Origin of the sequence: Luteimonas sp. 9C (assembly GCF_902506295.1) — a bacterium.
Taxonomy (GTDB): Bacteria; Pseudomonadota; Gammaproteobacteria; order Xanthomonadales; family Xanthomonadaceae; genus Luteimonas.
In genome coordinates this window covers 1,279,670-1,393,658 of sequence record NZ_LR733312.1, presented here as the reverse complement: position 1 = coordinate 1,393,658, position 113,989 = coordinate 1,279,670, and the positions used below count along the sequence as shown (strand labels likewise).

The 113,989-nt window shown below is 68.5% G+C and carries 99 protein-coding genes, 5 tRNA genes and 1 pseudogene (1 of these 105 only partly in view); 76 read left to right on the top strand and 29 right to left on the bottom strand.

From position 1 onward, the window contains the following. Positions 1-63 carry the 3' portion of a tRNA pseudouridine(13) synthase TruD gene (gene truD, locus CURTO8I2_RS06250; RefSeq protein WP_159679593.1) on the top strand. Its footprint begins 1,053 nt before the window's first position, so the window shows 63 of its 1,116 coding nt (coding positions 1,054-1,116); the start codon falls outside the window, past its left edge; its stop codon occupies positions 61-63. 89 nt (positions 64-152) lie between these two features. Further along, the gene (locus CURTO8I2_RS06245) at positions 153-383 is read left to right on the top strand and encodes a hypothetical protein (protein ID WP_159679591.1); all 231 of its coding nucleotides are present in this window, start codon (positions 153-155) and stop codon (positions 381-383) included. 6 nt (positions 384-389) lie between these two features. On the opposite strand, the gene CURTO8I2_RS06240 is transcribed toward CURTO8I2_RS06245, so the two are convergent. Continuing rightward, the gene (locus CURTO8I2_RS06240) at positions 390-1,055 is read right to left on the bottom strand and encodes a response regulator transcription factor (protein WP_159679589.1); all 666 of its coding nucleotides are present in this window, start codon (positions 1,053-1,055) and stop codon (positions 390-392) included. Between the two features lie 171 nt (positions 1,056-1,226). On the opposite strand from CURTO8I2_RS06240, the gene CURTO8I2_RS06235 reads away from it, so the two are divergent. The 8 genes from CURTO8I2_RS06235 to CURTO8I2_RS06200 all read left to right on the top strand — a co-directional run bounded on the left by CURTO8I2_RS06235 (position 1,227) and on the right by CURTO8I2_RS06200 (position 9,144). Next, positions 1,227-3,071 carry a D-(-)-3-hydroxybutyrate oligomer hydrolase gene (locus CURTO8I2_RS06235; RefSeq protein ID WP_236551014.1) on the top strand — a complete coding sequence of 615 codons (1,845 nt, stop codon included), beginning with the start codon at positions 1,227-1,229 and terminating at the stop codon, positions 3,069-3,071. 75 nt (positions 3,072-3,146) lie between these two features. Further along, the gene (gene lexA, locus CURTO8I2_RS06230; RefSeq protein WP_159679587.1) at positions 3,147-3,788 is read left to right on the top strand and encodes a transcriptional repressor LexA; all 642 of its coding nucleotides are present in this window, start codon (positions 3,147-3,149) and stop codon (positions 3,786-3,788) included. A 186-nt stretch (positions 3,789-3,974) separates the two neighbouring features. Next, a complete protein-coding gene (recA, locus tag CURTO8I2_RS06225) occupies positions 3,975-5,018 on the top strand; it encodes a recombinase RecA (RefSeq protein ID WP_159681574.1) in 1,044 nt (347 codons plus the stop codon). Continuing rightward, positions 4,996-5,634 (top strand): regulatory protein RecX, encoded by a 639-nt coding sequence (locus tag CURTO8I2_RS06220; RefSeq protein WP_159679585.1) that lies wholly within the window; start codon positions 4,996-4,998, stop codon positions 5,632-5,634. Before recA ends, CURTO8I2_RS06220 begins: the two co-directional genes overlap by 23 nt. A gap of 176 nt (positions 5,635-5,810) precedes the next feature. After that, positions 5,811-8,456 carry an alanine--tRNA ligase gene (gene alaS / locus CURTO8I2_RS06215; RefSeq protein ID WP_159679583.1) on the top strand — a complete coding sequence of 882 codons (2,646 nt, stop codon included), beginning with the start codon at positions 5,811-5,813 and terminating at the stop codon, positions 8,454-8,456. Between the two features lie 158 nt (positions 8,457-8,614). Beyond that, complete coding sequence (gene csrA, locus CURTO8I2_RS06210; RefSeq protein WP_159679581.1) at positions 8,615-8,821, top strand: carbon storage regulator CsrA; 207 nt, start codon at positions 8,615-8,617, stop codon at positions 8,819-8,821. Positions 8,822-8,871: 50 nt separating this feature from the next. Continuing rightward, positions 8,872-8,964 (top strand) — tRNA-Ser (locus tag CURTO8I2_RS06205). A 103-nt stretch (positions 8,965-9,067) separates the two neighbouring features. After that, positions 9,068-9,144 (top strand) — tRNA-Arg (locus CURTO8I2_RS06200). A 447-nt stretch (positions 9,145-9,591) separates the two neighbouring features. Here CURTO8I2_RS06200 and CURTO8I2_RS06195 read toward each other — a convergent pair. From CURTO8I2_RS06195 to CURTO8I2_RS06165, 7 genes and pseudogenes are all read right to left on the bottom strand, one after another. Beyond that, positions 9,592-10,882, bottom strand: a pseudogene (locus tag CURTO8I2_RS06195) (nucleotide sugar dehydrogenase). Between the two features lie 55 nt (positions 10,883-10,937). After that, positions 10,938-11,777 carry an alpha/beta hydrolase gene (locus CURTO8I2_RS06190; protein WP_236551013.1) on the bottom strand — a complete coding sequence of 280 codons (840 nt, stop codon included), beginning with the start codon at positions 11,775-11,777 and terminating at the stop codon, positions 10,938-10,940. Further along, on the bottom strand, positions 11,774-12,586 hold the full coding sequence (gene thiD / locus CURTO8I2_RS06185; RefSeq protein WP_159679578.1) for a bifunctional hydroxymethylpyrimidine kinase/phosphomethylpyrimidine kinase: 813 nt from the start codon (positions 12,584-12,586) through the stop codon (positions 11,774-11,776). Before thiD ends, CURTO8I2_RS06190 begins: the two co-directional genes overlap by 4 nt. A 39-nt stretch (positions 12,587-12,625) precedes the next feature. Further along, entirely contained in the window at positions 12,626-13,306 is a 681-nt protein-coding gene (locus CURTO8I2_RS06180; RefSeq protein WP_159681573.1) for a YoaK family protein, read from the bottom strand. A 169-nt stretch (positions 13,307-13,475) separates the two neighbouring features. Next, on the bottom strand, positions 13,476-14,876 hold the full coding sequence (locus CURTO8I2_RS06175; protein ID WP_159679576.1) for a PhoH family protein: 1,401 nt from the start codon (positions 14,874-14,876) through the stop codon (positions 13,476-13,478). 124 nt (positions 14,877-15,000) lie between these two features. Beyond that, a complete protein-coding gene (locus CURTO8I2_RS06170) occupies positions 15,001-15,483 on the bottom strand; it encodes a peroxiredoxin (RefSeq protein ID WP_159679574.1) in 483 nt (160 codons plus the stop codon). Positions 15,484-15,566: 83 nt separating this feature from the next. Then, the gene (locus CURTO8I2_RS06165; RefSeq protein ID WP_236551012.1) at positions 15,567-16,133 is read right to left on the bottom strand and encodes a glycine cleavage system protein R; all 567 of its coding nucleotides are present in this window, start codon (positions 16,131-16,133) and stop codon (positions 15,567-15,569) included. A 218-nt stretch (positions 16,134-16,351) separates the two neighbouring features. On the opposite strand from CURTO8I2_RS06165, the gene dapA reads away from it, so the two are divergent. Both dapA and CURTO8I2_RS06155 read left to right on the top strand, forming a co-directional pair. Then, positions 16,352-17,254 carry a 4-hydroxy-tetrahydrodipicolinate synthase gene (gene dapA, locus CURTO8I2_RS06160; RefSeq protein ID WP_159679572.1) on the top strand — a complete coding sequence of 301 codons (903 nt, stop codon included), beginning with the start codon at positions 16,352-16,354 and terminating at the stop codon, positions 17,252-17,254. A 19-nt stretch (positions 17,255-17,273) separates the two neighbouring features. Then, a complete protein-coding gene (locus tag CURTO8I2_RS06155; RefSeq protein ID WP_159679570.1) occupies positions 17,274-17,786 on the top strand; it encodes a hypothetical protein in 513 nt (170 codons plus the stop codon). Between the two features lie 94 nt (positions 17,787-17,880). Here CURTO8I2_RS06155 and fdxA read toward each other — a convergent pair whose 3' ends face one another. Together fdxA and CURTO8I2_RS06145 are read right to left on the bottom strand one after the other, a co-directional pair. Then, the gene (fdxA, locus tag CURTO8I2_RS06150; RefSeq protein WP_159679568.1) at positions 17,881-18,204 is read right to left on the bottom strand and encodes a ferredoxin FdxA; all 324 of its coding nucleotides are present in this window, start codon (positions 18,202-18,204) and stop codon (positions 17,881-17,883) included. Between the two features lie 277 nt (positions 18,205-18,481). Then, positions 18,482-18,557 (bottom strand) — tRNA-Glu (locus tag CURTO8I2_RS06145). A gap of 124 nt (positions 18,558-18,681) precedes the next feature. On the opposite strand from CURTO8I2_RS06145, the gene pcnB reads away from it, so the two are divergent. The 7 genes from pcnB to CURTO8I2_RS06110 all read left to right on the top strand — a co-directional run bounded on the left by pcnB (position 18,682) and on the right by CURTO8I2_RS06110 (position 25,005). Next, entirely contained in the window at positions 18,682-20,019 is a 1,338-nt protein-coding gene (gene pcnB, locus CURTO8I2_RS06140; protein WP_159679566.1) for a polynucleotide adenylyltransferase PcnB, read from the top strand. 10 nt (positions 20,020-20,029) lie between these two features. Further along, on the top strand, positions 20,030-20,524 hold the full coding sequence (gene folK, locus CURTO8I2_RS06135; protein WP_159679564.1) for a 2-amino-4-hydroxy-6-hydroxymethyldihydropteridine diphosphokinase: 495 nt from the start codon (positions 20,030-20,032) through the stop codon (positions 20,522-20,524). 161 nt (positions 20,525-20,685) lie between these two features. Beyond that, positions 20,686-21,501, top strand: a complete 816-nt coding sequence (panB, locus tag CURTO8I2_RS06130; protein ID WP_159679562.1) for a 3-methyl-2-oxobutanoate hydroxymethyltransferase — start codon at positions 20,686-20,688, stop codon at positions 21,499-21,501. A gap of 110 nt (positions 21,502-21,611) precedes the next feature. After that, the gene (gene panC, locus CURTO8I2_RS06125; protein WP_159679560.1) at positions 21,612-22,478 is read left to right on the top strand and encodes a pantoate--beta-alanine ligase; all 867 of its coding nucleotides are present in this window, start codon (positions 21,612-21,614) and stop codon (positions 22,476-22,478) included. A gap of 114 nt (positions 22,479-22,592) precedes the next feature. Continuing rightward, complete coding sequence (gene panD / locus CURTO8I2_RS06120; protein ID WP_159679558.1) at positions 22,593-22,973, top strand: aspartate 1-decarboxylase; 381 nt, start codon at positions 22,593-22,595, stop codon at positions 22,971-22,973. Further along, positions 22,973-24,505, top strand: a complete 1,533-nt coding sequence (pgi, locus tag CURTO8I2_RS06115) for a glucose-6-phosphate isomerase (protein WP_159679556.1) — start codon at positions 22,973-22,975, stop codon at positions 24,503-24,505. Before panD ends, pgi begins: the two co-directional genes overlap by 1 nt. After that, positions 24,502-25,005, top strand: coding sequence for a GNAT family N-acetyltransferase (locus CURTO8I2_RS06110; RefSeq protein WP_201295483.1), 504 nt, complete (start codon positions 24,502-24,504; stop codon positions 25,003-25,005). The genes pgi and CURTO8I2_RS06110 overlap by 4 nt, the downstream gene beginning before the upstream one ends. A 39-nt stretch (positions 25,006-25,044) precedes the next feature. On the opposite strand, the gene queG is transcribed toward CURTO8I2_RS06110, so the two are convergent. Next, on the bottom strand, positions 25,045-26,127 hold the full coding sequence (gene queG / locus CURTO8I2_RS06105) for a tRNA epoxyqueuosine(34) reductase QueG (protein ID WP_236551011.1): 1,083 nt from the start codon (positions 26,125-26,127) through the stop codon (positions 25,045-25,047). A gap of 26 nt (positions 26,128-26,153) precedes the next feature. Between queG and CURTO8I2_RS06100 the strand changes: the two genes are divergently transcribed. From CURTO8I2_RS06100 to CURTO8I2_RS06075, 6 genes are all read left to right on the top strand, one after another. Continuing rightward, a complete protein-coding gene (locus CURTO8I2_RS06100) occupies positions 26,154-27,689 on the top strand; it encodes an NAD(P)H-hydrate dehydratase (RefSeq protein WP_159679554.1) in 1,536 nt (511 codons plus the stop codon). Further along, the gene (tsaE, locus tag CURTO8I2_RS06095; protein WP_159679552.1) at positions 27,686-28,171 is read left to right on the top strand and encodes a tRNA (adenosine(37)-N6)-threonylcarbamoyltransferase complex ATPase subunit type 1 TsaE; all 486 of its coding nucleotides are present in this window, start codon (positions 27,686-27,688) and stop codon (positions 28,169-28,171) included. Before CURTO8I2_RS06100 ends, tsaE begins: the two co-directional genes overlap by 4 nt. Positions 28,172-28,246: 75 nt before the next feature. Then, entirely contained in the window at positions 28,247-29,698 is a 1,452-nt protein-coding gene (locus CURTO8I2_RS06090; RefSeq protein ID WP_159679550.1) for an N-acetylmuramoyl-L-alanine amidase, read from the top strand. A gap of 77 nt (positions 29,699-29,775) precedes the next feature. Continuing rightward, positions 29,776-31,608, top strand: a complete 1,833-nt coding sequence (gene mutL, locus CURTO8I2_RS06085) for a DNA mismatch repair endonuclease MutL (RefSeq protein WP_159679548.1) — start codon at positions 29,776-29,778, stop codon at positions 31,606-31,608. Position 31,609: 1 nt separating this feature from the next. Continuing rightward, positions 31,610-32,557 carry a DUF1684 domain-containing protein gene (locus CURTO8I2_RS06080; RefSeq protein WP_201295482.1) on the top strand — a complete coding sequence of 316 codons (948 nt, stop codon included), beginning with the start codon at positions 31,610-31,612 and terminating at the stop codon, positions 32,555-32,557. A 29-nt stretch (positions 32,558-32,586) separates the two neighbouring features. Next, positions 32,587-33,675, top strand: coding sequence for a TraB/GumN family protein (locus tag CURTO8I2_RS06075; protein ID WP_159679546.1), 1,089 nt, complete (start codon positions 32,587-32,589; stop codon positions 33,673-33,675). A 12-nt stretch (positions 33,676-33,687) separates the two neighbouring features. Here the strand turns inward: CURTO8I2_RS06075 and rnfB are convergent, their stop codons facing one another. From rnfB to CURTO8I2_RS06050, 5 genes are all read right to left on the bottom strand, one after another. Next, positions 33,688-34,101 carry an Rnf electron transport complex subunit RnfB gene (gene rnfB / locus CURTO8I2_RS06070; RefSeq protein WP_159679544.1) on the bottom strand — a complete coding sequence of 138 codons (414 nt, stop codon included), beginning with the start codon at positions 34,099-34,101 and terminating at the stop codon, positions 33,688-33,690. A gap of 57 nt (positions 34,102-34,158) precedes the next feature. Continuing rightward, positions 34,159-36,231: a methionine--tRNA ligase gene (gene metG, locus CURTO8I2_RS06065; RefSeq protein WP_159679542.1), complete on the bottom strand. Its 2,073-nt coding sequence runs from the start codon at positions 36,229-36,231 to the stop codon at positions 34,159-34,161. Between the two features lie 273 nt (positions 36,232-36,504). Continuing rightward, positions 36,505-36,930, bottom strand: coding sequence for a DUF2147 domain-containing protein (locus tag CURTO8I2_RS06060; protein ID WP_159681568.1), 426 nt, complete (start codon positions 36,928-36,930; stop codon positions 36,505-36,507). A gap of 261 nt (positions 36,931-37,191) precedes the next feature. After that, entirely contained in the window at positions 37,192-40,119 is a 2,928-nt protein-coding gene (locus CURTO8I2_RS06055; RefSeq protein WP_159679540.1) for a TonB-dependent receptor, read from the bottom strand. 60 nt (positions 40,120-40,179) lie between these two features. Then, the gene (locus CURTO8I2_RS06050) at positions 40,180-42,219 is read right to left on the bottom strand and encodes a prolyl oligopeptidase family serine peptidase (protein ID WP_236551125.1); all 2,040 of its coding nucleotides are present in this window, start codon (positions 42,217-42,219) and stop codon (positions 40,180-40,182) included. Between the two features lie 255 nt (positions 42,220-42,474). Between CURTO8I2_RS06050 and apbC the strand changes: the two genes are divergently transcribed. Further along, on the top strand, positions 42,475-43,332 hold the full coding sequence (gene apbC, locus CURTO8I2_RS06045; RefSeq protein ID WP_159681567.1) for an iron-sulfur cluster carrier protein ApbC: 858 nt from the start codon (positions 42,475-42,477) through the stop codon (positions 43,330-43,332). A gap of 67 nt (positions 43,333-43,399) precedes the next feature. After that, positions 43,400-43,978 carry a dCTP deaminase gene (gene dcd, locus CURTO8I2_RS06040; protein ID WP_159679536.1) on the top strand — a complete coding sequence of 193 codons (579 nt, stop codon included), beginning with the start codon at positions 43,400-43,402 and terminating at the stop codon, positions 43,976-43,978. Positions 43,979-44,015: 37 nt separating this feature from the next. Here dcd and CURTO8I2_RS06035 read toward each other — a convergent pair whose 3' ends face one another. Together CURTO8I2_RS06035 and CURTO8I2_RS06030 are read right to left on the bottom strand one after the other, a co-directional pair. Further along, positions 44,016-44,432: an HIT family protein gene (locus CURTO8I2_RS06035; protein ID WP_159679534.1), complete on the bottom strand. Its 417-nt coding sequence runs from the start codon at positions 44,430-44,432 to the stop codon at positions 44,016-44,018. After that, entirely contained in the window at positions 44,429-45,118 is a 690-nt protein-coding gene (locus CURTO8I2_RS06030) for a dienelactone hydrolase family protein (protein ID WP_159679532.1), read from the bottom strand. Before CURTO8I2_RS06030 ends, CURTO8I2_RS06035 begins: the two co-directional genes overlap by 4 nt. Positions 45,119-45,290: 172 nt before the next feature. On the opposite strand from CURTO8I2_RS06030, the gene rimO reads away from it, so the two are divergent. Next, positions 45,291-46,661 (top strand): 30S ribosomal protein S12 methylthiotransferase RimO, encoded by a 1,371-nt coding sequence (rimO, locus tag CURTO8I2_RS06025; RefSeq protein ID WP_159679530.1) that lies wholly within the window; start codon positions 45,291-45,293, stop codon positions 46,659-46,661. Continuing rightward, entirely contained in the window at positions 46,661-47,053 is a 393-nt protein-coding gene (locus CURTO8I2_RS06020) for a hypothetical protein (protein ID WP_159679528.1), read from the top strand. Before rimO ends, CURTO8I2_RS06020 begins: the two co-directional genes overlap by 1 nt. 92 nt (positions 47,054-47,145) lie before the next feature. On the opposite strand, the gene CURTO8I2_RS06015 is transcribed toward CURTO8I2_RS06020, so the two are convergent. Genes CURTO8I2_RS06015 through CURTO8I2_RS06005 form a run of 3 tightly spaced genes read right to left on the bottom strand, consistent with a single transcriptional unit; the run spans position 47,146 to position 49,749 of the window. After that, positions 47,146-47,682 carry a hypothetical protein gene (locus tag CURTO8I2_RS06015; protein ID WP_159679526.1) on the bottom strand — a complete coding sequence of 179 codons (537 nt, stop codon included), beginning with the start codon at positions 47,680-47,682 and terminating at the stop codon, positions 47,146-47,148. Positions 47,683-47,735: 53 nt separating this feature from the next. Then, entirely contained in the window at positions 47,736-48,242 is a 507-nt protein-coding gene (gene greB / locus CURTO8I2_RS06010; protein ID WP_159679524.1) for a transcription elongation factor GreB, read from the bottom strand. 7 nt (positions 48,243-48,249) lie between these two features. Then, positions 48,250-49,749 carry a helicase HerA-like domain-containing protein gene (locus CURTO8I2_RS06005; protein WP_159679522.1) on the bottom strand — a complete coding sequence of 500 codons (1,500 nt, stop codon included), beginning with the start codon at positions 49,747-49,749 and terminating at the stop codon, positions 48,250-48,252. A gap of 124 nt (positions 49,750-49,873) precedes the next feature. On the opposite strand from CURTO8I2_RS06005, the gene CURTO8I2_RS06000 reads away from it, so the two are divergent. Then, positions 49,874-51,427, top strand: a complete 1,554-nt coding sequence (locus tag CURTO8I2_RS06000) for a transglycosylase SLT domain-containing protein (RefSeq protein ID WP_159679520.1) — start codon at positions 49,874-49,876, stop codon at positions 51,425-51,427. 267 nt (positions 51,428-51,694) lie between these two features. Here the strand turns inward: CURTO8I2_RS06000 and asd are convergent, their stop codons facing one another. Together asd and CURTO8I2_RS05990 are read right to left on the bottom strand one after the other, a co-directional pair. Further along, on the bottom strand, positions 51,695-52,543 hold the full coding sequence (gene asd / locus CURTO8I2_RS05995; RefSeq protein ID WP_159679518.1) for an archaetidylserine decarboxylase: 849 nt from the start codon (positions 52,541-52,543) through the stop codon (positions 51,695-51,697). Continuing rightward, positions 52,540-53,205 carry an SCO family protein gene (locus tag CURTO8I2_RS05990; protein ID WP_159679516.1) on the bottom strand — a complete coding sequence of 222 codons (666 nt, stop codon included), beginning with the start codon at positions 53,203-53,205 and terminating at the stop codon, positions 52,540-52,542. Before CURTO8I2_RS05990 ends, asd begins: the two co-directional genes overlap by 4 nt. Before the next feature lie 110 nt (positions 53,206-53,315). Between CURTO8I2_RS05990 and prmB the strand changes: the two genes are divergently transcribed. From prmB to CURTO8I2_RS05955, 7 genes are all read left to right on the top strand, one after another. Further along, positions 53,316-54,287 carry a 50S ribosomal protein L3 N(5)-glutamine methyltransferase gene (gene prmB, locus CURTO8I2_RS05985; protein ID WP_159679514.1) on the top strand — a complete coding sequence of 324 codons (972 nt, stop codon included), beginning with the start codon at positions 53,316-53,318 and terminating at the stop codon, positions 54,285-54,287. 208 nt (positions 54,288-54,495) lie between these two features. Continuing rightward, positions 54,496-55,614, top strand: coding sequence for a chorismate synthase (gene aroC, locus CURTO8I2_RS05980; protein WP_159679512.1), 1,119 nt, complete (start codon positions 54,496-54,498; stop codon positions 55,612-55,614). Continuing rightward, the gene (locus CURTO8I2_RS05975) at positions 55,607-56,632 is read left to right on the top strand and encodes a D-glycerate dehydrogenase (protein WP_159679510.1); all 1,026 of its coding nucleotides are present in this window, start codon (positions 55,607-55,609) and stop codon (positions 56,630-56,632) included. Before aroC ends, CURTO8I2_RS05975 begins: the two co-directional genes overlap by 8 nt. A 92-nt stretch (positions 56,633-56,724) precedes the next feature. Continuing rightward, positions 56,725-57,753 carry an aspartate-semialdehyde dehydrogenase gene (locus tag CURTO8I2_RS05970; RefSeq protein ID WP_159679508.1) on the top strand — a complete coding sequence of 343 codons (1,029 nt, stop codon included), beginning with the start codon at positions 56,725-56,727 and terminating at the stop codon, positions 57,751-57,753. Positions 57,754-57,866: 113 nt separating this feature from the next. Then, positions 57,867-59,756, top strand: a complete 1,890-nt coding sequence (locus CURTO8I2_RS05965; protein ID WP_236551010.1) for a FimV/HubP family polar landmark protein — start codon at positions 57,867-57,869, stop codon at positions 59,754-59,756. Positions 59,757-59,764: 8 nt separating this feature from the next. After that, positions 59,765-60,553 carry a tRNA pseudouridine(38-40) synthase TruA gene (gene truA / locus CURTO8I2_RS05960; protein ID WP_159679506.1) on the top strand — a complete coding sequence of 263 codons (789 nt, stop codon included), beginning with the start codon at positions 59,765-59,767 and terminating at the stop codon, positions 60,551-60,553. Further along, the gene (locus tag CURTO8I2_RS05955) at positions 60,550-61,185 is read left to right on the top strand and encodes a phosphoribosylanthranilate isomerase (RefSeq protein WP_159679504.1); all 636 of its coding nucleotides are present in this window, start codon (positions 60,550-60,552) and stop codon (positions 61,183-61,185) included. The genes truA and CURTO8I2_RS05955 overlap by 4 nt, the downstream gene beginning before the upstream one ends. Before the next feature lie 83 nt (positions 61,186-61,268). On the opposite strand, the gene CURTO8I2_RS05950 is transcribed toward CURTO8I2_RS05955, so the two are convergent. Next, on the bottom strand, positions 61,269-62,153 hold the full coding sequence (locus tag CURTO8I2_RS05950) for a LysR family transcriptional regulator (RefSeq protein WP_159679502.1): 885 nt from the start codon (positions 62,151-62,153) through the stop codon (positions 61,269-61,271). Positions 62,154-62,248: 95 nt separating this feature from the next. Between CURTO8I2_RS05950 and trpB the strand changes: the two genes are divergently transcribed. The 36 genes from trpB to asnB all read left to right on the top strand — a co-directional run bounded on the left by trpB (position 62,249) and on the right by asnB (position 102,191). Further along, positions 62,249-63,466, top strand: coding sequence for a tryptophan synthase subunit beta (gene trpB, locus CURTO8I2_RS05945; protein WP_159679501.1), 1,218 nt, complete (start codon positions 62,249-62,251; stop codon positions 63,464-63,466). Positions 63,467-63,534: 68 nt separating this feature from the next. Continuing rightward, positions 63,535-64,341: a tryptophan synthase subunit alpha gene (trpA, locus tag CURTO8I2_RS05940; protein ID WP_159679499.1), complete on the top strand. Its 807-nt coding sequence runs from the start codon at positions 63,535-63,537 to the stop codon at positions 64,339-64,341. Between the two features lie 95 nt (positions 64,342-64,436). Next, entirely contained in the window at positions 64,437-65,318 is an 882-nt protein-coding gene (accD, locus tag CURTO8I2_RS05935) for an acetyl-CoA carboxylase, carboxyltransferase subunit beta (RefSeq protein ID WP_159679497.1), read from the top strand. Continuing rightward, positions 65,315-66,664 (top strand): phosphoglucosamine mutase, encoded by a 1,350-nt coding sequence (gene glmM, locus CURTO8I2_RS05930; protein ID WP_159679496.1) that lies wholly within the window; start codon positions 65,315-65,317, stop codon positions 66,662-66,664. Before accD ends, glmM begins: the two co-directional genes overlap by 4 nt. Positions 66,665-66,680: 16 nt before the next feature. Further along, a complete protein-coding gene (locus CURTO8I2_RS05925; protein ID WP_159679494.1) occupies positions 66,681-67,619 on the top strand; it encodes a 2-oxoglutarate and iron-dependent oxygenase domain-containing protein in 939 nt (312 codons plus the stop codon). 295 nt (positions 67,620-67,914) lie between these two features. Next, entirely contained in the window at positions 67,915-68,541 is a 627-nt protein-coding gene (locus CURTO8I2_RS05920; protein ID WP_236551009.1) for a methylamine utilization protein, read from the top strand. Continuing rightward, on the top strand, positions 68,531-70,909 hold the full coding sequence (locus CURTO8I2_RS05915) for an EAL domain-containing protein (RefSeq protein WP_159679491.1): 2,379 nt from the start codon (positions 68,531-68,533) through the stop codon (positions 70,907-70,909). The genes CURTO8I2_RS05920 and CURTO8I2_RS05915 overlap by 11 nt, the downstream gene beginning before the upstream one ends. Next, positions 70,906-71,772 (top strand): DUF3034 family protein, encoded by an 867-nt coding sequence (locus CURTO8I2_RS05910; protein WP_159679489.1) that lies wholly within the window; start codon positions 70,906-70,908, stop codon positions 71,770-71,772. Before CURTO8I2_RS05915 ends, CURTO8I2_RS05910 begins: the two co-directional genes overlap by 4 nt. Then, complete coding sequence (locus CURTO8I2_RS05905) at positions 71,772-72,245, top strand: group 1 truncated hemoglobin (RefSeq protein ID WP_201295481.1); 474 nt, start codon at positions 71,772-71,774, stop codon at positions 72,243-72,245. Before CURTO8I2_RS05910 ends, CURTO8I2_RS05905 begins: the two co-directional genes overlap by 1 nt. Positions 72,246-72,303: 58 nt before the next feature. Further along, positions 72,304-73,053 carry a triose-phosphate isomerase gene (tpiA, locus tag CURTO8I2_RS05900; protein WP_159679487.1) on the top strand — a complete coding sequence of 250 codons (750 nt, stop codon included), beginning with the start codon at positions 72,304-72,306 and terminating at the stop codon, positions 73,051-73,053. 58 nt (positions 73,054-73,111) lie between these two features. Beyond that, positions 73,112-73,564, top strand: a complete 453-nt coding sequence (gene secG / locus CURTO8I2_RS05895; protein WP_159679485.1) for a preprotein translocase subunit SecG — start codon at positions 73,112-73,114, stop codon at positions 73,562-73,564. A 61-nt stretch (positions 73,565-73,625) separates the two neighbouring features. Continuing rightward, positions 73,626-73,710, top strand: a tRNA-Leu gene (locus CURTO8I2_RS05890). Between the two features lie 343 nt (positions 73,711-74,053). Then, entirely contained in the window at positions 74,054-74,410 is a 357-nt protein-coding gene (locus tag CURTO8I2_RS05885; protein WP_159679484.1) for an NADH-quinone oxidoreductase subunit A, read from the top strand. Then, a complete protein-coding gene (locus tag CURTO8I2_RS05880; RefSeq protein ID WP_159679482.1) occupies positions 74,401-74,979 on the top strand; it encodes an NADH-quinone oxidoreductase subunit B in 579 nt (192 codons plus the stop codon). Before CURTO8I2_RS05885 ends, CURTO8I2_RS05880 begins: the two co-directional genes overlap by 10 nt. Next, positions 74,972-75,730: an NADH-quinone oxidoreductase subunit C gene (locus CURTO8I2_RS05875; RefSeq protein WP_159679480.1), complete on the top strand. Its 759-nt coding sequence runs from the start codon at positions 74,972-74,974 to the stop codon at positions 75,728-75,730. Before CURTO8I2_RS05880 ends, CURTO8I2_RS05875 begins: the two co-directional genes overlap by 8 nt. 20 nt (positions 75,731-75,750) lie before the next feature. Next, positions 75,751-77,040, top strand: coding sequence for an NADH-quinone oxidoreductase subunit D (locus tag CURTO8I2_RS05870; RefSeq protein WP_159681564.1), 1,290 nt, complete (start codon positions 75,751-75,753; stop codon positions 77,038-77,040). Continuing rightward, complete coding sequence (gene nuoE, locus CURTO8I2_RS05865) at positions 77,037-77,564, top strand: NADH-quinone oxidoreductase subunit NuoE (RefSeq protein WP_159679479.1); 528 nt, start codon at positions 77,037-77,039, stop codon at positions 77,562-77,564. The genes CURTO8I2_RS05870 and nuoE overlap by 4 nt, the downstream gene beginning before the upstream one ends. A gap of 14 nt (positions 77,565-77,578) precedes the next feature. Beyond that, positions 77,579-78,946: an NADH-quinone oxidoreductase subunit NuoF gene (gene nuoF, locus CURTO8I2_RS05860; RefSeq protein WP_159679477.1), complete on the top strand. Its 1,368-nt coding sequence runs from the start codon at positions 77,579-77,581 to the stop codon at positions 78,944-78,946. Between the two features lie 103 nt (positions 78,947-79,049). Further along, positions 79,050-81,293, top strand: coding sequence for an NADH-quinone oxidoreductase subunit NuoG (nuoG, locus tag CURTO8I2_RS05855; RefSeq protein WP_159679476.1), 2,244 nt, complete (start codon positions 79,050-79,052; stop codon positions 81,291-81,293). Between the two features lie 89 nt (positions 81,294-81,382). Continuing rightward, entirely contained in the window at positions 81,383-82,405 is a 1,023-nt protein-coding gene (gene nuoH / locus CURTO8I2_RS05850; RefSeq protein WP_236551124.1) for an NADH-quinone oxidoreductase subunit NuoH, read from the top strand. Next, positions 82,405-82,893, top strand: a complete 489-nt coding sequence (gene nuoI / locus CURTO8I2_RS05845; protein ID WP_159679473.1) for an NADH-quinone oxidoreductase subunit NuoI — start codon at positions 82,405-82,407, stop codon at positions 82,891-82,893. Before nuoH ends, nuoI begins: the two co-directional genes overlap by 1 nt. A 3-nt stretch (positions 82,894-82,896) precedes the next feature. Continuing rightward, on the top strand, positions 82,897-83,538 hold the full coding sequence (locus tag CURTO8I2_RS05840) for an NADH-quinone oxidoreductase subunit J (RefSeq protein WP_159679471.1): 642 nt from the start codon (positions 82,897-82,899) through the stop codon (positions 83,536-83,538). Further along, positions 83,535-83,861 carry an NADH-quinone oxidoreductase subunit NuoK gene (nuoK, locus tag CURTO8I2_RS05835; RefSeq protein ID WP_159679469.1) on the top strand — a complete coding sequence of 109 codons (327 nt, stop codon included), beginning with the start codon at positions 83,535-83,537 and terminating at the stop codon, positions 83,859-83,861. Before CURTO8I2_RS05840 ends, nuoK begins: the two co-directional genes overlap by 4 nt. Before the next feature lie 7 nt (positions 83,862-83,868). Continuing rightward, on the top strand, positions 83,869-86,022 hold the full coding sequence (gene nuoL / locus CURTO8I2_RS05830) for an NADH-quinone oxidoreductase subunit L (protein WP_159679468.1): 2,154 nt from the start codon (positions 83,869-83,871) through the stop codon (positions 86,020-86,022). A 13-nt stretch (positions 86,023-86,035) separates the two neighbouring features. Then, positions 86,036-87,550 (top strand): NADH-quinone oxidoreductase subunit M, encoded by a 1,515-nt coding sequence (locus tag CURTO8I2_RS05825; RefSeq protein ID WP_159679467.1) that lies wholly within the window; start codon positions 86,036-86,038, stop codon positions 87,548-87,550. Positions 87,551-87,563: 13 nt separating this feature from the next. Then, positions 87,564-89,030 carry an NADH-quinone oxidoreductase subunit NuoN gene (gene nuoN, locus CURTO8I2_RS05820; protein ID WP_159679465.1) on the top strand — a complete coding sequence of 489 codons (1,467 nt, stop codon included), beginning with the start codon at positions 87,564-87,566 and terminating at the stop codon, positions 89,028-89,030. Positions 89,031-89,150: 120 nt separating this feature from the next. After that, positions 89,151-89,227 (top strand) — tRNA-Met (locus CURTO8I2_RS05815). A 232-nt stretch (positions 89,228-89,459) separates the two neighbouring features. After that, positions 89,460-90,086: a ribosome maturation factor RimP gene (rimP, locus tag CURTO8I2_RS05810; protein WP_159679464.1), complete on the top strand. Its 627-nt coding sequence runs from the start codon at positions 89,460-89,462 to the stop codon at positions 90,084-90,086. 8 nt (positions 90,087-90,094) lie between these two features. Next, positions 90,095-91,606 (top strand): transcription termination factor NusA, encoded by a 1,512-nt coding sequence (gene nusA / locus CURTO8I2_RS05805; protein ID WP_159679462.1) that lies wholly within the window; start codon positions 90,095-90,097, stop codon positions 91,604-91,606. A gap of 154 nt (positions 91,607-91,760) precedes the next feature. Then, positions 91,761-94,370 (top strand): translation initiation factor IF-2, encoded by a 2,610-nt coding sequence (gene infB, locus CURTO8I2_RS05800; RefSeq protein WP_159679460.1) that lies wholly within the window; start codon positions 91,761-91,763, stop codon positions 94,368-94,370. A 126-nt stretch (positions 94,371-94,496) separates the two neighbouring features. Continuing rightward, positions 94,497-94,859, top strand: coding sequence for a 30S ribosome-binding factor RbfA (rbfA, locus tag CURTO8I2_RS05795; protein ID WP_159679458.1), 363 nt, complete (start codon positions 94,497-94,499; stop codon positions 94,857-94,859). Between the two features lie 52 nt (positions 94,860-94,911). Further along, complete coding sequence (gene truB, locus CURTO8I2_RS05790; protein WP_159679456.1) at positions 94,912-95,898, top strand: tRNA pseudouridine(55) synthase TruB; 987 nt, start codon at positions 94,912-94,914, stop codon at positions 95,896-95,898. A 150-nt stretch (positions 95,899-96,048) separates the two neighbouring features. Beyond that, the gene (rpsO, locus tag CURTO8I2_RS05785; RefSeq protein ID WP_159679454.1) at positions 96,049-96,315 is read left to right on the top strand and encodes a 30S ribosomal protein S15; all 267 of its coding nucleotides are present in this window, start codon (positions 96,049-96,051) and stop codon (positions 96,313-96,315) included. 120 nt (positions 96,316-96,435) lie between these two features. After that, a complete protein-coding gene (gene pnp, locus CURTO8I2_RS05780) occupies positions 96,436-98,544 on the top strand; it encodes a polyribonucleotide nucleotidyltransferase (RefSeq protein WP_159679452.1) in 2,109 nt (702 codons plus the stop codon). Between the two features lie 224 nt (positions 98,545-98,768). Next, complete coding sequence (gene dctA / locus CURTO8I2_RS05775; protein ID WP_159679450.1) at positions 98,769-100,175, top strand: C4-dicarboxylate transporter DctA; 1,407 nt, start codon at positions 98,769-98,771, stop codon at positions 100,173-100,175. 312 nt (positions 100,176-100,487) lie between these two features. After that, positions 100,488-102,191 carry an asparagine synthase B gene (gene asnB, locus CURTO8I2_RS05770; protein WP_159679448.1) on the top strand — a complete coding sequence of 568 codons (1,704 nt, stop codon included), beginning with the start codon at positions 100,488-100,490 and terminating at the stop codon, positions 102,189-102,191. Between the two features lie 131 nt (positions 102,192-102,322). Here the strand turns inward: asnB and CURTO8I2_RS05765 are convergent, their stop codons facing one another. Beyond that, a complete protein-coding gene (locus CURTO8I2_RS05765; RefSeq protein WP_159679446.1) occupies positions 102,323-102,871 on the bottom strand; it encodes a cytochrome b in 549 nt (182 codons plus the stop codon). Positions 102,872-103,097: 226 nt separating this feature from the next. Between CURTO8I2_RS05765 and fabV the strand changes: the two genes are divergently transcribed. Then, the gene (fabV, locus tag CURTO8I2_RS05760) at positions 103,098-104,309 is read left to right on the top strand and encodes an enoyl-ACP reductase FabV (RefSeq protein WP_159681563.1); all 1,212 of its coding nucleotides are present in this window, start codon (positions 103,098-103,100) and stop codon (positions 104,307-104,309) included. 793 nt (positions 104,310-105,102) lie between these two features. Here fabV and CURTO8I2_RS05755 read toward each other — a convergent pair. Further along, the gene (locus CURTO8I2_RS05755; RefSeq protein ID WP_159679444.1) at positions 105,103-107,685 is read right to left on the bottom strand and encodes a penicillin acylase family protein; all 2,583 of its coding nucleotides are present in this window, start codon (positions 107,683-107,685) and stop codon (positions 105,103-105,105) included. Positions 107,686-107,771: 86 nt separating this feature from the next. Continuing rightward, the gene (locus CURTO8I2_RS05750) at positions 107,772-109,130 is read right to left on the bottom strand and encodes an Hsp70 family protein (RefSeq protein ID WP_159679443.1); all 1,359 of its coding nucleotides are present in this window, start codon (positions 109,128-109,130) and stop codon (positions 107,772-107,774) included. Positions 109,131-109,317: 187 nt separating this feature from the next. On the opposite strand from CURTO8I2_RS05750, the gene bfr reads away from it, so the two are divergent. Next, positions 109,318-109,815, top strand: coding sequence for a bacterioferritin (gene bfr / locus CURTO8I2_RS05745; RefSeq protein WP_159679441.1), 498 nt, complete (start codon positions 109,318-109,320; stop codon positions 109,813-109,815). Between the two features lie 146 nt (positions 109,816-109,961). On the opposite strand, the gene CURTO8I2_RS05740 is transcribed toward bfr, so the two are convergent. Together CURTO8I2_RS05740 and parC are read right to left on the bottom strand one after the other, a co-directional pair. Further along, entirely contained in the window at positions 109,962-110,621 is a 660-nt protein-coding gene (locus CURTO8I2_RS05740) for a thiopurine S-methyltransferase (RefSeq protein ID WP_159679439.1), read from the bottom strand. Between the two features lie 141 nt (positions 110,622-110,762). Beyond that, complete coding sequence (parC, locus tag CURTO8I2_RS05735; protein ID WP_159679437.1) at positions 110,763-113,006, bottom strand: DNA topoisomerase IV subunit A; 2,244 nt, start codon at positions 113,004-113,006, stop codon at positions 110,763-110,765. Between the two features lie 162 nt (positions 113,007-113,168). Between parC and CURTO8I2_RS05730 the strand changes: the two genes are divergently transcribed. After that, positions 113,169-113,939: a helix-turn-helix domain-containing protein gene (locus CURTO8I2_RS05730; RefSeq protein WP_159679419.1), complete on the top strand. Its 771-nt coding sequence runs from the start codon at positions 113,169-113,171 to the stop codon at positions 113,937-113,939. Positions 113,940-113,989: the final 50 nt, after the last annotated feature.

The window sequence follows — 113,989 nt, the reverse complement described above, 5'->3', positions numbered from 1 at the left end:
GAACTCGGCACCATCGGCAACGCCGCCCGTCGGCCTGTCCCGGACGCGCCGACCGGCGGTTGATCGGCGCCGGCGCGACGGGTGTATAGCGCAGGGGCAGGTGCGTAACGGCGGCGGACCTGCGTCCGAGCCAGTCGCCGCGGAGTACGACCATGCCGTCCTGCCTCCGGGTCACCGTCGCGTTGTCCGCCTGCGTGCTGGCGGCCTGCGCCAGCACCTCGCCTCCCATGGCCGGCGCACCGGCCGATGCGCCGCGCCTGCGCGCCATCGATCCACCGCGCATCTCGACTGACGACGACTACGTCGCGCGGGTGAACCGCGAAGCGCAGCGCCGTGGTCTGCAGGTGCAGTGGATCAATCCGCCGGTGCGGCGCAACGACTGATCGCGCTCAGCCGGCGACACGCTGCGCGGGATCGCTGATCTCCAGCCCGCGCAGGATCACCCCGGCATGGGTGCGGTTGCGCGCGCCCAGCTTTTCGAAGATCGCCGACATGTGCGCCTTGATCGTGCGTTCCTGCACATCGAGTCGATCGGCGATCTGTTTGTTGAGCAGGCCTTCGGCGACCAGACGCAACACCCGGAACTGCTGCGGGGTCAGGCTGGCCAGCCGCGCGGCGAGGTCCATGTCCTCGGGCGCCGATTGCGCGCGCGCCACCGCGCCACGCAATGCGGGCGGCAGCCATTGCGCGCAGTCGAGCACCGTGCGGATCGCCTCGCGCAATTCGTCGAGGCCGGCGCTCTTGGGGATGTAGCCGGCCACGCCGTGATCGAGTGCCCGGCGCACCACCAGCGGGTCCTCGTTCGCCGACACCAGCACCACGGCGACCGCCGGGAACTGCGCGCGGATCGCCGCCAGTCCGGCCAGCCCGTGGTTGCCGGGCATGTGCAGGTCCAGCAGCACGAGATCAATGTCGTCCTCCCGCTCCAGCGCTTCGAGCACGCCGTCGAGCGTTTCGGCTTCGCGCGTGCTGACGTTGGGCGCCGCATCGGCCGCCGCGCCGCGCAGCGCGGCGCGGAAGAGCGGGTGGTCGTCGGCGATCAGCAGCTTGGGCATCGGGGGCCGGTGTTGGGGATTCGGAATCGGGGATTCGGCGGAGAGTGGCAGCGAACGCTGGCGTCGAATCCCGCATTCGGATCCGGTCGCCACACTAGCAAGGCCGGAGCGGTCGCGCGGCTGGTACCAAAGTACGATGGTCCATGGCGAGCGCGCTGCTACGGTGCCTACATGACCAAGACCCGCATGCTCCGGCCGCTGTGCCTCGCCACCCTCGCGCTCTCGCTCGCCGCCTGTGCCGGCAATGCGACGCGCAGCGATCCTGCCTCGATGCGCGGAGACGACGCCACGATGTTCAGCGCCCAGCGCACCAGCCTCCATCGCGGCGATGACGATCTGCTGACCGCAGGGCTCGGTCTGGCCGGCCTGCAGGCGATGACGCCGCCGACCTTCGCCGACCCCGAGCGTCCGCTCGCCGCCGAAGCGCGTCGTCGCGCGTTGTGGGCGAACTGGCGTGGCATCGCCGACCTCGCGCCGGGCGGCGGCTACGGCACGCTCTACGGCAGTCTCGCGTCCGTACCGGGCCGCGAATTCCACGCGCTGGCCACCGTCCCCGGCGCCTCGCAGCCGCATCGCGTGCTGGTGCAGGTGCCCGACGGCTTCGACCGCACGCGTCGCTGCATCGTGGTCACCGCGTCGTCCGGCTCGCGCGGCATCTATGGCGCGATCGCCGTCGCCGGCGCCTGGGGTCTGCCGAAGGGCTGCGCCGTTGCCTACACCGACAAGGGCGCAGGCACCGACTACTTCGATGCCGATGCGGGCATCGGCATTGCGGCCGACGGCACGCCGTCCGCTGATCGCGCACAAGCCGTATTCGAGCCGGAGGACGCGGAGCAGGGCGTCGCGTTCAAGCACGCGCATTCGGGCGACAACCCCGAGGCCGACTGGGGCCGCCACGTGCGCCAGGCTGCCGAGTTCGCGCTGCAGGCGCTCGGCGAGGCCTATCCCGATGACGCGCCGTTCGATTTCGACAGCACCCGCGTCATCGCGGTCGGCATCTCCAATGGCGGCGGCGCGGTGCTGCGCGCGGCGGAACTCGAAGGCGACTGGCTCGATGCCGTGGTCGCCGGCGAACCCAGCATCCACGTCGATGCACCGGGCGCGCGTTCGCTCTACGACTACACCACCGAAGCCGCGTTGCTGATGCCGTGCGCGCTGCTCGCCGTCGACAACCTGCCGCAGCCGCCGTTGACCGCACAGGTCGCACCGCTGTGGACCGCGCGCTGCGCCTCGCTGCGCGCGGCCGGTCTGGTCGAAGGCAACGACACCGCGGCGCAGTCGCGGTCCGCCCTGGACACCCTGCGCACGCACGGCTGGACCGATGGCGCGCTGCGCGCGGGTGCCCTGTCGGCGGGCTTCGATCTGTGGCGCGCGATCGCCACGACCTATGCATCCGCCTATGGCCGCTTCAACGCGGACGCGCATCCCTGCGGATACCGCTACGCGGCGCAAGGCCCGGACGGCAGTCCGCGTCCGGCGACCGCAACCGAACGTGCGGCCTGGTGGAGCGACGGCAGCGGCATTCCGCCCGGCGCCGGCGTCGGGCTCGTGGACACGCGCATGGCCGGCGGCGATCCGCTGCTGCCGGGCCTGCAGTGCCTGCGGGCGCTCAACGACGGCGACGATGCGGCCGCGCGCCGCGTGCAGGCCGGTATCGCCGAAACCCGGGCCGGTCTGCCGCGCGCGGGTCTGCCGGTGGTCGTGGTCCATGGCGCCGATGACGGCCTGATCCCGATGGCCTTCACCAGCACGCCGTATGTCGGATGGGCGCAGGCGGCCGGGCGCGACGTGCGCCTGTGGCAGGTTGCGAATGCGCAGCACTTCGACGGATTCCTCGGCCTGCCGGACTATGCCGCGCGTTATGTGCCACTGCTGCCGTACGTCTACGCCGCGCTCGACCGCGTGGATGCGCACCTGGATGGCGAGGCCGCGTTGCCGGTGGACGCGGCAATCGCCACGACTCCGCGCGGCGCGGGCAAGGCGCTGGACAGTACGCATCTCGCCATTCCGGAATGACCGGCTGACCGCACGCGCCTGCCGGAACGCCTTCCGGCTTGCGCAGTCCATGCGTTAGTAGTAATACTACTCACCATGGACCTGACCCAGACCCAGCACGCGATTCTCGAAATGATCGGCGAGCGCATCGCCGCCGAAGGCATGCCGCCTTCGCAGACCGAGATCGCCCGCGCATTCGGTTTCAGCGGCGTGCGCGCCGCGCAGTACCACCTCGATGCGCTCGAAGCCGCCGGTGCCATCGAGCGGGTGCCGGGCCGGGCGCGCGGTATCCGCGTGCTGGTGCCGGTGCAGCAGGCGCAGCACGCGCTGACCCTGGGCGCGACACCCGGCGATGCGCTGCGTCTGCCGGTGCTCGGGCAGGTCGCCGCCGGTGCGCCCATTGGCGCGGACATCGGCTCGGACGACTACCTGGTGCTCGACCGCGTGCTGTTCTCGCCGTCGCCCGACTACCTGCTCAAGGTCAAGGGCGACTCGATGCGCGACGAGGGCATCTTCGAAGGTGATCTGATCGGCGTGCACCGCACCCGCGATGCGCGCTCGGGGCAGATCGTCGTCGCCCGTGTCGACGACGCGATCACGGTCAAGCTGTTGAAGATCGGCAAGGACCGTATCCGCCTGATGCCGCGCAATCCGGACTACGCGCCCATCGAGGTATTGCCCGACCAGGACTTCGCGATCGAGGGCCTGTACTGCGGCCTGGTCAGGCCCAACCGTTGAGCGCGCGGCCGCTTGTGCGCATGGCGCGCGCGGTGTTCCCCGACCGTCATCCGCGCCGCGCGCCGCTGACCGGCCGCCACACCGCCACTTAATTTTGTGTCCTCCCGGCAGCGTCGCAAGCTGTGCGACCTGCGACTGCGAGGATGCTTCCACCAGACCGGAACACGAATGACGAGGACCACCACGATGGACGAGAACAAGAAGCGCGCGCTCTCCGCAGCCCTGAGCCAGATCGAGAAGCAGTTCGGCAAGGGCTCGGTGATCCGCATGGGCGACCGCGTGTCGGAAGTGGTCCCGGTGATCCCGACCGGTTCGCTGCAGCTCGATCTCGCGCTCGGCATCGGCGGCCTGCCGCGCGGCCGTGTCATCGAGGTCTACGGCCCCGAGTCGTCCGGCAAGACTACGCTGACCCTGCAGACGATCGCGCAGTGCCAGAAGATGGGCGGCGTCGCCGCCTTCATCGACGCCGAGCACGCACTCGATCCCACGTACGCGGCCAAGCTCGGTGTCAATGTCGAAGACCTGCTGGTCTCGCAGCCCGACACCGGCGAGCAGGCGCTCGAGATCGCCGACATGCTGGTGCGCTCGAATTCGGTGGACATGGTGGTCGTCGACTCCGTCGCCGCGCTGACCCCGCGCGCCGAAATCGAAGGCGAGATGGGCGACCAGCTGCCGGGCCTGCAGGCCCGTCTGATGAGCCAGGCACTGCGCAAGCTGACCGGCAACATCAAGCGCAGCAATTGCATGGTGTTCTTCATCAACCAGCTGCGCATGAAGATCGGCATCATGATGCCGGGCCAGAGCCCTGAGACCACGACCGGCGGCAACGCGTTGAAGTTCTATGCCTCGGTCCGCCTCGACATCCGCCGCATCGGCGCGATCAAGAAGGGCGACGAGATCATCGGCAACCAGACCCGCATCAAGGTCGTCAAGAACAAGATGGCGCCCCCGTTCAAGCAGGTCATCACCGAGATCCTCTACGGCGAGGGCATCAGCCGCGAAGGCGAACTGATCGACATGGGTGTCGAGGCCAAGCTGGTCGAGAAGGCAGGCGCCTGGTACAGCGCAGGCGACGAGCGGATCGGGCAGGGCAAGGAAAATGCCCGCCAGTACCTCAAGGACAACCCGGAAGTGGCCGCGCGCATCGAGGCGGGCATCCGCGAGAAGCTGCTGCCGGCAGCCGTGCTGGCGGCCGCAGCGGCGGGCAATGAAGAAAACGACGACGACTGAGCCGGTCGCGTCGGGCTTGCCCGGCGGCCGCGAATCGCATGACACGGACCTGCCGGCTGGCGGGTCCGTGGATGCCTTCGACGCAGTCGGGTCTGGCGCGACCGCCGAAGGTGACCCGCCTGCCGCAGGCAGGCGCAAGAAACGCCGCGAACTGACGCCCGCCCAGCGGGCGTTGTCGTTGCTGGTACGGCGTGAGCATTCCCAGCCCGAACTGCTTCGCAAGCTCGCGGCGCGCGGCATCGAGCCCGAATCCGCCGCCGACGCCGTCGAACGCATGCGCGCGGCCGGCTGGCAGGACGACGGCCGCTTCGCCGCGAGCCTCGCCCGAAGCCGCGCCACGGGCGGCCACGGCCCGCTGCGGATCGAGGCCGAACTGGCGACGCATCGGCTCGATGCCGGCAAGATTGCCGCCGCCTTCGAATCACTGGCCGCCGACGGGGAGGCCGATTGGCCACAACGCGCGCGTGATCTGCTCGAGCGCCGTTACGATGTGGCCGCGTTCGAAGACGATCCGGCACTGCGGCGCAAGGCCGTGGATTTCCTGCTGCGCCGTGGATTCGATGGCGAGACCGCCTATGGCGCGGTGCGCGCTTTGCGGGATGGGCGGAACGGCTGAGTCACTGCGAGACGCTGCGGCATCGGGTGCCGAAGCGGCGGGGCGCGTAGCCCCCGGACGGCCTGCTACCCTTTGCGGCTGTGGGCACTGCTCCGGACCTGCACCCGTCTAGATGGCGGACGCGCACGGCTGCCGGGGATGCCCATTCCCTCCAGCACGACCGTCACGCCAGGCCCATGACCACGCAGACCCCCACCAGCACCGCCCAGATCCGCAGCGACTTCCTCGAGTTCTTCAAGGGCAAGGGCCACACCATCGTCCCGTCGGCGCCGCTGGTGCCCGGCAACGATCCCACGCTGCTGTTCACCAACTCCGGCATGGTGCAGTTCAAGGACGTGTTCCTCGGCGCCGAGAAGCGCAGCTACGTGCGCGCGGCCGACGTCCAGCGCTGCCTGCGCGCGGGCGGCAAGCACAACGATCTCGACGTCGTCGGCTACACCGCGCGTCACCACACTTTCTTCGAGATGCTCGGCAACTGGTCGTTCGGCGACTACTTCAAGCAGGACGCCATCGCCTGGGCCTGGAAACTGCTCACGCAGGTCTGGAAGCTGCCCGCCGAGCGCCTGCTGGTCACGGTCTACCAGACCGACGACGAGGCCTACGCGCTGTGGCGTGACATGGTCGGCATTCCCGAAGACCGCATCGTCCGCATCGGCGACAACAAGGGTGCGCCGTTCGCCTCCGACAATTTCTGGCAGATGGCCGACACCGGCCCCTGTGGCCCCTGCACCGAGATCTTCTACGACCACGGACCCGCGCACTTCGGTGGCCCGCCGGGCTCGCCCGACGAGGACGGCGACCGTTTCATCGAGATATGGAACCTGGTTTTCATGCAGTTCGACAAGCAGTCCGACGGCACGCTGGTGCCGCTGCCTGCACCGTGCGTCGACACCGGCATGGGCCTGGAGCGCCTTGCCGCGATCCTGCAGGGCGTGCACAGCAACTACGAGATCGACCTGTTCCAGGCCTTGATCCGCAAGGCCGGCGAGCTCACCGGCACGCAGGATCTGGAGAACAAGTCGCTGCGCGTGATCGCCGATCACATCCGCGCCTGCAGCTTCCTGATCGTCGACGGTGTGCTGCCGTCGAATGAAGGCCGCGGTTACGTACTGCGCCGGATCATCCGCCGCGCGCTGCGCCACGGTTGGATGCTCGGCGTGCGCCAGCCGTTCTTCAGTGCGATGGTCGGCACGCTCGACGACGTGATGGGCGATGCGTATCCGGAGCTGCGCGAAAAGCGCGAACTGGTCGAGCGCGCGCTCAAGGCGGAAGAAGAACGCTTTGCCGAAACGCTGGACGCCGGCATGCGGATCTTCGATGACGTCGCCTCGCGCAGCAACGGTGCGATTCCCGGCGAGGATGCGTTCCGTCTCTACGACACCTATGGCTTCCCGCTCGATCTCACCCAGGACATCGCGCGCGAGCGCGGTCTCGAGGTCGACATGCCGGGCTTCGACGCCGCCATGCAGCGCCAGCGCGAGACCGCGCGCGCCGCAGGCAAGTTCACCTCGAGCGCGGGGCTGTCGGCCGACCTCGTCGCCCAGCTGACGCCGACCGTGTTTGTCGGCGACGACCAGCATGAAGCCGGTGACCTGCAGGTCGTCGCACTGCTGGTGGGTGGCCGTCCGGTCGAGTCCGCCTCGGCCGGCGACGAGGTCGTCGTGATCCTCGATCGCACCCCGTTCTACGGCGAGTCGGGCGGGCAGGTCGGCGATACCGGTGTGCTCGAAGCCGACGGTGTGCGTTTCGAAGTCGAGGACACGCAGAAGTTCGCGGGCCAGTTCCACGGTCATGTCGGGCGTCTGATCTCGGGCACGCTGCGGCGCGGTGACCGTGTGCGTGGCGCGATCGACAGCGCGCGCCGCGGCACCATCGTGCTCAACCACAGCGCGACGCACCTGCTGCACGGCGCGCTGCGCGATCTGCTCGGCACCCACGTCGCGCAGAAGGGCTCGCTGGTCGCGCCCGAACGCCTGCGTTTCGACTTTTCGCACTTCCAGCCGGTGACGGCCGACGAACTCGCCGAGATCGAACGCCGGGTCAATGTCGAAGTGCGTGCCAATCATCCGGTCAGCATCGAGCAGATGGACATGCAGGCCGCGCTCGATTCCGGCGCGATGGCGTTGTTCGGCGAGAAATACGGCGAGCGCGTCCGCGTGGTGACGATGGGCGAATCGGTGGAGCTGTGCGGCGGCACGCATGTCGACCGCACCGGCCGCATCGGTCTGTTCAAGCTCGTCACGGAAGGTGGCGTGTCGTCCGGCGTGCGCCGTATCGAAGCACTGACCGGTCAAGCCGCGCTCGACCACGTGCGCAGCGATGAAGAGCGCATGCGTCACGCGGCCGGCCTGCTCGGCGGTACCGCCGGCGAAGTCGGCGAGCGCCTGCGCGCATTGCTCGACCGGCAGAAGCAGCTGGAGCGCGAGCTCGAATCGCTGAAAGCCAAGGCGGCCAGCGGCGCGACCGCGGACCTCGGCGCCTCCGCGATCGACGTCGCCGGCATCAAGGTCGTTGCCGCGCGTCTAGAAGGACTCGATGCCAAGGCCTTGCGTGATGCGGTCGATCGCCTCAAGCAGCAGCTCGTCGATGTCGTCGTCGTACTTGCAGGTGCCAGCGACGGCAAGGCGGCCCTGGTGGCCGGCGTCGGTGGGGCGGCCACCGGTCGCATCAAGGCGGGCGAACTGCTGTCGCATGTCGCCGCCCGCACAGGCGGCAAGGGAGGCGGTCGGCCCGACATGGCCCAGGGCGGCGGAGAGGACGGACCGGCGTTGCTGGCCGTGCTTGGTGAAGTGCGCCAGTTGGTGGCGGAACGTCTCGGCTAAGCGGGCGCTAAACGCGCGCGCCGGGTTGTTGACCGGCTGCGCGGCAGGGGACATGCTTCACGGCCTAAATGAGGTCTGTAATCGGTTTCCAAGGTCGAGAACGGTCCGAATACAGTCCACGCCGGCGCGTCGAAACGCGCCGGTTCCAGGAGATTGACATGTTGATTTTGACCCGCCGCGTCGGAGAGACGCTGATGATTGGTGACCAGGTCTCGGTGACCGTTTTGGGCGTCAAGGGCAACCAGGTGCGGATCGGTATCACCGCCCCCAAGGATGTCGCCGTGCACCGCGAAGAGATCTACCAGCGCATCCACAGCGAACACGATGCCGCTGTCGTGCAAGAAGATTTGCCGCAGACGCCCTGAGCCGTTATCCTTCGCACCGCGTTCGGCGCTTGCGTCGAACGTGTTGCTTCGGAGAGTTGCCCGAGTGGCTGAAGGGGCTCCCCTGCTAAGGGAGTATGGGGCTTAAAACTCCATCGAGGGTTCGAATCCCTCACTCTCCGCCACTGCTCGAATTCGATCTGATTTCTCCGGAAATCGAACAGAAAAAATTCCTGCCAGTGGTTGACGAAGCCAACGTTTTGCTAGAAAATTCCGCTTCTGTTCAAGGCGCCCGTAGCTCAGTTGGATAGAGCACCAGGCTACGAACTTGGGGGTCGGAGGTTCGAATCCTTCCGGGCGCACCAGAACAACGAAGAGGCCAGCGAGCGATCGCTGGCTTTTTTGTTGCGCGCGTGTTTTTCGTCGCGATGCCGGCGATGGTTTGAACAGGGCTGTCTCAAGAACGGTAGCAGCGCATGCGCGGCGACGCGTGCCTTTGATGCCGGTTGCGATGGCAGGGCCTGCACGGAGTCGCCCGATCGGGCTTCGCACAACACCGCATCTTGTGGAGGCGCGAGCGCTGCGCCCTGCGCATACGCGATGCAAGAGGGCGCGCCCGGCGTGCGTGCCTCAATCCGGCGCGCGGTGCGGCGCGCCCGCGAGGCTGATTGCGATCGGACGTCGTGGTAACACGCGTCGCGCTGCGACGCGGACTGACGCAATCGACCCGCTGCCGCCAAGGCAATGCGCCCGGTCCATGCGTCCGCAGCTGGAACAGATCCGCGGCGGCCGCCGCGCGCCGACGCGATGCGCTACAGGCGCGCGTCCACCGCGTCCGCGGGCAGGATCGCCTTGACGTCGAACAGCACCGCGCCCGGCTTGCCGAATGCACGCAGACCGTCGGCACCGAGTTCGCGGAACTGGGTGTGGGCGACGGCGAGCACGACCGCGTCGTAGGCGGCGGACTCCGGCATCGCGATCGGCGTCAGGCCGTACTCGTGCTGTGCATACGCCGCGGCGACCCACGGATCGTGCACATCCACTTCGATGCTGTAGCTCTGCAACTCGCGCACGACATCGATGACGCGCGTATTGCGCAGGTCCGGACAGTTTTCCTTGAACGCCAGGCCCAGCACCAGCACGCGCGCGCCGGCGGTCTGGATGCCGCGCTGCTGCATCAGCTTCACCACGCGCTGGGCGACGTGCAGGCCCATGCTGTCGTTGATGCGGCGCCCGGCCAGAATGACTTCAGGGTGGTAGCCGATCTCCTGCGCCTTGTGCGTCAGGTAATACGGATCCACGCCGATGCAGTGTCCGCCGACGAGGCCCGGCCGGAAGGGCAGGAAGTTCCACTTCGTCCCGGCCGCTTCCAGCACCTCGTGCGTATCGATGCCGAGCCGGTCGAAGATCAATGCGAGTTCGTTGACCAGGGCGATGTTGACGTCGCGCTGGGTGTTCTCGATGACCTTGGCCGCCTCGGCGACACGGATGCTCGACACGCGGTGCGTGCCTGCCTCGACGATGTCGCGGTACAGCGCGTCGACGAAGTCCGCCGCCGCGTCACTGGAGCCGGCCGTGACCTTCAGCGTGTTCTCCAGACGGTGCTGCTTGTCGCCCGGATTGATGCGTTCGGGGCTGTAGCCGACATGGAAATCCTCGAGGAAACGAAGGCCGGATGCGGCCTCGAGGATCGGCACGCAGATCTCTTCCGTCGCGCCCGGGTAGACCGTCGACTCGAAGATCACCACGCCGCCGCGCTGCAAGGCTGCACCGACCGCACGGCTCGATGCTTCCAGTGCCGACAGGTCGGGCCGCTTGTAGGCGTCGACCGGCGTGGGCACGGTGACGATGTGCACGTTGCAGCTCGCGAGCTCGGCTGCGTCTGCGCTGTAGCGGCAGCTGCGCGGCCGCGCGCAGCTCGTCGCGCGACAGTTCGCGGGTGTGGTCCTCGCCGTGCTGCAGGCCGTCCACGCGCGTCCGATCGATGTTGAAGCCCAGCGTCGCATGGCGGCGGCCGAACGCGACCGCGAGCGGCAGACCGACGTAGCCGAGGCCGATCACGGCAATGCGGATGTCGTCGCGTGCGGGCAGCGGTGCGGTCATGCAGGGAGTCGCTCGTTGGGCAATCGGCGCAGTGTAGCGGCCCCCTGCAGAAGGCTCAGGCGTCGGCGAGCCAGGCGGCGATCGCGTCCGGTGTGCGCATCCAGGCGAAATGGTCGGCCTGCGCGCCCAGGCGCGCGGCATCGAATCCAGTGGTCGCGGCGTCCGCGCTGCCGAGTTTGCCGAGCAGGAAACGCAGTGACGATGCGGGGCCGAGCCAGTCGTCCTCGAGCCAGGCTGCGCGCACAGGCACCTCGACCCGCGCCATCGCCGCGTCGATGTCGACGTCGAGGCCACGCGCCGTGTAACGCCCGCGCAATCCGCTGCGCGTCCAGTCGGCGATCACGCCGCGCGATTCGTTGCCGGCGAAGCCGAGCCGTCGGCCCGGCAATACGCCGCGCGCGCGCGCGAGCCAGTCCATGAAGCGATACAGCGGCGGCAGCGTGTAGCGCACACGGCGCGGAAACGCGCGCCAGTAGGGCGCGCCGCTGGCGACCAGCCAGAGCGCGTCGGCCGCGTCCGGCTGCAACGCGAGATGGCAACAGGCGAGCTGACCGCCGAGGCTGTGTCCGCCGATGATGCGCATCGCGCCGGGCACCGCGGCATCCAGCGCCGCTTCGCTGCGCGCGATGTCGGCCAGCAGGTCCTGATACCCCCAGTCGTGCGCGCGGCCGGCGCGCAGGCTGCTCGAACCGATACCGCGCCATTCGTGCAGGCCGACCGCGACACCGCGCGCCGACAGCGCGTCGGCGAAGGGCAGGTAATGCCGGGCGGGGACGCCCATCGCCGGCAACCACAGCACCCGGCGCGTCGGCGCATCGGGGACGCGGATGATCAGCTCGACGCGATGGCCGTCGTCGCTGTCGAGCGACTCGACGCGGGTCGCCGCCGTACTCACGATGCGATCGGACCCAGGTGTCCGAGCACGCTGACCGCGCTGCGGCCCGGTCGATAGGCATCGCGCATGGCGCGGTGCACGTAGTCGATGCCGGCGCGGCATGCAGCTGCCGCTTCATCGCCGAGCGCGAGGCGGGCCGCGATCGCCGACGACAGCGTGCAGCCGGTGCCGTGGCCGTCGATGTCCAGCCGCGGGGCCCGGTGCGCGAAGGCCGTCGCGGCATCGGCGTAGCGATCGATGACCTCATCGCCTTCGTCGAGATGGCCGCCCTTGAGCAGGACGCCCTGCGCGCCGAGTGCACGCAGCGCGGCCAGCGCCACGTCGGCATCGGCGCCCGCCGCGATGCGTCGACCGAGCAGCAGTTCGGCTTCCGGCAGGTTCGGTGTCAGCACGTGTGCGCGCGGGATCAAGCGCTCCCGCAAGGCGCCCAGGGCATCGTCGTCGAGCAGCTTGGCGCCGGAGGTCGCGATCATCACCGGGTCCAGCACCACCGGCACGTCGGGATGCAGCGCCAACGCAGCGGCAACCGCTTCGACGATCTCGGCGGTCGCGAGCATGCCGATCTTGACGCCGCACACGTCGAAATCGTCGAAGCAGGCATCGATCTGCGCGCGCAGGAATGCGACCGGCGGCGCATGCACCGCGGTGACGCCGCGGGTGTGCTGTGCGGTGAGCGCGGCGATCGCGGACAGGCCATGCACACCGTGCGCGGCGAAGGTCTTCAGATCGGCCTGGATGCCGGCGCCACCGCCGGAATCGGAGCCGGCGATGGTCAGTGCGGAGCGGGGGCGTGCAGACGTGTGCGACATGCGTGCATTGTGCCTGCGGGCGCCGTGCATCGCAGCGGTTCAGTGCGCGCCGTCGGGGCGTGCGCCGCGCCAGTGCCGGTACAGGGTGTAGCCGATGCCCGTCACGCCGGTCAGCGCCGCGGGGACCAGCAGCGCCCGATAGCCGATCGCGCCGTAGAGCCAGGCGCCGGCGATGCCGCCGCCGAGAAAGCCGCCGATGATGAGTGCGCTGAGCGACAGGCGTCTGACCGGTAGCGCGCGTCCCCGGATCAGATGGCCGAGACCGAGACCGAGGTCGGTGAACATGCCGCTCAGATGCGTGGTGCGCACCAGCGCACCGCTGTAGGTCGTCACCATCGCGTTCTGCAGGCCGCAGGCCATCGCCGCCAGGAGTGCGCCGTGGATCTGGGTGCGCAGGAACAACGGCACCGCTGCCGCCAGCAGCGCCGCCTCGAGTGCCAGCGTGACGCCGTAACGCCGACCCAGGCGCAGGCGCTCGTCCTGCAGGATCACACCGCTGACCGCCGCGCCCGCGCAGAAGGCGACGACCACCGCTGCCAGATGCAGGACGATGCGCCAGTCCCGCGCAACCAGGGCGGCGCCGAGCAGACTGGTGGTGCCGGTGAGATGGCTCACCGCCTGATGTTCGAATCCCAGATAGCCGATGACGTTGACCATGCCGGCCACGCAGGCGAGCGCGACCGCGCCGATCCAGACCCACGTCGGCAGCCGCATGCCCAGGCTCAGTGCCCCGGCGTGCTGCGCGGCGCGGGCGCCTGCGGTCGTGGGCGTTGGGTGTGCGGCGCGCCGCCGCAGGATTGCGCGTCCGCGCGCGACACGCGGACATGCCGCCCGCGCATCGCGTCACGGCGCGGCGCGATGCGCGCCGTCGCCGTTGGCCGCCGGGGTCTCACAGGACTTCGGAAGCGAAATCCGCCAGGCGCGAGCGCTCGCCCCGACGCAAGGTCACGTGCGCGCTGTGCGCCCAGTTCTTGAAGCGGTCGACCGCGTAGGTCAGACCCGACGTCGTCTCGGTGAGGTAGGGCGTGTCGATCTGCTCGACGTTGCCCAGGCACACGATCTTCGTGCCGGGACCGGCGCGGGTGATCAGGGTCTTCATCTGCTTGGGCGTGAGGTTCTGCGCCTCGTCGAGGATGAGGTAGCGCGACAGGAACGTGCGCCCGCGCATGAAGTTCATCGAGCGGATCTTGATGCGCGAAGCCAGCAGATCGTTGGTCGCCGCGCGGCCCCAGCTGCCGCCATCCTGGTTGTGGGTCAGCACTTCGAGGTTGTCGGTCAGCGCGCCCATCCAGGGCGTCATCTTTTCCTCTTCCGTACCGGGCAGGAAGCCGATGTCCTCGCCGACGCTCACCGTCGCGCGGGTCATGATGATCTCGCGGTAGCGCTGCTGGTCCATCGTCTGCGCCAGTCCCGCGGCGAGCGCGAGCAGGGTCTTGCCGGTGCCGGCGGTGCCGAGCAGGGTGACGAAGTCGACCTCCGGATCCATCAGCGCGTTGAGCGCGAAATTCTGCTCGCGGTTGCGCGCGTTGATGCCCCAGACCGCATGCTGGCTGTGGCGGAAGTCGTCGACGATCTGCAGCGTCGCGCGGCCCTCTTCCACCCGGGTCACGCGGAATTCGGATTCCTCGTCGCCCGGCAAATAGAGGAACTGGTTGGCGTACCAGCCGTCGTCTTCCGAGACGGCGAGGTCGTAGTACGTGCGGCCCTTGTCGGTCCACGAACGCAGATCCTTGCCGTGGATGGTCCAGAAGTCCGCCGGCAGCGCGGTCGCGCCGGTATAGAGCAGACTGAAATCGTCGAGCGCCCGGTCGTTCTCGTAATCCTCGTTCGGGATGCCGGCGATCGCGGCCTTGATCCGGAGGTTGATGTCCTTGGAGACGAAGACCACCGGATAGTCCGGCTCCGTGCGGACCAGGTCGAGGATCGCCCCGAGGATCCGGTTGTCGGGCGCGGCGGCGCCGAACGAGGTCGGATCTTCGGTCGGTGTCGTGGTCTGGAACCGCAGCTTGCCGACGCTCTGCGCGCCGCGCAGCTGCAGGCCCTGCGGCCGCAGCAACGGCAGGCCCGTCGCGATCTGGTCGCTGCCCGCCGCCTCGATCAGTTCGTTGAGGAAGCGGCTGACCTGCCGGGCGTTGCGGCTGGCTTCGCTGGTGCCCTTCTTGCCGTTGTCGAGTTCCTCGATCACCTGCATCGGCAGGTAGACATCGTGCTCCTCGAACTTGAACAGCGCCGTGGGATCGTGCATGAGCACGTTGGTGTCGAGAACGTAGACGCGCTTGCCTTTGGTCATCATCGTCAGTCGGCGTTCCGTGTTGGAGAAGGGATGACGGAGGTGGAGCGGGTGTCGCACACGCACGACCGCGCCGCCGCGACCCGCGAAACGGGAGGGCGGCATGCACGTTCGGAAAGGGTCGTCACTGCGACTGCGCAGCCTGGAGTGCGTCGAGTACCGCCTGCGCATGGCCGGGCACGCGGACCTTGCGCCATTCGGACGCGATGCGGCCGTCGGGATCGATCAGGAACGTGCTGCGTTCGATGCCCAGCACGGTCCGGCCGTACATGTTCTTCTCGCGGATCACGTCGAACGCGCGACACAGTGCTTCGTCCGCGTCGCTGACCAGCGGAAACGCGAATCCCTGTTTGGCGCAGAAGTTGTCGTGCGATTTCACCGAGTCGCGCGAGACGCCGAGCACGTCGGCGTCGAGCGCCTGGAACTGCGGCAGCAGCGCGCTGAAATCCAGGCCCTCGGTCGTACAGCCGGGCGTTGAATCCTTCGGGTAGAAGTAGAGGGCGAGCCAGCGTCCGGCGTGGTCGGCCAGCGTGGCCTTCGCGCCGCCCGACAGCGCCAGTGGCAGCTGCAGGGTGGCTTTCGCGAGCTTCTTGCGTGTTCCGCTCATCGTTCGAACGGGCGTTCCATTGCGACGGTCGTGATCACAATGCGCGTGTGTTCCTGCTTTCGCAAGCGTCCGCGCGCATCGGCTCAGAACTTCATCGGATCCATGATCGCGTCGAGGTTCAGGTGGTCGCAGAACTCAAGGAAATCGTCGCGCAGCGCGGCGATGTGCATGTTCGCCGGGATGCCGATCGTGATCTGCGCCGAGAACATGTCGGCGCCGGTCTGCATCGCGCGATAGCGCGAGGAGTGCAGGCTTTCGATCGTGATGCCCTGGCGGTCGAAGAAGTCGGCCAGTTGGAACAGGATACCGGCCTTGTCGGCCGCGACCACTTCCACCACGTAGGGCAGCAGGTTCGACTGGATCGGCTTCGGGCCCGTGCGGTACCACACCAGCTTCAGGTCTTCCTCGCGCTCCAGGCGCGTGAGCATCGCTTCGAGCTTGGCGACCGCATCCCACGGACCGTTCGCCAGTGCCGTGACCGAGACATCGCGGCCGACGGTCGACAGGCGCGTGTCGACCATGTTGCAACCGCTGTCGGCGATGCGACGCGACACCGACAGCAGCGGCGAGGCCGGATGCGTCGTGTACGCGTTGATCAGCAGGTAATTCTCGTTCGGCGAGGGCCGGGCAGCGGTATCGGTATCGGTCAAGGGGGCGTCCGCGGCGGGAAATCTGTTCGACCGCGAGGGTCGATGGCGACTGGAGGGTGAACGGCGGTCCGGGCTCGGCCGGATGCTTTGGTCAGCATACTTGCCCGCGCTTCGTGGCCGCAAGTAACATCGGCCAGCATTTTCCGGGCCAAACCGCGTGTTTCCCGGCCTCGACGTCACCCAGCGACCGTGCCGCGGTCGGCCATCGGATTCCCATCTTGCGACTTTCAGGCAGCATCACCGCACTCGCCACGCCCTTCGACGCCACCGGTGCACTCGACCGCGCGGCGTGGAAACGCCTGGTCGAATGGCAGCTGGCCGCCGGCACGCAGGGACTAGTGGTCGCCGGCTCGACGGGCGAGGCGGCTACGCTGGAAGACGATGAATACGACTGGCTGGTCCGCAGTGCGGTCGAGCTGGCTGCCCGGCGTGTGCCCGTACTGGCCGGCACCGGCCTGCCGGCGACGTCGAAGACCATTGCAGCCACGCAGCGGCTCGCGCAACTCGGCGCGGACATCGCCCTGGTCGTGGTGCCGGCCTACGTGCGTCCCACGCAGGCAGGCCTGCTCGCGCACTACCGCGCGGTGGCGGACGCCGGCGGTCTGCCGGTGATGCTCTACAACGTCCCCGGCCGCACCGGGACCGACCTGCTGCCCGAGACCGTCGCCGAGCTGGCGCGGCACCCGCGGATCGTCGGCATCAAGGAAGCGCACAGCGGTGTCGAGCGCATGCAGGCGCTGCTGGCTTTGCAGGGCGACGACTTCGTCGTGCTCAGCGGCGACGACCCGACGGCCGCGCGCGCGATGCTCGCCGGCGCCGACGGCGTGATCTCGGTCGTCTCCAACGTGGTGCCTGCTGCATTCCGCAGATTGGCCGATCTGTCGCGTAGCGGTCAGGTCGAGGCCGCGCACGACTGGGACGCGCGCCTGCAGCCGCTGCACGCGTTCTGCGGCATCGAACCCAATCCCATTCCCGTCAAGGCGGTGCTGGCCAGGCAGGGCTTCGGCCATGGCCTGCGTCTGCCTCTGACGACACTGGCCCGGGCGCATGATGCGCAGGCCGACGATGCGACGCGACTCGCGGCAGACCTCGAAACGTCCTGCCGCGCCCGCGCCGCCTGATTTCCCAGGAGATTCCACGATGCGTCCACCCCGTTCCTCCATGCGCGTCCTCGCCATTGCCGTCGTCGCGGTTGCAGTCGTGGGCACCAGCGGCTGCCGCTGGTTCAAGAAGGACAATGCGCTGTACGCGCAGAGCCCGGAAACCCGCCCGCTCGAAGTCCCGCCGGATCTCGACCGCCCCAGCACCGCCGGCGCGATGGCGCTGCCGGAGGCGCCGACGTCGGTGACCCGCTCCGGCACGGCTGCGGTGCCGGCCGATTCGAACGTCTCCTTCAGCGCGACCGGTGCACGTGATGCGGTATTCGCGCAGGTCGGCGAGGCCCTGGCCGCAACCGACGGTGTCACCGTCAACAGCCGTTCGCAGGCGCTGGGCACCTACGATGTGTCCTACGCGGGCAGCCAGTTCCTGGTGCGCGTGGCTTCGCAGCAGGGTGGCGCGGTGGTGTCGGCGGTCGACCCGCGCGGTGTCGCCGCGACCGGTGAGGCGCCGACGCGCCTGATCGCCGCGTTGCAGGCCGCGCTCGCGCAGTAAGCCCGACAGCGACGTCCTCGATGGGCGTCGCCGATGGCCGGACAAGAAAACGGGCGCTTCGGCGCCCGTTTTGCGTACAGCATGCCCGGCGTGATCAGCGCTCGAGCAGCGGCAGTTTGTCGGACTTGCCTTCCCAGTCCTTGGCGTCGGGCAGAGCGTCCTTGCGCGTCGTGATGACCGGCCAGGCCTTGGCGAGGTCGGCATTGAGCGCGACGAAGGCCTCCTGGCCCGCCGGCACGTCGTCCTCGGGATAGATCGCGTTGATCGGGCACTCCGGCTCGCACAGGGTGCAGTCGATGCACTCGTCGGGATCGATGACCAGGAAGTTCGGCCCCTCGTGGAAACAGTCCACCGGGCAGACTTCGACGCAGTCGGTGTACTTGCACTTGATGCAGTTTTCGGTGACGACGAAAGGCATGGATTCGGATCGGGCAGGGCGAAGACGGGCTGCAGTTTAAGCCAGCGCTTCCGCTGCCGGTGCGAAGCGTTCGTATTTCCGGCCGGCGCCGCCCTGATGGTTCGATGATTTCCGAAGTGCGACGGGGCCCGGTGACGATCGAACGGACCGAGCCGGATCGTGCGTCGGGGCCTGCAGGCCGTCCGGACGCGCCGGGGGGCTGTGCGAAGACGCATACGCACCCGCCGCCCAAACGCAGACAGCCCACGCTGTGCGGCGCGGGCTGTCTGCTTGTGTATGGTGCTCCCTACGGGATTCGAACCCGTGTTTTAGCCTTGAGAGGGCCACGTCCTGGGCCTCTAGACGAAGGGAGCTGGGGTGCCGCGAACGGCTCCGGTGGGACGACCGGCCTGCAAACGCGTCTAAGACGTGTGCAGCTTGCTAGTATATCAGGCTTGCTGGCGCCGCAACGGCCGCCTGAGAATTTTTTCAGACTTGATGCATACCGATTCCGCTTCCATTCAACGCGACACGACCGCCGGCCTGCGGGTCATTCCGCGCGACCAGCACACCATCTCGCGGCGGCAGATCAGCCAGAACGCGTTGCGCGTGCTCTATCGCCTGCACGAGGCCGGCCACCAGGCCTATCTGGTCGGCGGCGCGGTGCGCGACGTGCTGGTCGGCCTGACGCCGAAGGATTTCGACATCGCCACCGACGCGACGCCGGAGCAGGTCAAGGGCCTGTTCCGCAACTGCCGGCTGATCGGCCGCCGCTTCCGGCTGGCCCACGTCGTGTTCGGCCGCGAGATCATCGAAGTGGCCACGTTCCGCGCCAACGTCGACGACGGCAGCGGCGACCGCGAAGTCCACGACGGCGGGCGCCTGCTGCGCGACAACGTCTACGGCACAATCGAGGACGACGCGGTGCGCCGCGACTTCACCGCCAACGCGTTGTATTACGCGATCGCCGATTTTTCGGTGCGCGACTACACCGGCGGCTTCGAGGACGTGCAGAACCGGGTGATGCGCCTGATCGGCGATCCCGATACCCGCTACCGCGAGGATCCCGTGCGCATGCTGCGCGCGGTGAGACTGGCCGCCAAGCTGGGCTTCGCCATCGAGCCGGGCACTGCCGAGCCGATTCCGCGCCTGGCGTCGCTGCTTGCCGAGGCCGCACCGGCGCGTCTGTTCGAGGAGTGTCTGAAGCTGTTCCTGTCCGGGCATGCCGTGGCCAGTTTCGAAGGCCTGGAGCGCTATGGCCTGTTGCCGGCGCTGTTCCCCGAATCCGCCGCCGCGCTGGCCAGCAACCGCAGCGGTGCGTTGCGCTCGATGGTGCTCGCGGGTCTGGCGTCGACCGATGCGCGCGTCGCCGCAGGCGATCCGGTTTCGCCCGCGTTCCTGTTCGCCACGCTGCTGTGGCCGGCGTTCTGTCGCGCCTGGATGAAACTGCAGGCCGACGGTGTGCAGCCGGTCGAGGCCCAGCGTCGCGCGGCCGATCGGGTCACGCTGCACCAGGTGACGACGGTGGCCTTGCCGCGCCGGTTCTCGTTGCCGATGCAGGAAATCTGGCTGTTGCAGGCGCGCTTCCCGCTGCGCCAGCGCAAGCGCGTGACGCGCACCCTGTCGCACCCGCGTTTCCGGGCCGCGTTCGACTTCCTCGTGCTGCGCCAGACGGCTTCCGACGCGCACGCGGCGGATGTCGCGTTCTGGGAAGAAGCCCAGCACGATCCCGACCATGCGATCGCGCTGTATCCGGGCGACGACGAGACGGGCGACGAAGCGGGCGCACCGCGTCGTCGCCGTCGTCGTCGCCGTGTGCCGAACGCCGCAGGATGACGTCGCGCGCATGAGCGTGCGTGCCTGGATCGGGCTCGGCGGCAATCTCGGCGATGTGCCGCAGGTCCTGCGCGATGCCGCCGCCATGCTGTCCGCGCTTCCGGACATCGGCAGCCTGCAGCTGTCGTCGCTGTATCGCACGCCGGCCTGGGGCCGGACCGACCAGCCCGATTTCGTCAATGCGGTCGCGGTCCTGCACACCGAACGCGCGCCGATGGATCTGCTCGATGCGCTGCTCGAGATCGAGCGCACGTTCGGACGCACCCGCAGCGACGCCGCCGGCGACCAGTGGGGGCCGCGCACGCTGGATCTCGACCTGCTGCTGTACGGCGATGCGGTGATCACGTTGCCGGGACTGACCGTTCCGCATCCGCGCCTGCACGAACGCGCGTTCGCGCTGGTGCCGATGCTGGAGCTCGATGCCGGCATCGTGATTCCCCGCATCGGCAGCGCAGCCGATGCGCTCGCGCGCGTCGATCGCGCCGGCATCGAAGCGCTGCCCTAGACGCGCAGCCGCCGTTCGCGCGACGGATCGCGCAGCGCCTGTGTCTGCCTGCGCCGCCTGGCCTATCGCCTGGCCCCGACGCATCGGGTTCGACGCAGCGGCCTCGTCCACTGCGGCGTGTCGTGCGGACCGTGTCCGGGCATTGGTGCGACACTAGGCCGATGAACACTTCATCCTCCGCGCCCGTCACCGTGCCCGCACTGTTCGAGGCGCGCGCCGCCGGTCGCCGGCTCGCGATGCTGACTGCCTACGACGCCGGCTTCGCCCGTACCTTCGATCTCGCCGGCGTGGACCTGCTGCTGGTCGGCGATTCGCTGGGCATGGTGGTGCAGGGGCACGGCTCGACGCTGCCGGTGACCGTCGACGACATCGCCTACCACACCGCCTGCGTGGCCCGCGCCGTGCACCGCGCGCTGGTCATCGCCGACCTGCCGTTCCAGGCCGATGCCACCCCCGAACGCGCGCTCGATGCATCGACGCGGCTGCTGCAGGCCGGCGCCGGCATGGTGAAGCTGGAAGGCGCGACGCCGAACAAGTGCGGGGTCGTGCGGTTTCTGGTCGAGCGCGAGATTCCGGTCTGCGCGCATCTCGGCCTGACCCCGCAGTCGGTGCTGCGTTTCGGCGGCTTCAAGATCCAGGGGCGTGGCGGCGCCGCGGCGCAGGCGCTGCGCGACGACGCGCGCGCGATCGTGGAAGCGGGCGCGACGCTGGTCGTGCTCGAAGGCGTGCCCGCGGCGCTGGCGGCCGACATCACCGCCGCCTCGCCGGTCCCGACGATCGGCATCGGCGCCGGCCCGGGCTGCGACGGCCAGGTGCTGGTGCTGCACGACATGCTGGGTCTCGACAGCGGCCATCGCCGGCCGAAGTTCGTCCGCGACTTCCTCGTCGAGGGCGGCTCGGTGGCCGGCGCGGCGCGTGCCTATATCGACGCGGTGCGTGACGGCAGCTTCCCCGGACCGGAACACTCCTACAAATAAGCGCGCGTCGTGTCGGGGCAGAGTCATGGCGACGCGAAGCGCGCGGTGCCGATGACGCCCGCGCTCGCCGATCTGCGAAAATCGACGCGTCTCCCGAAGCCGGATCCGCTGTGATCGATACCGTCCACGACCTCGCCGCGCTGCGCGCACGGATTGCCGACTGGAAGCGCGCAGGCCTGCGTGTCGGCCTCGTGCCGACGATGGGGAATCTGCACGCCGGGCATTTCTCGCTGGTCGAGGCGCTCCGCGCGCGGGTGGATCGCGTGGTCGCCAGCGTGTTCGTCAATCCGACCCAGTTCGGTCCGAACGAGGATTTCGCCCGCTATCCGCGCACGCCTGACCAGGACGCGCAGGGCTTGGCCGCTGCAGGCTGCGATCTGCTGTGGCTGCCGTCGGTCGAGGCGATGTATCCGCTGGGCCTGCACAACACGGTGACCGTGCGCGTGCCGGGCGTGACCGAGGTGCTCGACGGTGCGCACCGTCCCGGCCATTTCGATGGTGTGGCGACCGTGGTCGCGCGCCTGTTCAACCAGGTGCAGCCGGATGTCGCCGCGTTCGGGCGCAAGGATTATCAGCAGCTCGCGGTGATCGGACATCTGGTCGCCGATCTCGCGTTCCCGGTCGAACTGCTGCCGGTCGCGATCGCCCGCGAGGCCGACGGCCTGGCCATGAGTTCGCGCAACCAGTATCTCGACGCCGATGCGCGCGTCCGCGCGCCGGCGATGCAGGCGGCCCTGCGCGCCCTGCGCAGCGCGATGCAGGGCGGCGCGCCTGCAGCCGCCGCGACGGACGCGGCCGCGGCGGCGCTACGCGAGGCTGGCTTCGTGGTCGATTACGTCGAAGTGCGGGCGCCCGACCTGTCGGCGTACGTCGACGGCCAACCATTGGCCGTGGCGCTCGCTGCCGCGCGGCTGGGCGCGACACGCCTGATCGACAACCTCGAATTCAGCCTCGACGGCACGCCCACGGCCGGCTGAATCTCCCGCCGCCGCAGCGGCGGGTGATGTTGCGATGCCGCAGAGGGTCCCTATACTTCGCGGTTCCTGCGGGCTTCCCGCGTTGTCCGATGCCGTGATCCGGCCGCATCCGCCATGCAACTCACCCTGCTGAAAGCCAAGATCCACCGCGCCTCCGTGACCCACGCCGAGCTGCACTACGAAGGCTCGTGCGCGATCGACGGCCGCCTGCTCGACCTGTCGGGCATCCGCGAGTACGAGCGCATCGAGATCTACAACATCAACAACGGCGAGCGCTTCGCGACCTACGCGATCCGCGCAGAAGTCGGCAGCGGCATCATCTCGGTCAACGGCGCCGCCGCGCACAAGGCTGGCGTGGGCGATCTGGTGATCATCTGCGCCTACGGTGCGCTGGACGAAGCCGACGTGGCGAAGTTCAAGCCCAAGCTGGTGTACGTGGACCGCGACAACCGCATGACCCACACCAACGACTCGATTCCTGCACAGGCCGCCTGATGACGACGGCGGCCCGGCGGATCATCGAAGCGCTGGCGCCGCACGCGCGTCGCCTCGAACCGGCGCGCATCGCCGACCTCGTCGACACCGATGCGGCGCGTCCGCACGACTTCGCCCTGCGCATCGGCGGGCTCTACGCCAGCTTCGCGCGCCAGCGGCTCGACCGCGAGGCGCGCGATGCGCTGGTCGCGCTCGGTGACGCCGCGACGCTGCCGCAGGCCTTCCGCGCGCTGTTCGATGGGGCCACCGTCAACACCTCGGAACAGCGCCCGGCGCTGCACGTCGCGCTGCGGTCCGCGTTGTCGGACACCGCGATCGCGCGTGACGCGCATGCGCAGGCCGTCGAGGCGCGCGTGCGCATGGCGGAACTCGTCTCGCAGCTCGAAGCGTCCGAGGTCACCGACATCGTCAATGTCGGCATCGGCGGCTCTGATCTCGGCCCGCGCCTGGTCGTCGACGCGCTGAAGGATTTCGGCACCGGGCGTTTCCGCGTGCATTTCCTGACCAACGTCGACGGCAGCGATGCGCAGCATCGTCTGGCGAAACTCGATCCGTCGAAGACGGCCGCGATCCTCGTCTCCAAGACGTTCGGCACGCAGGAAACCCTGCTCAACGGCGCGGTCGTGCGCGACTGGCTCGGCGGCAGCGAACGCCTGTACGCGGTCAGCGCCAACGTGCCGCGCGCCGAGGCCTTCGGCGTCGCGCCCGAGCGCGTGCTGCCGATGTGGGACTGGGTCGGCGGACGTTACTCGCTGTGGTCGGCGGTCGGTTTCTCGATCGCACTCGCGGTCGGCATGGACGGTTTCGAGGCGCTGCTCGCCGGCGCTGCCGACATGGACGCGCACGCGCTGCAGGCGCCGATCGGCGAGAACCTGCCGCTGCTGCATGCGCTGACCGGCGTGTGGAACCGCAACGCGCTCGGCCTCGCCACGCATGCCGTGCTGCCCTACGACGAGCGCCTCGCGCTGCTGCCGGCGTATCTGCAGCAGCTGGTGATGGAGAGCCTCGGCAAGTCGGTCACGCCCGATGGCGAGGCCGTCGGCATCGACACCGTGCCGGTGCTCTGGGGCGGGCCGGGCACGAACTCGCAGCACAGCTTCTTCCAGGCGCTGCACCAGGGCACGCAGACCGTGCCGGCCGATTTCATCGGCGTGGTGAATCCCGCGCATCCGCATGCTGACAACCATGCGGCGTTGCTGTCGAACCTGCTCGCGCAGACCGAGGCGCTGGCCAACGGCTACTCGGCGGACGATCCGCAGAAGTCGTATCCGGGCAACCGTCCCTCGACGCTGCTGCTGCTCGACCGTCTCGACCCGCGCAGTCTCGGCGCGCTGATCGCGCTCTACGAGCACAGCGTCTACGCGCAATCGGTGCTTTGGGGTATCAATGCCTTCGACCAGTGGGGCGTCGAACTCGGCAAGCGCATCGCCGGCGAACTGATGCCCGCGGTGCAGGGCGAGGACGTGGCCGTGGCCGACCCGGTCACGCGCGCCTTGCTGGCCGAGATCCGCGCGCGCGCCTGTCACGGGTGAGCGCGCCGTTCCGGATCCGTCATGCCGAGCCGGCCGATGCTGCCGGCCTGCATGCACTGTTTTCGGACGTTTCGGCCTATGCCGGCACCTTGCAGCCGCCCTATCCGTCCCGCTCTGCATGGACACGGCGTCTGACCGACATGCCGGGCCATGTCGTGCACCTGGTGGCCGAAGATGCCGGCGTCGTGATCGGCGGCGCCGGTTTCGATGTGATCCAGCACCCGCGCCGCCGGCATGTCGCCAACCTCGGCATGGCGGTATCGCATGACCGGCGTCGGGCGGGAGTCGGGACGGCGCTGTTGACGGCGGCCGTCGACACCGCCGAACGCTGGCACGGCGTCCGCCGGATCGAACTCGAGGTCTACGTCGACAATGCAGCGGCGATCGCGCTGTATGCGCGCCATGGCTTCGTCGAAGAAGGGCGGGCGCGTGGCTATGCGCTGCGTGACGGCGCGTACGTCGACGTGATGCTGATGGCGCGGCTCGCCGCTGACGTCTGACGCCGAAGCCTGTCGGCGCGGGACGCGGCGCGCAGCGCGTCAGCGCGCGCCGTGGCGGGCCAGCGCCCAGTCCACGTGTTCGTCGACCAGCGCATCGCCGGACTGCCGGCGTGCACGCAGCGCGGCGAGGGTCTCCGGCGTCGTCGGTGCATTGCCGAGCGCGACCGCGAGATTGCGCAGCCAGCGGCGATGGCCACTACGGCGGATCGGCGAGCCTTCGGTGCGCTGCAGGAACTCGTCCTCGTCCCAGGCAAACAGCTCCGCCAGGCTCGCGGTGTCGAGGCTGTTGCGCGCGCGGAAGTCCGGTTCGTCGGTGCGCTTGGCGAACTTGTTCCAGGGGCAGACCAGCTGGCAGTCGTCGCAGCCGAAGATGCGGTTGCCGATCAACGGACGCAGCGAGACGTCGATCGCGCCTTCGTGTTCGATCGTCAGATACGCGATGCAGCGCCGCGCATCGAGCCGGTGCGGCGCGGTGATCGCGCGCGTCGGGCACACGTCGATGCAGCGCGCGCAGGTGCCGCAGTGGGCGGTCGCCGGCGGATCGACCGGCAGCGGCACGTCGACGTAGATCTCGCCGAGAAAGAACCACGAGCCGCCGTCCTTGTCGATGAGACAGGTGTGCTTGCCGATCCAGCCCAGGCCGGCATTGCGCGCGAGCGCGCGTTCCAGCACCGGCGCCGAGTCGACGAAGACGCGGTGGCCGAACGGACCGATTTCCTCGGCGATGCGATGCGCGAATTTCTGCAGCCGGTTGCGCATCAGCTTGTGATAATCGCGGCCCAGCGCATACCGCGCCACGTAGGCACGACGTCCATCGGCGAGTGTGTCCCAAGCGCGGTCGTCGTCGTTGCGGCCGTAGTCGAGACCGACCGACAGTACGCGCACCGTGCCGGGCAGCAGCGCATCCGGGCGCGCGCGCAGGTCGCCGTGGCGCGCCATCCAGTCCATGGTCCCGTAGAGCCCCTGCGCCAGCCAGTCGCGCAGGTGCGCTTCGTCCTCGCGCAGATCGATGCCGGCGATGCCGCAACGCTGGAAGCCCATCTCGCCCGCGATCGCCTTGATGCGCGCGGCGAGCGCGTCGGGCGATGCGGGAGATGGCGTGGTGTCGGCGGCAGGTTTCACGATGCGCGAAGTATAGAATCCGCGCGATGAGTGCTCCCTGTGCCACGCCTGCGCCCGGCGCTTCGCTGCCGGGTACCCCGATGTACGACGCGGCCGCGCTGCGCGCGATCGAGGTCGCGGCGCTCGCGCACGAAAGCGACGCCACCACGCTGATGCAGCGAGCCGGGCAGGCGGGCTGGCGCACGCTGCTGGCGCACTGGCCGCAGGCGCGGCGCATCGTCGTGGTGTGCGGGCCGGGCAACAACGGCGGCGACGGGTACGTGCTGGCGGCGCAGGCGCATGCGTCAGGACGCGAGGCCACTGTCGTCCGGCTCGACGCGCAAGTGCCGCGCACCGCAACCGCGCAGGCGATGGCCGCCGACTTCGAGGCCGCGGGCGGCCGGATTCTCCGCTTCGAAGGCGCCTTGCCGGCTGCCGATGTCGTGGTCGATGCGGTATTCGGCATCGGGCTGTCGCGTGCGCCGGACGCCGCGACCACGGGTCTGATCGACGCCATCAACAGCACGGGCGTGCCGGTGCTCGCATTGGATACGCCCAGCGGCCTGTCGGGCGATCGCGGCAGCGCGCCCGGCGCTGCGGTCCGCGCGACCCGCACGCTGCAGTTCCTGGCGCCGCAACTGGGGCTGCAGACCGGTAACGGGCCGGACCATGCCGGCACCCTGTCGCTGGACGCGCTTGGGGTCGACGCGCACTGTCTGGCGGATGCGCAGCCGCAGGCGCGTCGGCTCTGCGCGCGTGACCTCGCGCACTGGCTGCGGCCGCGTCCGCGCAATGCGCACAAGGGCAGCCATGGACGCGTGCTGTGCATCGGTGGCGACCACGGCACCGGCGGCGCGGTGCTGCTCGCGGCCGGCGCCGCATTGCGCGCAGGCGCGGGACTGGTTGAAGTCGCGACCCAGGGTGTACACGTCTCGCCGCTGCTCGCGCGTTGGCCCGAGGCGATGGTCCGCCGTACCGACAACGTCTACGCGCTGGCCGGCGCCCTTGAGGCCGCCGATGTCATCGCGCTGGGTCCCGGCCTCGGGCAGGGCAGCTGGGGCCACGCCCTGTTCGACGAAACGCTCGACGCGGCCAGCGCGGCCGGGACGCCGCTGGTGCTCGATGCCGATGCGCTCAATCTCCTGGCTGCGCGTCCGCGCGCCCTCCCGCCGGGTGCCGTGCTCACCCCACATCCGGGCGAAGCCGCGCGCCTGCTCGGGGTCGAGACCGCTGCCGTCCAGCGGGATCGCCCCGACGCCGTGCGCGCACTGGCCACGCGCTGGAACGCCGTTGTCGTACTCAAGGGCGCCGGCACCCTGGTCTGCGCGCCCGGCGGATTGCCCTGGCTGATCGCCGCCGGCAATCCGGGCATGGCGACCGGCGGCATGGGTGATGTGCTGACCGGCGTGATCGCCGCCCTGCGCGCGCAGGGGCTCGACGCCGAGCACGCGGCCGCCTGCGGCGCGCTGCTGCACGCGGTGGCCGGGGACACCGCCGCGCGCACGGCCGGCGAACGCGGCCTGCTGCCGGTTGATCTGATCGACGCGCTGCGCGCCTGCGCGAATCCGGAGGTCCATGCATGATCCACCGTCACCTGCCCGACGACGCCGCGACGCAGCGGCTTGCCGAGGCTCTGGCAGCGAACCAGCCGCGCGGCGCCGTCGTCCATCTGCAGGGCGATCTGGGCGCCGGCAAATCCACGCTGGCGCGCGCCTGGCTGCGTGCGCTGGGCGTGACCGGCACGGTCCGCAGCCCCACCTATACGCTCGTGGAGCGGTATCCCGTCGAGGGCGGCGAGGCGCTGCATCTGGACCTCTACCGGATCGGTGACGCCGGCGAATTCGACTTCCTCGGACTCGACGACATCGATGCCGCGCTGTGGCTGGTGGAGTGGCCGGAACGCGGGGCGGCGGCCTTGCAGGCGCCGGATCTGGTGATCCAGCTGGCGATCGAGGGCGCGGGGCGCGCGGTCGAGCTCGTGCCCGGCGGACCGCTCGGCGCCGGGTGGCTGGCCGCCGTGTCCGACGATCCACGTTTGTCTGCGCTTTCTGAACCGAAACCATAGGAACGATCTGCAGGCCACGGATTTGAAAGGGAAAACGGCTTGCAATGTTCCAGGTGCGGTGATTGACTAGCCGCCATGCGCATCCGGGGGATCAATCTGTCTCAGCTCGCGTTGGCGGTCGCCCTGATCGCCGCGCTGTGCTGGAACATCGCCTACGGCGCCGAGCTGCGCGGCGTTGATGTGCGCACCGGGGCCACGGGCACCCGCGCCGAGCTCCGGCTCGATGCCCGCGCCGAGTATTCGGTGATCTCCCTGGCCAATCCCGACCGTCTGGTCGTCGACCTGCCCGGCATCCGCCTGCGCACCACGGCGATGCCTGCCGGTGCCGGGACCATCCGATCCGTCCGCAGCGGCCAGCCGGTCGCCGGGACCACCCGCATCGTGTTCGACCTGTCGTCGTCAGTGAAGGCGATGCCGCCGCGGATCGAAGACAGCCCGGACGGGCCGACGCTCGTCATCGAATGGCCCGGCGATGGTGCTGGCGATCCGATCGCGCGCATCGCCGCGGCAACCGCGTCACCGTCCGGCGCCGGCGATGCGCCGGCCCCCGCGCCGGCTGCCGATCCGGCGGTGGCCTCGAACGACGCGACCTCGCGGCTGATCTCGAGCATGGGTCCGCAACAGGGACCCGCGCCCTCCACGCCGGCGCCCCAGGCCGTCGCCGCCCAGGCGCCCGCCACGCCGTTGCCCCCCGCGCCCATTCCCACGCCGCAGCCCGTCGTACAGCGAGAGATCGCGCCGGCTGCGCAGGTGCCGATGCCGGCCGCGGTCGGGCCGGGCATGCGGCCGCTGGTGATCGCGATCGACCCCGGCCATGGTGGTCGTGATCCCGGCGCCATCGGGCCGTCCGGTTCGCACGAAAAGAACGTGGTGCTGGCGATCTCGCGCGAACTCGCGCGTCAGATCAACGCGACCCCCGGCATGCGCGCGCATCTGGTGCGCGAGAACGACAGCTACATCGAACTGCCCCAGCGCGCGCTGCGCGCCCGTCGGGCCAAGGCGGACATGTTCGTGTCGATCCATGCCGACGCCGCGCACAACCGCGCGGCCTACGGCTCGTCGGTCTACACCCTGTCCACGCGCGGCGCCTCGTCGCAGCAGGCACGCTGGCTGGCCGACCGCGAGAACAGCGCCGATCTCGTCGGCGGCGTCTCGCTGTCGCAGGACACGCTGTCGAACGTGCTGCTGGAGATGGCGCAGAGCGGCCACATGCGCGCGTCCCAGGATGCCGCGACGCACGTGCTGTCGGGCCTGCGCAATGTCGGCAAGACGCACAAGGCCAACGTGGAGTACGCCAACTTCTCGGTGCTGCGCAACGCGGACATGCCGGCGATGCTGGTCGAAACCGGCTTCATCTCCAATGCCGAGGAAGAGCAGCGCCTGCTCGACCCCGCGCACCAGCGCCGCCTCGCCACGGCCGTGCTCAACGGCATCAACACCTACTTCATCGCCCAGCCGCCACCGGGCACGCTGTATGCCGCGCGTGCCGCGGCAGCCGACGCGGGCGCGGCCGGCGGCAGCCCCTGAATCCCCGGGCGCAGCGCCCGAGCCGGTATCATCCACGTTGATTCCTGCCGCGACGCGCCTGCGTCGCCGATGCCCACGTGCCGATCCGCCAGCTCCCCGACATCCTCGTCAACCAGATCGCCGCCGGCGAAGTGGTCGAACGTCCTGCGTCCGTGGTCAAGGAACTGGTCGAGAACGCGCTCGATGCCGGCGCGCTGCGCGTCGACATCGACCTTGAGGAAGGCGGCGTCCGTCTGATCCGCATCCGCGACGATGGCGGCGGCATTCCGCCCGAGGAACTGCCGCTGGCCGTGCAGCGACACGCGACCAGCAAGATCGGTTCGCTCGATGATCTGGAAGCCGTCGCCACGCTCGGATTCCGCGGTGAAGCGCTGCCGTCGATCGCGTCGGTGAGCCGCTTCTCGCTGATCTCGCGCCGCGAGGACGAGACCCATGGTTCGGCGCTGGAAGTCGAAGGCGGCCGCGTCGGCGACGTCACGCCGCGGCCGCATCCGCGCGGCACGACGGTCGAAGTGCGCGATCTGTTCTACAACGTGCCCGCGCGCCGCAAGTTCCTGCGTGCCGAACGCACGGAGCTCGGCCACATCGAGGAATGGCTGCGTGCGCTTGCGTTGGTGCGGCCCGATGTCGAACTACGCATCAGCCACAACGGCAAGGCGTCGCGTCGGTACAAGGGCGACGAGGATCTGTTCTCGGGCGCGCGCCTGGTCGAAACCGTCGGCCGGGAGTTCGCCGACAACGCATTGCGCATCGATCACAGCGCCGCAGGTCTGCGCCTGCACGGCTGGATCGCCAAGCCGGCGTACTCGCGCGCGAGTGCGGATCAGCAGTACCTCTACGTCAACGGCCGCGCAATCCGCGATCGCAGCGTGGCGCACGCGGTGAAGCAGGCATTCGCGGACGTGATGTACCACGGTCGTCAGCCGGCCTATGTGCTGTTTCTCGAACTCGATCCGACGCGCGTCGACGTCAACGTGCATCCCGCGAAGCACGAAGTGCGCTTCCGCGATGCGCGACTGATCCACGACTTCGTCTATCGCACGCTGCACGAAGCCTTGGCCGACACGCGCGCAGGCCAGATGAATCACGCGCCTGCGGATGCGGCGATGACCGCATTTGCCGCCATGCCTGCATCCGGCACTGCGTCGATGCCCGATTGGTCGCGGCCGATGCCGCAACCGAATCTCGCGTTGCGCGTCGACGAAACGCGCGCGGCCTACGCCGGGCTGTATGGACCGACGCCTGCGCAGATCGCATCGGGTGCCGACACCTGGACGCCGTCGCCGATGGCCCCCGATGCCGCGGTCGACGACGCCGGCACACTGGTCCCGCCGCTCGGCTACGCGGTGGCGCAGCTGCACGGCATCTACATCCTGAGCCAGGCCGCTGACGGCATGATCGTCGTCGACATGCACGCCGCGCACGAACGTATCGGCTACGAAAAGCTCAAGACCGCACACGACGGCGAAGGCGTGCGCACGCAACCGCTGCTGGTACCGCAGACGGTTGCCGTGTCGGAGCGCGAAGCCGATGTCGCCGAAGCCGAAGCAGCGACGCTTGCCGACTTGGGTTTCGAGGTCTCGCGCGCCGGCATCCAGTCGCTGTTGCTGCGTGGCGTGCCGGCTTTGCTCGCGCAGAGCGACACCGAAGCGCTGCTGCGTGACGTGCTGACCGACCTGCGCGAGCACGGCGAGAGCCTGCGCGTGCGCTCGGCCCGCGACGAACTGCTGTCGACGATGGCCTGCCACGGCGCGGTGCGCGCGAACCGGCGTCTGACGGTGCCTGAAATGAACGCCTTGTTGCGGCAGATGGAAGCCACCGAACGCTCCGGGCAATGCAATCATGGCCGTCCGACGTGGGCGCATTTTCCGCTCGCCGAGATCGACCGCTGGTTCCTGCGAGGACGCTGACATGCTGCGATGGCGCCACGGCTGCACGATTCTGCTGGCGGCATTGCTCGCCGCCTGCGGCGAGACGACCGATGCCGAAGATCCGGCCGCGCGCGCCGACGCCGCGCGGCTCGACGTGATGTTCTCGGCGCAGACCCGCGTCTGGCAGGACGCCCGCCGCACCGAACTCGTTGCGCCCGATGGCTGGCTGAGCCTGATCGGCCTGCATCGCATCGAACTGAAATCGCATTTCATCGGCAGCGGCAAGACGGCCGGCATCCGCCTGACGATGGGGCCCGAGGCGCTCGGCCTGCTGCAGTCGGATGCGGGGACCCATGCGTTCACGCCCGAACGCGGCGTCGCGGTGACGCTCGACGGCGCGCCGGTGCGCGGCCGGGTGTCGCTGCAGACCGATGCGGATGCAGCGCCGAGCGTGCTCGGCTTCGATGCGGGCAAGGGCTCGCTGACGCTCATCGAGCGCGGCGGCACGACGTTCGTGCGCGCGCGCCACGAAGAGGCGCCCACGCGCCGGCGCTTCACCGGCATCGAGTACTGGCCCACCGCACGCAACTGGCGGGTGGAGGCGCGGTTCGTGCCGTCTGCGGCCGGTGCGACGCTGCCGATCGCGAACATTCTGGGGATGGTCGAGGACACGGCGACGCCGGGCACGGTCGCATTCGAGCGCGACGGCGTGGGCTACAGGCTGCAGGCGCTGGACGGGGGCGACGGCGCCCTGTTCCTGATCTTCGCCGATCGCACCAGCGGTCATGGCAGCTACAGCGCCGGCCGCTATCTCGATGCACCCGCGCCGGGCGCGGATGGCCGCCTGCAGCTCGACTTCAACCGCGCCTACAACCCGCCCTGCGCCTTCACCGCGTTCGCGACCTGTCCGCTGCCGCCGGACGGCAACCGGCTCGATCTCGCGATACCCGCGGGCGAGAAGACCTACATCCCGGCCACCACCGTATGACCCCAGATTCCGAACAGGACCGCCTTCCGATGCGTCGACCCGCGCCGTTCCGTGTTCTCCGTGCCTGTGCACTGCTGATCTGCCTGTTCGCAGGCGGCGCGAGCCAGGCCGAGCTGCCACCGCTGGAGGCGCCTGCGACGCTGCTTTCCCCGGTGGTCGTGCCGGCCGATGGCCTGCAGACCCCGCCTGCGATCGGCTACGGCGCTTTGCCGCCGGCGCCGGTGCCGCTGCTGTGGCGGATCAGCGGCGAGCAGGGCGCGCTGTATCTGCTCGGCTCCTTCCATTTCCTGACGCCGGCGGACTATCCGTTGTCGGAGGACGTTGCGCGGGTGGTCTCCGGCGCCGGCGAAGTCGTCTTCGAGCTCGCGCCCGAAGAGCTGCATTCGCCGACGCTGGGTTTGCAGATGATGCAGGCCGGTTTGCGCAACGACGGCAGCACGCTCGACGACGAGTTGCCCGCGCAGACCGCGACGCGGCTGCGTGCCTGGTCGGATGCGAATGCCGCGTCGTTGCAGGCCGCGGGCGGTGCATCCAGCCTGCAGCTGTTCGAGCCGTGGTTCGTCTCGCTGCTGGTGACGACCACCGAACTCGGTCGCTTCGGCCTGGAGGCGAAGCTGGGCATGGACGCGCAGCTGGCGCGCCAGGCCCAGGCCGCCGGCACGCCGACCGCGGGCCTCGAGTCGTCCCAGCAACAGATCGATCTGCTCGACGGCATGGGCCGCCTGGAACAGACGCAGATGCTGCAGGAAGCACTCGAGCAGGCAGGTGCGGGTCCCGAATCGATCCAGGCGCTGCACGACACCTGGCGCGCCGGCGACGCGGACGCGCTGTGGCAGGAAATGGGTGTCGACATGCAGGCGCGTTTTCCCGCGCTGTATGCGCGCATCAACACCGAGCGCAACGATGCCTGGCTGCCGAAGCTCGAGCAGATGCTGCAGCAGCCCGGCGATATCCTCGTCGTGGTCGGTGCATTGCATCTCGTCGGACCCGACGGCGTGGTCGAGAAGCTGGCCGCGAAGGGCTATACCGTGGAGCGGGTGTGTTCCGCCTGCGCACCTGCGGCGGACGCGACGCTGCCGACGGTGCCCGCGCCACTGCAGGCCGAACCGGACGCCTGACTCGCCGGCGGCCTAGGCGGCTGCGACCATCTCGATGCAGTCCACCGGACACGCCGGCACGCACAGCGCGCAGCCGGTGCATGCATCGACCAGCACGGTGTGCATCAGTTTCGAACCGCCGACGATGGCATCGACCGGACAGGCCTGGATGCACTTGGTGCAGCCGATGCAGTCGGCCTCGATGACCAGCGCGACCGGCGGCACTGCGTGGTGCGCGCCGCGTGCGCGGTCGAACGGCTGCGCCACCGTCTGGAGTGCGCGGGCGAGCGCGCGTGCACCCGCATCGCCGCCGGGCGGACACCGGTCGACGTCGGCCTCGCCGCGCGCCATCGCGTCGGCGTAGGGGCGACAGCCGTCGAAACCGCACTGGCCGCACTGGGTCTGCGGCAGCAGGCGGTCGAGACGTTCGACGAGCGACGGCGACATGCGTGGCGTCGGGCTGGGCGGGCGGTGTGCGCGGGCGTGCGGCACTGCCGCGCCGGCTCAGCGGACCGGCATGCCCGGCTGCGCGGCGGCGTCGGCATCCAGCAGTGCGAGCGCACCGCCATCGAAACCGGCCGACAGGATCATGCCTTCGCTGATGCCGAAGCGCATCTTGCGGGGCGCGAGGTTGGCGATGAACACCACGTTGCGACCGACCAGCGCGTCCGGCGCGCCGTAGCTCGCGCGGATGCCGGAGAAGATCTGGCGCGTACCGAGATCGCCGGCATCGAGTTCGAAGCGCAGCAGCTTGTCCGACCCTTCGACGAACTCGCAGGCGACGACCTTGCCGATGCGCAGGTCGAGCTTCGCGAAATCGTCGATCGAGACATGCGCCGGCGCAACCGCGTCCACGGCTTCCGCGGGCGTCGCGGCGGGGGCGTCAGACGGCTTCTTCGCGGCGGCGGGGGCCGCTGGCGCGGCGGCGAGGGTGTCCTTGGAGGCGTCGGTCATGGCGTCGATGTGCTTGGGGTCGATTCGGGTGAAGAGGGGCGCGTAGGGCTGGATGACGTGGCCGAGCAGCGGCGCGTCGAGCGCGGCCCAGGTGTCGGCCGGCGCGGCGAAGAATGCATCGACCTCGCGCGAGACGCGCGGCAGCACCGGCCGCAGCGCGGTCGCCAGCACGCGGAACAGGTTCAGACCCTGGGTGCAGACCGCCTGGAGTTCGGCATCGCTGCCGTCCTGCTTGGCGATCACCCAGGGCTTGCGCTCGTCGATGTAGCGGTTGGCGTCGTCGGCCAGCGCCATCACCTGACGCAGCACGCTGGCCGGTTCGTTGCGTGCGTAGCTCTCGCGGATCGGCGCCAGCGCTTCGACGAAACGTGCGTAGGTCTCCGGTTCCGGCAGCGCGGCGGCCAGACGGCCCTCGAAGCGCTTGCCGATGAAGCCGGCGCAGCGGCTCGCGAGATTCACCAGCTTGCCGACGACATCGCTGTTCACGCGCGCGATGAAGTCGCCGAGGTTGAGGTCGAGATCGTCCACGCCGCCCGAGGATTTCGCGGCGAAGTAATAGCGCAGCGCCTCGGGATCCAGGCCCTGGTCGAGATACGTGCGCGCCATGACGAAGGTGCCGCGCGACTTCGACATCTTCGCGCCGTCGACGGTCAGGTAGCCGTTGACGTGCAGGCGCGTGGGCGCGCGCAGGCCGGCGCCGTGCAGCATCGCAGGCCAGAACAGGCCGTGGAAATTGACGATGTCCTTGCCGATGAAGTGATGTAGCTCGGCACCACCGTCCGGCTCGAGCCAGGCATCGAAGTCGAGACCTTCGCGTGCGCACAGCGCCTGGAAGCTGCTGAGATAGCCGATCGGCGCGTCCAGCCAGACGTAGAAGAACTTGCCCGGATGGCCGGGAATCTCGAAACCGAAGTACGGCGCATCGCGCGAGATGTCCCAGGCGCGCAGACCGCCTTCGCCGTCGAGCCATTCGGCGAGTTTCGCCTTGACGCCGGATACCGCGACGTCGCCCGCCAGCCACTCGCGCAGAAACGCATCGAAGTGGCCGAGTTCGAAGAAGAAATGCTCCGATTCGCGCACCTCCGGCGTCGCGCCGCTGACGACGGACACGGGGTCGATCAGGTCGCTCGGCGAATACGTGGCCCCGCAGTGTTCGCAGTTGTCGCCGTACTGGTCCGGCGTGCCGCACTTGGGGCAGATGCCCTTGACGTAACGGTCGGGCAGGAACATGCCGCGGACCGGATCGAACAGCTGCGCGACATCGCGACGTGCGATATGGCCGCCGGCATCGAGCCGTCCGTAGATCGTCTCCACCATGCTGCGGTTGCCCGCCGAATGGGTCGAATCGTAGTGGTCGAAGTCCACGCCGAACGCTGCGAAATCGCGCTCGTGTCCGGCCTGGATGTCGGCGATGAACGCCTCGGGCGTCGTGCCGGCCTTCTCCGCCGCGAGCATGATCGGCGTGCCGTGCGTGTCGTCCGCGCAGACGAAGCGCGCCGTGTCGCCATCCATGCGCCGTGCCCGCACCCAGATGTCGGCCTGGATGTAGCCGACCAGATGACCGAGGTGCAGCGGCCCGTTGGCATAGGGCAGGGCGGTGGTGACGAGCAGCGTGCGCGGCATGGTGCGGGCTTGAGAGCGAGCGGAGCGGGATTATCGCATGGGGTCGGCGCCCGACCCCGCCGACATCCCAGGCGCGCCGCGGTGGTTCGTGCCGACCTCGGGGCGCAGGCGCCGCCAGCTCCCTGCACGGGACTGCACCGGTGACGACCTGATCGGCACGAATGGTGCGTCGCACAGGCCGCGTGCAGCCGACGTTGGCCGGAATCCGCATCGGCCATCCAAAAAAAAGCCCGGCATCCGCCGGGCTCTTTCGCGCGAACGCGGGTGGGTGCGTCACTCGCGCTGCCAGACCTGCTCGCGGCAGATGAAGGCGATGCAGCCCGAGACACCGATGCGGTTGGCATCGAGCATCTTGGCCTTGGACTTGTAGGTCTTGCCGTTGGCCGGATCGAGGATCGTGCCACCCGACCACTCGCTGCCGTCCGGTTTCAGATCCCACAGGATCGTCATGCCGGTGATCGGCTGGTCGCGACGCGTGCCGCTGCACTTGTCGCAGACCGGATTCGGACCGCGGTCGGACTGCAGCACCTGCGCCACGCGACCGCTGAGCGTGCCGTTCGCCGCCTGGCTGATCTCCACGATCGACTTCACCCGGCCTGTCTCGTCGTCGATGGTCTTCCAGCGCCCCACCGGCGACTGCGCGGCGGCGGCCATCGACGCAAGCATCAGCGGCAGTGCGACCAGCGCCATCAGACGCATCCTGTTCTTGTTCAGCATTTCGATCCCTCCCTCGAAGCTGCGTCTAGCCCTGTGCCTGCGCAGATGGCGGAGTTATAGCCGATCGGCGTCGTGTTGGCGCAGTTCTCAGACAATCATTCAGTGCGCTGCAGGTCGCAGGTGCTTTTACTGAAGTCCGTTTTCGGCACGTTCCGTGGTGCGAACGCTGCTTGCGCAGTCGCGCAATAAAAAAAAGGGGCGGCGCACAGCGCCACCCCTTTTTCCTTAGAACAGATCTATCCGTCAGAACTTGTACTGCAGACGCACGAAGCCAGTGCGGCCGAAGTAGTCGTATTGTGTGGCGAACGCGGGCACGTTGCCGTAACGGGTCGCGGCACCCGTGGAAACGTTCGGCGGCGCCTTGTCCTGCAGATTGCGGATACCGACCAGGATCGACCAGTCATCCTGGTTGTAGCGAACCGAGGCGGTGTGGTAGAAGCGGCGCTCCGCATAGATATCGCGGAATGCGTTCGGGAAACCCTGGTACGTGAAGAACTCGCTGAGATCCTTGTTCTTCGTGCCGTGGACGTAATCGGTCTGCCAGGCAAAGGTCCAGTCGTTGCGCTCCAGGAGCGCGGTCACATTACCGACCAGTTTCGGACGCCCGATGTAACCCACTTGGTTTTCCGAGGTGAAACCACTCTCCTCTGCACTGTCGAACAGCTGCTCGATATCTTCGATCGTGTAGGTGAACTGCGATTCGAGTGACAGGCTGCCAAATGCGAAGTCACCATCGTAGTTCACGTTGAGATCGTAGCCGCGCGTCTTTTGGCGATTGACGTTGACGTATTGGTTGCGGACCTCTTCGATCTTGAAGGGATCGGTCGGGTGGTCGGCAGGATTACGGTCGAACAGGTCGCAGAAGTTGTTCGGGAACACGGGCGCGCCGTAGCAACCGCTGATGATCGTGCCCGTAGTGAGCAGGCCGATCTGGTCGAACACCTCGATATCGAAGTAATCGAAGGACACGTTGACGTTAGCGAACGACGGGGTGAACACCAGGCCGACAGTGCTCGAACGCGAGTTCTCCGGGGTCAGCTGTCCAAGACCGCCACCCGAGAACACTTCAGCCGACGAGGCAGCACCGGCGAAATCCTCGGGAATACCGATCGCGGCACAGTTCGCGCGGATGAAATCGTTGTTGCTCTCGCCCCACAGAATGCAGGGGTCGATACTCAGCTGCGACGCGAAGCCGGACTGGTTGCCCAGGTACAGCTCGTACAGGCCTGGCGCGCGGTAGGACGTGCCGTTGGTGGCGCGCAGACGGAACGCAGAGTTGATCTGCCAGTTGAGTCCGAGCTTCCAGACGTTGTCGGAACCCTCAACGGTGTCGTATTCGAACACGCGGCCGGAACCGTTCAGCGTCAACGATTCGATGCCCGTCACACCACGGATCAGCGGCACTTCGAACTCGGCGAACGCTTCGGTCACCCGGTCACGGCCCTTCGTCACCTGTGCGGACGTCGAACCCCAGAGGTCGCCATTGCGGGACAGGTCGCTGGGCTGATCGTCGATGCTGGTGCGGCGATGCTCCAAACCGAAAGCCAGACCCACCGCGCCGGCTGGCAGATCGAACAGTTCACCCGTCGCAAGTGCATTGACGGTCGTCTGGTCGTAGATGGTGTTGCCGGTGTGCCACTGGCCAATCACGTCGGCCAGTTCACCCATGCGTTCGCCACTGAGGAAGCCCGGGTCAAAGTAGTCGACGCGCGGTGCATTGTCGTCGAACTGCACATCGCCCGAGCGCGAGGCGACGATTCCAAAGTTGCTGTAGTCGCCATCGGAGCGGCTATAGGTGGCGTTAGCTTCCCAGGCCCAAGTGTCCGTGCTGTTGAACAGGCCGTCCAGTTTCGTTGCGGCGTAGAAGTAATCCACCTTGACGTCGGTATCGGAGCGGAACGGCATAATCGGCTGCGCCAGGCCGGACGGCACGGCGGCGACGTAGTCGGGATCATTCGCGTAGACCAGACCGTTCGCCGGCGAGTTGCCCACGAGCGGGAAAAACTGACGGAACGACCTCGCTTCGGTTTCGCGGCGATTGAACAGGAACTGGGTCTTCCAGTTGACGCTGTCAAAACCGAAGTCGGTCGCGAAGTAGACGCTCTTGCGGTCTTGGCGGTTGATCACATCCTGGCCGCGCACGAAATCGTAGTTCAGCACGTCCTCGTAGAACGCCTGATCCGAGTTCGCGTAGGTGCTGTTGCCGCGCGGACGGTAGCCCGGGATCAATCCAACCGTCACGCCGTCGGGCGAGGGGATATAACGCGTGCCCGTAATCGCATCGATCACGGTGTTGGCATACAGATTGCCCGAGCTGCAGCCACCGAGCTTGGTGCCAGCGATGATCGATCGGTCTTCGCGGTCGATACGGTTGCCGCCAGGTGCATCGTAGACAAGATCCTGCGGGCAGCTGAAGAAGTCACGATCGCCAATGGTCAGGGCCTTGGCCGTATCCATCTCGCCGGCAAGCACGATGCTGCCATTGTCGAAGTTCCAGCCGGTCGCGCCGGACACGGAGAACACCTCGCCACCGCCTTCGAACGGGGTGCGGGCATTGAACGTGATCTCCGGACGGTCGACGCTCTTGCGGGTGATCAGGTTGACCACGCCGGCCACCGCGTCGGAGCCGTAAATCGACGACGAACCGTCCTTGACGATCTCGGCGCGCTGCAGGATCGAGGTGGGAAGCACGCTGAGGTCGAACGCGCCGACCTGGCCCCGCGTACCTGCGGGACCCGGGCGTTGCCCGTCGAGCAGAATCAGGGTGCGGTTGGCGCCGAGGCCACGAAGGGAAAGCGTCTGCACGCCAGTACCGCCTTCGACAACAAAGCCGCCGAACTGATTGGTGATCTGGGTCGAGCCTGCTGCCACGCTGGATTTCTGCAGGAATTCCGCCGCGCTGACCTGGCCGACCGCGATATTGGTGTCGGCTGTGATCACTTGGACCGGCGAAGTGGACTCGTACTCGGTGCGGCGCAGCAGCGAGCCGGTGACACGAACGCGGTCGAGTTCCACGGGCGTGGTCGAGTTGGCCGGAGCAGTCTGGGTCGTCTGCGCGTCTTCGTCAGCCGGCTGCGGATCCTGCGCGAGCGCGACGCCGGAGGAAAGGCATGCGATGACTGCTGCAGTGAGCTGCAGTCGGATGAGCTTGTTTGCGTTGCGGTTTGCCACGTGGTTACTCCCCTGAAAAAGCGTCGTGTTACGTTCCCGTTAAGGAACTTAAGCAAATTTTTACTCTGTTGCAACACTCGTTTGCTGACTGCGCGAACGTGATTTGCCGAATCCGCATTCATCCTTCAGGAATGCGTCCATCGCATTCAACGCGAGCTGCTGGTGCCTGGGGTACCAAGGCATGCTGTGCGGCATGTCCGGAATCAATTCGAATCGGGCATCCACCTGCGACCTGACTGCGTTGAAAAATCCTTCCGCATGGAAGGCTGGGGTGCGGACGTCACGGTCGCCGACGAAGAGGAGTACCGGAATCGACGCCTTCCCGGTGTTGCGCATTGGGTCCATGCCCCTGACCGTGCGCCCCTGAAGGATGCGCTGCAGTCTGTTCTGGCTCCACGAAGTACCGACACGAGCCAAGTCCGTCACCGGGGCGCCGGAAATCGCACAGCGATACGGCGGCGCGTCGCGGACGACAGCCGCCGCCGCCGCGAAGCCACCGTACGAATAACCGAAGATCGCCAACTGGTTCCTGTCCGCAATGCCCTCGGCGACAAGCCATGCCGCGCCATCGTCCTTGTCGTCCTGCATTGCAAGCCCCCATTGCGCGTCTCCAGCGATCCACAGGTCACGGCCCAGCCCCGCGGATCCACGGTACTGCGGACGCAGAACCGCGTAACCGCGTGACGTCAGGAACGGAACCCAGCCGGACGCATCCCATCCGCCGTAGTCGCGCGCCCAAGGTCCGCCGTGCGGATGGATCACGGCGGGAAGCGGACCGTCTTCGCGCGACCATCCTGCAGGCAGGTCGAGAAGCGCGGGAATCCGGCGTCCGTCACGAGCGTTGTAGCTCACCCAACGCTGTTCACCGATGTCTGCGGAGTCGATCCAAGGCTGTTCGGCGCCCAGACTCACGACGCGTTCGCGATCGACCAACACATGATGCGAAGGCGAATGTCGTGCACTGCTTGCGGTGAAGAGCACCTTGCTCATGTCGTCGGTGTAGCTCGTGATCTCCACGGTCTGACCCGAGAATGCCTGGCTCAAGCCGTCGACGATCGATTTCATGGTCGGGTCGACGTAGACCGTCTCGGGGCCCGCGCCGTTGACAACGAAACCGAGCACCTGATTGAAGTTGCTCGGCTGTGCGCCGAACACCAGGCGTGCAATGTCGTATTCGGGGTGCGCAACCAGCGCCTCCGAGTCGAATGCCCGCTGCTTCGGGTCGTACATGCGCGCCTGTACGTGCGGAGAGAAACGGTCCGTCAGCACGTAGAGCTTGCCCGACGTGTCGTCGATCCCGACGACCTCCATGGTGTAACGCTCGCTCAACCTGGTCGTCAGCGGAGCATGCACGTCGAAAGCGCCCGTGCCCGGATCCTTGATCAGAATCCGCTGCTCGTACTCGTCCGCGCCTGACGATTCGAGCATTGTCCTGGTCAGGATTTCGCCAGTGCGTGGATGAAAGAGCCCTGGCGATGTGCGAGAGCCGGCTTTGTCGAGCAGCTCTGTCTGACCCGTTTTCAGGTTGTAGAGATAATAGTTGCTTGCCAGGCTCAACTCATTGACCTGGACGACGATCACACGCTCCGGATCGAGCGGAAGCAGATGCACGAGGGATGCACTGCCTGCGATCTCGAGGCACCGCTGCATCTGCTCGCTGACGCCAACGCGCCGGGTGTTGCTTGCGAAAGCCTCGCCGAACTTCGCGTGTGTGGTGTCGGTCAGATAGGCCTTGGTCACGAACGTCTTGGTGGCGCCGGAGACACTGCCTTCGCCACAGCCGCCGAGTTGGCCGGTCCATTCCTGTCGACCGATGACGAGGATGTGTTCGCCTTTCAGTGCACTGGCGGCGATGAACTTCATCCGGTCGCCGGACGGGGTGACCGATTTCGGTCCTGCGTCCAGGTTTTCGAGGTCCCAGGTTGCAAGCGCGGTCGCCGAGGGATCGTTGGGTGACGCCACCAGCGCAACCAGGTTGCGCCCATCGGAACTCATCGTCACTGACTGGATTGCAGGAAGGCGGGCAATCGATTCCACCGGGATCGGTCCCGATGCGGCTGCTTGCGAAACGGCCGCGGTGCTGAGTGCGGAGAGCAGCAGAACAGGCAAAGCCCAGGAACATGTGTGACGCATCTGAATCCCCTGATCGATCAAACGGCAGCCCCGACGCGAGCCCGTCGAAGACCGCGCCGGACGGCGCAGTTCGAAGTTAAGAGATTGCAGGCCGTCATTCAAGCTTGGTTAAGGACTAGGTTCGGGAGGCGACTCGCGTCGACGCCCTTGCGCGCGACCTCGTTTGCCGGAGCGGCGCGGAGGGCTATGCGACAATCGCGAGCCGAATAGCGCGTGGAACATATGCTTCAGCAAACGATCACCGCCCGCGTCGTGCAAGGTGCCATGTCGCCGCTGCCCCGCATACGCAACATCCTTGCCATCGGCTCGGGCAAGGGCGGGGTCGGCAAGTCGACGACTGCCGTGAACCTCGCGCTCGCGCTCGCGGCAGAGGGCGCGCGGGTCGGTGTGCTGGACGCGGATGTGTACGGCCCGAGCATTCCGATGATGCTGGGCCTGTCGGGCAAGCCGGACAGCCCGGACGGCAAGTCGATCCTCCCCATGCGCGCGCACGGCATCGAGGCGATGTCGATCGGTCTGCTGGTCGACCAGGACACGCCGATGATCTGGCGCGGCCCGATGGCGACGTCGGCGCTGACCCAGCTGCTCAACGACACCCTCTGGGGCGGAGACGAAGCGCTCGACTATCTGCTGGTGGACCTGCCGCCGGGCACGGGCGACATCCAGCTCACGTTGGCGCAGAAGATTCCCGTCGCCGGTGCGGTCATCGTGACGACGCCGCAGGACGTGGCGACCCTCGACGCGCGCAAGGCGCTCAAGATGTTCGAGAAGGTCGAAGTGGCGGTGCTGGGGCTGGTCGAGAACATGGCCCAGCACGTGTGCTCGAACTGCGGGCACGTCGAGCACCTGTTCGGCGAAGGCGGCGGCGAGCGCATGGCGGCGCAGTACGGCGTACCGCTGCTGGGATCGCTGCCGCTGGAGATCGGCATCCGCGAGCAGGGCGATGCCGGCATGCCGATCGTGGTCGCGGCCCCGGATTCGCCTGCGGCGCAGGCCTACCGGGCGACCGCGCGCAATCTCGTAACCGAGCTGGAAAAGCGCCCGCGGGCGCCGATGTCGATTTCAGCGTCGCTGGTCTGATCGCTGGACCGGCCGCGGCCGGACGGCGACAATGCGCGGCCCCTTCGCCGCGCAGCAGGACCCGTTGATGAGCATCAAGAGCGACCGCTGGATCCGCCGCATGTCCGAACAGCCCGGCGGCATGATCGAGCCCTTCGAACCGGGCCAGGTGAAGCAGGATCCGGACGGCCAGCGCATCGTCAGCTACGGGACATCGAGCTACGGCTACGACGTGCGTTGCTCGCGCGAGTTCAAGATCTTCACCAACATCAACTCGACGATCGTCGATCCGAAGCATTTCGACCCCGGCAGCTTCGTCGACATCGAGGCGGACGAATGCATCATTCCGCCGAATTCGTTCGCGCTGGCGCGCACGGTCGAGTACTTCCGCATCCCGCGTGACACCCTGGTCGTGTGCCTGGGCAAGAGCACGTACGCGCGCTGCGGCATCATCGTCAACGTGACGCCGCTCGAGCCGGAATGGGAAGGCCACGTCACGCTGGAATTCAGCAATACGACGCCGCTGCCGGCGCGCATCTACGCCAACGAAGGCGTGGCGCAGATGCTGTTCTTCCAGTCCGATGCCGACGACGTGTGCGAGACCTCGTACAAGGACCGCGGCGGCAAGTACCAGGGCCAGCGTGGCGTGACACTGCCGCGCACCTGATCGCGTCGCGAGACGCGCAGCGCCGGCATCTGCCGGCTCAACGCGGCAACGCGGCCTGCAACTCGCCGATGCGCGCCACCAGCTGTTCGGGCGTATAGGGGCGCGCGGCCACGCGGCCCCAGACCGGTGCGGGCCACGCGGGATCCTCCCGTTCGCGGCCGATCACGTGCACGTGCAACTGCTCGACCATGTTGCCGAGCGCGGCGATGTTGAGCTTGTAGGGGCGGCACGCATCGCGCAGCAGGCGCGCGGCGATGTCGATCTCGTCGGTCAGCTGGCGACGCTGGCCGGCGTCGAGATCGATCAGCTCGCGCGCGCCGGCGATGCGCGGCACGAGGACGAGCCAGGGATAGTTCGCGTCGTCCATCAGGCGCAGTTCGCACAGGGCGAGCGTCGCGAGCGGGTGGGTGTCGTCGGCCAGCTGCGGATGCAGCGCGAAGGCGGTGTGGGTCATGGTGTCGCGTCCTGCCGCAGGGCGGCGTCGAGAAAGGCGAGGGTGGCGCGGCGCGCCGCAGCGGCGCTGGCCGCGTGATAGTGGTCCGGATCGACATCGCGGTTGAAGCCGTGACCACCGGGATGCACCAGGATGTCCGCGTCGGGCCGGGCGGCACGATGGCGCTCGATGTCGTCGGGCGGAATCGCCGCATCGTCCGCGCCGAACTGGAACAGCATCGGCGCCTGCAGGGCTTCGTCGAGGAACGGCACGGTGCGCGCGCCGTAATAGCTGACGGCGGGCAGGCCCAGGCGCGTGTTGGCGAGAAACGCCAGCGTCCCGCCCCAGCAGAAACCCACCACGCCGATCCGCCGGTGTCCCGCGGCCTGCAGCGTGCTGCGGCAGGCGCGGAGGATGCCGACCGCGCGCTCGATGCCGAGCGCCGTGACCAGTTTGCGGCCGCGCGCGAAGCCGTCGGTGTCGTAGGCGAGCTCGACGTGGCGGGCCACCGGGTCGAACAGGGCGGGCGCCAAGGCCACGTAGCCGGCCGCCGCGTAGCCGTCGGCGACACTCCGGATGTGGGCGTTGAGGCCGAAGATCTCCTGGATCACCACCACTGCGCCCAGGGCGGCGGCGCCGTGCGGCGGGTCGGCGCGCCAGGCGTCCACCGGCCCGGAGGGCGTGGCGAGGCTGATGTCCCGGCCCATGGCGATTCCCGTTCAGGTGGCGGGCCGAGTCTAAACGAGCGCCTGTGCAAGCCGCTGCCGTCGGTCGGTTCCCGGCCCGGCGCTATACTGCGCGGCCATCGTGCGCGGGCGTCACCGCCGCGCAACCGCGATCCCAGTCGCCTTAGGCGACCATCTCCAAGCCACGGTTCCCATGTCCGCAGCCAATCCCAAGGTCGGGTTCGTCAGCCTCGGCTGTCCGAAAGCCCTCGTCGATTCCGAGCGCATCCTCACCCAGCTCCGGGTCGAGGGTTACGACATCGTCCAGACCTACGACGATGCCGACGTCGTCGTCGTCAACACCTGCGGCTTCATCGATTCGGCGGTGACCGAATCGCTGGACGCGATCGGCGAGGCCATTGCCGAGAACGGCAAGGTCATCGTCACCGGCTGCCTGGGCAAGCGCGAGGAGGTGATCCGCGAGGCGCATCCCGGCGTGCTGTCGATCAGCGGCCCGCAGGACTACGGCTCGGTGATGCGCGCGGTGCACTCGGCGGCGCCGCAGACGCACAACCCGTTTCTCGATCTGGTGCCGCGCCGGGCAGCGCTCGACGACATCGGCATCAAGCTCACGCCCAAGCACTACGCGTATCTGAAGATTTCCGAAGGCTGCAACCACCGCTGCAGCTTCTGCATCATTCCGTCGATGCGCGGCGATCTGGTCTCGCGCCCGGTGGACGACTTGCTGCGCGAAGCCGAGAAGCTGGTGCGCGGCGGCGTGCGCGAACTGCTGGTGATCTCGCAGGACACTTCGGCCTACGGCGTCGACGTGCGCTACGCCGAGCGCACCTGGCGCGAGCGCCAGTACGCGACGCGCATGAAGGCGCTGTGCGAAGGGCTGTCGGAACTCGGCGTGTGGACGCGTCTGCATTACGTGTATCCGTACCCGCACGTCGACGACATCATCCCGCTGATGACCGAGCGCCACGCGGACGGCATGCCGAAGCTGCTGCCGTATCTCGACGTGCCGCTGCAGCACGCCAGCCCGCGCATCCTGAAGCTCATGAAGCGGCCGGGCGCGATCGACAAGACCCGCGAGCGCATTGCGCGCTGGCGCGAGATCTGCCCGGAACTGACGATCCGCAGCACCTTCATCGTCGGCTTCCCCGGCGAGACCGAGGACGATTTCCAGCAGCTGCTCGACTTCCTCGACGAGGCGCAGCTCGACCGTGTCGGCGCGTTCGCCTACTCCCCGGTCACCGGCGCGACGGCCAATGCGCTGCCCGATGCCGTGCCCGAGGCAGTGAAGCAGGAGCGCCTCGCGCGCTTCATGGAGAAGCAGGCGGAGATCTCCACCGCGCGGCTCGAGGCCAAGGTCGGCACGGTGCAGATGTGCCTCGTCGACATGGTCGACGGCGATCTGGCGATCGCCCGTTCGATGGGCGATGCACCCGAGATCGACGGCGTGGTGCAGATCCAGGATGGTCGCGAGGCCGACCTGCAGCCGGGCGATTTCGTCGACGTCGCGATCATGGGCAGCGACGAACACGATCTGTACGGCGAGGTCGCCGAGGTCCTGGCGTGATGCGTCGCGCGGCTCTGCTCACGGCTGCGCTGTGCGCGACCGGCGTCGCGCAGGCTGCCGACGGTTTGAGCGGCACGTATCGGCCGGCCGGCGAAGGCGGGGCGGCGTTTCCTGCCGATGCGCAACTGGTGGTGCGCGCCGAAGGCCGCGGCTGGCTGGCGATGTTCCGTGGCGAAGGGCTGGCCCTGCTGCCGCTGAGCGCGATGGAGCAGCACGGCCTGTTTCCGGACATCGGTCCCGAGGCGCGTCTGCAGTGCGCGTACTCGCGCGCGTTCCTGTTCTGCCGCGTGTCGCCGGGCACGGCGTTCCCGGACAAGGGCTTCACGTCGAAGACCGGCTACTTCACCGCATTGTCGGACCAGCAGATGTTCGAGATGCGCCGGGTCGATTGAGTGTTGGAACGCGGCGCGGCCTGCGCGCCGTCGCATGTTTCCAGCGTCTGCTCACCTCGCTGCACCCGTCCGAACGGACGGTCGATTCTGGATCAGCGGCGCCCGCGCGCCTGCGCGTCGACCGCGTCCAGATACCCCCATGTCGCCGCCTCGATCGCGTCGATCGACGCGATCGCCCACGGCAGCAGGCGCCGGCCTTCCGCGCCGCCGTCGTCGCGCATCGTGCCCGCCGCGTTGTAGTCGACGAGGGCCTGCCATGCGGGCAGTCGCGCCTCGACGGTGTCGCGCAGGCGGCGCAGCGCGGCATCGGCGGCCGGCGCCGACCCGGCTGCGGCGAGCGCGCGCTCCGCGCGTGACTGGAAATCGGCGCCGAAATGATGGGTGTCGGTGCGGGCACGCCAGAACGCGCCGAGCCGGACGCGTTCGTCGTCGGCGGCCATCGGCCCGCGTGCGAGGCCGGGCGTGGTGCGGGTGATCAGGAAACGCCGCAGGCGGTGCGCGAGATCGGCGTGCGCCAGCGTCTTCGCGTCGGCAGGCGGTCGCGCCGCGCGCTGCGTTGATGCGGGTGGCGTCGGTGCATCGCGCGTACAGGCGGGCAGGACGAGCAATGCAGCCGGCAGCAACCACATCGTCGCGAGGCGCGCTTTCGAGCATCTCCGGGGCGCAGGGAGACCCGTCCTGCTCACGCCGCGCGGTAGTCCACGGCCAATACCGCGAAGCGCACCGGGCCGCCCGGCAGCTGCGCCTCGAACTCGTCGTCGACGCGTTTTTTCAGCATCGCGCGGGCCAACGGCGAATCGATGCTGATCCAGCCGGCTTTCGCGTCGGTTTCGTCGGGCCCGACGATCCGATAGTGCACGAGCGCGCCGCTGCCGGTGTCCTCCAGCTCGACGTGCGCGCCGAAGAACACGGCCGCGGGGTCGCTGGGCGCCGCGTCGATCACGCGCAACGATTCGAGCCGCTTCGACAGATAGCGCACACGGCGGTCGATCTCGCCGAGCTGCTTCTTGCGATAGGTGTATTCGGCGTTCTCCGAGCGGTCGCCCTCGGCGGCAGCCGCGGACAACGCGCGCACGACTTCGGGCCGGCGCACGCGCCACAGGTCATCGAGCTCGGCCTTCAGGCGCGCGTGGCCCTCCGGCGTGATCAACGCGGTGCTCTTATCGGCGGGCGGGCGCCAGCGGCTCATCGGCGGCTCATTTCAGACGAATCCCGCCGAGCAGATTGCGCACGATGCGGTTGGTGATCGTGCGCACCGCCTGCTTGCCGGCACTTTGCACCGCGCCCTGGCGGCGCTTGGTGCCGAACAGGAACTCGTTGATGGAGCGGCCGACGCCGCCTTCGCCGTCGTCGGCCTCGGCCTCGCGCGCGGTTCTGGCGGGCGGCGCCTTGGCCTGCGTGGTCGCATCCTCGGCGCGTTTCGCGAGCAGTTCGGCGGCGGACTCGCGATTGACCGCCGTATCGTACTTGCCGCCGACCGGGCTGTTCGCGCGCACCTGCGCCCGCTCTTCGGGCGTGATCGCGCCCATGCGGCAGCGCGGCGGGGCGATCAGCGTGCGCTCGACCGGCGTGGGCACGCCCTTGTCCTGCAAGGTGGAGACCAGTGCCTCGCCGGTGCCCAGCTGCGAGATCGCGCTGGCGACGTCGAGCGCCGGGTTCGGCACGAAGGTCTCGGCGGCGGTGCGGACCGCCTTCTGGTCGCGCGGCGTGAACGCACGCAATGCATGCTGCACCCGGTTGCCGAGCTGGCCGAGCACGTTGTCGGGCACGTCGTCGGGAAACTGCGAGCAGAAATACACGCCTACGCCCTTGGAGCGGATCAGGCGCACCACCTGCTCGATGCGCTGCTGCAGCGCCGCCGACGCATCGTCGAACAGCAGATGCGCCTCGTCGAAGATGAAGACCAGTTTCGGTTTGTCCAGATCGCCGACTTCCGGCAGCGTTTCGAACAGCTCCGACAGCAGCCACAGCAGGAAACTCGAATACAGGCGCGGGCGCAGGATCAGCTGGTCGGCGGCGAGGATGCCGATGACGCCACGGCCATCGGTCGAGGTGCGCATCAGATCGTTGAGTTCGAGCGCCGGCTCGCCGAAGAAATGATCGCCGCCGTCCTGTTCCAGGCGCAGCAACGCGCGCTGGATCGCGGCCACCGACTGCGGACTGACCAGGCCGTACTGGGTGGAGATGTCCTTGCGCTCGTCGGTCACCACGCCCAGCAGCGCGCGCAGGTCGGCGAGATCGAGCAGCAGCAGACCGCGGTCGTCGGCGAGCTTGAACACGATGTCCAGCACGCCAGACTGGGTGTCGTTGAGTTCGAGGATGCGCGCCAGCAGCACCGGCCCGACCTCGCTGACCGTCGTGCGCACCGGATGGCCGAGCTTGCCGTAGAGATCCCAGAACACGATCGGGCTCGCCGAAGGCGCCCAGTCGGCGACGCCGATCCCGGCCGCGCGTGCGAGCAGCGTGTCGCTCGACGTGCCCGCGACCGCCAGCCCGGCGACATCGCCTTTGACGTCGGCCATGAACACCGGCACGCCGATGCGCGAGAACCCCTCGGCGAGCGTCATCAGCGTGACCGTCTTGCCGGTGCCGGTCGCGCCGGCGACGAGGCCGTGGCGGTTGCCGAGCCTGGGCAGCAGGTGGACGGGCCCGGCGTCGGGTGTGGTGACGGCCTTGCCGAGCAGGATCGGATCCATCGCGCGGGCGCTCCATGATGTGGATGCCGCGATTCTAGCGACTGCGTCGCGGTTCGCGCTGCGCGCCTTGCCGCGCCGAGACGGGCAGGGCTACCCTGCCGGGCCTTGTCCGCCGGACCCCCTGATGCCCCATCCCGTTTCCACCACCCTGCGCCTGGGCGCGCTGGCGCTGGCGCTCGCGCTGGCCGGCACGGCCACCGATGTGAACGCGCAGTCGCGCCGCGACCGCGAGGCCGGCGAGGCGCTCAACCAGCGCATGCTCGATGCCGAAGCCCGCTACCGCCAGGCGCTGGTGCAGATCGCCAACGACGATCCGGCCGGCATCACGGCCAGCAACGCGGCGCTGGAGGACATGGAAGACGTGATGCTGGCCTGCGAGAAGCAGCGCGGGTGCAGCGTTCCGCAGCTGCTGACGACCTACAAGCGCCTGCTCAAGGCCGATGCCGACGCACAGGCCGGGCAGGGGCCGGACGATGCCGACGTGGTCGGTCCCGACGGCGCGCTGCCGACCGCCGACGTGCCGGCCGCCGCCAGCGCATCGGCGCTGCTGGCCGAGGACGAGCGCTTCAAGCGCATGGTGCAGCTCAATCCCGCCGTGCAGGCCTCGATCCGCCGCTGGCTCACCGACATGCGCGTGTCGCTGATGACCAGCCACGAGAACTACCAGTACATGCAGCATCTGATGTCGCCGGCGTTCAAGCGCAGCGGTCTGCCGGAGGCGCTGCTGTTCGGCATCCTGGCCAAGGAATCCAACGGCCGCGTGCATGCGCGTTCGCGCGCGGGCGCTGCCGGGCCGCTGCAGTTCATGCCGGCCACCGGCCGCCGGTTCGGCCTCGGCCCGGACGGCACCGGTTTCGACACGCGTTACGACCCGCGCCTGTCGGCCGACGCGGCGGCGGTGTATCTCAACGAACGCTTCGCCCAGCACGGCAACGAGATCGAATACTGGCTCGCCGGCTACAACGGCGGCGAAGGCCGCTCGCTGCGCGTCTACCGCGAAGCGGCGGGCCGCAGTTTCTGGGATCCGGACGTCTACAACCAGTTCCCGGCCGAAACCAAGGACTACGTGCCGATGGTCATCGCCGCTGCCTGGCTGTACCTGCACCCGCAGGAATACGGCCTGACGTTCCCGAAGATCGACGTGCGCCCGGCGACGTTCACCCTCGAACGCCCGGCGTCGATCTACGAGCTGACGATCTGCCTGGGCAACGGCACCACCCGCGACGGTTACATGCGTGCGCTGCGCAACCTCAACCCGAGCTACGAGGCCGAGAGCCTGCTGCCGGTCGGCACCACGCTCGCCGGAACCACGCGCATCGCCAGCCTGTACAAGCGCTGGTGCGTGCGCGGCGAACGCGCCGATCTGGCGGCGGAACTGGTCAACAGCGATCCGCGCGCGGCGATCGTGCGCACGGGCGCGATCGAAGTGCTGTCGACCGAGGGCGACCCGCCCCCGGCCGCGGTGCCGCCGTCCGCCGCCGCGCCGCGTCCGCCCGAGGCTGCGCCCGCGCCGCCGCCCGCCCGTACCCATCGCGTGGCACGCGGCGAAACGCTCGGCAGCATCGCCCAGCGGTATGGCTGCGATGTACCGGTGCTGGCGCGTGCGAACGGCCTGCGTGCGCCGGCGTATGCGCTGCGGCAGGGGCAGTCGTTGAAGCTGGAGGGGTGTTCGCGCTGAGGCTATAGATATGGGCGCCGGAGTCCGCTCCTTCCCCCGCATGCGGGGGATGAGAGCGATCCGTGTGCGCGGCACTGCCGCGCGGATCGATCGAATGCCCGGCGTGCTTCGCAGGGCCGGACAGGCCGGGATGGGGGCGAACCATAAAGCCGCCAGCCAATCGTCGGGCGACGTCCAGGCCGGGCCCGCTTGAAACGGACGTGATCCGTGACCGGGCCGTTTGCCCCCACCCAACCCTCCCCCGCGAGCGGGGGAGGGCTTCAAGCTTCAAACGCCGCTGCGCAGCGCGAGACGCTGGCCGAGCCGCACTGGCGACTCGGCATGCAGCGACGGCTCCAGCTCGGCCACGCCCCTGGGCAGCAGCACGATCACCGTCGAGCCGTAATTGAAGCGCGCCATCTCTTCGAAGCGCTGCAGGGTGATGCCCTTGCCGCGCCAGTCCTTGCGCTGGATGCGGTCGCCGTAGGCGGGAATCTCCTCGCCGCTCCAGACCGTCTCCACGCCCGAGACCAGCAGCGCGCCGACCATGACCTGCACCATCGGGCCGAAGTCGGTGTCGAAGTGGCAGACCAGGCGCTCGTTGCGGGCGAACAGGCGCGGCACCTTGGCGACCGCGGCGGTGCCGACGCTGAAGAGGCGGCCGGGCACGTGCACGGTTTCACGCAGCGTGCCGGTCCACGGCATGTGCACGCGGTGGTAGTCGCGCGGCGACAGGTAGACGGTGGCGAAGCTGCCGTCGAGGAACGGCGCGGCATCGTCGGCGTCGCCCAGCAGTTCGGCGACGGTGAACGACTGGCCCTTGGCCTGGAAGATGCGGCCTGCGTCGATCGGGCCGCACTGGCTGATATGGCCGTCGGCGGGCATCACCAGGGCACGCGGGTCGGGATCGGCGACGCGCGCGCCGTCGCGCAACGCGCGGGTGAAGAACGCATTGAAGCTGGCGTAGGACGCCGGATCGGGGTTCGCCGCTTCCGACAGGTCCACGTCGAACTTGCGCACTACGGTGTCGATCAGCCAGCGGCGCGTGCCGGGATTCTGCGAATACGCCAGGCGCCGCGCCAGCGAGGACAGCGTGCGGTGCGGCAGCGCGTAGGTCAGCGACGTGACCAGGCTCACGGGCGGTCCTCGGCGGTGAGACGCAGCAGGTCGGCGGCCACGGCGTCGGGGCGGGGCGTTTCGGCGTTGAGCACGCTGCCCGAGACCACGCCGGCCATGCGGCCCTGCGGGTCGAGCACGGCCAGCGATGCGCTGTGGTCGATGGTGTAGGCGCCCTCGGGGGCGTCGCGGTCCAGCGGCACCTTGGCGAAGACCATCGACAGCGCGCGCGTGAAGCGTTCGAGCGACGGCACGTCGCCGGTCGCGGCCAGCGTGTCGCGGTGGAAGGCATGTGCGTAGTCGCCGAGGCGCTCGGGCGTGTCGCGCTCGGGATCGACGGACACGAACAGCACGCGCGGGCGCGTCCCTTCGGGCAGCGCTTCCCACTGGCGCTGGGCCTGCGCCAGGTGGGTCAGGGTCATCGGGCAGACATCGGGGCAGTGGGTGAAGCCGATGAAGACCAGCGTCCAGTGGCCGGCGAGTTCGCCAGGCAGCAGCTGGGTGCCGTCGGACTGCTGCAGCGCGAAGTCGGGCAGTGCGCGCGGCTGCGGATACAGCTGCACGACGTCGAGTTCCGGTGCGGCGGCGGTGCCTGGCGCGGCGAAATACTTCTGCGCGACCAGCAGGCCGAGACCGCCGGCCAGCGCGACGCAGAGGATGACGAGGGTGGTCCTGTTGAACATCGGGAAGTCCGGTTCGAGCGCCGGTCATGATAACCGGCGCGTCGTCGGGGGCCGCGCCGGCCGGTGACCTATAATCCGCGGCCAACACGCCGCCCCGAGCTCCGCGCGCCATGACCGAAGAACTGCAGACCATCGTCGACCTGATCCGCTATGGCGCCAGCCGCTTCAACGCCGCCGGGCTGACCTTCGGCCACAGCTACGACAACGCGATCGACGAGGCCACCCAGCTGACCCTGCACGCGCTGCACCTGCCGCACGATCTGAGCCCGGTCTACGGCCAGTCGCGGGTCACGCTGTCGGAGAAGGAAGACGTGCTGGGCCTGTTCCTGCGCCGCATCGAAGAGCGCGTGCCGGCGGCCTACCTGACCGGCGAGGCCTGGTTCGCGGGGCTGAGCTTCAAGTCCGATGCGCGGGCGCTGGTGCCGCGGTCGCCGATCGCCGAGCTGATCCTGTCCGGCTTCGAGCCCTGGCTCGGCGGCCGCGAGGTGCGTCGCGCGCTGGACCTGTGCACCGGCTCGGGCTGCATCGCGATCGCGATGGCGCATCACAACCCCGACTGGCACGTCGACGGCATCGACCTCAGCGACGAGGCCCTGACGCTGGCCGCCGAGAACGAGCAGCGGCTCGAGGTGCGCAATACGCGTTTCCTCAAGTCCGACCTGTTCGACGGGCTGCAGGGCGAGCATTACGACCTGATCGTCACCAATCCGCCCTACGTCACCAACGACGAGACCGACGCGCTGCCGCGCGAATACGCCTACGAGCCCGAGATGGGACTGCGCGCCGGTGACGACGGTCTGGATCTGGTGCTGAAGATCCTGCGCGATGCGCCGCTGCACCTGACCGAGGACGGCCTGCTGATCTGCGAAGTGGGCGAATCCGAACAGCACCTGGTCAAGCTGCTGCCGGAACTGCCGCTAATGTGGATCGAGTTCCAGGTCGGGCAGATGGGCATCTTCGTCGTCGAGCGCCACGACCTGGTCACCCACAGTGCGCGTATCACCCAGCTGGCAGCGGCGCGCGAGGGCAAGACCACGGCCCCGATGGCGGCGACGGACAGCGCGGGCGCCGGATTGTTCTGAGGCCGCGCCGCCCGGACGGATCCATGCAGGCGCGCGCGCGAAGGGCTGTCCACGGGAATGCATCTTCGCGCAGACGCGCGCCTGCAGTCGCGGTCTTGACGGGCGCCGCGTGCCGACGGTTCGCCCGGAAACCATGCGTCCACGCCCGACCCGGGCGCGTTAAGCTTGCCGGCCCGCGTTTCGTGCCGCGTCGCCCCGACGCCTGCCCATGTCCAGCAACAGCTTCGGTCAACTGTTCACTGTCACGACCTTCGGTGAAAGCCACGGGCCGGCCATCGGCTGTGTGGTCGACGGCTGCCCGCCGGGCATCGCGCTCACGGTCGAGGATTTCGCGCACGATCTCGCACGGCGCGCGACCGGCAAGACCCGGCATACCTCGGCGCGGCGCGAGGCCGACGCGGTCGAGATCCTCAGCGGCGTCTTCGAGGGCCTGACCACCGGCACGCCGATCGCGCTGCTGATCCGCAACACCGATGCGCGCAGCAAGGATTACGGCACCATCGCCCAGCAGTTCCGGCCCGGGCACGCCGACTACACCTACTGGCAGAAGTACGGGATCCGCGATCCACGCGGTGGCGGGCGCTCATCGGCGCGCGAGACCACGATGCGTGTCGCGGCGGCGGTGATCGCCAAGAAGTGGCTGAAGGATCGTTACGGCGTGCACGTGCACGGCTACCTGTCGCAGCTCGGCGACATCGTGCCCGCGCAGGTCGACAGCGTCGCGATCGACTGGGACGTCGTCGAATCCAATCCGTTCTTCTGGCCGGACGCCGCGCAGGTGCCTGCGCTCGAAACCTATATGGACGCGCTGCGCAAGTCCGGCGATTCGGTCGGTGCGCGCGTGACCGCCGTGGCCGACGGCGTGCCGCCGGGCTGGGGCGAGCCGGTCTACGGCAAGCTCGATGGCGACCTGGCCGCGGCGATGATGTCGATCAATGCGGTCAAGGGCGTCGAGATCGGCGCCGGCTTCGCGTCCGTGTCGCAGAAGGGCAGCGAACACCGCGACCTGATGACGCCCGCCGGCTTCGCGTCCAACCATGCCGGCGGCGTGCTCGGCGGCATCAGCACCGGCCAGCAGATCGTGGTGTCGACGGCGTTCAAGCCGACGTCCAGCCTGCGCTTGGCCGCAGATGGCCTGGACACCGACGGCAACACGGTCGAAGTGATCACCACCGGTCGCCACGACCCGTGCGTGGGCATCCGCGCGACGCCGATCTGCGAGGCGATGCTGGCGCTGGTGCTGATGGACCAGGCGTTGCGCCATCGCGCGCAGTGCGGCGATGTCGGCACGGTGACGCCGCGGATTGCGGGGCGCATCGATGGCTGAGTCGCGGCCGAAGGTCTGGGTGTCGCAGCCCTTGTTCGACGACATCGTCGAGCGCCTGCGCGCGCATTTCGACGTGGTGCAGGTGCCGGAGGTCAGCGAGCACGACGCGTCCGCGATCGCCGACGCGTTGCGCGGGGCCGACGGCGCGCTGGTGACGCTCAACGAGCGGATCGGGGTTGAAGAAATCGCCGATGCGACGCAGCTGCGGGCGGTGGCCAACGTCGGCGTCGGCTACAACAACCTCGACATCGATGCGCTGCAGGCGCGCGACATCGTCGCGACGAACACCCCCGACGTGCTGACCGAGACGACGGCCGATTTCGGCTTCGCACTGATGATGGCCGCTGCGCGCCGCGTCACCGAAGCCGAGCGCCACCTGCGCGCCGGCCAGTGGCAGGGCTGGAACTTCAAGGGCCTGCTCGGCGCCGATCTGCACGGCAGCACGCTCGGCATCCTCGGCATGGGACGGATCGGGCAGGGCATCGCGAAGCGCGCGTCCGGCTTCGACATGCGCGTGATCTATCACAACCGCAGCCGGCTGCCGGCCGAGGTCGAGCGCGCGTGCAAGGCCTCGTACGTGGATTTCGACACGCTCCTCGCGCAGGCCGACCACCTGGTGCTGGTGCTGCCGTATTCGGCCGCCAGCCACCACATCATCGACGCCGCTGCGCTGGCGAAGATGAAGCCGACCGCGACACTGACCAACATCGCGCGCGGCGGCATCGTCGACGAGGCCGCATTGGCCGATGCGCTGGGCAGCGGCCGTCTCGCCTCGGCCGCGCTCGATGTGTTCGAGGGCGAGCCTGCGGTCGATCCGCGCCTGCTGGCGCTCGACACCATCGTGCTGACCCCGCACATCGCCAGCGGCAGCCTCGCCACGCGTCGTGCGATGGTCACGCTCGCCGTCGACAATCTGATCGCCGCGCTGGGCGCGGGTCCGGATGCCGGCCATCCGCCGAGCGTGATCGCGCCAGCCGCGAACGACGGAAAAGCCGCGAAACGTCCGGGAACCGCCTGAGCGTCAGGGCGGGCGGTTCCCCGAAGCCCCGCTGTGCAGCGCCCGCGCGCCATGTGCGACCCACATCCAGAATTCTTTTCGAGACGTATTGAATGTCCAGTTCCCAGAACCGCCGTTTCCGCGTTGCCGTCGTCGGTGCCACCGGCGCCGTCGGCGAAACCATGCTGTCGATCCTCGCCGAGCGTGATTTCCCCGTCTCCGAACTCGTCGCCCTCGCCAGCGAGCGTTCCGCCGGCACCACCGTGAAGTTCGGCGACGACGACATCGTCGTGCAGGATCTCGCCACCTTCGATCCCGCCGGCATCGACATCGCCCTGTTTTCCGCCGGCGGCGACACCAGCAAGGCCTTTGCTCCGAAGTTCGCCGCGGCCGGCGCCGTCGTCATCGACAACAGTTCGGCGTTCCGCTACGACGACGACGTGCCGCTGGTGATCAGTGAGGTCAATCCCGAAGCGGCGCGCAAGCGCCCGCGCGGCATCATCGCCAATCCCAACTGCTCGACGATGCAGATGCTGGTCGCGCTCGCGCCGCTGCACCGCCGTGCGGGCATCGTGCGCATCAACGTCTCGACCTACCAGTCGGTCTCGGGCGCGGGGCGCTCGGCGATGGAAGAGCTCGGCCGCCAGACCGGCGATCTGCTCAACTTCCGTGAGATCGACCCGCAGAAGTTCCCGGTGCAGATCGCGTTCAACCTGATCCCGCAGATCGACGCTTTCCTCGAGAACGGCTTCACCAAGGAGGAGATGAAGCTGGTCTGGGAGACCCACAAGATCCTCGGCGACGACAGCATCCTGGTGAACCCCACCGCGGTGCGCGTGCCGGTGTTCTATGGCCACTCGGAATCGGTCGCGGTCGAACTGCGCGAACGCATCACCGTCGACGAGGCGCGCGCGATCCTCGCGACCGCGCCGGGCGTCGAAGTGGTCGACGAGCGCACGGCGGGCGGCTGGCCAACGCCGGTCACGCATGCCTCGGGCCGCGATCCGGTGTTCGTCGGCCGCCTCCGCGAGGACCTCTCGCACCCGAACGGTCTGAACCTGTGGATCGTCGCCGACAACATCCGCAAGGGCGCCGCGCTCAATGCGGTGCAGGTCGCCGAACTGGTCGCGGCCGAAGTTTGATTCCGCGCAGGTGCGTCGCAGCCGCGGCTGCGGCGCATCTCCGGACTGCCGGCGCGATGCGGTGCACGCGTCGCGCGTTGCGGAGCGGGAGTCCGCGCCGCTACAGTCCTCCGATGAATCCGGCGCATCGGCAGCAGGCCCGCTCGGCCCCGCCCGGGCCCGGCAAGCAGAAACAGGGGATGTTCGTGTCGCGCACCTTCAAGCGTCTGTTGCTGGCCGGCAGCCTGCTGGCCCTGGCCGGACCCGCGTTCGCGCTCGGGCTGGGCCGTATCGAGGTCCGCTCGCAGCAGGGCCAGCCGTTGCTGGCCGAGATTCCGGTCGTCTCCAGCGATCCGGCCGAACTGCGCCAGTTGCAGGCGCGCCTGGCGTCGCCCGAGACCTTCGCGCGCATCGGTCTCGAGCCCCCGCGCGGCGTGGTCTCGGATCTGCAGTTCAATGTCGCGCTCGACCGCAGCGGGCGTCCGGTGATCCGCGTCACCAGCGCGGCGCCGGTGACCCAGGAAGCGCTGACGTTCCTGGTCGAGGTCGACTGGGGCCAGGGCCGCCTGGTCCGCGAATACTCTGCACTCGTCGCCGTGCCCGATACCGTCGCCGCGCCCGCGCAGCCGACGATCCAGGCGCCGGTGGCCGCGCCTGCGCCGAGCATCGTGCGTCCCCCGGTTGCGCCCGCACCGGCCGCGCAGCAGGCCGCCGCGCCCGTGTCGCCGACTGACGACGACGCGATCGCGACGACGCCCTCTCAGCCGACGCCGACACCTGCACCGACGCCTGCACCCGTGGCACGGGCGGCCGACGCCGCCGTCACCCCGGGTGATGCGTTGCCCGCGGTGCGCGCCGGACAGACGCTGTCGTCGATCGCCGCGCCGCTCGCCGAGGAGGCCGGCATCAGCGTCAACCAGGCGATGCTGCTGTTGTTGCGTACGAATCCCGAGGCCTTCATCGGCGGCAACCTCAACCTGATCCGTCAGGGCGCGGTGCTGCGGGTGCCGGCGCGCGATGCCTGGAACCAGTTCAGTGCCGCCGAAGCCAACGCCGTGGTGCGCGAGCAGGTGGGCCAGTGGCGCGAGATGCGTCGCCCGGCGCCGCAGCCTGCCGAACCGGTTGCCGATGCCACGGCGCCGGCCGCAGCCACTGCGCCGACCGCGACCCCCCGCACCGCCGATGCACGACTCGAAATCACACCGCCCGCCAGCGACAGCCAGCCGGCGGGCACCCAATCCGGCATCGCTGCCGGCGCTGGAGGCGACATGCTGCGTCAGGAACTTCAACAGGCCAACGAGACCGTGGCCGCGCGCACCGCGGAGATCGACGAACTCAAGGCCCGCCTCGACGATCTCGAACAGCTGCAGCAGCAACAGCAGCAGCTGATCCAGCTCAAGGACGCCGAGCTGGCCGCCGCCCAGCAGCGCATGGAAGCGAGCAACCAGCAGCAGGCGAGCGTCGCCGCGCCGATGCCGTGGCTGTGGCTCGGCGTCGCGATCCTGGTCGTCGCCGCGCTCGCATTCCTGCTGGGCCGCCGCGGCCGCGCGCCGGTGGCCAGACGCCCCTTCGACAGCGCCGCGCTGGCAGCCGGCATGCCCACCGCGAGCCCCGCATCGACTGCGCCGGCCGTGACGGTGCCTGAGCCCGCGACGCCCGCGCCCGCGCCCGCGTTCGTGCGTGAAGCGCCGGCGCCTGCACCGGTCGTCGAGGCTGCGCCGATCGTGTCGCCGGTATCGACCGGCCCGACCTGGCACGCCCCCTCCGCAACATCTGCGGACGACGCGTCGGTTCCCGGGGTCGCGCCGGTGCCCGCTGCGGATCCGGCGGGCGACGCGCCTGTCGAGCTGGACACCGGCGACGCCGTCGACACGCCGATCGGCGTGGAGCGCGTCGAACTGGCACGCGCCTACATCGACCTCGGCGATACCGAGACCGCACGCAGTCTGATGATGGAAGTGGTGGATGGCGACGATCTCGCGGCCGCCGCGCAGGCCGCGCAGCTGCTGCGCACCCTGGACTGACTACCGCGATGCGGGTTGCGATTGGCGTCGAGTACGACGGCCATGGCTTCCACGGCTGGCAGCGGCTGGGCAAGGCAGCCGAAACCGGCCCCGGCTCCGTGCAGGCCGCGCTGGAAACGGCGCTGTCGCGCGTCGCCGCGCATCCGGTCGTGACCACGTGCGCGGGGCGCACCGATGCCGGCGTGCACGCGCGCTGCCAGGTCGTGCACTTCGATACCGAGGCGGTGCGCACGCCGCGCGCGTGGATGCTCGGCACCACCGCGCACCTGCCGCCGGCGGTCTGCGTGCGTTGGGCCCAGCCGGTGCCCGACGATTTCAGCGCCCGGTTTTCCGCGCGCGCCCGGCACTACCGCTACCGGCTCATCAACCGGCCCGTGCGACCCGCACTGCATCGGCAGTACCTGTCGTGGGAACTGCGCCCGCTCGACGCCGACGCCATGCAGCGCGCCGCGCAGGCACTGCTGGGTGAGCAGGACTTCTCCGCGTTCCGTACCGTGCACTGCCAGGCACCGCACGCGCGCCGCGACCTGCAGCGCATCGGCGTGAGGCGGGACGGCGACGAGGTCATCGTCGAAGTGCAGGCGAACGCGTTCCTGCACCACATGGTGCGCAACATCGTCGGTTCGCTGCTCGTGGTGGGTGCCGGTGAACAACCCGAAACCTGGATCGGCGAACTGCTGGCAGGACGCGATCGCAGTGTCGCCGGCCCCACCGCACCCGCGGCCGGTCTCGTGTTTCTTGGACCGCTGTATCCGCCGGAGTGGGCACTGCCGGCGGACGTGACGCTGTCGCCATGAGCGCACCGGTTTCCACGCGGATCAAGTTCTGCGGTCTGACCCGCGCCGAAGACGTGGCCGAAGCGGTCGCGCTCGGCGTCGATTGCATCGGCCTGGTGTTCGCGGCGCGCAGTGCGCGTCGGCTCACGCCGGATGCGGCGCGGGTGCTGCGCGATGCGGTGCCGCCCTCGGTCCGCATCGTCGCGTTGACGATGGACACGCCGGCCGACGATGTCGCCGGGATCGTATCGGCGGTGCGACCGGACATCCTGCAGTTCCATGGCGCCGAAGACGACGCGTTCTGCGTGCAGTTCGGTCTGCCGTACTGGAAAGCGATTGCGATGGGCGGCGATCCGGCCGCGGCGCTGCGCACGCTCGATGCGTGGCCGCACGCGTCGGCCTTCCTGTTCGACGGTCACGCGGCCGGCGAGCCCGGCGGCAGTGGGGAGCGCTTCGACTGGGCGGCCCTGCCGGCATCGCTCGACACGCCGTTCTGGCTCGCCGGCGGACTCGATGCGGGCAATGTCGCGCATGCCATCGAGGTGGCGCACCCGGCGGGCGTCGATGTCTCCAGCGGCATCGAATCCGCGCCGGGCATCAAGGATGCAGCGCGGATGCGCGCGTTCGTCGAGGCGGTGCGCGGCATCCGTTGATCGCGGTCCGTGCAGGCACGCGCCTGCGCGCGCTGGACTCTGCCGGTGACGCCGATCGCGCGCACGCGCGCTTCCACGTGCCGTCAGGCCAGTTCCTGCCGGAGCCACGCCGCCAGCGCATCGAGACGCGGATCGTCATCGTCCCGGCGCGTCGCCAGGATCCACTGCGCATCGGTTTCGACGAAACCCCACGGCGCGAGCAGGCGGCCCGCGGCGAGATCGTCGGCGACGAGTTCCTGCGGCGCAATCGCGACGCCGAGCCCGGCGGCCGCAGCTTCGAGCAGGAAGTACAGATGCTCGAATCCCGTGCCGAGATCGTCCGGCGACGCGGCGCCCTGCAGCGAGGCCCACGTCGGCCAGGCCTGCGGGCGTGAAGCGGTGTGCAGCAACGGTTCGCGCAGCAGCGCCTCGGGGCCCAGGGCCGCGAGACGTGTCGCGTCGACGTGACGCGCGCTGAGCACCGGGCCGATCCGCTCCGACGCGAGTGCGCGCACCCTCCACGAAGCCGGCCACGGCGGCGTGCCGATCAGCAACGCGGCATCGAAGCCGTCCAGCGAGGCCGGGAACGCGCCCTCGTGCGGCGACAGGTGCAGGGTCAGGTCGGGCAGGGCCTCGCCCAGGCGCGGCAGTCGCGGAATCATCCAGCGGGCGAGCAGGCTCCCCGGACACCCAAGCACGCGCGCCTGTCCGGCGCCCGAGCGCCGGATCGCCGCGGCCGCGCCCTGCAGACGCGCGAATGCATCGCCCGCGGCATCGCGCATCCGCAGCCCGGCCGGGGTGAGCCGCAGGCCACGACCCGCGCGCACGAACAGGGCCGTCCCCAGCGCGTCCTCGAGCAGGCGCACCTGGCGGCTGATCGCGCCATGGGTCACGTGCAGCGCCTCGGCCGCGCGGCTCAGGCTGCCGAGGCGCGCGGCGGCCTCGAAGGCGCGCAGCGCGTTGAGCGGTGGCAGATCGGTGTCCGGCATGTGAGATTTCCTGACGGTTCCGTCAGATCTTATCGATTCTGGTCGTGCGATGTGTGCGTTAGAGTACGAGTCAGTCCGCACCGTGGCCCGCCCTGATGTCGCAGTCTCCGATCACCGATTTCCACGTATGGCCCGACGCCAACGGCCACTTCGGCCGCTACGGCGGCCGCTTCGTCGCCGACACGCTGATGGAGCCGGTCGCCGAACTCGCGGCGGCCTACGACACCGCCAAGGCGGATCCTGCGTTCCAGGAGGCGTTCGACAAGGACCTGGCCCACTACGTCGGACGGCCGAGCCCGATCTATCACGCCGAACGGCTCAGCGAGGCCGTCGGCGGCGCGCGCATCCTGCTCAAGCGCGAGGACCTGAACCACACCGGCGCGCACAAGATCAACAACACCGTGGGCCAAGCGCTGCTCGCCAGTCGCATGGGCAAGACCCGGATCATCGCCGAGACCGGCGCCGGCCAGCACGGCGTGGCCAGTGCCACCGTCGCCGCGCGGCTGGGCCTGGAATGCGTGGTCTACATGGGCGCGACCGACATCGAGCGGCAGAAGATCAACGTCTACCGCATGCGCCTGCTGGGCGCGGAAGTCGTGCCGGTGACTTCGGGCTCGGCGACGCTCAAGGACGCGCTCAACGAGGCGATGCGTGACTGGGTCTCGAATGTGCGCGACACCTTCTACATCATCGGCACGGTCGCCGGTCCCGATCCGTATCCGCGGATGGTCCGCGATTTCAACGCGATCGTCGGCCGCGAGGCGCGCGCGCAGATGCTGGCCGAGTACGGCCGCCTGCCGGACGCGATCACCGCCTGCGTCGGCGGGGGCAGCAATGCGATCGGCCTGTTCCATGCGTTCCTCAACGACCCTCAGGTGCGCATCGTCGGCGCCGAGGCGGCGGGCGACGGCATCGACACCGGCCGCCATGCCGCGTCGATCGCCGCCGGTCGCCCGGGCGTGCTGCACGGCAACCGCACCTATGTGATCTGCGACGACGACGGCCAGATCACCGAAACGCATTCGGTCTCCGCCGGCCTCGATTATCCGGGCGTCGGCCCCGAGCACTCCTTCCTCGCCGATGCCGGCCGTGCGCAATACGTCGGCATCACCGACGACGAAGCCCTGGCCGCGTTCCATCAGCTCGCGAAGACCGAAGGCATCCTCGCCGCGCTCGAATCCAGCCACGCGATCGCGCAGGCGATCAAGCTCGCACGCGAATTGCCGAAGGACGCGATGGTGCTCGCCAACCTGTCCGGCCGCGGCGACAAGGACGTGCACACGATCGCCCAGCGCGAAGGGTTCGTGCTGTGAGTGCGTCCAGCGTCGACTCCACGGCGTCGCGACTGGCCGCTTCAGGCACCGGAGCGCCCCGCACCGCCATGAACCGCATCGACAGCCGCTTCGCCGCACTCCGCGACGCCGGCCGCAAGGCCCTGATCCCGTTCTTCACCGCGGGCGACCCCGCGCTCAAGGCCACCGTGCCGGTGATGCATGCGCTGGTCGCGGCCGGCGCCGACGTCATCGAACTCGGTGTGCCGTTCTCCGACCCGATGGCGGACGGCCCGACCATCCAGCGCAGTTCCGAGCGCGCGCTGGGACGCGGCGCGGGCATGACCTACGTGCTCGACGCGGTACGCACCTTCCGCGCGCAGGACGTCACCACGCCGGTCGTGCTGATGGGTTATCTGAATCCGGTCGACATCCGCGGCGCCGACACGTTCGCGCGCCAGGCCGCAGAGGCCGGCGTGGACGGCGTGCTGCTGGTCGACCTGCCACCCGAGGAAGCCGACGACTTCCGCGTGGGCTTCGACGCGGCCGGCATCGCGCTGGTGCTGCTGGCCTCCCCGACGACGACCGACGCGCGCATCGAGGCGCTGTGCGCACGCGCGCAGGGCTATCTGTACTACGTGAGTTTCGCCGGGGTGACCGGCGCGGCGGAGCGGCTCGATCCCGTGCAGGCCTCGACCCGGCTGCGGTCGATCCGCGCCGCCAGCCGTGCGCCGGTGGTGGCCGGTTTCGGTATCCGTGACGCCGCGAGTGCCGCCGCGATGGCGGTCGATGCCGACGGTGTCGTCGTCGGCAGTGCGCTGGTCGCCGCGCTCGACGGGGCAGCGGATGCGAACGAGGCCGCTGCACGGGCGCAGGCGTTTCTTGCGCCGTTGCGCAGGGCGCTCGACGCTCCCTGAACCGGGGCGGCATTGCGGGCAGCGGGCCGCCGGGGGCGGTCGGGTACACTTCCGCGTTTTGCGGCCCCGTTGCGGCCGTCGGGAGAAATACGCCCATGTCCTGGTTGCAGAAGATCATGCCGCCGCGCATCCGCACCGATGCGCCCGCGGCCAAGAAGCGCAGCGTTCCCGAAGGCCTGTGGGAGAAGTGCGAGCGCTGCAGCGCCGTGCTGTACGGCCCGGAGCTCGAAGAGAATCTGGAGGTCTGCCCGAAGTGCAACTTCCACCGCGCGATCCGCGCGCGCGCGCGCCTGAAGGCATTTCTGGACCCGGGCAGCCTGCATGAGATCGCGGCCGATCTGGGCCCGACCGACATCCTGAAGTTCAAGGACCAGAAGAAGTACTCGGACCGCATCAAGGCCGCGCAGCGCGCCACCGGTGAGCGAGACACGCTGATCGCGATGCAGGGCACGCTGATGCAGCGCCCGATCGTCGCCGCCGCGATGGACTTCGCCTACATGGGCGGCTCGATGGGCTCGGTCGGCGGCGAGAAGTTCGCCCGCGCCGCCGAGCAGGCGCTCGCCCTGCACGCGCCCTTCGTGAGCTTCGCCGCGAGCGGTGGCATGCGCATGCAGGAGAGCATGTTCTCGCTGCTGCAGATGGCCAAGACCTCGGCCGCGCTGGCACGGCTGCGCGAAGCGGGCCTGCCGTACATCTCGGTGCTGACCAACCCGACCTACGGCGGGACCTCCGCCTCGTTCGCGATGCTCGGCGACATCAACATCGCCGAGCCCGAAGCGCTGATCGGGTTCGCCGGCCCGCGCGTGATCGAGCAGACCGTGCGCGAGACCCTGCCCGAAGGCTTCCAGACCTCGGAATTCCTGCTCGAGCACGGCGCGATCGACCAGATCTGCGATCGCCGCGAAATGCGCGACCGCATTTCCCGTCTGGTGGCATTGCTCGGCAAGCAGGACATGCCGATCGAGGCCGCTGCGTGAGCCGTCGGTATTTCGGGACGGATGGCATCCGCGGGCGGGTCGGCGAAGGCTCGATCTCCGCCGATTTCGTACTGCGCCTGGGCAATGCCTACGGCCATTCGCTGCGCGGACGCGGCGGCGACTGGCGGCGTCCGCAGGTGCTGATCGGCAAGGACACGCGCATCTCGAACTATATGTTCGAGGCCGCGCTGGAAGCCGGGCTGGTCGCGGCGGGTGTGGACGTGCAGCTGATGGGCCCGATGCCGACGCCCGCGGTCGCGCATCTGACGCGCTCGCTCGGCGCCGACGGCGGCATCGTCATTTCCGCCTCGCACAATCCGCATCACGACAACGGCATCAAGTTCTTCAGCGCGCAGGGCGAGAAGCTCGACGACGCGACCGAACTCGCGATCGAAGCCGCGCTCGACCAGCCGTTCCGCACCGTCGCCTCCGAGAAGCTCGGCAAGGCCGTGCGCACCCGTGACGCGGTAGGCCGCTACGTCGAAGCCTGCAAGGCCTCGGTGCCGCGTGGTTTCGATCTCGACGGCATGCGCATCGTGGTGGACTGCGCGAACGGCGCGACCTACCAGGTCGGCCCGATCGTGCTGCGCGAACTCGGCGCGCAGGTCGAGGTGATCGGCGCCGAGCCCAACGGCGTCAACATCAATGCCGGCGTCGGCTCCACCCATCCCGAATTCCTGAGCGAGCGCGTCAGCCGCAGCGGCGCGAATCTCGGCATCGCCTTCGACGGCGACGGCGACCGCGTGCTGTTCGTCGATGCCAACGGCACCGTGCGCGACGGCGATGATCTGCTGTACGTCCTCGCGCGCGACTGGCACCAGTCGGGCCGTCTGCAGGGTCCGGTGGTCGGCACGCTGATGAGCAATTTCGGCCTGGAACGTGCGTTCGGCGAGGCCGGCATCGGCTTCGCCCGCGCGAAGGTCGGCGACCGCTACGTGCACCAGATGCTGCTCGAACACGACGGCGTGCTGGGCGGCGAAACCTCCGGCCACCTGCTGTGCCTGGACCGCGCGACGACCGGCGACGGCATCATCAGCGCGCTGCAGGTGCTCGAGGTGCTGCGTCGACGCGGGCAGTCGCTGCAGGAAGCGCTGCATGGTCTGTCGAAAGTGCCGCAGAAGACCATCAACGTGCGCTACGCAGGTGCATCGAAGCCGGCGGACGCGCCGGCCGTGCAGGCCGCGCTCGCCGATGCACAGGCCGCCGTGCAGGGCCGTGGCCGCGCGTTCCTGCGTCCTTCGGGTACCGAGCCGGTGGTCCGTGTGACCGTCGAAGCCGACGACGACACCCTGATGCAATCGACCCTCGACCAACTGGCCGACGCCGTGCGCGCGGCCGCCGCCTGATTCCAAGGAGTCCGCGATGCCCCCCCGTATTCCCACGCTCGACATCCGCCGTTTCGGCACGGACCGGGACGCCTTCGTGGCCGAACTCGGCGCCGCCTACCGCGAGTGGGGCTTCGCGGGCATCAACGGGCACGGCATTCCGCAGGCGCAGATCGATGGCGCCTACGACGTGTTCAAGGCGTTCTTCGCCCTGCCGGACGCGACCAAGCAGCAGTATCACGTGGCAGGCGGCGGCGGTGCGCGCGGCTACACCGCGTTCGGCGTGGAAACCGCGAAGGGTGCCCAGCATTTCGACCTCAAGGAGTTCTGGCACATCGGCCGCGAGATTCCCGACGACTCGAAGTACCGTGACGTCATGCCGCCGAACCTGTGGCCGACCGAGGTGCCGGGCTTCCGCGAACACGGCTACGGCCTGTACCAGACGCTCGATGCGCTGGGCTCGAAGGTGCTGTCGGCGCTGGCGCTGCATATCGGTCTGCCGGAGGACTACTTCGTCGACAAGACCGACTACGGCAACTCGATCCTGCGCCCGATCCACTACCCGCCGATCACCGCCGACGACATTCCGAACGAGCGCGCCGGCGCGCACGAGGACATCAACCTGATCACGCTGCTGGTCGGCGCGAGCGCGGCCGGCCTGGAAGTGAAGTCATCGCGTGGCGAGTGGGTGCCGTTCACATCCGACGCCGACACCATCGTCGTCAACATCGGCGACATGCTGCAGCGCCTGACCAACCACGTGTATCCGTCGACGACGCACCGCGTGACCAATCCGCCGGGCGAGCAGGCGCGCAAGCCGCGCTATTCGGTGCCGTTCTTCCTGCACCCGAATCCGGATTTCGTCATCGACGTGCTGCCGTCGACGGTGAGCGACGGCAATCCGAGCCGGTATCCCGAGGCGATCACCGCGCAGGGCTATCTCGAAGAGCGTCTGCGCGAAATCAAGCTGAAGTAGGACCGCAGACACGGCCTCCGGGCCGACGTCCCGATGGAACGGCGCCCTCGCGGCGCCGTTTCCGTGTGCGGATGCGTGCGGCAACGTGTCGCACGGCTTGGCGAACGTCCGGGTCGTCCGCGCCGCGAGACCTCGACGCAGCGATCGCATGCCGGTGGCGCGAGGTCACCGGTTCTGGTGCAATGCGCGGGCCGCTTGCGTGCGGTGAGCAAGGGGACTATCGGGAATGATCGCGTGGAACGGGCTGCGCCTCCGGGCGTTGCAATGGAGTCTGTGCGCGCTCGCGGTCTGTGCAATGGATGGTGCAGTGGCGGCGTCGCTGACGGTATCGGTGGACGGGGACGGTGCACGCCTGGCAGGCGCCGTGGTGAGTCTGCATTCGCCGGCCGCGCGTGCGGCCGTGCGCCCGATGACGGGCGAAATCGACCAGCGCCAGGCGGAATTCGTGCCGCACGTGCTGCCGGTCACGGTCGGAAGCCGGGTGCGGTTTCCCAACAGCGACAATTTCCGCCACCAGGTCTATTCGTTCTCGCCGGCGCAGCGTTTCGAGCTGCCGCTCTACAGCGGACGCCAGGCCCAGCCGGTGCTGTTCGAGACGCCGGGCGTGGTCGAGCTGGGCTGCAACATCCATGACTGGATGCTCGGCTACGTCGTCGTACTCGATACGCCGTACTTCGCCACCACCGATGCCGCCGGTGCGGCGCGGCTGCAGGCGCCGGCCGGCGATTACACGCTGCAAATCTGGCACGAGCGGCTCGACGCCGGTCCCGGTGCGCCGGTGACGCGCCGCGTGCGGGTGGGCGCGGGGCAGGTCGAGCGGGTCACGCTCGATCTGGAGGCCGCGCGCATGGCGCCGCAACCGGCCGATGCACGGCTGCGTCAGCTGCAGGAGCGGTTCCGGAGTCTCAAGCGTGGGGGATGAGCCGCTGCTGCCGAGACGCGGTCTCGGTTTCCGCGGGCGCATCGTCCTGGGATTCCTGCTGCTGCTGATCGGCGCCCAGATCGCGACGCTGGGCATCGTCGGGGTTGCCGCCGAGCGCGCGGTGCGCGAACAGCTGGGCGAGCAGCTGCGGGTCAGCGAGCGCGTGTGGGCGCAGCTGTCCGCCGCCAGTGCCGAACGGTTGCAGGAATCGGTCTCGGTGCTGGCCGACGATTTCGCCTTCCGGGCCGCGGTCGCCACCCGGGACCAGCCGACGGCCGAAATCGCGCTGCTCAACCAGGGCACGCGGATCAATGCCGATGTCGCCCTGTTGCTGGCGCCGGACGGCGCGGTGCAGGTGGCGATCGGCCCCGAAGACGATGCCGATACCGCGCGCGCGATGGCGCCGCTGCTCGCCCAGGCGGGGGCCGAGGGCCGGGCGACCGGTGTCGCGCTGCTCGACGCACGGCCGTTCCTGGTGGCGGTGGTGCCGGTGATGGCGCCGCGCCGCGTGGCATGGGCGGCGGTGGGGCTGCAGTACGGCGAGGTGCTGGCGCGCCGTTACCGCGGCATCGTCGGCATGGAGGTGGTGTTCGTCGAGGACGATGGCGACCACCTCCGCGTGCTCGCCTCGACGCTGCCCGATCCCCAGACCGAAGCGCTGCGCCGCAGCCGTTACGCCGGCCGCGCGGCCGATGGCGACAATGTCGACCTCGCGCTCGATGGCCGTCATTACGCCTCGCATACCTTCCGCGCCGCGCAGGGCGCCGGCCAGGGGGTGCAGGTGATGCTGCTGGCCGACCTCGACGAGGCGCTGGCCCCGTATCACCGGCTGCGCGACCAGATCCTGTGGGTGGCCGGGCTCGCGGCGCTCGTGGCGGCCGCGCTCGCGGTGCTGGTGGGGCAGGGCATCGCGCGTCCGGTGCAGCGGCTGGCCGATGCCGCGCGGCGCATCGGCGCGGGTGATTACGCGGATCCACTGCCGGTGCGTGGCCGCGACGAGCTCGCCGATCTCGCCGGTGCATTCAATGCGATGCAGCGCGAGATCGGCCAGCGCGAGGCGCGCATCCGCTTCCAGTCCACCCACGACGAGCTCACTGGACTGCCGAACCGCAGCCACGCGCTGGGCGTGCTGGCGCGCACGATCGAACGCGCCCGCGGGCACGGCCGCACCTGCGCGGTCCTGATCCTCGATCTGGACCGCTTCAAGGAGATCAACGATTCGCTGGGCCACGTCTACGGCGACGCGGTGCTGACCGGGGTCGCGCAGCGCCTGCGCGCGGCGGTGCGGGGCGAGGACATGCTCGCGCGGCTGGGCGGCGACGAATTCCTGGTGCTGCTCGACGATGCGGACGCCGATGCGGCCTGCGAACGCGCGCGCCAGCTCGCCCGGGTGCTGGAGACCCCGTTCCTGCTGGCGGACACCCAGGTCGGCCTGGAAGCCAGCATCGGCGTCGCGGTCTATCCGGCCCACGCGGACGACGCGGCGACGCTGCTGCGGCGGGCCGACATCGCGATGTACGAAGCCAAGCAGCAGCACCGGCGCGTGCTGGTCTATCGGGCCGGCGACGACGAACACCATCTGCGCCAGGTCGGCTTGATGGGTCTGCTGCGGCACGCACTCGAACTGCGCCAGTTCCGGCTGGTGTTCCAGCCCAAGATCGATCTCGCCAGCCGCCGCGTGGTGCACGTCGAAGCGCTGCTGCGCTGGACGACCCCCGAGTACGGCGACGTGACGCCCGACGAGTTCATTCCGCTGGCCGAACGCTCCGGGATGATCCGCGCGATCACCCGCCATGTGATCGACGATGCCCTGCGCCAGGTCGCGCCGTGGATCGCCGATGGCCTGATCGAAGGCGTGGCGGTCAACCTGTCGCCGATGGATCTCGTCGACGGCGACCTGCCCGGCTACGTGGGGCAGTGCCTGCAGGCCCACGGCGTCGCCGCGGGCAGCCTGGTGCTGGAAGTGACGGAGCACACCGTGATGCGGGACGTCGAGGCGGCGCGGGCCACCATGCACCGGCTGCGCGGGCAGGGCGTACGCCTGTCGATCGACGATTTCGGCACCGGCCACTCCTCGCTCGCGCAGTTGCGCAGCCTGGCGGTGGACGAGATCAAGATCGACAGGAGCTTCGTTTCCGACCTGGGCAATGGCAGCGGCGATGCGGTGATCGTGCGATCGGCGATCGAGATCGGCCACAACATGGGTCTGAAGGTCATCGCCGAAGGCGTCGAGGGGCCGGAGAGTCTGGCGATCCTCGAGGCGCTCCGGTGCGACATGGTGCAGGGCTACCTGTTCTCGCGACCGCTCGCCGCCGATGCCTTCGTCGAGTGGTGCACGCAGTTCCAGCGCACACAGGCGGGCACATGAGGCGGCACCTGCATGCGTGGGCACTCGCGGCGCTGGCCGGCCTGCCGGCGCTCGCGTGCCATGCCGGCGACGGACGCCTGCTCGCGACCGGCGGCGCCAGCCAGATCGAGGGCGCCGCGGGCGGAGGGCTCGTGCCCTGGGCCGTGCTCGCCGGCTACGGCACCGACGACCAGCAGGGCGGCACCGCGTTCGTGACCGCGGTGCGCACTGACGACTACGGGCTCGACGTGATCGGGGCGGCCTGGAGCTGGGACAACCGCATCGAACTGTCGATCGCGCGGCAGACGTTCTCGCTCGATACGCTGCGCGACACCCTGTCGCTGCCGACCGCGCGCTTCCGCCAGGATGTGCTCGGCGCGAAGCTGCGGCTGCGTGGCGATCTGGTTTACGGGCACGGCCCGCAGGTCGCGCTCGGCGTACAGGCCAAGCGGCAGCTGGATTTCGCGGTGCCGTCGCTGGTCGGTGCGCGCGACGACACCGGCGTCGATGTCTACGTCAGCGCGTCACGGTTGCTGCTGGCGGCAGCCGGCGGACGCAACCTGCTGCTCAGCGGCACGGTGCGCGCGACGCGCGCCAACCAGGCCGGTCTGCTGGGGTTCGGCGGCGACCGCCGCGCGGGCTACAGCGTCGTCGCCGAAGGCAGCGCCGTGGTGCTGCTGGACCCGCGCTGGGCGGTGGGCATCGAGTACCGGCAGAAACCCGACAACCTCGGCTTCGCGCGCGAGGACGACTGGCGTGATGTGTTCGTCGCCTGGTTCCCGAACAAGCGCGTCGCGGTCGTCGGCGCGTGGGCCGATCTGGGCGACATCGCCACGCTGCAGCGCCAGCGCGGCGCCTACCTGTCCGTGCAGGCAAGCTTCTGATGGCCGCGGGCGCATCCATCCGTGTGCTGCTGGCGACCTGCGTGCTGGCCGTCGGCGCGTCCGGCTGCGCCACGCGGCCCACGCCATCGGTGCCGCTCGCCGCCGCTGCGCCGGCCGACGATGCGCTGTATCGCGCGCTCGGCGGGCAGGCGGGCATCGAGGGCATCGTGGACGATCTGCTCGATGTCGTGGTCGAGGACGAACGCATCAACTTCCAGTTCGCACTGGCCAATATCGTGCGCCTGCGCGGCATGCTCATCGCGCAGTTCTGCAGCGTCTCCGGCGGCCCCTGCCGCTACGACGGGCTGACGATGGAGGAGGCGCACGCGGGCCGCGGCATCACCACGGCGCAGTTCAACGCGCTGGTCGAGAACCTGATCCGGGTCATGGAACGCCGCGGCGTGCCGGTCGCGGCTCAGAACCGGCTGCTGCGCCGGCTGGCGCCGATGCACGATGACGTGGTCGGTCCCTGAACCGGTCAGGCACGCGCATCGGCTATCCTCGTGCGCCTCTCGTCACAAGGAGTCGCGCATGCGCCGCAGGATCGTCGCCGGCAATTGGAAGCTGCAGGGCAGCCGCACCTTCGCCACCGAACTCGTCGACGCCATCGCCGCCGGCCTGCCGGGCGGGGTGGAGGCGATCGTGCTGCCGCCGTTCCCGTATCTCCCGTTGCTGACCCAGTCGCACGGCCGGCGCGGCGTGGCCTTCGGCGCGCAGGACGTCAGTGCGCATGCCAAGGGCGCCTACACCGGCGAAGTGGCCGCATCGATGCTCGTCGACGTCGGCGCCACCTGCACGCTGGTCGGGCATTCCGAACGGCGCCAGTACCACGCCGAGGACGACGCGCTGGTCGCCCGGAAGTTCGTCGCGGCCCATGCCGCGGGTCTCGTCCCGATCCTGTGCGTGGGCGAAACCCGCGAGCAGCGCGAAGGCGGGCGCACCGAGGCGGTGATCGCCGCCCAAGTCGAGGCCGTCCTGGCGGAGGCCGGCGTCGCCGCGTTCGACGGTGCGATCGTCGCCTATGAGCCGGTCTGGGCGATCGGCACCGGGCTGACCGCCAGTCCCGAGCAGGCCCAGGCCGTCCACGCCTTCCTGCGTGGCGTCGTCGCGAAGCAGGATGCTAGAATCGCCGATTCGTTGCCGCTGCTGTATGGCGGCAGCTGCAAGCCCGACAATGCCGCTGCGCTGTTCTCGCAGCCCGACGTCGACGGCGGATTGATCGGCGGCGCCTCGCTGGCCGCCGACGACTTCCTCGCCATCGTCGCCGCGGCCGCGCGCTGAGCGCAGCCGGCGCTTCCGACACAAGGCCCGTTCGCGGGCACCCCAGAGCACCCACGCAATGCTGCTGACCGTCTTCAACATCCTGTTCGTCATCGTCGCCATCGCGATGATCGCGTTGATCCTCATGCAGCGCGGCGCCGGCGCCGCGGCCGGCTCCGGTTTTGGCGGTGGCGCGTCCGCCACCGTGTTCGGCGCGCGCGGTTCATCCAACTTCCTGTCCAAGGCCACGAAGTGGCTGGCGATCAGCTTCTTCGCGATCACGCTGTTCATGGCCTGGTACGCGATGCACCGCGCCAATCCCAACGCGCTGGACATGGATCTGGGCGTGATGGGTGGCCAGGTGCCGACCGTGCCGGTCGAGGGTGCGCCGGCGACGCCGGTTGCGCCGCCTGCGCCTGCCGATGCCACGGTGCCGACGGCGCCTGCGGCCGACGGCGCTGTGCCGGCTGCACCGCCGGCAACGGAAAATTCTTCGCAGGAATCGCCGCAGCCCACTCCCCAGAACGATTGATAGGGATTACAATGCGCGGCTCGCCGGGGCACCAGCCGCGGATGAGGTTTCAGGTTGACCTGCCCAGGTGGCGGAATTGGTAGACGCACTACCTTGAGGTGGTAGCGGCTTAGGTCGTGGGGGTTCGAGTCCCCCCTTGGGCACCAACCGGAAAAAGCGATGCGCTCGATGCGTATCGAACACGGAAAGCCTCGCGCAAGCGGGGCTTTTTCGTGTCCGGTCGATGGTCATGGCGCGCGGACGCGAATCATTCGCGCGCATCCGTCGCGGTTCGGATGCGGCCACGGCGCGTGGCGGCGTCCGCAGCCGATACGCAGGCCGGAAATCGTTTACTCCCCAGTTCTGTAACCGGTACAATTGCGGTGATCGGGCGATCGCGCATCAGTGCATCGCCCGGCCTTCGTGAAGCGCTCCGACGCTTCGAGAATGCGGCGTCACGGGCGCCGAGCCAAGGCCGCACATTGCGGCCGTAGCCGAGAGAACATCCGAGTGCTGGCCGAATATCTGCCGACCCTGCTGTTCCTGATCGTTGCCACGGGGATCGGCATTGCATTGCTGATCATTGGCAACCTGTTGGGGCCCAAGCGCCCGACGCTGGAAAAGCTGTCGCCCTACGAGTGCGGCTTCGAAGCATTCGAAGACGCGCGCATGCAGTTCGACGTGCGCTATTACCTGATCGCGATCCAGTTCATCGTCTTCGATCTGGAAATCATCTTCATCGTGCCCTGGGCCACCGTGTTCCGCGAACTCGGTGTGCTGGGCCTGATCGAGATGGGCATCTTCGCCGGCATGCTGCTGCTCGGCTTCGTCTACGTGTGGAAGAAGGGAGCGCTGGAATGGGAGTGAACCAGACCGTCGCGCGCCTGATGAACAACCCGCTGCCGGAAGGCCGCGTGGACGACATCCTGCGCCCGGAAGGCGAGAACCCGCTGCTCGAGCGCGGTTTCGTCACGACCAGTTCCGATGTGCTGCTCAACTGGGCGCGCACCGGCTCGATGTGGCCGATGACCTTCGGTCTGGCCTGCTGCGCGGTGGAGATGATGCACGCCGGTGCGGCGCGCCTCGATCTCGACCGCTACGGCGTGGTGTTCCGCCCGTCGCCGCGCCAGTCGGACGTGATGATCGTGGCCGGCACGCTGGTCAACAAGATGGCCCCGGCGCTGCGCAAGGTCTACGACCAGATGCCGGATCCCAAGTGGGTCATCTCCATGGGTAGCTGCGCCAACGGCGGCGGTTACTATCACTACTCGTATTCGGTGGTGCGCGGTTGCGACCGCATCGTGCCGGTCGACGTCTACGTGCCGGGCTGCCCGCCGACGGCCGAGGCGCTGATCTACGGCATTCTTCAGTTGCAGAAGAAGATCCGCCGCGCGACCAACTTCGGCGACACCAAGACGGGGCAGCGCGATGCGTGAGTCCTCCACCGCGTTCGCCGCGCGCCTGCGCGCGCGCTTCTCCGACGCCGACGTGGCGGTGGCCCTGCCGCGTGGCGAGGTGACGGTCACCACCGCCGGCGACTGGCTCGACACCGCGCGCGCATTGCGCGACGAGTTCGGTTTCGAAATGCTGATCGACGTTTGCGGCGTCGACTACCTCGGCCACGGCAGCGACGAGTGGGATACCGACGTGTCCTCCGAGGGCTTCAGCCGCGGTGTCGAAGGGCGCGGTCCGGGCCGTTTCAAGTTCGGCGAAACCGGCAGTCGCCAGGTCGCGCAGCCGCAGGGCGATGCCGAGATTCCGGTCCCGCAGCGGCGTTTTGCCGCAGTCGCGCAGCTGCTGTCGATCCAGCACAACCAGCGCGTGATGCTGCGGTGTTTCGCGCCGAGCGACGATCTGCCGGTGGTCTCGTCGTTGACCGTGCTCTGGCCGGTCGCCAACTGGTTCGAGCGCGAGGCGTTCGATCTGTTCGGCGTGATCTTCGAAGGTCACCCGGACCTGCGTCGCATCCTGACCGACTACGGGTTCGTCGGTCACCCGTTCCGCAAGGACTTCCCGTTGATCGGCAATGTCGAAGTGCGTTACGACGCCGAGCGCAAGCGCGTGGTGTACGAGCCGGTGACCTCGGTCGAGCCGCGCGTCGGCGTGCCGCGCGTGATCCGTGACGATGCCCGCTTCGCGACCGCGAGCGGCGAGCAGATGGCGCGTCGCGCGGAGGCTGCCAAGTGAGCGCCGTCCCGACCACCTCGCTGCACACCAACGCGACGCCGAGCGCGGAAGCGCTGAAGCAGGAAATCCGCAACTACACGTTCAACTTCGGTCCCCAGCATCCGTCCGCGCACGGCGTGCTGCGGCTGATCCTGGAGATGGACGGCGAAACCGTGATGCGCGCCGATCCGCACATCGGCCTGCTGCACCGTGGCACCGAGAAGCTGGCCGAGTCCAAGCCGTTCAACCAGTCGATCGGTTACATGGACCGCCTCGACTACGTGTCGATGATGTGCAACGAGCACGCCTACGTGCGCGCGATCGAGACCCTGATGGGGATCGAGGCGCCCGAGCGTGCGCAGTGGATCCGCACGCTGTTCGACGAGATCACCCGCATCCTCAACCACCTGATGTGGGTGGGTTCGAACGCGCTCGACCTCGGCGCGATGGCGGTGATGCTCTACGCGTTCCGCGAGCGCGAAGAACTGATGGACGTCTACGAGGCGGTCTCGGGCGCGCGCATGCACGCGACCTATTACCGCCCCGGCGGCGTCTACCGCGATCTGCCGGCGCAGATGCCGCAGTACGCCGAGTCGCGCTGGCGCAAGGGCGAGAAGCTGAAGCGCTTCAACAAGTGGCGCGGCGGCTCGATGCTCGACTATCTCGAGGCGTTCGCTAAGGATTTCCCGGGTCGCGTCGACGAGTACGAAACCCTGCTCACCGACAACCGCATCTGGAAGCAGCGCACCGTCGGCATCGGCGTGATCCCGCCGGAGCTGGCCAAGGCCTGGGGCATGACCGGCCCGATGCTGCGGGGTTCCGGCGTCGAATGGGATCTGCGCAAGACCCAGCCTTACGCCAAGTACGCCGACGTCGATTTCGACATTGCGGTGGGCGTCAACGGCGACTGCTACGACCGCTATCTCGTGCGCGTGTTCGAAATGCGCGAGTCGGCGAAGATCATCCAGCAGTGCGTGAACTGGCTGCGGGCGAACCCCGGCCCGGTCATGCTGGACAACTACAAGGTGTCGCCGCCGTCGCGTGAATCGATGAAGGACGACATGGAAGCGTTGATCCATCACTTCAAGCTGTTCACCGAGGGCTACAGCGTGCCCGCCGGCGCGACCTACAGCGCAGTCGAGGCCCCGAAGGGCGAATTCGGCTGCTATCTGGTCTCCGACGGCGCGAACAAGCCGTTCCGCGTGCATCTGCGCGCGCCCGGTTTCGCGCATCTCTCGTCGATGGACGCCATCACCAGCGGACACATGCTGTCCGACGTGGTGGCGATGATCGGTACCTATGACATCGTGTTCGGAGAAGTCGACCGATGAAGGCGACTGGCAATTTCGAGAACGCCCGCAACGTCGATCCGATGGTCGTGCTCAGCGGCGACACGCGCGCGCACATCGACCACTGGCTGACCAAGTTTCCCGAGGACCGCAAGCGCTCCGCGGTGCTGCAGGGCCTGTTCGCGGCGCAGGAACAGAACAACGGCTGGCTGACCGACGAGCTGATCGCCGGCGTCGCCAAGTATCTGGACCTGCCGCCGGTGTGGGCCTACGAGGTCGCGACGTTCTACTCGATGTTCGAGACCGAGCAGGTCGGCCGCAACAACGTCGCGTTCTGCACGAACATCAGCTGCTGGCTCAACGGCGCCGAGGATCTCGTCGCGCACGCGGAGAAGAAGCTGGGCTGCAAGCTGGGTGAATCCACCGCCGACGGTCGCGTCTTCCTCAAGCGCGAGGAAGAGTGCGTGGCTGCGTGCTGCGGCGCGCCGGTCGTGGTCATCAACGGTCATTACCACGAGAAGCTCACGCCGCAAGCGGTGGACGAGCTGATCGACGGTCTGAAGTAGGGCATCGCGCGGACATGGCACATCACCATCCCAAGTCTTCCGAAGGTTACGGGCCCGTCGGGCCTGCGCCGAAGGAGCACCAGGCGGTCTACACCACGCTGCATTTCGACAAGCCGTGGTCCTACGAGAACTACCTCAAGACGGGTGGTTACAGCGCGCTGCGCAAGATCCTCGAAGAGAAGATCCCGCCGGCCGACGTGATCGAGATGGTCAAGCAGTCGGGCCTGCGTGGCCGCGGCGGCGCGGGCTTTCCGACCGGTCTGAAGTGGAGCTTCATGCCCAAGGGCGAGATGCAGAAGTACATCCTCTGCAATTCGGACGAATCCGAGCCGGGCACCGCGAAAGACCGCGACATCCTGCGCTACAACCCGCATTCGGTCATCGAGGGCATGGCGATCGCGTGCTACGCGACCGGCTCGACCGTGGCCTACAACTACCTGCGCGGCGAATTCCACCACGAGCCCTTCGAGCATCTGGAAGAAGCCACCGCCGAGGCGTACGCCAATGGCTGGCTGGGCAAGAACCTGCTCGGCTCGGGCATCGACGTGGACATCTACAACGCGCTCGGCGCGGGCGCCTACATCTGCGGCGAAGAGACCGCGCTGATGGAATCGCTGGAAGGCAAGAAGGGACAGCCGCGCTTCAAGCCGCCGTTCCCGGCCAACTTCGGTCTGTACGGCAAGCCGACCACGATCAACAACACCGAGACCTACGCCTCGGTGCCGGCGATCGTGCGCAACGGCGCGCAGTGGTTCATGGACCTGGGCAAGCCCAACAACGGCGGCTGCAAGATCTTCTCGGTCTCGGGCCACGTGGCCAACCCGGGCAACCACGAAATCCGCCTGGGCACGCCGTTCTCGGAACTGCTGGACCTGTGCGGCGGCATGCGCGAAGGCCGCACCATCAAGGGCGTGATTCCGGGCGGTTCGTCGATGCCGGTGTTGCCGGGCGAGACCATGATGAGCCTGACGATGGATTACGACGCGCTGCAGAAGGCCGGCTCCGGCCTCGGCTCGGGCGCGGTCATCGTCATGGACGACACCACCTGCATGGTGCGCGCGTGCCGACGCATCGCGCGCTTCTACTACAAGGAGAGCTGCGGCCAGTGCACGCCGTGCCGCGAAGGCACCGGCTGGATGTACCGCATGCTGTGCCGCATCGCCGATCACACCGCGACGGTCGAGGACCTGCAGATGCTGCGGGCTGCGGCCGGCCAGATCGAGGGACACACCATCTGCGCGTTCGGTGAAGCGGCCGCCTGGCCGGTGCAGGGTTTCCTGCGTCATTTCTGGGACGAATTCGAGTACGCGATTCTCAACAAGCGCTTCCTCGTCGACGACCAGCGCAACGGCACCGTGGTGCCGAAGGCAGTCGCCGCATGAGCGCAGCACGTCTCCAGCTCCCCGGACGCATCCGCGCTGCGCGCGAAAGCGTCCAGCCCCTCGACTCGAGGGGCGTCGTCGCCTTGATGAAGAGTGTCGCTGCATGAGCGCGCAACCTGTCAATCCGGACCTGCCGCCCGACCACGTCACCGTCTTCATCGACGGCGTCGAACTGGCCGCGCCCAAGGGCTCGATGATCATCCATGCCGCCGACAAGGCCGGCATTCCGATCCCGCGTTTCTGCTATCACGACAAGCTCGAGATCGCCGCGAACTGCCGCATGTGCCTGGTCGACACCGAAGTCGGCGGCCGCGGTGCGCCCAAGCCGTCGCCGGCCTGCGCCACGCCGGTGATGGACGGCCTGAAGGTCTTCACGCGCAACGAGAAGGCGCTCAAGGCCCAGCGCAACGTGATGGAGTTCCTGCTGATCAACCATCCGCTCGACTGCCCGATCTGCGATCAGGGCGGCGAGTGCGAACTGCAGGATCTCTCGCTCGGCTACGGCCGTTCGGTCAGCCGCTTTGCCGAGCGCAAGCGCGTCGTCGCCGACGAGAACCTCGGTCCGCTGGTCGCCACCGAGATGACCCGCTGCATCCAGTGCACGCGCTGCGTGCGCTTCACCGCCGACATCGCTGGGACCTACGAACTGGGCGGCATGCAGCGTGGCGAGAACCTGCAGATCGGCACCTACGATGGCAAGCCGTTGACGACCGAACTGTCGGGCAACGTCATCGACGTGTGCCCGGTCGGCGCGCTGACCAACAAGGTGTTCCGCTTCCGTGCGCGTCCGTGGGAACTGATCGCGCGCGAATCGCTCGGCGGTCACGACGCGCTGGGCAGCAACCTGTTCCATCACCTGCGCCGCGGCGACGTGATGCGCACCGTGCCGCGCGACAACGAAGCGGTCAACGAGTGCTGGATTTCCGACCGCGACCGGTATTCGCACCAGGGCCTGACGGCCGACGACCGCGCGGTGCATCCGCTGGTCAAGGACGGCGGCGAATGGCGCGAGACCTCGTGGGACGAGGCGCTCGAGCGCGCGATGACGATCCTGCGCGACAACGCGGCCGACGAACTCGGCGTGCTGGTGCATCCGTCGACCTCGAACGAGGAGGGCGCGCTGCTGGCACGTCTGGCCGAGGCCCTGGGCACCGGCAACCTCGACCACCGCATCGCCCAGCGCGATCTCTCCGATGGCGCCATTGCGGAAGCCTTCGCGATGCCGGTCGCCGAACTCGAGCAGGCCGACGTCGTGCTGCTCGTCGGCAGCAACCTCCGTCACGAAGTGCCGCTGCTGCATCACCGCGTGCGTCAGGCGTGGAAGCGTGGCGCGAAGGTGTACGTGGTCAATCCGGTCGATTTCGACTTCACCTTCGACATCGAAGACAAGGCGATCGTGGCGCCGTCGAAGATCGCCGAAACGCTGCAGGTCGCCGAACTCGGTGATGCGCTGCGCGGCGCGAAGCACGCGGCGATCATCGTCGGTGCGCAGGCGGAAGCCAGCGCGCACGCGGCCGACATCCGCAAGGCCGCGGCGGCGCTCGCTGCCGAGACGGGCGCCTCGCTGTGCCGCATTCCGCATGGCGCGAATGCCCTGGGTCTGTCGCGCCTCGGCGTACTGCCGAGTGCCCGCGATGCCAACGCGATGCTGGCCGAGCGCCGCGGCGCGTACGTGATCTACGGCATCGAGCCGGGTCTGGACTTCGCCGACCAGGCGCAGGCGCTGCAGGCGCTGGGCGCGGCGCAGGTCGTGGCCTTCAGCCACTTCGCCTGCCAGTCCACGCGCAGCGTCGCCGACGTGATCCTGCCGATCGGGGCACTCGCCGAAATCGACGCGACGCTGACCAATCTCGAAGGCCGCGACCAGCACGCCACTGCGGCCGGCAAGCTGCCGGGTGACGCGCGCGCCGGCTGGCGCGTGTTGCGTGCCCTGGGTGGCGCGCTCGAAGCCCCGGGCTTCGAGTTCACCGATCTCGCCGGCCTGCGGGCGGGCGTGCAGGGCAGGGCGGTCACGGTGGCCGCATCCGCGGCGCCGGTCGTCGACGGTGACGGCTTCGAACTGGCGGTCAGCCAGGCGATCTACCGCGTCGACGGCCTGACCCGTCGCGCGGCTGCGCTGCAGTCGCATCCGCTGACCCTGGGTCCGCGCATCGTGCTGCATCCCGACGACGCGGCTGCGAGCAGCGTCGCCGACGGTGGCATGGCCAAGGTGTCGAACGCGGTCGGCACCGCGACGCTGCAGGTGGCGGTCGACGATCGCGTCGCGCCGGGCGCAGCGTGGGTGGAATCGGGCTACGGCGCCACGGCGGCGCTGTCGGCCGGCAAGGTCAAGGTGGTGGCGGCATGAGCGCGATCCAAACCGGTGCAAGCCAAGCCGGCGTGACCAACACCGCATCGTTGCTGGGCGATCTGTCCGCACCGCTGTACGACTGGCTGATGTCGCTGGGCGCGATCGGGCTGATCCTGTGGATCGTGCTCAAGATCCTGCTGATCGCGATGCCGGTGATCATCTGCGTCGCGTTCTACGTGGTGTGGGAGCGCAAGCTGCTGGGCTGGATGCACCAGCGCCATGGTCCGATGTACGTGGGCATGGGCATCTTCCAGGCCTTCGCCGACGTCTTCAAACTGCTGTTCAAGGAAGTCATCCAGCCGACCAACGCGCAGCGCGTGCTGTTCGTGCTGGCGCCGCTGATCACGCTGGCGCCGGCGTTCGCGGCCTGGGCGGTGGTGCCATTCGACGCGCAGCTGGTGCTGTCGAACGCCAATGCCGGCCTGCTGTATCTGCTGGCGATGACCAGCCTGGGCATCTACGGGATCATCCTCGCCGGCTGGGCATCGAACTCGAAGTACGCCTTCCTCGGTGCGATGCGCGCCTCGGCGCAGATGATCAGCTACGAGATCGCGATGGGCTTCGCGCTCGTCGGCGTGATGGTCGGCGCAGGCAGCCTGAACCTCTCCGAGATCGTCATGGCGCAGGCCGGCGGCAAGGGCCTGTTCGACTGGTTCTGGCTGCCGATGCTGCCGCTGTTCGTCATCTACTTCATCTCCGGCGTGGCCGAGACCAACCGCGCGCCGTTCGACGTCGTCGAAGGCGAGTCGGAAATCGTCGCCGGGCACATGGTCGAGTATTCGGGGTCGGCGTTCGCGCTGTTCTTCCTCGCCGAATACGCGAACATGATCCTGATCAGTTTCCTGGTCGCGATCTTCTTCCTCGGCGGCTGGCTGTCGCCGTTCCAGGGCCTGGGCATTCCGCTGCTGTCGGTCGACGGCTGGTGGTGGCTGTTCGCGAAGGTGTTCTTCTTCGCCAGCTGCTTCATCTGGTTCCGCGCCTCGTTCCCGCGCTACCGCTATGACCAGATCATGCGGCTGGGCTGGAAGGTCTTCATTCCGATCAGCATCGGCTGGATCGTGGTCACCGCGCTGATGGCGTACTTCGGAATCTTCGAGGCAGGGCAGTAATGGCCAAGTTCGTTGCATGGTTCAGGGGCCTGTTGCTGCTCGAGTTGCTCGGCGGCATGGCACTGACCTTCCGGTATCTGTTCCGGGACAAGTACACGCTGATGTACCCCATGGAAAAGACCCCGCAGTCGCCGCGGTTCCGCGGCCTGCATGCGCTGCGCCGGTATCCCAACGGTGAAGAGCGCTGCATCGCATGCAAGTTGTGCGAGGCCGTGTGCCCGGCGCTGGCGATCACGATCGATTCCGAGCAGCGCGAGGACGGCACCCGCCGCACCACGCGCTACGACATCGATCTGTTCAAGTGCATCTACTGCGGCTTCTGCGAAGAATCGTGCCCGGTGGACTCAATCGTCGAGACCCATCTGCACGAGTACCACTTCGAGAACCGCGGCGAGAACATCGTGACCAAGCCGCAGCTGCTGGCGATCGGCGACCGTCTCGAGAGCGAGATCGCAGAACGCCGCGCCGCCGACTCTGCGTACAGGTAAGTCATGGAAACCACGCTCATTGCATTCCTCGTCTTCGCCGCGATCACCGTGATGTCCGCGGTCGCGGTGATCAGTGCCCGCAACCCGGTGCACGCGGCGCTGTTCCTGGTACTGACGTTCTTCTCCACCGCCTGCACCTGGCTGCTGGTCGGTGCCGAGTTCCTGGGCCTCGCGCTGGTGCTGGTCTACGTCGGCGCGGTGATGGTGCTGTTCCTCTTCGTGGTGATGATGCTGGACGTCGATGTCGCGCCGCTGCGCGAGGGCTACGTGCGGTATCTGCCGGTCGGGCTGATCGTCGCGGTGGTGATGCTGGTCGAGATCGTCACCCTGATCGGCGTGCGCGCGAAGATGGCGCCGTTCGCCGCGGATCTGGTCGACGAGGCGGGCGTGTCGAACACGGTGTGGATCGCGCGCCGTCTGTTCACCGACTTCCTGCTGCCGTTCGAGGTGGCTGCGGTCATCCTGACCGTCGCCGTCATCGCCGCGGTGATGCTCACCCTGCGCCGCCGTCCGGGCACCAAGCACCAGAATCCGAGCGAGCAGGCACGCGTCCAGGCGAAGGACCGCATGCGCGTGGTCAAGATGGACGCGGTGCGTCCGGTCGTCGAGCCCGTGCCGGGCGCTGACGAGGGAGAAGCGAAATGACCGACCTGTTCGGCACCGGCCTCGCGCTGGGCCACTACCTCTCGCTGGGTGCGGTGCTGTTCTGCATCAGCGTCGCCGGCATCTTCCTCAACCGGAAGAACGTGATCATCCTGCTGATGTCGATCGAGCTGATGCTGCTCGCGGTCAACATCAACTTCATCGCGTTCTCGCGCGAGTTCGGGGATGCCGCCGGCCAGATCTTCGTGTTCTTCATCCTGACCGTGGCCGCGGCCGAGGCCGCGATCGGTCTCGCGATCCTGGTCACGCTGTTCCGCAACCGGCGCACGATCAACGTCGCCGAACTCGACACGCTGAAGGGCTGAGCCGGGCATGGAGTACACGATTTCCAAGGGCATCCTGATCGCGATCGTTCTGGCCCCGTTGCTGGGCTCGATCATCGCGGGCCTGTTCGGCCGCCAGGTCGGACGCGCCGGTGCACATACGGTCACCATCGCGGGTGTCGCGATCAGCTGCGCGCTGTCGGCCTACACGCTGTGGCAGCTGATGCAGGGCGCGCCCACCTTCAACGAGAACGTCTACACGTTCTTCGAGGTCGGCAACTACTCGGCGCACGTCGGCTTCCTGATCGACAACCTCACCGCGATGATGATGGTCGTGGTGACGTTCGTGTCGCTGCTGGTGCACGTCTACACCATCGGCTACATGTCCGAGGACCCGGGCTACCAGCGCTTCTTCAGCTACATCTCGCTGTTCACCTTCTCGATGCTGATGCTGGTGATGGGCAACAACTTCCTGCAGCTGTTCTTCGGCTGGGAAGCGGTGGGCCTGGTGTCGTACCTGCTGATCGGGTTCTGGTTCAAGAAGCCGACCGCGGTGTTCGCCAACATGAAGGCGTTCCTGGTCAACCGCGTCGGTGACTTCGGCTTCCTGCTGGGCATCGCCGGTGTGCTGTACTGGTTCGGCAGCCTGGATTACGCCACCGTGTTCGCCGCGGCCGATGCCACCATCGGTGGCGGCCAGACGATCGAGGTGATCACCGGTTTCGAGTGGTCGGTCGCGACCCTGGTCTGCATCTGCCTCTTCATCGGCGCGATGGGCAAGTCGGCCCAGGTGCCGCTGCACGTGTGGCTGCCCGACTCGATGGAAGGCCCGACCCCGATCTCGGCACTGATCCACGCCGCGACGATGGTCACCGCCGGCATCTTCATGGTGGCGCGCATGTCGCCGCTGTTCGAGCTGTCGGAGACCGCGCTGCAGTTCATCCTCTTCATCGGTGCTACCACGGCCTTCTTCACCGGCCTGATCGGCATCGTGCAGAACGACATCAAACGCGTCGTCGCGTACTCGACGCTGTCGCAGCTGGGCTACATGACCGTCGCGCTCGGCGTGTCGGCGTACTCGGCCGCGGTGTTCCACCTGATGACGCATGCGTTCTTCAAGGCGCTGCTGTTCCTGGCCGCGGGCTCGGTGATCATCGGCATGCACCACGAGCAGGACATGCGCAAGATGGGCGGCCTGCGCAAGTACATGCCGATCACCTTCTGGACCAGCGTCATCGGCACGCTGGCGCTGGTGGGCACGCCGTTCTTCAGCGGCTTCTACTCCAAGGACACGATCATCGAAGCGGCCAAGCACGCCAGCGACGGTGGCGGCTGGGTGTTCCAGTACGCCTACTGGTCGGTGCTGCTGGGCGCGTTCGTGACCTCGTTCTACAGCTTCCGCCTGCTGTACATGACGTACTTCGGCAAGGAGCGGTTCCGCGACGCGCATGCGTCCGACGCCCATGCCACGCATGACGCGCACGGCCACGAGACGCACCACAAGCCCTTGCACGACGACGGCCACGGCCATGCGGTCGCCGCGACGGCGCATGACGATCACGCGCACGACGGGCATGGCCATCACGGCGTGCACGAGCCGCACGAATCGCCGTGGGTCGTGACGCTGCCGCTGATCCTGCTGGCGATTCCGTCGATCCTGATCGGCTACTTCACCGCAGGGCCGATGCTGTTCGGCACCGACTGGACCGGGCACCACGAGGTGCGCGGGTTCTTCGACGGCGTGGTCCACGTACTGGCGTCCAACGACGTGCTGGCGGCGTTGAAGGAAGAGCTGTGGCACGGTCCGGCCGCGTTCGCGATGCACGGTTTCGTGGCGCCGGCATTCTGGCTGGTGGTTGCGGGCTTCGTGCTTGCGACTGTCATGTACTGGTGGAAGCCCGAGCTGGCGGCCAAGGCCGCGCACGTGTTCCGCCTGCCCATCCGCGTGCTCGAGAACAAGTACGGCATGGACGACCTGTGGATCGGCGGTTTCGCCGGCGGCGGTGTCGGCCTGGGCAAGCTCTCGCGCATCTTCGATACCAGGGTGATCGACGGTGTCTTCGTGAACGGTCCGGCGCGCGTCGTCGGCCTGGTCTCGGGCGTCGTCCGCCGGCTGCAGTCCGGTGCTCTCTACCACTACGCTTTCGCGATGATCGTCGGCCTGATCGTGCTTCTGGCCATCCTCATCAAGTATTGGCGCTGACGGAATACGATACGTGTCGAACTGGCCTCTTCTCAGTCTCCTGATCTGGCTGCCGATCCTCGGCGGTGCGTGCGTGCTCGCCCTGGGCGAACGCCGCCCCGACGCGGCACGCTGGGTATCGCTGGCGTTCGCGCTGCTCGTCTTCCTCGTCAGCATTCCGCTGTTCACCGCGTTCGACTACGCCAATGCGGGGCTGCAGTTCCTGGAGCGGCGCGAGTGGATCCCGTCGCTGGGCATCGAGTACCACCTCGGTGCGGACGGCATTTCGGTCGCGCTGATCATCCTGACCACGCTCACCACCGCGCTGGTGCTGATCGGTGCCTGGGGCTCGGTGACCAAGCGCGTGTCGCAGTACTTCGCGTCGATGCTGATCCTCGAAGGCATGATGGTCGGCGTGTTCTCCGCCGTGGACGCGATGCTGTTCTACGTGTTCTTCGAGGCGATGCTGATCCCGATGTTCATCATCATCGGCGTCTGGGGCGGGGCGAACCGCGTGTACGCGTCGGTGAAGTTCTTCCTCTACACGTTCCTCGGCTCGGTCTTCATGCTGGTCGCGCTGATCTACCTGTACCTGCAGGCCGGCAGCTGGCAGCTGCCCGATCTGTACGCGCTGCGGCTGTCGTCGACCGAGCAGATGTGGATCTTCTTCGCGTTCCTCGCCGCGTTCGCGGTGAAGGTGCCGATGTTCCCGGTACACACCTGGCTGCCGGACGCGCACGTCGAGGCGCCGACCGGCGGCTCGGTGATCCTGGCGGCGATCATGCTGAAGATCGGCGGCTACGGCTTCCTGCGCTTCAATCTGCCGATCACGCCGGACGCCGGCCATGAGTGGGCCTGGCTGGTGATCGGCCTGTCGCTGATCGCGATCGTCTACGTGGGTCTGGTGGCGCTGGTCCAGCAGGACATGAAGAAGCTGGTCGCGTATTCGTCCGTGTCGCACATGGGCTTCGTGACGCTGGGTGTGTTCATTGCGTTCGCTCTGATGCGCGACGTGCAGGGCGGTTCGGATGCCGCGCGTCTCGGTCTGCAGGGCGCGATGGTGCAGATGGTCTCGCACGGCTTCATCTCCGGCGCGATGTTCTCCTGCATCGGCATCCTCTACGACCGCATGCACACCCGGAACATCAAGGATTACGGCGGCGTCGCCAACGTGATGCCGTGGTTCGCCGCGTTCTACGTGCTGTTCGCGATGGCGAACTCCGGCCTGCCGGGCACGTCGGGTTTCGTCGGCGAGTTCATGGTCATCCTGGCCGCGTTCCAGAGCCATCCGCTGATCGCGTTCTTCGCGGCGATGACGCTGATCATCGGTGCGGCCTACACGCTGTGGCTGGTCAAGCGCGTGCTCTACGGTGAAGTGTCGAACGCGCACGTCGCCGCGCTCAAGGACATCAACGCCCGCGAGGCGCTGGTGCTCGGCGTATTCGCCGCCGGCACGCTGCTGATCGGCGTGTACCCCAAGCCGCTGACCGACCTGATGGAGCCGTCCATCGCGCAACTGGCGAACCTGATCGCCGCAAGCAAGCTCTAAGGACACCGTTGCGATGATTTCTGCCCCGATGACGCCTCCCATCCGCACGCTGGCCGAGCTGGGCCCGATCGTGCCCGAGCTCGTGATCGTGCTGGGTGCGTTCGCCCTGCTGATGCTCGACCTGTTCATCGACCCGCGCCGCCGGATCATCACCCACGTGCTCGCCGTCGCGACGATGCTCGCCGCGGCCGCCCTGATCGTCTTCGGCGTCGGTGGTCACGGCAGCATCCTCGCCGACATGTTCGTGCGCGATGGTGGCGCCGATGTGCTCAAGGTCGGCGGTCTCGTGGTCGGCGCCGCGGCGCTGGGCTACGCGTGGACCTACCTGCGCGAGCGCGACCTCTATCAGGGCGAGATTCCGGTGCTGTTCCTGTTCACCACCGCCGGCATGATGCTGCTGGTGTCGGCGAACAACCTGACGATGGTCTACGTGGGCCTGGAACTGCTGGCGCTGTGCTCCTACGCGCTGGTCGCCTGCGACCGCGACAGCAAGCTCGCCTCCGAAGCGGCGATGAAGTACTTCGTCCTCGGTGCGCTGGCGTCGGGCATGCTGCTGTTCGGCATGTCGCTGATCTACGGCGCCACCGGCACGCTGTCGCTGCCTGCGATCAACGACGCGATCGGTGGCCTGTCGGGCGATGGCCGGGTGCTGATGCTGACCGGCATGGTGTTCCTGATCGTCGGCATCGCGTTCAAGTTCGGCGCCGCGCCGTTCCACATGTGGCTGCCCGACACCTACCACGGTGCGCCGACGCCGATCGTCGCCTTCATCAGCTCGGTGCCGAAGATCGCCGCGTTCGGCATGGCCTGGCGTCTGCTGGAGACCGCGCTCGGCCCCCTGCACGACCAGGCGCAGATCCTGCTGTCGATCCTTGCCGCGCTGTCGCTGGTGGTCGGCAACCTGTTCGCGCTGGCGCAGACCAATCTCAAGCGCATGCTGGCGTATTCGACGATCTCGCACGTCGGCTTCCTGTTCCTCGGTCTCGCCGGTGGCGGGCAGGTGGGCTATGCCTCGGCGATGTTCTACGTCGTCAGCTACGCCGTGATGTCGGCGGCCGCCTTCGGCGCCATCGTGATGCTGTCGCGCAAGGGCTTCGAAGCCGAACACATCGACGACTACAAGGGCCTGAACCAGCGCAGCCCCTGGATGGCCGGCCTGGTGCTGTGCGTCATGGCGTCGCTGGCCGGCGTGCCGCCGTTCCTGGGCTTCTGGGCCAAGCTCGCCGTGCTGCAGGGTGCCTTGCAGGGCGATCTGCTGTGGCTGGCGATCGTCGGCATCGTGTTCGCCGTGGTGGGTGCGTTCTACTACCTGCGCGTGATCAAGGTCATGTACTTCGACGCGCCCGAGGCCGCGCCGATGGCGCAGCGCCCCGGCACGCCGATGCGCGTGGTGTTCGCACTCAACGTGCTGGCGCTCCTGGTCGTCGTGCCGTTCTTCAGTCCGCTGATGGCGTGGTGCCAGCAGGCATTCGCCGCCTGAGTCTGTTAGAATGCGCGCCCGGTCATCGCGAACGCGGTGATCGGGGGAAGTTCGAAGGACGCGGAATCGTTCGAAACTTCTTGCACTATCGAAGAGAAATCTTCATAATTCCGCTTCTGATGCGGGGTGGAGCAGTCTGGCAGCTCGTCGGGCTCATAACCCGAAGGTCGCAGGTTCAAATCCTGCCCCCGCTACCACATTCAACGCAGTGAAAAAGACGCGCCTCCGGGTGCATCGACGCGAAGAATCTGGGCTTTGCCGAAGCAACTGCTTCGCTTCGGCGCCGACATCCAGTGGTATCGGACAAGGGGCCCATCGGGCCCTTTGTCGTTTTCCACGATCGGAAAACCGCAGGCGCCCCGGGCGACGCGGTGCGCTTGCAACAGCGACGGATCGTGCGGTACCGGACACGCAACGGACGAGGGACCAGTGGCGGACAAGGCGACACAACTGACGGAACTGCTGGCACCGACGGTCGAGGCCCTCGGGCTCGAACTGCTGGGCATCGAATACCTGACCGCGCCCGGTGGCGCGCTCGTGCGCATCTACATCGATGTGCCGGCGCACGCCCAGGCAGGCCAGGCCGATCCCGAAGGCGAGGGCGGTCAGGGCGTGACGATCGAACATTGCGAAGCGGTCAGTCGCGAAGTGTCGGCGCAGCTCGACGTCGAGGACCCGATCAGCGGCAACTACACCCTCGAGGTGTCGTCGCCCGGTATCGACCGTCCGCTGTTCAACGTGGCGCAGTTCGCGCAGTGCCAAGGCGAGACCGCGAAGGTCGGCCTGAAACTGCCGCAGGACGGGCGCCGCCGCCTGACCGGTCGCATCACCGCGGTCGAAGGCGACACCGTGACGTTCGATGTCGACGGCACCGCGTTCACGGTGCAGGCCGACAACGTCGAGAAGGCCCGCGTGGTGCCCGACTGGGCCGCGCTGGGTCTCGCCGCGTCGAGGGACAAGAAGGACAACGGCCGCGCCACCGGCGCGACCCGCAAGGCCAACCACACACCACGTGACAACAAGCGGTCGGCGGATCCGTCGACCGGTGCGGAGTGAATGAAAAGATGAGCAAGGAACTGTTGCTGGTCGTCGATGCGGTCGCCAGCGAGAAGGGCGTCCCGGAATCCGTGATCCTCGAAGCCATCGAGGCCGCGCTGGCGACGGCTGCCAAGAAGCGCTACATGGACCAGGACGTGCTGACGCGCGTCGCGATCGATGCGAAGGACGGCAGCTACGAGACCTTCCGCCGCTGGGAAGTGGTGGCCGATGACGTCGTGATGGAGTCGCCGGATCGCCAGCTGCGCCTGATGGACGCGGTCGACGAGGCCGAGGGTGTCGAAGTCGGCGACTACATCGAAGAGCAGATCGAGAACGTCGACTTCGGTCGCATCGCCGCGCAGGCCGCCAAGCAGGTCATCGTGCAGCGCGTGCGCGAAGCCGAGCGCCAGCAGGTCGTCGATGCGTGGAAGGATCGCGTCGGCGAGCTGGTCACCGGCGTGGTCAAGCGCGTCGAGCGCGGCAACGTCTACGTCGACCTCGGCGGCAACGCGGAAGCGCTGATCCAGAAGGACAAGGCGATTCCGCGCGATGTCGTGCGCGCCGGCGACCGTGTGCGCGGCTTCCTGTACGACGTGCGCAGCGAACCCCGTGGCCCGCAGCTGTTCATCAGCCGCGCCGCGCCGGAATTCATGATGGAGCTGTTCAAGCTCGAAGTGCCGGAAGTCGGCCAGGGTCTGGTCGAGATCAAGGCCTGTGCACGCGATTCGGGCGACCGCGCCAAGATCGCCGTGCTGGCCTACGACACCCGCACCGATCCCATCGGCGCCTGCATCGGCATGCGCGGTTCGCGCGTGCAGGCGGTGTCGAACGAACTGAACGGTGAGCGCGTCGACATCGTGCTGTGGTCGGACAACCCGGCGCAGTTCGTCATCAACGCGATGGCGCCGGCCGAAGTGCAGTCGATCGTCGTCGACGAGGACAAGCACTCGATGGACCTGGCGGTCGCCGAGGACAAGCTCGCCCAGGCGATCGGCAAGGGTGGCCAGAACGTGCGCCTCGCCAGCCGTCTGTCGGGCTGGCAGCTCAACGTGATGACCCAGGACCAGGTCACCGCGAAGTCGGATGCCGAGCAGGCATCGGCGCGCGCCCTGTTCCAGGAGAAGCTGGAAGTCGACGAGGAAATCGCCGGCATCTTGGTGGCCGAGGGCTTCAGCACGGTCGAGGAAATCGCCTACGTGCCGGTCGGCGAGCTGCTGGCGGTCGAGGGCTTCGACGAGGACATCGTCGAGGAACTGCGTGGACGCGCCCGCGACTCGCTGCTCAACGACGCGCTCGCGGTCGAGGAGGGCGTCGACGAGAACGCGCCTGCCGAGGATCTGCTCGCGCTCGAAGGCATGGACGAGGCGACGGCGTACGCGCTGGCCGCCAACGGCATCCGCACCAGCGAGGACCTGTCGGACCTGGGTGCGGACGAAGTGGTCGAGTTCGGCATCGACGATCTCGACGAGGCGCGCGCCGCCGCGCTGATCCTCGCCGCGCGTGCGGAAGAGATCGCGCGGCTGGAAAGGGAAGGCTGACGGGTCGCGCCGGGCCGGTGTCCTGCACCTGCCACGTACGCGACCGCCCGCCACGGATGACGATCCTGTTCGGAACGAATCCCATGCAGCGGTAGAATGACAAATCCACTGCGCCCCGCACTTCGCGGCGGCGCGCAAGGAACCGGAATCACGAATGTCGCAACAAACCACGATCCGCAAGCTGGCCGCACTGGTGAACACGCCGGTCGAGAAACTGCTTGAACAGCTGTCCGAAGCGGGCATGCCGTTCAGCGATCCCGACCAGAGCGTGACCAGTGCCGAGAAGCTCAAGCTGCTCGGTTTCCTCAAGCGCGCACACGGCAAGGGCGATGCCCCGGCCGAGGAAGTCGCCGCGCCGAAGAAGATCACGCTCAGCCGCAGCCGCAAGCAGGAACTGACGGTCGGTGGCGGCAAGAACCGCCAGACGGTCGACGTCGTCGTGCGCAAGAAGGTCACGCTGAGCCCGAACGAGGGTGGCGCGATCGATCCGGACGCCGAGCGCGCCGAGATCCTGCGCAAGCTCGAAGAGTCGCGCGCCAAGAACCTGTCCGAGCAGCAGCGTCTGGCCGAGGACGACAAGCGTCGCGCCGAGGAGGCCGAAGCCCGCAAACGCGAAGCGGAAGCCGAGGCCGAGCGCCTGCGCGAAGCCGCCGCGGCGGCTGCCGCCGCGCCGCCGGAAGAGGCCGAGGCCACCCGCCGGGCACCGACCACGCATGGCCACGGCCACAAGCCGGCCGCGCCGCCGCGTGCCGACGACCGCAATGCGCCTGCCGGTGCCAAGCACAAGGGCAACCGCGGTTCGCACGCGATGGTCAGCGGCGTCGAGGACGACGACAAGACCGCGCGCTTCGCCGGCCAGTTGCACCTGAGCGCCTCCGACCGTGCGCGTCGCAGCACCAGCAATACGCGTGGCAAGCCGCAGCGCGGCGGTCCACAGCGCCGCGGCAATGCGCCGTCGCGCAGCGGCGGTGGCCCGCACGGCTTCGAACGCCCGACCGCACCGATGCAGCGTGAAGTCGCGATCGGCGAAGCGATCACCGTGGCCGACCTCGCGCAGAAGCTCGCGATGAAGGGCGGTGACGTGGTCAAGGCGCTGTTCAAGATGGGCGTCATGGCGACCATCACCCAGACCATCGACCACGACACGGCAGTGCTCGCCGTCGAAGAACTCGGCCACATTCCGGTGCGCGCCGACGCCGACGACGCCGAGAGCGAGCTGATCGCGCACGTGGGCGAAGCGCAGGGCGACCAGGTCGCGCGTCCGCCGGTGGTCACGATCATGGGTCACGTCGATCACGGCAAGACCTCGCTGCTGGACTACATCCGTCGCACCAAGATCGCCTCGGGCGAAGCGGGTGGCATCACCCAGCACATCGGCGCGTACCACGTCGAGACCGACAAGGGTGTCATCAGCTTCCTCGACACCCCGGGCCACGCGGCGTTCACGTCGATGCGCGCCCGCGGCGCCAAGCTCACCGACATCGTGATCCTGGTGGTCGCGGCCGACGACGGCGTCATGCCGCAGACGGTCGAGGCGATCAAGCACGCGAAGGCGGCGAAGGTGCCGCTGATCGTGGCGATCAACAAGATCGACAAGTCCGGCGCGGATCCGTCGCGGGTCAAGAACGAACTGCTCGAACACGACATCGTGGCCGAGGACTTCGGCGGCGACACGCAGATGGTGGAGCTGTCGGCCAAGACCGGCGACGGCGTCGACGACCTGCTCGATGCGATCTCGCTGCAGTCGGAAATCCTCGAGCTGCGCGCGGTCGGCGAAGGCCGCGCGAGCGGTACGGTCATCGAGTCCTCGCTCGACAAGGGCCGTGGCCCGGTCGCGACGGTGCTGGTGCAGAACGGCCTGCTGTCGCGGGGCGACTACCTCGTCTGCGGCGTGCAGTACGGCCGCGTGCGCGCGCTGTTCGACGAGACCGGCAGCCAGGTGCCGACCGCGGGTCCGTCGATCCCGGTGCAGGTGCTGGGTCTGTCGGGCGTGCCGGACGCGGGCGACGATTTCGTCGTCGTCGCGGACGAGCGTCTGGCCAAGGACGTGGCCTCGCAGCGTGACGCCAAGCGCCGCGAAACGCGCCTGGTGCAGGCGGCGGGCAACCGCATGGAAGACATCATGGCGCAGATGGGCCAGGCCGAGCAGCAGCTGTCGCTCAACCTGGTCATCAAGGCCGACGTGCAGGGTTCGGTGGAGGCGCTCAAGCAGTCGCTGGTCGCGCTGTCGAACGAACAGATCCGCATCAACGTCATCGTCTCGGGCGTCGGCGGCATCACCGAGTCGGACGCCAATTCGGCGGCCGCGGCGAAGGCCACCATCATCGGCTTCAACGTCCGCGCCGACGCGTCGGCCCGCAAGGTGATCGAGAACAGCGCGCTGGATCTGCGCTACTTCTCGGTGATCTACGACGTGATCGACCAGGTCAAGCAGGTCGCCTCGGGCATCCTGGGCATGGAGATCCGCGAAGAGATCATCGGTACGGCGGAAGTGCGCGACGTGTTCCGCAGCTCCAAGTTCGGTGCGGTCGCGGGCTCGATGGTCATCGAGGGTGTGGTCAAGCGCAACAAGCCGATCCGCGTGCTGCGTGACAACACGGTCATCTTCGAAGGCGAGCTGGAATCGCTGCGCCGCTTCAAGGAAAACGTCGACGAAGTGCGCAACGGCACGGAGTGCGGCATCGGCGTCAAGGCCTACAACGACGTCAAGCCGGGCGACCAGATCGAGTGCTTCGAGCGCATCGAGGTCCAGCGCACCCTGTAAGGGCGCGCCGCATGCATCGCCGGCGGCCGGGCTCCGTACACACGGACCCGGCCGTCGTCGTCTAGGGCGGTTTCATCCGCCCTGTTCCAGACTGTCTTCCGTCCCATCGCAACAGGTTGCCCTGCCGTGCCCACGAAATCCTTCCACCGTACCGACCGCGTCTCCGCCCAGCTCCGCCGCGAGCTCGGCACGCTCGTGCGCGAGGCCGTTTCCGAACACGGCCTGCCGTCCGTGAGCGTGTCCGATGTGGAGGTCACCCGCGACATGGCGCACGCCAAGGTCTTCGTGACCGCGCTGCAGTCCGAGCGCGCCGACGAGGCGATGCAGGGACTCAAGGCCGTCGCGCACGAGATCCGCTTCCGCCTAGCGCGCGCGGTCAAGCTGCGCCACGTGCCGGAGTTGCATTTCCATTACGACGATTCGGTCGATCGCGGCGAGCGCATCGACAACCTGCTGCGCGATCTCGACAGCGGCCGTCCGGCCGAGTGAGTCCGGCGCGGTCACACCGCCGCCCCGCAGACGCCCGATCCCGCGCCCGCCCATGACGAGTCGCCGCCAGCACGCCCGGCCCCGGACAAAATTCCGCAAGCTCGACGGCATCCTGCTGCTCGACAAGCCGCGCGGCATGAGTTCCAACCAGGCGCTGCAGCGCGTGCGCCACCTGTTCCGGGCCGAGAAGGGCGGCCACACCGGCAGCCTGGACCCGCTGGCGACCGGCCTGCTGCCGGTCTGTTTCGGCGAAGCGACCAAGATTGCCGGCGGCCTGCTCGGCGCGCGCAAGGCCTACACCACGGTCGCCCGGCTCGGCCAGGTCACCGATACCGACGACGCCGACGGCGAGATCCTGCGCGAGCGTCCGGTGCCGGCCTTGACCATCGAAACGCTCGATGCCGCGCTCGCCCAGCTGGTCGGACGCATCCAGCAGCGTCCGCCGATCTACTCCGCGCTCAAGCGCGGCGGCGAACCGCTCTACGCCAAGGCCCGCCGCGGCGAGGTCGTCGAAGTCGACCTGCGTCCGGTGGACGTCCATGCGTTCGAACTGCAGTCGGCGGCCGATCTGCTCGACGGCGTGCTCGAGCCCGGCGGCATGCCGCAGCTGCGGCTGCACGTCGAATGCGGTTCGGGCACCTACGTGCGCAGCCTGGTCCGCGATCTGGGCGAGCTGCTGGGCTGCGGCGCGCATGTCGCCGAACTGCGCCGGTTGTGGGTCGATCCCTTCCGCGATCCGCGCATGTGGACGCTGGAGGACCTGCAGGCGCTGGCCGCGCGCGGCGAACCCCAGCTCGAAGCCTGCCTGCTGGATGTGGAGGCCGGCATGCTGGCGTGGCCGAAGGTCCACGTCGACGCGCGCCAGGCGGCGCGGCTGCAGAACGGCCAGGACGTGCCCGGCCCGTACAGCCCGGCGGGCGAGGTGGCCATCATCGGTCCGGCCGGTCGCGCCGAGGGGCTGGGGCAGGTGGTCGAGGACGGCCGCCTGAAGCCGCAGCGCATGTTCCGCCGCGCCGATGCCAACGCCACCGGGGCCTGAACGGCCGCCTTGTCCGGCTGTCCGCCCAGCGGTACAATTTCGCCGCCTTTTTCAAGGCACACTGCAGCATCCATCCACAGGCGGTCCGGGCGGTACGCGACGTCTACACGTCGCCGTCTTCTGCGGGACCCGCGTCCAGAGAACCATTAAATGACCAGCACCATCGACAACGGCAAGATCATCGAAGACCACAAGCGCGGCGACAACGACACCGGCTCCCCGGAAGTCCAGGTCGCTCTGCTGACCGCACGCATCGTGCACCTGACCGAGCACTTCAAGACGCACAAGAAGGACCACCACAGCCGCCGCGGCCTGCTGATGATGGTCAACCGTCGTCGCAGCCTGCTCGACTATCTGCACCGGAAGGATGCGGATCGTTACAAGGCCCTGATCGAGAAGCTCGGTCTGCGTCGCTAAACCCGATACCCACCGCGGCGCAGAAATGCGCCGCGGTTCTTTTTAGGGCGTGGGCAGCGTCCGCCCGGACGGGGCATGGGTCCCGGTCGGTTCATCGCAAGAGACATCAAGGAATTCAACGTGGCGAAAGTGACAAAGAGCTTCCAGTTCGGCAACCACACGGTGATGCTCGAGACCGGCGAGATCGCGCGCCAGGCCGGCGGCGCCGTCATGGTGTCGTGCGAGGGCACCCAGGTGCTGGTCACCGCGGTCGCCAACAAGACCGCACGCGAAGGGCAGGATTTCTTCCCGCTGACCGTCGACTACCAGGAGAAGTTCTACGCCGGCGGCCGCATCCCGGGCGGCTTCTTCAAGCGTGAAGGTCGCGCCACCGAGAAGGAAACGCTGACGTCGCGCCTGATCGACCGTCCGATCCGCCCTCTGTTCCCCGATGGCTTCCGCAACGAAGTCCAGGTCATCGCCACCGTGATGTCGATGAACCCCGAGATCGACGGCGACATCCTTGCCCTGATCGGCGCCTCGGCTGCACTGTCGCTTTCGGGCGCGCCGTTCGACGGCCCGATCGGTGCCGCCAAGGTCGGTTACAAGGACGGCCAGTACCTGCTGAACCCGACCGTCTCCGAGCTGAAGGATTCGGATCTCGAGCTCGTCGTCGCCGGTACCGCGAACGCCGTGCTGATGGTCGAGTCGGAAGCCAAGGAACTCTCGGAAGACGTGATGCTGGGCGCGGTGATGTTCGGCCACCAGCAGATGCAGGTCGCGATCGAGACGATCAACGCCCTGGTCGCCGAAGCGGGCAAGCCGAAGTGGGAGTGGTCGGCCCCGGCTGCCAACGAAGGCCTGATCTCGGCCATCCGCAGTGCCGTCGGCGAGCAGCTCGCCAGCGCGTTCCAGGTTCGCGACAAGCTCGAGCGCAAGGACGCGATCTCCAAGGTCAAGAAGGCGATCCTCGAGGCCGTGCAGCCGCACGCCGAAGCCAACGCCTGGTCGAACAGCGAGCTGTCGAAGGAATTCGGCGAGCAGGAATACCAGACGATGCGCGACTCGGTCCTCAAGACCAAGGTCCGTATCGATGGTCGCGCGCTCGACACCGTGCGTCCGATCAGCTCGAAGGTCAGCATCCTCCCGCGCGTGCACGGCTCCTCGCTGTTCACCCGTGGCGAAACGCAGGCGATCGTCGCCGTGACCCTCGGCACCGCGCGCGATGGCCAGATCATCGACGCCGTCGCCGGCGAGTACAAAGAGCACTTCCTGTTCCACTACAACTTCCCCCCGTACTCGGTGGGCGAAGCCGGCCGCATGATGGGCCCGAAGCGTCGCGAGATCGGCCACGGCCGTCTGGCCAAGCGCGGCGTGCTCGCCGTGATGCCGACGATGGAAGAGTTCCCGTACACCATCCGCGTCGTGTCGGAGATCACCGAGTCGAACGGTTCCTCGTCGATGGCGTCGGTCTGCGGTTCGTCGCTTGCGCTGATGGATGCGGGCGTGCCGATCAAGGCACCGGTCGCCGGCATCGCGATGGGCCTGGTCAAGGAAGGCGACGACTACGTCGTGCTGTCGGACATCCTGGGTGACGAAGATCATCTCGGCGACATGGACTTCAAGGTCGCCGGCACCACGAACGGCATCTCGGCGCTGCAGATGGACATCAAGATCCAGGGCATCACCGAAGAGATCATGAAGGTCGCGCTGGCCCAGGCGAAGCAGGGTCGTCTGCACATCCTGCAGGAGATGAGCAGCGCGCTGACCACGGCCCGTACCGAGCTCAGCGAGTTCGCGCCGCGCCTGATCACGATCAAGATCCACCCCGACAAGATCCGCGAAGTCATCGGCAAGGGCGGTTCGGTCATCCAGGGCATTACCAAGGAGACCGGCACCCAGATCGACATCCAGGACGACGGCACGATCACGATCGCGTCGGTCGACGCGGCCGCCGGTCGCGCCGCCAAGGAGCGCATCGAGCAGATCACGTCGGACGTCGAGCCGGGTCGCATCTACGAGGGCAAGGTCGTCAAGCTGATGGACTTCGGTGCATTCGTGACGATCTCCCCCGGCAAGGACGGTCTGGTGCACGTGTCGCAGATCTCCAACGAGCGCGTCGAGAAGGTCGGCGACGTGCTCAAGGAAGGCGACGTGGTCAAGGTCAAGGTGCTGGAAGTCGACAAGCAGGGCCGCATCCGCCTGTCGATGAAGGCCGTCGCCGAAGGCGAAGGCACGCCGGCCGAGTAATCGCCAGCGCTGCATGTATCAAGAGGACGGGCCGCGCAAGCGGCCCGTTTTCGTTGGCGGATCGGATTGGATGGGTGTGGCGCGCGCCTGGCGTCCGGCGGATCGGCTCATCCCGTAGGCGTCTTAATGCACGTCCCACAGCGCCGGCGCGGTACGAACCTGACTGCGCGCACTAGTCCCATGGTGTGAGTTTGCGATCGCCGTTCATCTGGCAGGCTTGCGACATGCAGACTGATCCCTCGACCCCGAACGCCGTCAGAGCCCCGACCCCCGGGCCCGCGCCGAAGCGCAAACAGCTGTGGCATCACCTGTACTTCTGGGTGCTCGTCGGCATCGCCGCCGGCATCACCATCGGCCTGGTGGCGCCCGAAATCGGCGCGCAGATGAAATGGCTGGCCGATCTCTTCATCAAGCTGGTCAAGGTGGTCATCGCGCCGACCATCTTCGCGACCGTCGCGGTCGGCATCGCCGGACTCGGCAACCTCGCCAAGGCCGGCGGCCTGGCGCTCAAGACCGTCGTCTACTTCAACATCACCACCGTGTTCGCGCTGGGTATCGGCCTGGTGGTCATCAACCTGCTGGGCCCGGGCCGCATGCTTGGCCTGGATCTCGCGACCTTCGACGCATCCGCGGCCGAGGGGACGCTCAGCAGCGCGGGCGCGGCCGCCGGCGAGGGATTGACCGGGTTCCTGCTGCACCTCGTTCCCAGCTCGTTCTTCGGCGCCTTCGTCGAAGGCCAGCTGATCCAGGTGCTGGTGATGGCGATCCTCGTCGCCTGCGCGATCACGATGCTCGGCGAGCGCGGCAAGCCCGCCGTCGCCGCGCTCGACACGATCGCCCAGGTGATGTTCGGCGTCATCAAGATCGTCATGTGGTTCGCGCCGCTGGGCGCGATGGGCGGCATGGCCTTCACGATCGGCGAGTACGGCAGCGCGATCCTCGGCTCGCTCGGCTACTTCATGGTCAGCTTCTGGATGACCTGCCTGCTGTTCCTGTTCCTGGTGCTCGGACCGATCTGCTGGTGGTCGGGCTTCAGCATCTTCAAGTACATCCGGCTGATCCGCGACGAGCTGCTGATCGTGCTCGGGACCTCTTCGTCGGAGACGGTGCTGCCGCGCATGCTGGCGAAACTCGAGGCGGCCGGCGTGCCGAAGTCGGTCGTCGGCCTGACCATTCCCACCGGGTATTCGTTCAATCTCGACGGCACCGCGATCTACATGACGATGGGGGCGATCTTCATCGCCCAGGCCTTCGGCATCGAAGTGCCACTGGGCACGCAGATCGCGCTGCTGGTCTTCATGCTGATCTCGTCGAACGGCGCGGCCGGTGTGTCGGGCGCGGGCCTGGTGACGCTGGCCGCGTCGCTGGCCGCGTTCGAGAGCGTGATCCCGCTGGCGGGCATCGCACTGATCGTCGGCATCGACCGCTTCATGTCGGAGGGCCGTGCGCTGACCAACCTCACCGGCAATGGTATCGGCACGCTGGTCGTGGCGCGCTGGACCGGGCAGCTGGATCGCGAGCGCCTGGCCGAAGTGCTCGACAATCCGCGACTCGTCGATCCCGACCGTCTGCTGGCCGAGAAGAATGCCGCAGCCGCGCAGTCGCCGATCGACGCCCTGCCGGTCAAATGACCCGATGGCCGCCTGTCGACGCGGCTTGCGTTGAACAGATATCCGCGGCCGTTGCGCACGCAACGGTTGCGCGTCCACCGCAGAGCCTTTAGGTTGCAGTCCATGCCCCGCATCGCCGCCAACAATCGCAACCGCAACGCACTGCGCACGAATAATCGTGCGCGGCCGATGCGGGTGTGGGAGCTGGCGCAGCAGTAAGCAGAAACGCGCAGGCACCGGAACACGAACCCGCATCGGCCGCGATGCGGGTTTTTTTGTGTCCGCATCCGGCTCCACCGACATCGCGATCCACGACATCCCAGGAGCTCCCTCATGTGTTCGATCTTCGGCATCTTCGGCCTGCAACCGGGCGACGACGCCACCGCCCTGCGCCGGCAGGCGCTGGAGTGTTCGCAGCGCCAGCGCCATCGCGGCCCCGACTGGAGCGGCGTCCATGTCGACGACCGCGCGATCCTCGTGCACGAACGTCTCGCCATTGTCGATCCGGCGGGTGGCTCGCAGCCGCTGCTGTCGCAGGACGGCGCGCTGGTGCTCGCGGTCAACGGCGAGATCTACAACCACCAGGCGCTGAAGACCGAGTTGCGCGTGCCGTACGCGTTCCAGACCGCGTCGGACTGCGAAGTGGTCAGCGCCCTGTATCGCGAGCACGAGGCCGACGGCAGCGGCCCGTCGGCGTTTCTGGAACGTCTCAACGGCATCTTCGCGTTCGCGCTGTGGGACCGCGACAGCGGCCGCGCACTCATCGCGCGTGATCCGATCGGCGTGGTGCCGCTGTACTGGGGGCATGACCGCGAAGGCCGCCTGCGCGTCGCCTCGGAGATGAAGGCGCTGGTCGATACCTGCGCCGATGTCGCGCAGTTCCCGCCCGGCCACTGGTACGACAGCGCGACCGGCGTGCTCACGGCGTACTACAGGCAACCGTGGCGCGACTTCGATGCGGTCGAAGGTGTGGATGTGTCGCTCGACGACGTGCGCGAGGCCTTCGAGGCTGCCGTGCATCGCCAGCTGATGACCGACGTGCCGTATGGCGTGCTGCTCTCCGGCGGCCTGGATTCCTCGCTGGTCGCCGCTGTTGCCGCGCGCTACGCGCGGCATCGCGTCGAGGATGGCGACCAGACCGAAGCCTGGTGGCCGCGTCTGCATTCGTTCGCGATCGGTCTCAAGGGCTCACCCGATCTCGCCGCCGCGGCGATCGCCGCCGAGTCGCTGGGCACCGTACATCACGGCTTCGAATACACGTTCGAGGAGGGCCTCGATGCGATTCCCGATGTGATCCGCCATGTCGAAACCTTCGACGTCACCACGATCCGCGCGTCGACGCCGATGTTCCTGCTCGCGCGCCGCATCAAGGCGATGGGCGTCAAGATGGTGCTGTCGGGGGAGGGCAGTGACGAGATCTTCGGCGGCTATCTGTACTTCCACAAGGCGCCCGACGCGCGGCAGTTCCACGAGGAGCTGGTGCGCAAGCTCGACGCGCTGCACACCTACGACTGTTTGCGCGCGAACAAGTCGATGATGGCCTGGGGCGTGGAACCGCGCGTGCCGTTTCTCGACCGCGAGTTCCTCGACGTGGCGATGCGCTTCGACGCCGCGCACAAGATGGTCCGCCGCGGCAGCGACGGGTATCAGCGCATGGAAAAGGGCGTGCTGCGCGCCGCGTTCGACGGGCATCTGCCCGACGAGATCCTGTGGCGGCAGAAGGAGCAGTTCAGCGACGGCGTCGGCTACGGCTGGATCGACGGGCTCAAGGCGCATGCGGAAGGCCAGGTCAGCGATCGCGAACTTGCGGCGGCGGCGAGCCGCTTTCCCCACAACCCGCCGCAGACCAAGGAGGCGTACTTCTACCGCAGCGTGTTCGAGCGGCTGTTTCCCTCACCGGCGGCCGCGGCGACCGTGCCGGGCGGCAAGTCGATCGCGTGCTCGTCGCCCGCGGCGATCGCCTGGGACGCGGCGTTCGCGAACGCGGCCGATCCGTCGGGACGGGCGGTAGCCGGTGTGCATCAGGCCGCCGTCTAGCGACGCGGCGCGACAGGTGCGTGCACGTGAGCGAACAGCTCCGCGTACGTCCGCGCTCCAGCGCACGCGCACAACCGTGCACACGGCCCACATCTTCTGCAGAAGCGCGCGCCTGCCCGGGAGACTGGACGTCAGAGTCTGCCGGCCATCCGCGCGAGCGTCGTGTCGCGCCAGACGACGTGATGCAGCGCGACCATCGCCACGTGCCCGACGATCACCGCGAGCAGCGTCCACGCCAGCACACCGTGGGACAGGTTGGCCGGTGCCATCATCCAGGCGATCTGCTCGCCGGTCTGCGGGAGCAGGGGCACCCCCCACGGCGCGAAGCCGCGGCCACTGCCGTACTCGCGCAGCAGGGCGACGGTGGGGATGTAGAACATCAGCGCGTAGAGCAGCGCATGGCCAGCCCCCGCCAGGCGGCCGACGGCGGTGCGCGGATGCGGCGGCCGGCGGCGCCATTGCGACAGGCCCCAAGCGCCGCGCAGCAGGATCGCCAGCATCAACAGCGTGCCGACCGGCTTGTGCGTGCCGACGAGAAACGCGGTCAGCGGATGCTTGCCCAGGATCAGCTTCACGCCCATGCCGGTGAACTGCCAGGCGAACAGGGCGGCCATGCCCCAGTGCAGCAGGCGCGTGACCAGCCCGTAGCGCAGCGGTGAATCGATCCAGCGAGACGGCATGGGTGCATCCGGGGCAGAAATCCGATGCACAGTTCAGCCGGGCGCCCGTGCGCTGTCAATCGCGCAGATGTGCGGCGCGCGTGCAGGCACGCGTGTGCAGATGCCTCCAGGCGCCGGCCCGCGATCGTTCGCGTTCCACCCGCGATCACCATTGACCCCCGTACGGGACCGCGGGGACCCCAGCCCGTAAACTGGCGCCTACGTTTCCAGACACATGGGCAGCACAGTGATCATCCATCCCAAGGTCCGCGGCTTCATCTGCACCACCACGCATCCGACCGGCTGCGACCACAACGTGCGCGACCAGATCGCCGCCACGCGTGCGCGCGGCGTGCGCGACGACGGTCCGAAGAATGTGCTGGTGATCGGCGCGTCCAGCGGTTACGGCCTGGCGGCGCGCATCAGCGCGGCCTTCGGTTTCGGCGCGGACACGCTCGGCGTCTTTTTCGAGAAGCCCGGTACCGACAAGAAGCCCGGCACCGCCGGCTGGTACAACTCGGCCGCGTTCGATCGCTATGCGAAGGACGCCGGCCTCTACAGCCGCTCGATCAATGGCGATGCGTTTTCCGACGCCGCGCGCGCGCAGGCGATCGACCTGATCAGGAACGAGATGGGCGGCCAGGTCGACCTGGTCGTCTATTCGCTGGCCTCACCGGTGCGCAAGCTGCCGGACACCGGCGAAGTGAAGCGCTCGGCGCTCAAGCCGATCGGCGAGGCCTACACCTCGACCGCGATCGACACCAACAAGGACCAGATCATCGAAGCGTCGATCGAGCCGGCGACCGAGCAGGAGATCGCCGACACCGTGACCGTGATGGGCGGGCAGGACTGGCAGCTGTGGATCGACGCGCTGCGCGAGGCCGGCGTGCTGGCCGACGGCGCGAAGACCGTGGCCTTCAGCTACATCGGCACCGAGATCACCTGGCCGATCTACTGGCACGGCGCGCTGGGCAAGGCCAAGGCCGACCTCGACGCGACCGCGCGACGTATCGATGCGCAGCTCAAGGAGACCGGCGGCAGCGCGAACGTCGCCGTGCTCAAGTCCGTGGTCACCCAGGCCAGCGCCGCGATTCCGGTGCTGCCGCTCTACATCGCCATCGCCTTCAAGGTGATGAAGGAGAAGGGCCTGCACGAAGGCACGCTCGACCAGCTGGACCGCCTGTTCCGCGAGCGCATGTATCGCACCGACGGCGCGCCGGGCCAGGTCGACGACGAAGCCCGCCTGCGCCTCGACGACTGGGAACTGCGCGACGACGTGCAGGCGCAGTGCAAGGCGCTGTGGCCGCAGGTCACCAGCGAGAACCTGTTTGCGCTGACCGATTACGCGGGCTACAAGCACGAATTCCTCAAGCTGTTCGGCTTCGAGCGCAGCGATGTGGATTACGACGCCGAGGTGGATCCGGTGGCGGACTTCGATGTGATCGAACTGCGTGAGTGATCACGCACACGTTCTAGAAAAACCCCGCTTCTGCGGGGTTTTTTCTGGTCGATCTGTGTTGTCCTGTGCATGCGGTGGGCGATGGGAATCGGATGTTCTGCTTTGGCTTTGGCCTCGGCTTCTGCTTCTGCTTAGGATTTGCTCTTGATTTGCTCTTGATTTGCTCTTGACCTGAATCGAGCCGTAGAGCGAGCCGAGCATCGCAGGGCGACGGGGTCGAAGAGCAGCCCATGTCTGAGCGCAGCGAGTTTGGGCTGCGTGCCCCGTCGTCCGAGAAGCGCAGGGGACCGCCGCGGCCGTATCGCGGCGGATCGCGTCCGGCGAAGACGGTTTTGCTTATTTTTGCCAAGACAAAAGTAAGCCGCGCGACAGCGCGGAAGCCCTGTCTTTGATCTTCGCTCCTGCGGTTGATCCATTGTTTTGTCCAGAAGATCAGAGTCGCAAAGCGACGGGCGACGAGCGAAGAAGCTGGAGCAAGTGCAGAGCTTTCGCCCGCTGCGCGCGCGAGCCCCTTTTGGATGGACCCAAAAGGAACCAAAAGGTCCCTTCGCCGGACGCGAGCCGACGCGGTGAAGCCGCGTCGGTGCCCTCCGCGCCTCGCCTGGCGCGGCACGGCGCCCAAACTCGCTGCGCTCAGACATGGGCGCCTCTACGGCCGCGCCAGGCTCCGGTGCTCGGCTCGCTCTACGGCTCGATTCAAGTCAAAGGCTGGGAGCCAGAGCCAGAGCCAGAGCCGAGGCCGAGGCCTAGGCCGAAGCAAAAGCCGAAGCCGAAGCAACGCAGATCGGGCGCCTCAGCGATTCTCCTGCGTTTCCGGCACGAGCTTCAGCGTATGCGCCGTCGCCCGCGGCAAAAACGGCGAAGCACGCCCCTGCGCCCAGTCGTCGTGGCCGGCGCCCCAGTAGGGCGACAGAGGATGTCCGCTCTGGCCGCCGGGCATGTGGGTGATGCCGTCGGCTTCGTGTCCGGGCGCGACGACCATGCGTTGCGAGGCGCCGAAGGCCGGCCCTTGGACGCGCGGTACGGTGCCGTCGCCGGGGAGTGGCTCGGCCGGCATGCACAGCGCGCGTTTGCCGAGCAGCGGAAGCGCCGACGCGAGCGGGTGGCAGATCGCGGTCGTGTTGCGTTCGCCCCAGGTGCGTCCCGCGAGCGGGCGATCGCCGGCCACGCTGTCGCGCGCGTCGCGGGCTGCGTCTTCGAACAGTGCCTGCCAGCCGTCGTCGACCGGTGTGCAGCGACCGCGCTGCGTGGCCGCTGTGCATGCGAAGCGACGCGGCAACAGATGCGCTGGACGCTGTTCGACCAGCGGCCAGACGACGCCTTCGAAGTTCGGCGGATCGGGCGTTTCGAAGGTGTCGCCCAGCGCCGCACGCGCGGGTGCGGCAAGGCCGTCGGCGAGACGTGCGTGGACGGCCAGACGCCACGCGCGCACCAGTCGGTAGCCGACGGAGTCGACGCTGGCATGGCCGTTCCAGTCGCGCGAGGCAGCGGCGAGCGCGCGCAACGCGCTGTCGTGGCCCGCTTCGTTCGCGATCGAGTCGAGCAACGCGTGCCAGCGCGCCAGCAGCAGAGCGCGATCGTCGAGCTGGATCGCGAGCAGATCGGCCTCCTTGAACTGCGCACGCGACTCCAGGCCCTCCCGGATCTGCCACGCACGTATACCGAGGGCGGCGCCGCCATCGCCGAGGCGTGCGAAATCTGCGCCGTCGACGACGCGGCTGTTCGCCGTCCACAGACGATCGGTCTCCGGCGAGCGCAGCAGTGGCGAGGCACTCGTGGTGATGGACCAGGGCGCGCAGCGGTCCGCGCCGGCCGCCACATCGGCCGCCAGCGGCACGGAGACGGCGCGGCCATCGCAGCCGGCGTCGCGCATCGGAATCGGGCCGAGCAGGCGCCAGGCGATGCGGCCGGCGCGATCGCCGATCACCAGGTTCTGCGTCGGCGTGGCGGTGCGATCGGCGATGGCCAGTGCGTCGTCGAGATCGCGCGCGTGGGCGAAGTCGGCAAGGCCGAAATTCAGCGCGCCGGGCTGATGCGCGGTCCAGCGCAGGGCGAGCGCACTGCCATCCGCGTCGCGATGGACCAGTGGGCCCCAGTCGCTGTCTTCGACGACCAGCGTGACCGCCTCGCTGCCGGCGACACCGATGGGTTCTTCATGTCGCGCGACCGGCGTGCAGCCCGCGGGCGCGCCGTCGACACAGGGCACGACGCGCTGCCAGTCGAGGTAGTCGCCATAACTGTTGGTGAAGCCCCAGGCGACGTGCGTGTTGCTGCCGACGATGACCGCGGGCAGGCCGGGCAGGGTGAAGCCGGTGACGTCGACCTGGCCGCCCGGCGCACGTGGATCGGGATAGCGCAGGCGTGCGCGGAACCAGATGTTGGGCGCGCGCAGGCCCAGATGCATGTCGTCCGCGACGAGGGCACGGCCGTCGGCGGTCAGGGTCCCGGCCACTGCAAAGTTGTTGCTGCCAGGCGAAAGATCCGCCGACGCGGGCGGCACACCTGGGCCGCGCTCCCGTGCCGCGGAAGAGAGGGAAGCCGTTCGTGGATCAAATGGCATCAGGGCCAGCCGGGATGCCGGGGGTGAAGCCTCGACTTGCGTCGCCCTGACAGACGCGAGCGGCGATGCTTCACTGCGCGCGCCCTTGATCTCCACGACATCCAGCGTCCGCAGATCCACGGCCTCCGCGCCCGGCAACACCGCATCGCCACGTGCAGCGCCGAACAGCGGCGCATCCCAGCGGCTGCCGTCATGCGCGAACAGATCGAACAGCGCCCGCGGCAGTGCGGGCCGCAGACGGTGCATCGCCAGTTCGCGCGCGTTGGTCGCATCCTGCAGATCGAAATACATCGCGAAGCCGGTCAGCGCGGAATCCGCGGGCGCCCACGGCTGCGCCGTCTGCCGCAGCAGCAGGTAGGCCCACGGCCTTGCACCGAGTGATGCGAGCCCGGCGTTGGCGCCGTCGGCATAGGCCTGCAGCTGCGGCATGCGATCGCCTGCGATCGCGGTGAGATCGGCTTCGACACGTGCACGCATGCGATGCACGCGATTGCGCTTGTCGGTGTCGAGGGCGCGTGCGCCGAACAGGGCCGACAGCTCGCCCGCGGGCACGCGGCGCATCAGGTCCATCTCGAAATAACGTTCCTGTGCGTGGACGAAACCGAGCGCGCGCATCGCGTCGGTCTCGTTGGCGGCCGTGATCGTGACCACGCCGGCGGCATCGCGTTCGATGGTCGCAGGCGCGCCGAGTCCGGTCAGCGACCGGTCGCCGTCGAGCGTCGGCAGGCTCGCGCGCAGCGACAGCCAGACGAAGAGGCCTGCGGCGAGCAGCAGCACCACGAGTGCGAGCGTCGCCCGCGGAATCCATTTGCGCATCCGCACGTCCCCGGCCGCGGCAGATGCGGCGTGGTCCGATTATTCCACGGGCGTGTTGCGCACCGGCGCGGCGCCGGCCCGGTGGCTCAGTTGCGGGCGTGCTCGGCCAGACCGGACACCACGCCCAGCGACGGATCGCCGCGCACGATGCGCGCATCCGGGAAACGCGCCTGCGCGGCGGCCTGCACGTAGGGCGCGCCGGACATGCCGCCGGTGAGGAACAGGCTGTCGGGCGGCGTGTCCAGATCGCCGCGTACGTCGTCGAGCAGGGCGCCGATGGTGCCGAGGAAACGCGCGCTGGCAGTCTCCAGCGCAGCGCGCGTTGCATCCACGCGCAGGCCGGGTTCGATGTAGTCCATCGCATGGCCGGCTGCGTCGTGGGCGCTCAGCCGCACCTTCATGCCCTCCACGCCGCGATACAGGCGCGTGGTGCCGCCGTCGCGCTGCAGCGCCTGCAGACGCGCGCCAAACGGCGCATCGACGTGGCCGAAGTCGCGCTTGTGGAAATCCCGCTGGCGCGGCATGTCCTGCACGGTCGCCGCCTCGACGAAATGATGGACCGGAATGCGGCTGGCGCCCTTGCCGAACACCGGCATGACCTGGGCCATGCTCAGTGCGAGGTCGACATCGGTCCCGCCGTTGGCGACGCCCCAGGCGCGATGTACGCGCGGCGCGCTGTCGCCACCGACCTCCGCCAGCGCGATGTCGGTGGTGCCGCCGCCGATGTCCACGACCAGCGTGGTGTGCCGATGCGGACTTTCGGCGTGGTAGTGCAGCGCGGCCGCGGCGGGTTCCTCGAGAAATTCGATCGCATCGAAGCCGGCCTGGCCCGCGGCGTCGCGCAGCAGCGCCAGCGCCTGCTCGCCGCCGGCTTCGCCGAGCGAACTGCGGAAGCGCACCGGCCGGCCCAGCGTCGCGGCGCGCACCGTGGTGCCGAGCTGCTGGCTCGCGGTGAGGCGGATGTGCTCGAGAATGTGCGCGGCGATGCCGGTGATGGTGTCCTTGGCGCGCGGGTGCAGGTTGAAGCCGAGCATCGACTTCGGCGACTGCACCAGGTTGCCGCTGCCTTCGAGCAGATAGCTTTCGATCGCCGCCTCGCCGAAGACCGCATGCTGCAGGTCCGCTACCGAGGATTCCGCATCGCGCATGCGCGCTTCCAGCCACTGGCGGCGCACGATGCGGATCGCGTCACGGCGCAGCTGCGCAGCGGGGCGCGGCGCCGCGCCTGCGCGGGTCTGGTCGCTGCGCAGGCCACGCATCAAGGCGTCCACCTCGGCTTCCATGGCGCCGTCGAGTTCGAAGGCGTCGAGATCGGGCAGGGTGGTCGGGAAGAACACCGCGGTGCGGAACTGCGGCTGTCCGTCGAACTGGATGTGCACCAGCCGGTCGCCGATGCGCGCCGCGGCGGCGGAGTAGCTGGTACCGAAATCGATGCCGATCTTCATGGGGGCGCGACAGGCGGAAGGCGCGGGAGTCTACGCCGATGCGCGTCGCGGTGCCTGCAACGGGCCCGACGACTCACGCGGCACCCGGCCTGCGCGGCTGAGAATGCGAAATGCATGCATTCCCATCCGATCATGCTTTACGGCAGCCCGGCATACTGCGCGCATTCCACGTGTTGCGAGCGCTGCCATGAAAGGACATCCCGAAGTCGTCGATTACCTGAAGTTCCTGCTCCGCGGTGAGCTGGCGGCGCGCGACCAGTACTTCCTGCATTCGCGCCGTTACGAGGACCTGGGGCTTCAGCAGCTCTACACCCGCATCAACCACGAGATGGAAGAGGAAACCCAGCACGCGGACGCGCTGCTCAGGCGCATCCTGTTCCTGGAAGGCACGCCGGACATGCGCCCCGATGCGTTCGAGCCCGGCGTCACCGTCGAGGAGATGCTGCGCAAGGATCTCGCGCTCGAGTATCTGGTGCGCGACAACCTCGCCAAGGGCATCGTATTGTGCGAACAGCACGACGATTTCGTCACCCGCGAAGTGCTGGTGACCCAGCTCGCCGACACCGAGGAAGATCACACGTACTGGCTGGAGAAGCAGTTGCGCCTGATCGAGATGATCGGCCTGCAGCGCTACCAGCAGAGCCGCATGGGCGAGGCGGACGGGACCCACGCCGGGGTGGGGTGAGCGAAGCGCGGCGTGTTCGCCGCATTGTCGGACGATCGGAAACGCCCGCGCCTGTCGTGGGCGTTTCTGTTTTCAACAGGTGGAAAGCCGCCGCCCGATTCGACTCGAAGCCATCGAAGCCGTCCCGATCCGCGCGCCAACCCGCATCACTCCCGTCGCACTACCCTGTACACGGCCGTCGACAACGCAGTCACGCCATGCGCCGCGAAGCCCGGCTCGTTCGCCAGAATGTCGCGCCGCTCGGCGAGATCGATCTGCCAGTCGTCATCGAGCAGCGCATGCACCTCGTCCGCCTCGACCGAGAACGGCGGTCCCGCCTTCTGCGCCTGTGGATACTCCAGCGTGACCAGCAGCCCGCGGCATCCCGCCGGCAGTCGTCGCCAGGCCGTGGCCGCATACACGCTGCGCAGGTCCGGCGGCAGGGCGATCAGCGCCGCGCGATCGTAGACCGCCGTGCAGTCCGCGAGTGCATCGGCCTGCAGCGCGAACGCATCGCCGACGATCAGTTCGTACGCACCGGCGACGAAATGCACGCCGGCAGCCGTCTCGTGGGTCGCCGGTACCAGCCCGCGTTCGTCGAAGAACTGGCGCACCGCCAGCTCCGACAGTTCGACACCGAGCACGCGATGGCCGCGCTCGGCCAGCCACAGCATGTCCAAAGATTTGCCGCACAGCGGCACGAACACGCGGGCCTCCGCCTCGAGATCGAGGCCGGGCCAATGCTTCGACAGCAGCGGCAACGGCGCGTCGAGATGGAAGCCGATGCGGTTGTGGGACCAGCGTTCGTGCCAGAACTCGGGGTGCATGGAGCGCCTGTTGGCTGTGCGCGCGCACGTGCGCGCGATGGGGCGGTGTGCCGGGACGGCGTCCTCGCGCGCGCTCCCGCGGCTTCTTGATGCGTTCGGAGCGGACGCGCAGCGGATCGCCGCGACGCGCCCGCGCCTTCATCATTCGACGTCGAGCCCCTCGACCTTCTGCCAGCCGCGTGGCAGCAGGCCGCCACGCGAGGCGCGTGCGCCGATGTAGGTGTCGAGTTCCTTGAACGCGAGCGTCATCGTCCGCGCGCCCGAACGCACCAGCAGCGACGCGCCGGGCGGCACGACGGCAACGGCGACGACCTGCTCGGTGCCGCGCTTGGCCTTCGGGATCTCGATGATCTTGTTGCCCTTGCCCTTGTCGAGTTCCGGCAGCTCGGCCACCGGGAAGGCCAGCAGATGTCCGGCGCTGGTGACCACGACCAGGCGATCCGACTCCACCGCGCGTACCGCCGCCGGCTGCAGCACCGTCGAGCCCGGCGACAGCGACAGCATCGCCTTGCCGGCCTTCTGGCGACCGGTGAGGTTCTCGAAACGCGTCACGAAGCCGTAGCCGTGCGACGAGGCCACGACGAAGCGCGCCTCGGTCTCGCCGGCGACCACGGCCTGGAACGACGCGCCCGCGGCCGGCGAGAACCGGCCCGTCAGCGGCTCGCCGTTGCCGCGCGCGCTGGGAAGCGAATGCGCGACGGTGGAGTAGCTGCGTCCGGTCGAATCGAGGAAGGCGACCTGCTGCGTGCTGCGCCCGCGCGCGAACGCGAGCAGGCTGTCGCCGTCGCGATAGTTCATGCCGGCGGGGTCGACGTCGTGGCCCTTGGCCGCGCGGACCCAGCCCTTCTCGCTGACGACGATGGTCACCGGCTCGCTCGGCACCAGGTTGCTCTCGTCGAGCGCCTGCGCGGCGCCGCGGGCGACCAGGGGCGAGCGACGTGCATCGCCGTACTTCTTCGCATCCGCCAGCAGCTCGTCCTTGATGAGCTTCTTCAGCCTGGTCTTGCTGTCGAGCGTGGCGATCAGGCGATCGCGCTCGCTTTCCAGCTCGGCCTGCTCGCCGCGGATCTTCATTTCCTCCAGGCGCGCGAGCTGGCGCAGGCGCGTCTCCAGGATGTAGTCCACCTGGTCGTCGCTGAGTTCGAACCGCGCCTGCAGTACGGCGCGCGGCTCGTCCTCGGTACGGATGATGCGGATCACCTCGTCGAGGTTGAGGAAGGCGATCAGCAGTGCGTCGAGCAGGTGCAGGCGACGCTCGACCTTCTCCAGGCGGTGGGTCAGGCGGCGGGTCACGGTGGTGGTGCGGAACTGCAGCCACTCGGCGAGCAGCATCTTCAGGTTCTTGACCTGCGGGCGGCCGTCGAGCCCGATCACGTTGAGATTGACGCGGTAGCTCTTCTCGAGATCCGTCGTCGCGAACAGGTGGCCCATCAGCTGCTCGGCGTCCACCCGGTTGGAACGCGGAATCAGCACCACGCGCACCGGATTGGCGTGGTCGGACTCGTCGCGGATGTCCTCCAGCCACGGCAGCTTCTTGGCGCGCATCTGCGCGGCGATCTGCTCGATGACCTTGCTCGGGCTGACCTGGTGCGGCAGCGCGGTGATGACGATGTTGGTGTGCTCTTTTTCGAACGTCGCACGCGCCCGCACGCTGCCGTGGCCGGTCTCGTACATCTGCAGCAGATCGGCGGCCGGCGTGATGATCTCGGCGCTGGTCGGATAGTCGGGGCCGCGGACGTGCTCGCACAGGTCGCGCACGGTCGCGTCTGGATCGTCGAGCAGGCGCACGCTGGCGCTGACGATCTCGTTGACGTTGTGCGGCGGCACGTCGGTGGCCATGCCGACCGCGATGCCGGTGGTGCCGTTGAGCAGCAGGTGCGGCAGGCGCGCCGGCAGCCATGAGGGTTCTTCCAGCGTGCCGTCGAAGTTGTCGGTCCAGTCGACGGTACCGTGGCCGAGTTCGGCCAGCAGCATCTCGGCGATCGGCGTCATCTTCGACTCGGTGTAACGCATCGCCGCGAAGGATTTCGGATCGTCGCTGGAGCCGAAGTTGCCCTGGCCGTCGATCAGCGGATAGCGGTAGGAGAACGGCTGCGCCATCAGCACCAGCGCCTCGTAGCACGCGCTGTCGCCGTGCGGATGGTATTTGCCGATCACGTCGCCGACGGTGCGCGCGGACTTCTTCGGCTTCGCCGCCGCGCCCAGGCCCAGTTCGCTCATCGCGTAGATGATGCGGCGCTGCACGGGCTTGAGGCCGTCGCCGATGAACGGCAGTGCGCGGTCGAGCACCACGTACATCGAATAGTCGAGATAGGCGCGCTCGGCGAATTCGCGCAGCGGCAGCTGCTCGAAGCCATGGAAGGGGGTGCGGACGGACTCGGTCATCGGGACAGCATCTACGGCGGAACCGGGGATTTTAGCGGCTGGGGATCGCAGGTGCTGCGTCGGCGATGCGGTTCCGCCGCACGGCGGCCTGCAACGCGGGTCCGGGCCGACGACGTGCCGCCGTGGGCCTGCGACGGGAAGGCGGCGGGTATCATCGGCCCTATGGACACCAGGCCCGGAGCGCGCAGTGCAGCAGAGCCCGCCGGCACCGCGCGGCATGCCGCCGCCGGCAGCCCAAAGCGGGCGACGCACGGCGGTTGCGCGGGCTGCCTGGCCAGGCCGCTCGCGATCTGCGCGTCGATTCCGGCGGCGGACACGCATGCGCTGGAAGCCGCGGCCGGCGAAGTGCTGCTGCCCGCGGGCGCCACGCTGGCCAGCGAGGGCGATCCGCGCCGCGAGGTGTACACCGTCACCCGCGGCATGTTGCGGCGCGTGCGGCTGCTGTCGGACGGGCGCCGTCTGGTCGCGGGCTTCCTGATGGCCGGCGATTTCATCGGCTTCAGTGGCGCGCCGCGCTACCGGCACACGCTCGAGGCGGTGACCGACTGCGGGCTGTGCGCGTTTCCGCTGCAATCGATGCGCAGCCTGTGCCAGCGCTACCCCGATCTCGAGTCCGGCATGCTGGCCCAGGCCTGCAGCGAGCTCGATGCGACGCGCGGCAATCTGATGCTGCTGGGGCGGCTGGCGCCGGGCGAGCGGCTGGCAGGGTTCCTCGTCGAGCTCGGCGCGCGCCAGCAGCCGCGGGGCGGTGCGAGCGACCACGTCGATCTGCCGATGACCCGCGCCGACATCGCCGATCATCTGGGCCTGACCATCGAGACCGTGAGTCGCAGTTTCACCAGGCTGCGGCAGAGCGGGGCGATCGCGTTCGAGGATCCCAGGCGGATCCGACTGGTGGATGTCGCCGCGTTGCGGCGCGCGGCGGGGCTGTAGCGACTGCGGTTGGCTCGAGCCCTCCCCCGCCCGGCGGGGGAGGGTGGGGT

What these genes read in the sequence shown, in the direction of transcription:
- CURTO8I2_RS06245 (WP_159679591.1), top strand. Translation starts at nt 153, where the DNA reads ATGCCGTCCTGCCTCCGGGTCACCGTCGCGTTGTCCGCCTGCGTGCTG.
- CURTO8I2_RS06240 (WP_159679589.1), bottom strand. Translation starts at nt 1,055, where the DNA reads ATGCCCAAGCTGCTGATCGCCGACGACCACCCGCTCTTCCGCGCCGCG.
- CURTO8I2_RS06235 (WP_236551014.1), top strand. Translation starts at nt 1,227, where the DNA reads ATGACCAAGACCCGCATGCTCCGGCCGCTGTGCCTCGCCACCCTCGCG.
- lexA (WP_159679587.1), top strand. Translation starts at nt 3,147, where the DNA reads ATGGACCTGACCCAGACCCAGCACGCGATTCTCGAAATGATCGGCGAG.
- recA (WP_159681574.1), top strand. Translation starts at nt 3,975, where the DNA reads ATGGACGAGAACAAGAAGCGCGCGCTCTCCGCAGCCCTGAGCCAGATC.
- CURTO8I2_RS06220 (WP_159679585.1), top strand. Translation starts at nt 4,996, where the DNA reads ATGAAGAAAACGACGACGACTGAGCCGGTCGCGTCGGGCTTGCCCGGC.
- alaS (WP_159679583.1), top strand. Translation starts at nt 5,811, where the DNA reads ATGACCACGCAGACCCCCACCAGCACCGCCCAGATCCGCAGCGACTTC.
- csrA (WP_159679581.1), top strand. Translation starts at nt 8,615, where the DNA reads ATGTTGATTTTGACCCGCCGCGTCGGAGAGACGCTGATGATTGGTGAC.
- thiD (WP_159679578.1), bottom strand. Translation starts at nt 12,586, where the DNA reads ATGTCGCACACGTCTGCACGCCCCCGCTCCGCACTGACCATCGCCGGC.
- CURTO8I2_RS06175 (WP_159679576.1), bottom strand. Translation starts at nt 14,876, where the DNA reads ATGACCAAAGGCAAGCGCGTCTACGTTCTCGACACCAACGTGCTCATG.
- CURTO8I2_RS06170 (WP_159679574.1), bottom strand. Translation starts at nt 15,483, where the DNA reads ATGAGCGGAACACGCAAGAAGCTCGCGAAAGCCACCCTGCAGCTGCCA.
- CURTO8I2_RS06155 (WP_159679570.1), top strand. Translation starts at nt 17,274, where the DNA reads ATGCGTCCACCCCGTTCCTCCATGCGCGTCCTCGCCATTGCCGTCGTC.
- fdxA (WP_159679568.1), bottom strand. Translation starts at nt 18,204, where the DNA reads ATGCCTTTCGTCGTCACCGAAAACTGCATCAAGTGCAAGTACACCGAC.
- pcnB (WP_159679566.1), top strand. Translation starts at nt 18,682, where the DNA reads ATGCATACCGATTCCGCTTCCATTCAACGCGACACGACCGCCGGCCTG.
- folK (WP_159679564.1), top strand. Translation starts at nt 20,030, where the DNA reads ATGAGCGTGCGTGCCTGGATCGGGCTCGGCGGCAATCTCGGCGATGTG.
- panB (WP_159679562.1), top strand. Translation starts at nt 20,686, where the DNA reads ATGAACACTTCATCCTCCGCGCCCGTCACCGTGCCCGCACTGTTCGAG.
- panD (WP_159679558.1), top strand. Translation starts at nt 22,593, where the DNA reads ATGCAACTCACCCTGCTGAAAGCCAAGATCCACCGCGCCTCCGTGACC.
- pgi (WP_159679556.1), top strand. Translation starts at nt 22,973, where the DNA reads ATGACGACGGCGGCCCGGCGGATCATCGAAGCGCTGGCGCCGCACGCG.
- CURTO8I2_RS06100 (WP_159679554.1), top strand. Translation starts at nt 26,154, where the DNA reads ATGAGTGCTCCCTGTGCCACGCCTGCGCCCGGCGCTTCGCTGCCGGGT.
- tsaE (WP_159679552.1), top strand. Translation starts at nt 27,686, where the DNA reads ATGATCCACCGTCACCTGCCCGACGACGCCGCGACGCAGCGGCTTGCC.
- CURTO8I2_RS06090 (WP_159679550.1), top strand. Translation starts at nt 28,247, where the DNA reads ATGCGCATCCGGGGGATCAATCTGTCTCAGCTCGCGTTGGCGGTCGCC.
- CURTO8I2_RS06080 (WP_201295482.1), top strand. Translation starts at nt 31,610, where the DNA reads ATGCTGCGATGGCGCCACGGCTGCACGATTCTGCTGGCGGCATTGCTC.
- CURTO8I2_RS06075 (WP_159679546.1), top strand. Translation starts at nt 32,587, where the DNA reads ATGCGTCGACCCGCGCCGTTCCGTGTTCTCCGTGCCTGTGCACTGCTG.
- rnfB (WP_159679544.1), bottom strand. Translation starts at nt 34,101, where the DNA reads ATGTCGCCGTCGCTCGTCGAACGTCTCGACCGCCTGCTGCCGCAGACC.
- metG (WP_159679542.1), bottom strand. Translation starts at nt 36,231, where the DNA reads ATGCCGCGCACGCTGCTCGTCACCACCGCCCTGCCCTATGCCAACGGG.
- CURTO8I2_RS06060 (WP_159681568.1), bottom strand. Translation starts at nt 36,930, where the DNA reads ATGCGTCTGATGGCGCTGGTCGCACTGCCGCTGATGCTTGCGTCGATG.
- apbC (WP_159681567.1), top strand. Translation starts at nt 42,475, where the DNA reads ATGCTTCAGCAAACGATCACCGCCCGCGTCGTGCAAGGTGCCATGTCG.
- dcd (WP_159679536.1), top strand. Translation starts at nt 43,400, where the DNA reads ATGAGCATCAAGAGCGACCGCTGGATCCGCCGCATGTCCGAACAGCCC.
- CURTO8I2_RS06035 (WP_159679534.1), bottom strand. Translation starts at nt 44,432, where the DNA reads ATGACCCACACCGCCTTCGCGCTGCATCCGCAGCTGGCCGACGACACC.
- CURTO8I2_RS06030 (WP_159679532.1), bottom strand. Translation starts at nt 45,118, where the DNA reads ATGGGCCGGGACATCAGCCTCGCCACGCCCTCCGGGCCGGTGGACGCC.
- rimO (WP_159679530.1), top strand. Translation starts at nt 45,291, where the DNA reads ATGTCCGCAGCCAATCCCAAGGTCGGGTTCGTCAGCCTCGGCTGTCCG.
- CURTO8I2_RS06020 (WP_159679528.1), top strand. Translation starts at nt 46,661, where the DNA reads ATGCGTCGCGCGGCTCTGCTCACGGCTGCGCTGTGCGCGACCGGCGTC.
- CURTO8I2_RS06015 (WP_159679526.1), bottom strand. Translation starts at nt 47,682, where the DNA reads ATGTGGTTGCTGCCGGCTGCATTGCTCGTCCTGCCCGCCTGTACGCGC.
- greB (WP_159679524.1), bottom strand. Translation starts at nt 48,242, where the DNA reads ATGAGCCGCTGGCGCCCGCCCGCCGATAAGAGCACCGCGTTGATCACG.
- CURTO8I2_RS06005 (WP_159679522.1), bottom strand. Translation starts at nt 49,749, where the DNA reads ATGGATCCGATCCTGCTCGGCAAGGCCGTCACCACACCCGACGCCGGG.
- CURTO8I2_RS06000 (WP_159679520.1), top strand. Translation starts at nt 49,874, where the DNA reads ATGCCCCATCCCGTTTCCACCACCCTGCGCCTGGGCGCGCTGGCGCTG.
- CURTO8I2_RS05990 (WP_159679516.1), bottom strand. Translation starts at nt 53,205, where the DNA reads ATGTTCAACAGGACCACCCTCGTCATCCTCTGCGTCGCGCTGGCCGGC.
- prmB (WP_159679514.1), top strand. Translation starts at nt 53,316, where the DNA reads ATGACCGAAGAACTGCAGACCATCGTCGACCTGATCCGCTATGGCGCC.
- aroC (WP_159679512.1), top strand. Translation starts at nt 54,496, where the DNA reads ATGTCCAGCAACAGCTTCGGTCAACTGTTCACTGTCACGACCTTCGGT.
- CURTO8I2_RS05975 (WP_159679510.1), top strand. Translation starts at nt 55,607, where the DNA reads ATGGCTGAGTCGCGGCCGAAGGTCTGGGTGTCGCAGCCCTTGTTCGAC.
- CURTO8I2_RS05970 (WP_159679508.1), top strand. Translation starts at nt 56,725, where the DNA reads ATGTCCAGTTCCCAGAACCGCCGTTTCCGCGTTGCCGTCGTCGGTGCC.
- CURTO8I2_RS05965 (WP_236551010.1), top strand. Translation starts at nt 57,867, where the DNA reads ATGAATCCGGCGCATCGGCAGCAGGCCCGCTCGGCCCCGCCCGGGCCC.
- truA (WP_159679506.1), top strand. Translation starts at nt 59,765, where the DNA reads ATGCGGGTTGCGATTGGCGTCGAGTACGACGGCCATGGCTTCCACGGC.
- CURTO8I2_RS05955 (WP_159679504.1), top strand. Translation starts at nt 60,550, where the DNA reads ATGAGCGCACCGGTTTCCACGCGGATCAAGTTCTGCGGTCTGACCCGC.
- CURTO8I2_RS05950 (WP_159679502.1), bottom strand. Translation starts at nt 62,153, where the DNA reads ATGCCGGACACCGATCTGCCACCGCTCAACGCGCTGCGCGCCTTCGAG.
- trpB (WP_159679501.1), top strand. Translation starts at nt 62,249, where the DNA reads ATGTCGCAGTCTCCGATCACCGATTTCCACGTATGGCCCGACGCCAAC.
- trpA (WP_159679499.1), top strand. Translation starts at nt 63,535, where the DNA reads ATGAACCGCATCGACAGCCGCTTCGCCGCACTCCGCGACGCCGGCCGC.
- accD (WP_159679497.1), top strand. Translation starts at nt 64,437, where the DNA reads ATGTCCTGGTTGCAGAAGATCATGCCGCCGCGCATCCGCACCGATGCG.
- CURTO8I2_RS05925 (WP_159679494.1), top strand. Translation starts at nt 66,681, where the DNA reads ATGCCCCCCCGTATTCCCACGCTCGACATCCGCCGTTTCGGCACGGAC.
- CURTO8I2_RS05920 (WP_236551009.1), top strand. Translation starts at nt 67,915, where the DNA reads ATGGATGGTGCAGTGGCGGCGTCGCTGACGGTATCGGTGGACGGGGAC.
- CURTO8I2_RS05910 (WP_159679489.1), top strand. Translation starts at nt 70,906, where the DNA reads ATGAGGCGGCACCTGCATGCGTGGGCACTCGCGGCGCTGGCCGGCCTG.
- CURTO8I2_RS05905 (WP_201295481.1), top strand. Translation starts at nt 71,772, where the DNA reads ATGGCCGCGGGCGCATCCATCCGTGTGCTGCTGGCGACCTGCGTGCTG.
- tpiA (WP_159679487.1), top strand. Translation starts at nt 72,304, where the DNA reads ATGCGCCGCAGGATCGTCGCCGGCAATTGGAAGCTGCAGGGCAGCCGC.
- secG (WP_159679485.1), top strand. Translation starts at nt 73,112, where the DNA reads ATGCTGCTGACCGTCTTCAACATCCTGTTCGTCATCGTCGCCATCGCG.
- CURTO8I2_RS05880 (WP_159679482.1), top strand. Translation starts at nt 74,401, where the DNA reads ATGGGAGTGAACCAGACCGTCGCGCGCCTGATGAACAACCCGCTGCCG.
- CURTO8I2_RS05875 (WP_159679480.1), top strand. Translation starts at nt 74,972, where the DNA reads ATGCGTGAGTCCTCCACCGCGTTCGCCGCGCGCCTGCGCGCGCGCTTC.
- nuoE (WP_159679479.1), top strand. Translation starts at nt 77,037, where the DNA reads ATGAAGGCGACTGGCAATTTCGAGAACGCCCGCAACGTCGATCCGATG.
- nuoF (WP_159679477.1), top strand. Translation starts at nt 77,579, where the DNA reads ATGGCACATCACCATCCCAAGTCTTCCGAAGGTTACGGGCCCGTCGGG.
- nuoG (WP_159679476.1), top strand. Translation starts at nt 79,050, where the DNA reads ATGAGCGCGCAACCTGTCAATCCGGACCTGCCGCCCGACCACGTCACC.
- nuoH (WP_236551124.1), top strand. Translation starts at nt 81,383, where the DNA reads ATGTCGCTGGGCGCGATCGGGCTGATCCTGTGGATCGTGCTCAAGATC.
- nuoI (WP_159679473.1), top strand. Translation starts at nt 82,405, where the DNA reads ATGGCCAAGTTCGTTGCATGGTTCAGGGGCCTGTTGCTGCTCGAGTTG.
- CURTO8I2_RS05840 (WP_159679471.1), top strand. Translation starts at nt 82,897, where the DNA reads ATGGAAACCACGCTCATTGCATTCCTCGTCTTCGCCGCGATCACCGTG.
- nuoK (WP_159679469.1), top strand. Translation starts at nt 83,535, where the DNA reads ATGACCGACCTGTTCGGCACCGGCCTCGCGCTGGGCCACTACCTCTCG.
- nuoL (WP_159679468.1), top strand. Translation starts at nt 83,869, where the DNA reads ATGGAGTACACGATTTCCAAGGGCATCCTGATCGCGATCGTTCTGGCC.
- nuoN (WP_159679465.1), top strand. Translation starts at nt 87,564, where the DNA reads ATGATTTCTGCCCCGATGACGCCTCCCATCCGCACGCTGGCCGAGCTG.
- nusA (WP_159679462.1), top strand. Translation starts at nt 90,095, where the DNA reads ATGAGCAAGGAACTGTTGCTGGTCGTCGATGCGGTCGCCAGCGAGAAG.
- infB (WP_159679460.1), top strand. Translation starts at nt 91,761, where the DNA reads ATGTCGCAACAAACCACGATCCGCAAGCTGGCCGCACTGGTGAACACG.
- truB (WP_159679456.1), top strand. Translation starts at nt 94,912, where the DNA reads ATGACGAGTCGCCGCCAGCACGCCCGGCCCCGGACAAAATTCCGCAAG.
- rpsO (WP_159679454.1), top strand. Translation starts at nt 96,049, where the DNA reads ATGACCAGCACCATCGACAACGGCAAGATCATCGAAGACCACAAGCGC.
- dctA (WP_159679450.1), top strand. Translation starts at nt 98,769, where the DNA reads ATGCAGACTGATCCCTCGACCCCGAACGCCGTCAGAGCCCCGACCCCC.
- asnB (WP_159679448.1), top strand. Translation starts at nt 100,488, where the DNA reads ATGTGTTCGATCTTCGGCATCTTCGGCCTGCAACCGGGCGACGACGCC.
- CURTO8I2_RS05765 (WP_159679446.1), bottom strand. Translation starts at nt 102,871, where the DNA reads ATGCCGTCTCGCTGGATCGATTCACCGCTGCGCTACGGGCTGGTCACG.
- CURTO8I2_RS05755 (WP_159679444.1), bottom strand. Translation starts at nt 107,685, where the DNA reads ATGCGCAAATGGATTCCGCGGGCGACGCTCGCACTCGTGGTGCTGCTG.
- CURTO8I2_RS05750 (WP_159679443.1), bottom strand. Translation starts at nt 109,130, where the DNA reads ATGAAGATCGGCATCGATTTCGGTACCAGCTACTCCGCCGCCGCGGCG.
- bfr (WP_159679441.1), top strand. Translation starts at nt 109,318, where the DNA reads ATGAAAGGACATCCCGAAGTCGTCGATTACCTGAAGTTCCTGCTCCGC.
- CURTO8I2_RS05740 (WP_159679439.1), bottom strand. Translation starts at nt 110,621, where the DNA reads ATGCACCCCGAGTTCTGGCACGAACGCTGGTCCCACAACCGCATCGGC.
- parC (WP_159679437.1), bottom strand. Translation starts at nt 113,006, where the DNA reads ATGACCGAGTCCGTCCGCACCCCCTTCCATGGCTTCGAGCAGCTGCCG.
- CURTO8I2_RS05730 (WP_159679419.1), top strand. Translation starts at nt 113,169, where the DNA reads ATGGACACCAGGCCCGGAGCGCGCAGTGCAGCAGAGCCCGCCGGCACC.